This window comes from Aphanothece sacrum FPU1, assembly GCF_003864295.1.
Classification (GTDB): Bacteria; Cyanobacteriota; Cyanobacteriia; order Cyanobacteriales; family Microcystaceae; genus Aphanothece_B; species Aphanothece_B sacrum.
This window is the reverse complement of record NZ_BDQK01000017.1, coordinates 227,949-341,507: the sequence shown is the minus strand read 5'-3', so window position 1 is coordinate 341,507 and position 113,559 is coordinate 227,949. Positions and strand designations below refer to the sequence as shown.

123 protein-coding genes and 4 pseudogenes (1 of these 127 cut by a window edge) are annotated in these 113,559 nt (G+C 37.3%); 71 read left to right on the top strand and 56 right to left on the bottom strand.

The window, feature by feature from the left end:
• Positions 1–94: 94 nt before the first annotated feature.
• Both AsFPU1_RS21630 and AsFPU1_RS21625 read right to left on the bottom strand, forming a co-directional pair.
• On the bottom strand, positions 95–442 hold the full coding sequence (locus tag AsFPU1_RS21630) for a phage holin family protein (RefSeq protein ID WP_124976180.1): 348 nt from the start codon (positions 440–442) through the stop codon (positions 95–97).
• Between the two features lie 212 nt (positions 443–654).
• Positions 655–1,965, bottom strand: coding sequence for a glutamate-5-semialdehyde dehydrogenase (locus tag AsFPU1_RS21625; RefSeq protein WP_124976208.1), 1,311 nt, complete (start codon positions 1,963–1,965; stop codon positions 655–657).
• 356 nt (positions 1,966–2,321) lie between these two features.
• Here AsFPU1_RS21625 and AsFPU1_RS21620 point away from each other — a divergent pair, with 356 nt between their 5' ends.
• Both AsFPU1_RS21620 and AsFPU1_RS23360 read left to right on the top strand, forming a co-directional pair.
• Entirely contained in the window at positions 2,322–4,256 is a 1,935-nt protein-coding gene (locus AsFPU1_RS21620) for a cation:proton antiporter (RefSeq protein WP_124976182.1), read from the top strand.
• 68 nt (positions 4,257–4,324) lie between these two features.
• Positions 4,325–4,447: a DUF8629 family protein gene (locus tag AsFPU1_RS23360; protein WP_265415814.1), complete on the top strand. Its 123-nt coding sequence runs from the start codon at positions 4,325–4,327 to the stop codon at positions 4,445–4,447.
• Between the two features lie 248 nt (positions 4,448–4,695).
• On the opposite strand, the gene AsFPU1_RS21615 is transcribed toward AsFPU1_RS23360, so the two are convergent.
• From AsFPU1_RS21615 to bchM, 5 genes are all read right to left on the bottom strand, one after another.
• Complete coding sequence (locus AsFPU1_RS21615) at positions 4,696–5,952, bottom strand: esterase-like activity of phytase family protein (protein WP_124976184.1); 1,257 nt, start codon at positions 5,950–5,952, stop codon at positions 4,696–4,698.
• A gap of 150 nt (positions 5,953–6,102) precedes the next feature.
• Entirely contained in the window at positions 6,103–7,344 is a 1,242-nt protein-coding gene (locus AsFPU1_RS21610) for a glycerophosphodiester phosphodiesterase (RefSeq protein WP_124976186.1), read from the bottom strand.
• 205 nt (positions 7,345–7,549) lie between these two features.
• Positions 7,550–9,475, bottom strand: a complete 1,926-nt coding sequence (locus AsFPU1_RS21605; protein WP_227873571.1) for an alkaline phosphatase — start codon at positions 9,473–9,475, stop codon at positions 7,550–7,552.
• A 181-nt stretch (positions 9,476–9,656) separates the two neighbouring features.
• Complete coding sequence (gene panB, locus AsFPU1_RS21600) at positions 9,657–10,436, bottom strand: 3-methyl-2-oxobutanoate hydroxymethyltransferase (RefSeq protein ID WP_124976190.1); 780 nt, start codon at positions 10,434–10,436, stop codon at positions 9,657–9,659.
• Positions 10,437–10,703: 267 nt separating this feature from the next.
• Positions 10,704–11,390, bottom strand: a complete 687-nt coding sequence (bchM, locus tag AsFPU1_RS21595) for a magnesium protoporphyrin IX methyltransferase (RefSeq protein WP_124976192.1) — start codon at positions 11,388–11,390, stop codon at positions 10,704–10,706.
• Positions 11,391–11,587: 197 nt separating this feature from the next.
• Here bchM and rnhA point away from each other — a divergent pair, with 197 nt between their 5' ends.
• The 4 genes from rnhA (at position 11,588) to AsFPU1_RS21575 (ending at position 14,398) form a co-directional block, all read left to right on the top strand.
• Positions 11,588–12,070, top strand: coding sequence for a ribonuclease HI (gene rnhA / locus AsFPU1_RS21590; RefSeq protein ID WP_125061185.1), 483 nt, complete (start codon positions 11,588–11,590; stop codon positions 12,068–12,070).
• A gap of 275 nt (positions 12,071–12,345) precedes the next feature.
• Positions 12,346–13,179, top strand: a complete 834-nt coding sequence (menB, locus tag AsFPU1_RS21585; protein WP_124976194.1) for a 1,4-dihydroxy-2-naphthoyl-CoA synthase — start codon at positions 12,346–12,348, stop codon at positions 13,177–13,179.
• A 376-nt stretch (positions 13,180–13,555) separates the two neighbouring features.
• Positions 13,556–13,852 (top strand): photosystem II assembly protein Psb34, encoded by a 297-nt coding sequence (psb34, locus tag AsFPU1_RS21580; RefSeq protein ID WP_124976196.1) that lies wholly within the window; start codon positions 13,556–13,558, stop codon positions 13,850–13,852.
• Positions 13,853–14,098: 246 nt separating this feature from the next.
• The gene (locus AsFPU1_RS21575) at positions 14,099–14,398 is read left to right on the top strand and encodes a DUF3240 family protein (RefSeq protein ID WP_124976198.1); all 300 of its coding nucleotides are present in this window, start codon (positions 14,099–14,101) and stop codon (positions 14,396–14,398) included.
• A gap of 231 nt (positions 14,399–14,629) precedes the next feature.
• Here the strand turns inward: AsFPU1_RS21575 and AsFPU1_RS21570 are convergent, their stop codons facing one another.
• The 4 genes from AsFPU1_RS21570 to AsFPU1_RS21555 form a co-directional block, all read right to left on the bottom strand.
• Positions 14,630–15,925 carry a CO2 hydration protein gene (locus AsFPU1_RS21570; protein WP_124976200.1) on the bottom strand — a complete coding sequence of 432 codons (1,296 nt, stop codon included), beginning with the start codon at positions 15,923–15,925 and terminating at the stop codon, positions 14,630–14,632.
• 86 nt (positions 15,926–16,011) lie between these two features.
• On the bottom strand, positions 16,012–17,505 hold the full coding sequence (locus tag AsFPU1_RS21565; protein WP_124976202.1) for an NADH-quinone oxidoreductase subunit M: 1,494 nt from the start codon (positions 17,503–17,505) through the stop codon (positions 16,012–16,014).
• Positions 17,506–17,544: 39 nt separating this feature from the next.
• The gene (locus AsFPU1_RS21560) at positions 17,545–18,264 is read right to left on the bottom strand and encodes a carbonic anhydrase (RefSeq protein ID WP_124976204.1); all 720 of its coding nucleotides are present in this window, start codon (positions 18,262–18,264) and stop codon (positions 17,545–17,547) included.
• A gap of 65 nt (positions 18,265–18,329) precedes the next feature.
• Positions 18,330–20,168, bottom strand: coding sequence for an NAD(P)H-quinone oxidoreductase subunit F (locus AsFPU1_RS21555; RefSeq protein WP_124976206.1), 1,839 nt, complete (start codon positions 20,166–20,168; stop codon positions 18,330–18,332).
• Between the two features lie 275 nt (positions 20,169–20,443).
• On the opposite strand from AsFPU1_RS21555, the gene shc reads away from it, so the two are divergent.
• The 5 genes from shc to AsFPU1_RS21530 all read left to right on the top strand — a co-directional run bounded on the left by shc (position 20,444) and on the right by AsFPU1_RS21530 (position 24,826).
• Positions 20,444–22,375, top strand: a complete 1,932-nt coding sequence (gene shc / locus AsFPU1_RS21550; RefSeq protein ID WP_125061184.1) for a squalene--hopene cyclase — start codon at positions 20,444–20,446, stop codon at positions 22,373–22,375.
• Between the two features lie 391 nt (positions 22,376–22,766).
• Positions 22,767–23,390, top strand: coding sequence for a DUF3782 domain-containing protein (locus AsFPU1_RS21545; RefSeq protein ID WP_124975888.1), 624 nt, complete (start codon positions 22,767–22,769; stop codon positions 23,388–23,390).
• Between the two features lie 51 nt (positions 23,391–23,441).
• The gene (locus tag AsFPU1_RS21540; protein WP_124975890.1) at positions 23,442–23,696 is read left to right on the top strand and encodes a DUF433 domain-containing protein; all 255 of its coding nucleotides are present in this window, start codon (positions 23,442–23,444) and stop codon (positions 23,694–23,696) included.
• Positions 23,677–23,988, top strand: a complete 312-nt coding sequence (locus AsFPU1_RS21535) for a DUF5615 family PIN-like protein (protein ID WP_124975892.1) — start codon at positions 23,677–23,679, stop codon at positions 23,986–23,988. Before AsFPU1_RS21540 ends, AsFPU1_RS21535 begins: the two co-directional genes overlap by 20 nt.
• Before the next feature lie 181 nt (positions 23,989–24,169).
• Positions 24,170–24,826, top strand: coding sequence for a DUF3782 domain-containing protein (locus AsFPU1_RS21530; protein ID WP_124975894.1), 657 nt, complete (start codon positions 24,170–24,172; stop codon positions 24,824–24,826).
• 186 nt (positions 24,827–25,012) lie between these two features.
• Here AsFPU1_RS21530 and AsFPU1_RS21525 read toward each other — a convergent pair whose 3' ends face one another.
• The 3 genes from AsFPU1_RS21525 to AsFPU1_RS21515 all read right to left on the bottom strand — a co-directional run bounded on the left by AsFPU1_RS21525 (position 25,013) and on the right by AsFPU1_RS21515 (position 30,963).
• Positions 25,013–25,735 (bottom strand): PEP-CTERM sorting domain-containing protein, encoded by a 723-nt coding sequence (locus tag AsFPU1_RS21525; protein ID WP_124975896.1) that lies wholly within the window; start codon positions 25,733–25,735, stop codon positions 25,013–25,015.
• 330 nt (positions 25,736–26,065) lie between these two features.
• Positions 26,066–29,188 carry an efflux RND transporter permease subunit gene (locus tag AsFPU1_RS21520; RefSeq protein WP_124975898.1) on the bottom strand — a complete coding sequence of 1,041 codons (3,123 nt, stop codon included), beginning with the start codon at positions 29,186–29,188 and terminating at the stop codon, positions 26,066–26,068.
• Positions 29,189–29,448: 260 nt separating this feature from the next.
• Positions 29,449–30,963 (bottom strand): efflux RND transporter periplasmic adaptor subunit, encoded by a 1,515-nt coding sequence (locus AsFPU1_RS21515; RefSeq protein ID WP_124975900.1) that lies wholly within the window; start codon positions 30,961–30,963, stop codon positions 29,449–29,451.
• Between the two features lie 152 nt (positions 30,964–31,115).
• Between AsFPU1_RS21515 and AsFPU1_RS21510 the strand changes: the two genes are divergently transcribed.
• The 3 genes from AsFPU1_RS21510 to AsFPU1_RS21500 all read left to right on the top strand — a co-directional run bounded on the left by AsFPU1_RS21510 (position 31,116) and on the right by AsFPU1_RS21500 (position 33,267).
• On the top strand, positions 31,116–32,543 hold the full coding sequence (locus AsFPU1_RS21510) for an amidase (protein ID WP_124975902.1): 1,428 nt from the start codon (positions 31,116–31,118) through the stop codon (positions 32,541–32,543).
• 296 nt (positions 32,544–32,839) lie between these two features.
• Complete coding sequence (locus tag AsFPU1_RS21505; protein WP_124975904.1) at positions 32,840–33,064, top strand: type II toxin-antitoxin system HicA family toxin; 225 nt, start codon at positions 32,840–32,842, stop codon at positions 33,062–33,064.
• Positions 33,061–33,267, top strand: coding sequence for a type II toxin-antitoxin system HicB family antitoxin (locus tag AsFPU1_RS21500; RefSeq protein ID WP_124975906.1), 207 nt, complete (start codon positions 33,061–33,063; stop codon positions 33,265–33,267). The genes AsFPU1_RS21505 and AsFPU1_RS21500 overlap by 4 nt, the downstream gene beginning before the upstream one ends.
• A 53-nt stretch (positions 33,268–33,320) precedes the next feature.
• Here AsFPU1_RS21500 and lnt read toward each other — a convergent pair whose 3' ends face one another.
• The 3 genes from lnt to AsFPU1_RS21485 all read right to left on the bottom strand — a co-directional run bounded on the left by lnt (position 33,321) and on the right by AsFPU1_RS21485 (position 36,266).
• Positions 33,321–34,895, bottom strand: coding sequence for an apolipoprotein N-acyltransferase (lnt, locus tag AsFPU1_RS21495; protein WP_124975908.1), 1,575 nt, complete (start codon positions 34,893–34,895; stop codon positions 33,321–33,323).
• A 60-nt stretch (positions 34,896–34,955) separates the two neighbouring features.
• On the bottom strand, positions 34,956–35,510 hold the full coding sequence (locus tag AsFPU1_RS21490; protein WP_172957531.1) for a hypothetical protein: 555 nt from the start codon (positions 35,508–35,510) through the stop codon (positions 34,956–34,958).
• 135 nt (positions 35,511–35,645) lie between these two features.
• Entirely contained in the window at positions 35,646–36,266 is a 621-nt protein-coding gene (locus AsFPU1_RS21485; protein ID WP_124975912.1) for a chorismate lyase, read from the bottom strand.
• A gap of 288 nt (positions 36,267–36,554) precedes the next feature.
• Here AsFPU1_RS21485 and truB point away from each other — a divergent pair, with 288 nt between their 5' ends.
• The gene (gene truB, locus AsFPU1_RS21480) at positions 36,555–37,445 is read left to right on the top strand and encodes a tRNA pseudouridine(55) synthase TruB (protein WP_124975914.1); all 891 of its coding nucleotides are present in this window, start codon (positions 36,555–36,557) and stop codon (positions 37,443–37,445) included.
• Between the two features lie 251 nt (positions 37,446–37,696).
• Here the strand turns inward: truB and AsFPU1_RS21475 are convergent, their stop codons facing one another.
• The 3 genes from AsFPU1_RS21475 to AsFPU1_RS21465 all read right to left on the bottom strand — a co-directional run bounded on the left by AsFPU1_RS21475 (position 37,697) and on the right by AsFPU1_RS21465 (position 38,637).
• Complete coding sequence (locus AsFPU1_RS21475; RefSeq protein ID WP_124975916.1) at positions 37,697–37,861, bottom strand: YqaE/Pmp3 family membrane protein; 165 nt, start codon at positions 37,859–37,861, stop codon at positions 37,697–37,699.
• A gap of 144 nt (positions 37,862–38,005) precedes the next feature.
• On the bottom strand, positions 38,006–38,407 hold the full coding sequence (gene vapC, locus AsFPU1_RS21470) for a type II toxin-antitoxin system tRNA(fMet)-specific endonuclease VapC (protein WP_124975918.1): 402 nt from the start codon (positions 38,405–38,407) through the stop codon (positions 38,006–38,008).
• On the bottom strand, positions 38,404–38,637 hold the full coding sequence (locus AsFPU1_RS21465) for an antitoxin (RefSeq protein WP_124975920.1): 234 nt from the start codon (positions 38,635–38,637) through the stop codon (positions 38,404–38,406). The genes vapC and AsFPU1_RS21465 overlap by 4 nt, the downstream gene beginning before the upstream one ends.
• 196 nt (positions 38,638–38,833) lie before the next feature.
• On the opposite strand from AsFPU1_RS21465, the gene AsFPU1_RS21460 reads away from it, so the two are divergent.
• From AsFPU1_RS21460 to AsFPU1_RS21445, 4 genes are all read left to right on the top strand, one after another.
• Positions 38,834–39,565: a hypothetical protein gene (locus AsFPU1_RS21460; RefSeq protein ID WP_124975922.1), complete on the top strand. Its 732-nt coding sequence runs from the start codon at positions 38,834–38,836 to the stop codon at positions 39,563–39,565.
• 121 nt (positions 39,566–39,686) lie between these two features.
• The gene (locus tag AsFPU1_RS21455; protein ID WP_124975924.1) at positions 39,687–40,934 is read left to right on the top strand and encodes a DUF3747 domain-containing protein; all 1,248 of its coding nucleotides are present in this window, start codon (positions 39,687–39,689) and stop codon (positions 40,932–40,934) included.
• A 163-nt stretch (positions 40,935–41,097) separates the two neighbouring features.
• On the top strand, positions 41,098–41,328 hold the full coding sequence (locus AsFPU1_RS21450; RefSeq protein WP_124975926.1) for a DUF433 domain-containing protein: 231 nt from the start codon (positions 41,098–41,100) through the stop codon (positions 41,326–41,328).
• On the top strand, positions 41,325–41,657 hold the full coding sequence (locus tag AsFPU1_RS21445) for a DUF5615 family PIN-like protein (RefSeq protein WP_124975928.1): 333 nt from the start codon (positions 41,325–41,327) through the stop codon (positions 41,655–41,657). The genes AsFPU1_RS21450 and AsFPU1_RS21445 overlap by 4 nt, the downstream gene beginning before the upstream one ends.
• 31 nt (positions 41,658–41,688) lie before the next feature.
• On the opposite strand, the gene AsFPU1_RS21440 is transcribed toward AsFPU1_RS21445, so the two are convergent.
• The gene (locus AsFPU1_RS21440) at positions 41,689–42,699 is read right to left on the bottom strand and encodes an N-acetylmuramoyl-L-alanine amidase (protein WP_124975930.1); all 1,011 of its coding nucleotides are present in this window, start codon (positions 42,697–42,699) and stop codon (positions 41,689–41,691) included.
• 307 nt (positions 42,700–43,006) lie between these two features.
• Positions 43,007–44,125 carry an RNA-guided endonuclease InsQ/TnpB family protein gene (locus AsFPU1_RS21435; RefSeq protein WP_227873431.1) on the bottom strand — a complete coding sequence of 373 codons (1,119 nt, stop codon included), beginning with the start codon at positions 44,123–44,125 and terminating at the stop codon, positions 43,007–43,009.
• Between the two features lie 52 nt (positions 44,126–44,177).
• Between AsFPU1_RS21435 and tnpA the strand changes: the two genes are divergently transcribed.
• The 4 genes from tnpA to AsFPU1_RS21415 all read left to right on the top strand — a co-directional run bounded on the left by tnpA (position 44,178) and on the right by AsFPU1_RS21415 (position 47,059).
• Positions 44,178–44,594: an IS200/IS605 family transposase gene (gene tnpA, locus AsFPU1_RS21430; RefSeq protein WP_124973012.1), complete on the top strand. Its 417-nt coding sequence runs from the start codon at positions 44,178–44,180 to the stop codon at positions 44,592–44,594.
• A gap of 272 nt (positions 44,595–44,866) precedes the next feature.
• Positions 44,867–45,859 carry a (S)-8-amino-7-oxononanoate synthase BioU gene (bioU, locus tag AsFPU1_RS21425; protein WP_124975709.1) on the top strand — a complete coding sequence of 331 codons (993 nt, stop codon included), beginning with the start codon at positions 44,867–44,869 and terminating at the stop codon, positions 45,857–45,859.
• Between the two features lie 131 nt (positions 45,860–45,990).
• Positions 45,991–46,617 (top strand): TIGR04282 family arsenosugar biosynthesis glycosyltransferase, encoded by a 627-nt coding sequence (locus AsFPU1_RS21420; RefSeq protein ID WP_124975711.1) that lies wholly within the window; start codon positions 45,991–45,993, stop codon positions 46,615–46,617.
• Positions 46,618–46,795: 178 nt separating this feature from the next.
• On the top strand, positions 46,796–47,059 hold the full coding sequence (locus AsFPU1_RS21415; protein WP_124975713.1) for a YggT family protein: 264 nt from the start codon (positions 46,796–46,798) through the stop codon (positions 47,057–47,059).
• A 74-nt stretch (positions 47,060–47,133) separates the two neighbouring features.
• Here the strand turns inward: AsFPU1_RS21415 and AsFPU1_RS21410 are convergent, their stop codons facing one another.
• Both AsFPU1_RS21410 and AsFPU1_RS21405 read right to left on the bottom strand, forming a co-directional pair.
• Positions 47,134–47,574, bottom strand: coding sequence for a hypothetical protein (locus tag AsFPU1_RS21410; protein ID WP_124975715.1), 441 nt, complete (start codon positions 47,572–47,574; stop codon positions 47,134–47,136).
• A gap of 159 nt (positions 47,575–47,733) precedes the next feature.
• Positions 47,734–47,925: a DUF2949 domain-containing protein gene (locus AsFPU1_RS21405; RefSeq protein WP_124975717.1), complete on the bottom strand. Its 192-nt coding sequence runs from the start codon at positions 47,923–47,925 to the stop codon at positions 47,734–47,736.
• A 397-nt stretch (positions 47,926–48,322) separates the two neighbouring features.
• Between AsFPU1_RS21405 and AsFPU1_RS21400 the strand changes: the two genes are divergently transcribed.
• The 3 genes from AsFPU1_RS21400 to AsFPU1_RS21390 all read left to right on the top strand — a co-directional run bounded on the left by AsFPU1_RS21400 (position 48,323) and on the right by AsFPU1_RS21390 (position 50,943).
• Positions 48,323–49,303, top strand: coding sequence for a class I SAM-dependent methyltransferase (locus tag AsFPU1_RS21400; RefSeq protein WP_124975719.1), 981 nt, complete (start codon positions 48,323–48,325; stop codon positions 49,301–49,303).
• A gap of 168 nt (positions 49,304–49,471) precedes the next feature.
• Positions 49,472–49,993, top strand: coding sequence for an IS607 family transposase (locus AsFPU1_RS21395; protein ID WP_227873557.1), 522 nt, complete (start codon positions 49,472–49,474; stop codon positions 49,991–49,993).
• Positions 49,969–50,943, top strand: a complete 975-nt coding sequence (locus AsFPU1_RS21390; RefSeq protein WP_124975721.1) for a cysteine synthase A — start codon at positions 49,969–49,971, stop codon at positions 50,941–50,943. Before AsFPU1_RS21395 ends, AsFPU1_RS21390 begins: the two co-directional genes overlap by 25 nt.
• Positions 50,944–51,051: 108 nt before the next feature.
• On the opposite strand, the gene AsFPU1_RS21385 is transcribed toward AsFPU1_RS21390, so the two are convergent.
• Complete coding sequence (locus AsFPU1_RS21385) at positions 51,052–52,293, bottom strand: DHH family phosphoesterase (RefSeq protein ID WP_124975723.1); 1,242 nt, start codon at positions 52,291–52,293, stop codon at positions 51,052–51,054.
• A gap of 330 nt (positions 52,294–52,623) precedes the next feature.
• Between AsFPU1_RS21385 and AsFPU1_RS21380 the strand changes: the two genes are divergently transcribed.
• Positions 52,624–54,408, top strand: a complete 1,785-nt coding sequence (locus AsFPU1_RS21380; RefSeq protein WP_124975726.1) for a S8 family peptidase — start codon at positions 52,624–52,626, stop codon at positions 54,406–54,408.
• Between the two features lie 229 nt (positions 54,409–54,637).
• Here the strand turns inward: AsFPU1_RS21380 and cobU are convergent, their stop codons facing one another.
• Complete coding sequence (gene cobU / locus AsFPU1_RS21370; protein ID WP_124975728.1) at positions 54,638–55,210, bottom strand: bifunctional adenosylcobinamide kinase/adenosylcobinamide-phosphate guanylyltransferase; 573 nt, start codon at positions 55,208–55,210, stop codon at positions 54,638–54,640.
• Between the two features lie 125 nt (positions 55,211–55,335).
• On the opposite strand from cobU, the gene AsFPU1_RS21365 reads away from it, so the two are divergent.
• The 8 genes from AsFPU1_RS21365 (at position 55,336) to AsFPU1_RS21330 (ending at position 60,992) form a co-directional block, all read left to right on the top strand.
• On the top strand, positions 55,336–56,289 hold the full coding sequence (locus AsFPU1_RS21365) for a glycosyltransferase family 2 protein (RefSeq protein ID WP_172957522.1): 954 nt from the start codon (positions 55,336–55,338) through the stop codon (positions 56,287–56,289).
• Positions 56,289–56,888 carry a hormogonium polysaccharide biosynthesis acetyltransferase HpsU gene (gene hpsU, locus AsFPU1_RS21360; RefSeq protein ID WP_124975731.1) on the top strand — a complete coding sequence of 200 codons (600 nt, stop codon included), beginning with the start codon at positions 56,289–56,291 and terminating at the stop codon, positions 56,886–56,888. The genes AsFPU1_RS21365 and hpsU overlap by 1 nt, the downstream gene beginning before the upstream one ends.
• Before the next feature lie 373 nt (positions 56,889–57,261).
• A complete protein-coding gene (locus AsFPU1_RS21355) occupies positions 57,262–57,780 on the top strand; it encodes a salt stress protein, Slr1339 family (RefSeq protein WP_124975733.1) in 519 nt (172 codons plus the stop codon).
• A 53-nt stretch (positions 57,781–57,833) separates the two neighbouring features.
• On the top strand, positions 57,834–58,412 hold the full coding sequence (locus AsFPU1_RS21350; RefSeq protein ID WP_124975735.1) for a TerD family protein: 579 nt from the start codon (positions 57,834–57,836) through the stop codon (positions 58,410–58,412).
• Between the two features lie 10 nt (positions 58,413–58,422).
• Entirely contained in the window at positions 58,423–58,965 is a 543-nt protein-coding gene (locus AsFPU1_RS21345) for a TerD family protein (protein WP_124975737.1), read from the top strand.
• A gap of 131 nt (positions 58,966–59,096) precedes the next feature.
• The gene (locus AsFPU1_RS21340; RefSeq protein ID WP_124975739.1) at positions 59,097–59,657 is read left to right on the top strand and encodes a Uma2 family endonuclease; all 561 of its coding nucleotides are present in this window, start codon (positions 59,097–59,099) and stop codon (positions 59,655–59,657) included.
• 292 nt (positions 59,658–59,949) lie between these two features.
• Positions 59,950–60,246 carry a YkvA family protein gene (locus tag AsFPU1_RS21335; protein WP_124975741.1) on the top strand — a complete coding sequence of 99 codons (297 nt, stop codon included), beginning with the start codon at positions 59,950–59,952 and terminating at the stop codon, positions 60,244–60,246.
• A 50-nt stretch (positions 60,247–60,296) separates the two neighbouring features.
• A complete protein-coding gene (locus tag AsFPU1_RS21330) occupies positions 60,297–60,992 on the top strand; it encodes a response regulator transcription factor (RefSeq protein WP_124975743.1) in 696 nt (231 codons plus the stop codon).
• 197 nt (positions 60,993–61,189) lie between these two features.
• Here AsFPU1_RS21330 and AsFPU1_RS21325 read toward each other — a convergent pair whose 3' ends face one another.
• From AsFPU1_RS21325 to pyrF, 12 genes and pseudogenes are all read right to left on the bottom strand, one after another.
• Complete coding sequence (locus AsFPU1_RS21325; RefSeq protein ID WP_124975745.1) at positions 61,190–61,753, bottom strand: TIGR04376 family protein; 564 nt, start codon at positions 61,751–61,753, stop codon at positions 61,190–61,192.
• 56 nt (positions 61,754–61,809) lie between these two features.
• Entirely contained in the window at positions 61,810–62,538 is a 729-nt protein-coding gene (locus AsFPU1_RS21320; protein WP_124975747.1) for a hypothetical protein, read from the bottom strand.
• Between the two features lie 340 nt (positions 62,539–62,878).
• A complete protein-coding gene (locus AsFPU1_RS21315) occupies positions 62,879–63,250 on the bottom strand; it encodes a hypothetical protein (RefSeq protein ID WP_124975749.1) in 372 nt (123 codons plus the stop codon).
• 20 nt (positions 63,251–63,270) lie between these two features.
• Positions 63,271–63,882 (bottom strand): hypothetical protein, encoded by a 612-nt coding sequence (locus AsFPU1_RS21310; RefSeq protein ID WP_124975751.1) that lies wholly within the window; start codon positions 63,880–63,882, stop codon positions 63,271–63,273.
• Positions 63,883–63,983: 101 nt separating this feature from the next.
• Positions 63,984–64,118, bottom strand: a pseudogene (locus tag AsFPU1_RS23235) (oxidoreductase); the annotation flags it as partial.
• Positions 64,119–64,200: 82 nt separating this feature from the next.
• Positions 64,201–65,889 (bottom strand): AIPR family protein, encoded by a 1,689-nt coding sequence (locus tag AsFPU1_RS21300; protein WP_124975753.1) that lies wholly within the window; start codon positions 65,887–65,889, stop codon positions 64,201–64,203.
• A gap of 249 nt (positions 65,890–66,138) precedes the next feature.
• The gene (gene dnaN, locus AsFPU1_RS21295) at positions 66,139–67,323 is read right to left on the bottom strand and encodes a DNA polymerase III subunit beta (RefSeq protein WP_124975755.1); all 1,185 of its coding nucleotides are present in this window, start codon (positions 67,321–67,323) and stop codon (positions 66,139–66,141) included.
• Positions 67,324–67,475: 152 nt separating this feature from the next.
• Entirely contained in the window at positions 67,476–67,865 is a 390-nt protein-coding gene (locus AsFPU1_RS21290) for a type II toxin-antitoxin system VapC family toxin (protein ID WP_125061183.1), read from the bottom strand.
• 1 nt (position 67,866) lies between these two features.
• Positions 67,867–68,103, bottom strand: coding sequence for a hypothetical protein (locus tag AsFPU1_RS21285; protein ID WP_125061182.1), 237 nt, complete (start codon positions 68,101–68,103; stop codon positions 67,867–67,869).
• A gap of 129 nt (positions 68,104–68,232) precedes the next feature.
• On the bottom strand, positions 68,233–69,993 hold the full coding sequence (gene recN, locus AsFPU1_RS21280; protein WP_124973230.1) for a DNA repair protein RecN: 1,761 nt from the start codon (positions 69,991–69,993) through the stop codon (positions 68,233–68,235).
• Between the two features lie 69 nt (positions 69,994–70,062).
• Positions 70,063–70,608, bottom strand: coding sequence for a hypothetical protein (locus AsFPU1_RS21275; RefSeq protein ID WP_124973232.1), 546 nt, complete (start codon positions 70,606–70,608; stop codon positions 70,063–70,065).
• Positions 70,609–70,669: 61 nt separating this feature from the next.
• Positions 70,670–71,362, bottom strand: coding sequence for an orotidine-5'-phosphate decarboxylase (pyrF, locus tag AsFPU1_RS21270; RefSeq protein WP_124973234.1), 693 nt, complete (start codon positions 71,360–71,362; stop codon positions 70,670–70,672).
• A 92-nt stretch (positions 71,363–71,454) separates the two neighbouring features.
• Here pyrF and AsFPU1_RS21265 point away from each other — a divergent pair, with 92 nt between their 5' ends.
• The 5 genes from AsFPU1_RS21265 (at position 71,455) to AsFPU1_RS21245 (ending at position 73,840) form a co-directional block, all read left to right on the top strand.
• Complete coding sequence (locus AsFPU1_RS21265) at positions 71,455–71,898, top strand: hypothetical protein (RefSeq protein ID WP_124973236.1); 444 nt, start codon at positions 71,455–71,457, stop codon at positions 71,896–71,898.
• Positions 71,873–72,295, top strand: coding sequence for a HEPN domain-containing protein (locus AsFPU1_RS21260; RefSeq protein WP_124973238.1), 423 nt, complete (start codon positions 71,873–71,875; stop codon positions 72,293–72,295). The genes AsFPU1_RS21265 and AsFPU1_RS21260 overlap by 26 nt, the downstream gene beginning before the upstream one ends.
• Before the next feature lie 220 nt (positions 72,296–72,515).
• Positions 72,516–72,791 (top strand): BrnT family toxin, encoded by a 276-nt coding sequence (locus tag AsFPU1_RS21255; protein WP_124973240.1) that lies wholly within the window; start codon positions 72,516–72,518, stop codon positions 72,789–72,791.
• Complete coding sequence (locus AsFPU1_RS21250) at positions 72,775–73,002, top strand: hypothetical protein (protein ID WP_124973242.1); 228 nt, start codon at positions 72,775–72,777, stop codon at positions 73,000–73,002. Before AsFPU1_RS21255 ends, AsFPU1_RS21250 begins: the two co-directional genes overlap by 17 nt.
• 322 nt (positions 73,003–73,324) lie before the next feature.
• Positions 73,325–73,840 (top strand): helix-turn-helix domain-containing protein, encoded by a 516-nt coding sequence (locus tag AsFPU1_RS21245; protein WP_124973244.1) that lies wholly within the window; start codon positions 73,325–73,327, stop codon positions 73,838–73,840.
• A gap of 14 nt (positions 73,841–73,854) precedes the next feature.
• On the opposite strand, the gene AsFPU1_RS21240 is transcribed toward AsFPU1_RS21245, so the two are convergent.
• Together AsFPU1_RS21240 and AsFPU1_RS21235 are read right to left on the bottom strand one after the other, a co-directional pair.
• Positions 73,855–74,106, bottom strand: coding sequence for a type II toxin-antitoxin system RelE family toxin (locus AsFPU1_RS21240; protein ID WP_124973246.1), 252 nt, complete (start codon positions 74,104–74,106; stop codon positions 73,855–73,857).
• The gene (locus tag AsFPU1_RS21235; RefSeq protein ID WP_124973248.1) at positions 74,099–74,344 is read right to left on the bottom strand and encodes a hypothetical protein; all 246 of its coding nucleotides are present in this window, start codon (positions 74,342–74,344) and stop codon (positions 74,099–74,101) included. The genes AsFPU1_RS21240 and AsFPU1_RS21235 overlap by 8 nt, the downstream gene beginning before the upstream one ends.
• Before the next feature lie 120 nt (positions 74,345–74,464).
• Between AsFPU1_RS21235 and AsFPU1_RS21230 the strand changes: the two genes are divergently transcribed.
• From AsFPU1_RS21230 to AsFPU1_RS21220, 3 genes are read left to right on the top strand one after another with little or no spacing between them, the layout of a single operon-like run.
• Positions 74,465–75,040 (top strand): Uma2 family endonuclease, encoded by a 576-nt coding sequence (locus tag AsFPU1_RS21230; protein ID WP_124973250.1) that lies wholly within the window; start codon positions 74,465–74,467, stop codon positions 75,038–75,040.
• Between the two features lie 60 nt (positions 75,041–75,100).
• On the top strand, positions 75,101–75,337 hold the full coding sequence (locus tag AsFPU1_RS21225) for a hypothetical protein (protein WP_124973252.1): 237 nt from the start codon (positions 75,101–75,103) through the stop codon (positions 75,335–75,337).
• A gap of 8 nt (positions 75,338–75,345) precedes the next feature.
• Complete coding sequence (locus AsFPU1_RS21220; protein WP_124973254.1) at positions 75,346–75,609, top strand: type II toxin-antitoxin system RelE family toxin; 264 nt, start codon at positions 75,346–75,348, stop codon at positions 75,607–75,609.
• Between the two features lie 28 nt (positions 75,610–75,637).
• Here the strand turns inward: AsFPU1_RS21220 and AsFPU1_RS21215 are convergent, their stop codons facing one another.
• Both AsFPU1_RS21215 and AsFPU1_RS21210 read right to left on the bottom strand, forming a co-directional pair.
• Complete coding sequence (locus AsFPU1_RS21215) at positions 75,638–76,681, bottom strand: adenosine deaminase (protein ID WP_124973256.1); 1,044 nt, start codon at positions 76,679–76,681, stop codon at positions 75,638–75,640.
• A gap of 149 nt (positions 76,682–76,830) precedes the next feature.
• Positions 76,831–78,609 carry a BRCT domain-containing protein gene (locus AsFPU1_RS21210; RefSeq protein WP_124973258.1) on the bottom strand — a complete coding sequence of 593 codons (1,779 nt, stop codon included), beginning with the start codon at positions 78,607–78,609 and terminating at the stop codon, positions 76,831–76,833.
• A gap of 508 nt (positions 78,610–79,117) precedes the next feature.
• Here AsFPU1_RS21210 and clpS point away from each other — a divergent pair.
• A complete protein-coding gene (gene clpS, locus AsFPU1_RS21205; protein WP_227873442.1) occupies positions 79,118–79,411 on the top strand; it encodes an ATP-dependent Clp protease adapter ClpS in 294 nt (97 codons plus the stop codon).
• 1 nt (position 79,412) lies between these two features.
• On the top strand, positions 79,413–79,703 hold the full coding sequence (locus tag AsFPU1_RS21200) for a DUF2103 domain-containing protein (RefSeq protein WP_124973262.1): 291 nt from the start codon (positions 79,413–79,415) through the stop codon (positions 79,701–79,703).
• A 3-nt stretch (positions 79,704–79,706) separates the two neighbouring features.
• Here AsFPU1_RS21200 and tatA read toward each other — a convergent pair whose 3' ends face one another.
• A complete protein-coding gene (tatA, locus tag AsFPU1_RS21195) occupies positions 79,707–79,871 on the bottom strand; it encodes a twin-arginine translocase TatA/TatE family subunit (RefSeq protein WP_124973264.1) in 165 nt (54 codons plus the stop codon).
• A 168-nt stretch (positions 79,872–80,039) separates the two neighbouring features.
• On the opposite strand from tatA, the gene AsFPU1_RS21190 reads away from it, so the two are divergent.
• From AsFPU1_RS21190 to AsFPU1_RS21145, 10 genes and pseudogenes are all read left to right on the top strand, one after another.
• The gene (locus tag AsFPU1_RS21190; protein ID WP_124973266.1) at positions 80,040–80,780 is read left to right on the top strand and encodes a phycocyanobilin:ferredoxin oxidoreductase; all 741 of its coding nucleotides are present in this window, start codon (positions 80,040–80,042) and stop codon (positions 80,778–80,780) included.
• 79 nt (positions 80,781–80,859) lie between these two features.
• Complete coding sequence (locus tag AsFPU1_RS21185; RefSeq protein WP_124973268.1) at positions 80,860–81,450, top strand: PAP/fibrillin family protein; 591 nt, start codon at positions 80,860–80,862, stop codon at positions 81,448–81,450.
• Between the two features lie 776 nt (positions 81,451–82,226).
• On the top strand, positions 82,227–84,251 hold the full coding sequence (locus AsFPU1_RS21180; protein WP_124973270.1) for a GspE/PulE family protein: 2,025 nt from the start codon (positions 82,227–82,229) through the stop codon (positions 84,249–84,251).
• A 30-nt stretch (positions 84,252–84,281) separates the two neighbouring features.
• Complete coding sequence (locus AsFPU1_RS21175; RefSeq protein ID WP_124973419.1) at positions 84,282–85,388, top strand: type IV pilus twitching motility protein PilT; 1,107 nt, start codon at positions 84,282–84,284, stop codon at positions 85,386–85,388.
• Positions 85,389–85,430: 42 nt separating this feature from the next.
• A complete protein-coding gene (locus tag AsFPU1_RS21170) occupies positions 85,431–86,645 on the top strand; it encodes a type II secretion system F family protein (protein WP_124973273.1) in 1,215 nt (404 codons plus the stop codon).
• Between the two features lie 1,353 nt (positions 86,646–87,998).
• Positions 87,999–88,103 (top strand): annotated as a pseudogene (locus tag AsFPU1_RS21165) (PEP-CTERM sorting domain-containing protein); the annotation flags it as partial.
• Positions 88,104–88,210: 107 nt separating this feature from the next.
• Entirely contained in the window at positions 88,211–88,903 is a 693-nt protein-coding gene (locus AsFPU1_RS21160; RefSeq protein WP_124973275.1) for a hypothetical protein, read from the top strand.
• A complete protein-coding gene (locus AsFPU1_RS21155; RefSeq protein WP_124973277.1) occupies positions 88,900–89,574 on the top strand; it encodes a tetratricopeptide repeat protein in 675 nt (224 codons plus the stop codon). The genes AsFPU1_RS21160 and AsFPU1_RS21155 overlap by 4 nt, the downstream gene beginning before the upstream one ends.
• A 195-nt stretch (positions 89,575–89,769) precedes the next feature.
• A complete protein-coding gene (locus AsFPU1_RS21150) occupies positions 89,770–90,177 on the top strand; it encodes a hypothetical protein (protein WP_124973279.1) in 408 nt (135 codons plus the stop codon).
• A 48-nt stretch (positions 90,178–90,225) separates the two neighbouring features.
• Positions 90,226–92,424: a lytic transglycosylase domain-containing protein gene (locus AsFPU1_RS21145; protein ID WP_124973281.1), complete on the top strand. Its 2,199-nt coding sequence runs from the start codon at positions 90,226–90,228 to the stop codon at positions 92,422–92,424.
• 82 nt (positions 92,425–92,506) lie between these two features.
• On the opposite strand, the gene AsFPU1_RS21140 is transcribed toward AsFPU1_RS21145, so the two are convergent.
• From AsFPU1_RS21140 to AsFPU1_RS21115, 6 genes and pseudogenes are all read right to left on the bottom strand, one after another.
• Positions 92,507–92,722, bottom strand: coding sequence for a hypothetical protein (locus tag AsFPU1_RS21140; protein WP_124973283.1), 216 nt, complete (start codon positions 92,720–92,722; stop codon positions 92,507–92,509).
• Between the two features lie 4 nt (positions 92,723–92,726).
• Positions 92,727–92,927, bottom strand: a complete 201-nt coding sequence (locus AsFPU1_RS21135) for a DUF2811 domain-containing protein (RefSeq protein ID WP_124973285.1) — start codon at positions 92,925–92,927, stop codon at positions 92,727–92,729.
• Between the two features lie 509 nt (positions 92,928–93,436).
• Positions 93,437–93,523: pseudogene (locus tag AsFPU1_RS23480) on the bottom strand (DUF29 domain-containing protein); the annotation flags it as partial.
• Between the two features lie 344 nt (positions 93,524–93,867).
• Entirely contained in the window at positions 93,868–94,410 is a 543-nt protein-coding gene (locus AsFPU1_RS21125) for a peroxiredoxin (protein ID WP_124973423.1), read from the bottom strand.
• 370 nt (positions 94,411–94,780) lie between these two features.
• On the bottom strand, positions 94,781–95,842 hold the full coding sequence (locus AsFPU1_RS21120; protein ID WP_124973287.1) for an anthranilate phosphoribosyltransferase family protein: 1,062 nt from the start codon (positions 95,840–95,842) through the stop codon (positions 94,781–94,783).
• Between the two features lie 28 nt (positions 95,843–95,870).
• On the bottom strand, positions 95,871–97,070 hold the full coding sequence (locus tag AsFPU1_RS21115; RefSeq protein ID WP_124973289.1) for a HEAT repeat domain-containing protein: 1,200 nt from the start codon (positions 97,068–97,070) through the stop codon (positions 95,871–95,873).
• 315 nt (positions 97,071–97,385) lie between these two features.
• On the opposite strand from AsFPU1_RS21115, the gene AsFPU1_RS21110 reads away from it, so the two are divergent.
• Positions 97,386–97,859, top strand: a complete 474-nt coding sequence (locus AsFPU1_RS21110) for a hydrogenase maturation protease (protein ID WP_124973291.1) — start codon at positions 97,386–97,388, stop codon at positions 97,857–97,859.
• A 90-nt stretch (positions 97,860–97,949) separates the two neighbouring features.
• Here AsFPU1_RS21110 and apcB read toward each other — a convergent pair whose 3' ends face one another.
• Together apcB and AsFPU1_RS21100 are read right to left on the bottom strand one after the other, a co-directional pair.
• A complete protein-coding gene (apcB, locus tag AsFPU1_RS21105; protein ID WP_124973293.1) occupies positions 97,950–98,459 on the bottom strand; it encodes an allophycocyanin subunit beta in 510 nt (169 codons plus the stop codon).
• A 355-nt stretch (positions 98,460–98,814) separates the two neighbouring features.
• Positions 98,815–99,816 (bottom strand): LysR family transcriptional regulator, encoded by a 1,002-nt coding sequence (locus AsFPU1_RS21100; RefSeq protein ID WP_124973295.1) that lies wholly within the window; start codon positions 99,814–99,816, stop codon positions 98,815–98,817.
• A gap of 286 nt (positions 99,817–100,102) precedes the next feature.
• Here AsFPU1_RS21100 and AsFPU1_RS21095 point away from each other — a divergent pair, with 286 nt between their 5' ends.
• Positions 100,103–100,819, top strand: a complete 717-nt coding sequence (locus tag AsFPU1_RS21095; protein WP_124973297.1) for an NnrU family protein — start codon at positions 100,103–100,105, stop codon at positions 100,817–100,819.
• Between the two features lie 17 nt (positions 100,820–100,836).
• Here the strand turns inward: AsFPU1_RS21095 and AsFPU1_RS21090 are convergent, their stop codons facing one another.
• Positions 100,837–101,277: a helix-turn-helix domain-containing protein gene (locus AsFPU1_RS21090; RefSeq protein ID WP_124973300.1), complete on the bottom strand. Its 441-nt coding sequence runs from the start codon at positions 101,275–101,277 to the stop codon at positions 100,837–100,839.
• Positions 101,278–101,661: 384 nt separating this feature from the next.
• On the opposite strand from AsFPU1_RS21090, the gene AsFPU1_RS21085 reads away from it, so the two are divergent.
• The gene (locus tag AsFPU1_RS21085) at positions 101,662–101,811 is read left to right on the top strand and encodes a PEP-CTERM sorting domain-containing protein (protein WP_124973425.1); all 150 of its coding nucleotides are present in this window, start codon (positions 101,662–101,664) and stop codon (positions 101,809–101,811) included.
• Positions 101,812–101,897: 86 nt separating this feature from the next.
• Here the strand turns inward: AsFPU1_RS21085 and AsFPU1_RS23475 are convergent, their stop codons facing one another.
• Positions 101,898–102,653: a multicopper oxidase family protein gene (locus AsFPU1_RS23475; protein WP_369692090.1), complete on the bottom strand. Its 756-nt coding sequence runs from the start codon at positions 102,651–102,653 to the stop codon at positions 101,898–101,900.
• A gap of 174 nt (positions 102,654–102,827) precedes the next feature.
• Positions 102,828–102,968 (bottom strand): annotated as a pseudogene (locus AsFPU1_RS23225) (multicopper oxidase domain-containing protein); the annotation flags it as partial.
• A gap of 244 nt (positions 102,969–103,212) precedes the next feature.
• Here AsFPU1_RS23225 and AsFPU1_RS21075 point away from each other — a divergent pair.
• Positions 103,213–103,551, top strand: coding sequence for a thioredoxin family protein (locus tag AsFPU1_RS21075; protein ID WP_124973304.1), 339 nt, complete (start codon positions 103,213–103,215; stop codon positions 103,549–103,551).
• A 119-nt stretch (positions 103,552–103,670) separates the two neighbouring features.
• On the opposite strand, the gene holA is transcribed toward AsFPU1_RS21075, so the two are convergent.
• Positions 103,671–104,651 (bottom strand): DNA polymerase III subunit delta, encoded by a 981-nt coding sequence (holA, locus tag AsFPU1_RS21070; protein WP_124973306.1) that lies wholly within the window; start codon positions 104,649–104,651, stop codon positions 103,671–103,673.
• A 68-nt stretch (positions 104,652–104,719) separates the two neighbouring features.
• Here holA and AsFPU1_RS21065 point away from each other — a divergent pair, with 68 nt between their 5' ends.
• Positions 104,720–105,493 (top strand): DUF1868 domain-containing protein, encoded by a 774-nt coding sequence (locus AsFPU1_RS21065; RefSeq protein ID WP_124973308.1) that lies wholly within the window; start codon positions 104,720–104,722, stop codon positions 105,491–105,493.
• A 24-nt stretch (positions 105,494–105,517) separates the two neighbouring features.
• Here the strand turns inward: AsFPU1_RS21065 and AsFPU1_RS22820 are convergent, their stop codons facing one another.
• Positions 105,518–105,676 carry a hypothetical protein gene (locus AsFPU1_RS22820; RefSeq protein WP_172957473.1) on the bottom strand — a complete coding sequence of 53 codons (159 nt, stop codon included), beginning with the start codon at positions 105,674–105,676 and terminating at the stop codon, positions 105,518–105,520.
• A 361-nt stretch (positions 105,677–106,037) separates the two neighbouring features.
• Between AsFPU1_RS22820 and carB the strand changes: the two genes are divergently transcribed.
• The 11 genes from carB to AsFPU1_RS21010 form a co-directional block, all read left to right on the top strand.
• Complete coding sequence (gene carB / locus AsFPU1_RS21060) at positions 106,038–109,283, top strand: carbamoyl-phosphate synthase large subunit (RefSeq protein ID WP_124973310.1); 3,246 nt, start codon at positions 106,038–106,040, stop codon at positions 109,281–109,283.
• 150 nt (positions 109,284–109,433) lie between these two features.
• Entirely contained in the window at positions 109,434–110,690 is a 1,257-nt protein-coding gene (locus tag AsFPU1_RS21055) for a transporter substrate-binding domain-containing protein (RefSeq protein ID WP_125061181.1), read from the top strand.
• 37 nt (positions 110,691–110,727) lie between these two features.
• Positions 110,728–111,132: a hypothetical protein gene (locus AsFPU1_RS21050; protein WP_124973314.1), complete on the top strand. Its 405-nt coding sequence runs from the start codon at positions 110,728–110,730 to the stop codon at positions 111,130–111,132.
• Between the two features lie 61 nt (positions 111,133–111,193).
• Positions 111,194–111,373 carry a DUF6888 family protein gene (locus tag AsFPU1_RS23615; protein ID WP_124973428.1) on the top strand — a complete coding sequence of 60 codons (180 nt, stop codon included), beginning with the start codon at positions 111,194–111,196 and terminating at the stop codon, positions 111,371–111,373.
• Positions 111,370–111,576: a DUF6887 family protein gene (locus AsFPU1_RS21040; protein ID WP_124973317.1), complete on the top strand. Its 207-nt coding sequence runs from the start codon at positions 111,370–111,372 to the stop codon at positions 111,574–111,576. Before AsFPU1_RS23615 ends, AsFPU1_RS21040 begins: the two co-directional genes overlap by 4 nt.
• A 267-nt stretch (positions 111,577–111,843) precedes the next feature.
• On the top strand, positions 111,844–112,158 hold the full coding sequence (locus AsFPU1_RS21035) for a DUF6883 domain-containing protein (RefSeq protein ID WP_124973319.1): 315 nt from the start codon (positions 111,844–111,846) through the stop codon (positions 112,156–112,158).
• Between the two features lie 12 nt (positions 112,159–112,170).
• A complete protein-coding gene (locus tag AsFPU1_RS21030) occupies positions 112,171–112,446 on the top strand; it encodes a DUF4926 domain-containing protein (protein ID WP_124973321.1) in 276 nt (91 codons plus the stop codon).
• Positions 112,447–112,448: 2 nt separating this feature from the next.
• A complete protein-coding gene (locus tag AsFPU1_RS21025) occupies positions 112,449–112,766 on the top strand; it encodes a hypothetical protein (protein WP_124973323.1) in 318 nt (105 codons plus the stop codon).
• Positions 112,767–112,868: 102 nt separating this feature from the next.
• Positions 112,869–113,195 carry a hypothetical protein gene (locus tag AsFPU1_RS21020; protein WP_124973325.1) on the top strand — a complete coding sequence of 109 codons (327 nt, stop codon included), beginning with the start codon at positions 112,869–112,871 and terminating at the stop codon, positions 113,193–113,195.
• Positions 113,180–113,419, top strand: a complete 240-nt coding sequence (locus AsFPU1_RS21015; protein WP_124973327.1) for a DUF2283 domain-containing protein — start codon at positions 113,180–113,182, stop codon at positions 113,417–113,419. Before AsFPU1_RS21020 ends, AsFPU1_RS21015 begins: the two co-directional genes overlap by 16 nt.
• Positions 113,420–113,434: 15 nt before the next feature.
• Positions 113,435–113,559 carry the 5' end (the start) of a hypothetical protein gene (locus AsFPU1_RS21010; RefSeq protein ID WP_227873440.1) on the top strand. It continues 220 nt past the right edge of the window, so only the first 125 of its 345 coding nucleotides appear in the window; its start codon is at positions 113,435–113,437; the stop codon falls past the right edge of the window.

Below are 113,559 nucleotides of genomic sequence, written 5' to 3'. Positions count from 1 at the left end.
CCGCGAAGGCGGGCTTCGTTTTCTTAGCTACACCTTTCAAGGTGTTAACTTTCAAGGTGTCAGATTTCAATGTGTCAGCTTTCAAGGTGTCAAATTAAGTTGCACTCTTGACAATATTCAATAACAAACTATTAACTATACTGAGGAAAACTGAACCAAAAATGGCACTCCAAAACCCATAACGTAACCTAAAACCTTGAACTAAAGCTGCCGCTAAACCAAAGACAATGGCATTTACAACAAACAAAAATAAACCCAAAGTTAAGATAGTTAAAGGAATCGTTAAAACAACTAAAATCGGTTTAATAACCGCATTCAAAATGCCAAAAACAATGGCTGCGACTAACGCTTTACCAAAATTATCAATCTCTACCCCAATAGGTAATTGAGCAATAATTAATAAACTGATTGCAGTTACTAACCAAGCGATTAAAAGATCCATAATAACCTATTCTCTCCTAAAGAATGTTAAGTACCAAAGCAAAATTAATTGCACAGTCAAGGCGCGGGTTTTGATATAGTCGTAATGGTTGAGTAACAAGGGTAATAGGGGCGGGTTTATCCAGTTTTTTGGTGAGAATCATTGATTTATGTAAAAAACCCGCCCCTACTACAAATTTTGTATAATTAATTTTGTTTACCTACTTATCCTATCTACTCTAACAGATCTTTATGGGTAAAAGATTTACTATTTTCACCAGAATAAGTGTCTACTATATGGCCATTTCCTGTCATTTGATATTTATATGTTACCAAACCTTCCAATCCAACAGGGCCTCTAGGGGGCATTTTTTGGGTACTGATTCCTACTTCGGCCCCAAACCCATAACGAAACCCATCAGCAAACCGAGTTGAACAGTTATGAAATACCCCCGCCGCATCAACTTTATTTAAGAAAATTTCAGCCACATTATTATCTTCTGTCACAATAGCATCCGTATGTTTTGAACCATAAGTATTAATGTGATTAATCGCTTCTTCTAAAGATTCTACAATCTTAATAGACAAAATTAGATCACTATATTCCGTCTTCCAATCTTCATCAGTTGCGACTGTAATATTAAGATAATTTTTAGTTAATTTATCCCCTTTTAATTCTACTTTATGGGTAATTAATGCTTGTGCTATTTGTGGTAAAATTTTTCCTGCAATATCTCCATGAACCAATAAAGTTTCAATAGCATTACAAGCAGCAGGATATTGAGTTTTAGAATCTATAGTAATAGAGATAGCCTTCTCTATATCTGCTTCTTTATCTATATATAAATGACAAATACCATCCGCATGACCTAAGACAGGAATAATAGTATTTGCTTGAATATAACGCACAAATTCATTAGAGCCTCTAGGAATAATTAGATCGACATATTTATCTAACTCTAATAAAGCTTGAATTTCTTCACGAGTAGTCAAAAGTTGTACCGCATCAGGATTAACTTGAGTATTAATTAAAGCCTCTCGAATAACTTTAACTAAAATTTGACAAGACTTAATAGCTTCTTTCCCTCCTTTCAAAATTACTCCATTACCAGATTTTATAGCTAAACTGGTAATTTGAATTAAAGCTTCAGGACGAGCTTCAAAAATGATACCTAATACCCCTAAAGGACAGGTAACTCGTTTTAATATTAATCCTTGATCTAATTCTCTTTTAATTTGTATACTACCGACAGGATCAGATAATTTAATGACATCTCTAACCCCCTTTATAGTGGCTTTTAATTTCGTTTCTCCTAGCTTTAAACGGTTATATAAAGGTTGAGAAATTCCGGCGAATTCTGCTGCTTGACAGTCAGCTTCATTAGCTTGTATAATTTCATGGGAAGCCATTTCTAAAGCTTCAGCCATCGCTTCTATTGCCTGATTACGAGCTTCTGTTGAAAGAATGGCTAATTGACGGGAGGATTCACGAGTTTTTTGAGCAATTTCAATCAGAGATAAAGATTGAGAAGTAGTGGCGACCATCATAGTTTAAAATATTTATTGTTAGGATAATTATCTTAACAAAATTAATAAAAAAAGGAGCAAAATCGCATAGATTCTTAACAATTAATTGATGTTTAAATCAAGTTGTGAGGGATATTATCTTAGAGACTAAAAAGATAACTTGGAGGAATTGCATTAATATTAATGTTATAACTGATTGCTAAGTCAGTAACTCCTTCTAGAACCTAAATGCTAGAATACTCAGGGTAATGATCTAACGGCAAATTCCATTTATTTATATTTCAAGGGAATTTTTCACCGAATTAGTCACCAATTCACAGGAGGTCATTAGAAGGAAGCACACTTAATAAGAGTGGCCTGCCATCTATAACGCTATGGAAGAATCTTTTGAACTAACTTTACAAATTGTGATGACTGTTCTTGCAGGCATCAGCGCACAAGTGGCAGCAGAATTTTTGAAAGTACCGAGTATTGTTTTTTTACTGTTGTTTGGCATTCTTTTGGGGCCAGAAGTGCTAAACCTGCTCCATCCCCATCAACTAGGAGTAGGATTAGAAGTATTAGTAGCCTTATCAGTTGCCATTATCTTGTTTGAGGGCGGATTAAATTTAGAATTACGAGATTTGGGACGGGTATCAGGGACACTGCGAAATCTTGTTACCGTTGGCACTCTGATCACCTTAATTGGGGGAGGAATGGCAGCCCACTGGTTAGCTGAATTTCCTTGGTCTATTGCCTTTCTCTATGCAGCCTTAGTGGTTGTGACGGGGCCAACAGTCATTAGTCCCCTACTCAAACAAGTTCAGGTTGATCGCCAAGTGGCCACCTTGCTTGAAGGTGAAGGGGTTCTCATTGACCCGGTAGGAGCAATTTTGGCGGTAGTGGTATTAGATACAATTCTTAATAGTAATGCTAGTGCGATAGAAATTTTTAGCGGTTTAGGGATACGATTTGTCATTGGCCTGATTATTGGGGGGCTTGGTGGGGGTTTATTAGGGTTTATTCTCAAAAATACGAACTTTTTATCAGACGATCTCAAAAATCTGATTGTTTTAGCCGGAGTTTGGGGACTGTTTGGGTTGTCCCAACTGTGTCGTAGTGAATCTGGACTAATGGCTACGGTGGTTGCAGGTGTTGTCTTGAAGGCTTCCGCTATTCCTGAAGAAAGGCTCATTAGACGCTTTAAAGGACAACTAACCGTATTATCTGTGTCAGTTTTGTTTGTCCTATTAGCAGCAGATCTCTCAATTGATAGTATCTTTGCTTTAGGATGGGGCAGTGTTTTAACAGTTCTGACCCTGATGTTGGTGGTACGGCCTATTAGTGTGGCTGTGTGTACAATTAACAGTGGACTGAGTTGGCGACAAAAACTATTTTTAGCTTGGATTTCTCCACGAGGCATTGTCTCAGCCTCAGTGGCTTCTCTATTTGCTATTTTATTGACCCAAAGGGGCATTAATGGGGGAGAGTCCATCAAAGCGATGGTTTTTCTCACCATTATGATGACAGTTTTTGTTCAAGGGTTATCGGCCCGTTGGGTAGCTCAAACTTTAAAAATTAATTCCTTAGAAGCAACCGGAGCCGTTATTATTGGCTGTAATTCCTTGGGACGTTTAATAGGAAGATTGTTTCAACAACAAGGGGAATCAGTTGTATTGATTGATACTGATCCCGAATCCTGTTATCAAGCTCAACTTGAAGGGTTGTCAGTGTTTCAAAGTAGTGGACTTGACCCTGATGTCTTAGAAGAAGCGGGTATTCAGTCTATGGGAACGTTTATGGCCTTAACCAGTAATGGAGAGGTTAATCTCGTTTTGGCTCAGCGAGCAGTAGAAGAATTTCATCCTCCTCGTGTATTTGCTGTTTTTCCCAGTAATTCCCCGCAAAATAATCATAAAACCAAAGTAAATGCGGCTTTTGTCGATCAACAGTTGATTAAAACATGGAATGAATATCTCCATGAAGGACAAATTAAATTAGGGAAAACTTCCTTTAAAGAACCCGGATTTTCTTTACAACAGGCTCATTTTCAGGCTCTAATTCGAGCAGGCGAACTCTTACCCTTATTAGTTAAACGACAAGGTAGTCTACAAGTGGTTAAAGCAACGGAAGACTGGCAACTTGCGGATGAAGTGATGTATCTTTTACATGATCCCCGTCCAAAACTGCTCAAACGTCTTTCTGGAGGCATTCAATCTTCCCGTGAGTTAGTCTTAGAACCCTTATCAGAAGTGGAAGAAATCCCCCTGGTTTCCCGAATGAAAGAACCAGTGGCCTCAGATTCTTGGACGGCCACTATGAAGTCTTAATAAAAGGATTTTGATGTTTTTGTTAATATTAAGGTGAAAACTTTTGAATAGTGAGGAGCCTCCTTATTATGGACGTTAAATTACTTCTGGTCATCTTAACCGGAATCTTTATTGTTTCTTGTCTATTTTTTGGGACTAAGAATGGATTTTATGACTCTGATAATTATGATGGCAATGGGTCAGCACACTAAGCAAATGGATCTCCCGTACCTGTGGTGATAAGTAAAGCTTATAATTTGTAGGGTGGGTTAGACGCGGCTATGATTTTGATGAAAAACTCATAAGTTTAAAGGCGCGTCGTAACCCACCATCTTAAGTATTGTAGCTGCGACATACATTTTATACCAAGATGTCGGGAGAGCCGGTTTTTTGCATAAATCAATGATTCTCACAAAAAAGTTAAATAAACCCGCCCTATATTTGGTTGTGGAAAATGGTATTAACCGCGATTTTTATGTTTAATTAATCCCGCAATCCCAAAAATGAGTAAACCGATAGTAGTAGTTGGTTCCGGTACAGATTGAACACCAAAAGCTAGAAATTGGGTAAACTGAGTGGAACTAAAATTATTATCACTGACTAAAATAAGCGATCGCTGTCCATTTGGCAAAGTTGAACCAAAAGTCATTCCTTCAACATTATCAATAGGAATTCCCAAATTTGTCAGGTCTAATAATAAAGTTTTTTGTGCAGGAATAATGCCTCCTGTTCCACTAGCAATCAGAGAATTATTATTGATAATATTGGAAGATCCAGCTAGAGAAACTTGAAAAATTTTCACTGTATTTCCCATATTTCCAGGAGTTCCAATTGCGCCACTAGAAAAAGAACGTTCTAAGGCTAGAAAATTTTGTCCTGTATTATCTAAAGCTAATAAATCTACTAAACCATTAGTATTAAAAGCATTAGAAGGATTAGGGGGTAAAGCAACAGGATCAGTATAGTAGAGAAATTCGGCAATTTCCTGATTACTATTGAGATCGTATTGAATAATACGAGAAGGAGTCCCGCTAGATAAACTAGCTACTGGCCCATCCTGAACTATGGCATTTTCAGTAGCAGTAAATAAAAATTGACTGTTAGGTGTTGCGGTTAAACTTTCAAAGGCTAAATTATTACGAATTCCAGCGATTTGTGTCGTACCAGAAAAAACAGGATTGAATTTAGAATTAACAGGTAAAGCGAAATTTTGCTGTCCTGTAGCTAAAGAAAAACGATTGACAAAAGGATTAATAATATTAGTAGGTTGAGCATTCCCTTCCGAGGAAATAAACAGTTGATTACCATTAACTAAAGTGATTGCTTCAGGGTCAAGACTTAACGCAGGAAAAGTAGTTCCTCCTAGTTGTAGAAGGGTGGTAACACCCGTAAAAGTAACACCGCTATTGACTCCATTAGCATTAAACTGAGTAGTATCAATATTTGCCGTATAAAAACGCGCCGGGTTAACTTGACTGCGATCATCAGAAATAGTATAAAAACTATTATTAGCAGAATCGTAAGTAATACCAGATAAACCCCCGACCGTTGTTCCCTGATATTGAGTGACCGTGGGAATGATAGACTGACCAATAAAGTTTAATTGCAAAGAAGATGCTTGAACAGGTTGGGTATTTACTAAGCTGATGGTTAAGCTACTTAATAATCCAGAAGCGAGGAATAGATTGGCAGAAAAACTCTTTTTTTGCTGTTGCATGATAATTATCTCCACTAATTTGATTACGATAAGTTAAGTAAGTAGGTGATCATAATTAAAGTCACAATAGAAAAGTTCATATTTATGACTTTAATCATTATTATACAAAGCTTTCAAGCCCTAAAGTGCTTACTACAAACATTCGTTTATTTATTTAGACCAGCCTTTTCTTCTTCTAAAAAAATTGCTGATACCTAGAGCAATAATTCCGAAAATATTCGTAGGTTCAGGAACAGATACTACAAATTTATTACGCACAGTAACTGCCGTATCAGGAGAATCACTAAATACGCCATCAACCCCTAATTTAAAGAACTGTTGATATTCCGAGTTGGGGTCGCCATTATAGTCTGCCGCTAAATAGCGAGGTTCATTACGAAAAGTATAAGGATGGACTAATAAACCAGCCGTATGAGCATCATTTACTAATGAAGTAGGAGGAACTTTTGTCTTATCCGCATCATTGACTACACCATCGCCATTGACATCATCTGCTTGTCCATTTCCATCAAGATCAACCCCTTTTACAGAAACAATCATCCGTTTCCAGGGGCCAATACCATCAGCATAAGAGGCGATTTCAGCTAACCCCGCAGGAGTCCGCAAATCTCCATAGGTGCGAGAGTCGCCACTAACAACAAAATCGTAGGGTTGGTTTTCAATTAAAGTACCATCTAGCGCAACACTATCTGCATCTAAAAGTTGAACTAACGGCACATTAATCAGAGTATTAAGTTGCTGTAAGTTAGCAACTTCAAAAGACTGAATAAATACTCGACTAGGATCAGTAAATCCATTATTGACTAAGGTTTCAACTAGGGGTTCTTCTAAAGATAAACCAACAGAATCATGATAAGTAGGATGTTTTGTTTCTGGGTAAATACCAATTTTTTTCCCAGTATTAATTTCTTCTTGTTTAACTAAATTAATGATTTCCTCAAGAGTAGGAATCTCAAACAAACCGTTAAAGGATTGATCCCGAAAAGGAAGACGTTCTTTTGCCCGTAGAGTCTTAATTTCAGCCAAGGTAAAGTCATCTGCAAACCAACCAGTTTCTGCCACACCATCAATGATTTTTGTGGTAAACCGAGAAGCAAATGCGGGGATATCAGCAACATTAGTTGTATCTTTAATATTAACTTCATGACGAGCAATTAAAAAGCCATCTTTGGTAGAAACTAGATCGGGTTCAATAAAATCTGCCCCCTGTTCAATCGCTAATTGATAGCTTGCTAATGTATGTTCAGGACGATAACCACTTGCGCCTCGGTGTCCAATAACAATTGGTGTTTGACCATTTAAAGTATTAAGAGATGAAGCCAATAATTGATCTGTTGGCATGAGACTTAAAAGAGCAGAACCTAATACGATAAATCCAGAATAACGCAACATAATTAATACTCCTCAATCAATAATTTAAATCTGTTTAATGCCTGATGAAATCTGATATTTGTAGGGTGGGTTAGCGAGAGCGTAACCCACCGCCATACCATATAATCTAAAAGTTTGTTGTCAGAAGATTTCAGGTTTTAGTAATGTTCCAAGCCTTCCTATACTTTTGTGCAATCACGCCATCAGAACCTATGATCTATATTTTTTAGTGCTTGCGTTTCATTCCTAAAGCAAATAAGCCAAACACAGCTAACCCCGTTACGGTTCCAGGTTCAGGAACCGTTTGTAGTGCTTGAATCTGAGTCCGAGCAATATGGGATTGATCTACTAAACCTGCAATTCCCGGAACAGCTTGACCATATGCGTCATAACCCTGACCGACGGAATTAAGCAACACTTCTGACCCATTTCCTTGAAAATAAACAGGAACAGGACGATTACTGTGAGTACCCCAGTTATACTTAACCAAAGAGTTAGCATTAGCGGGATTAGATCCAGTAGAACCCCAGAAATGACCCGCACTAGCGGGAGTATTATTTGAATAAGTTAAGTCATGGGCCCCGACGGTTCGTAACAATTCGGGAAAATTATCATTGAGGGTGAAATAATGGTCATGATCGGCTGTTACCAACAATAAGTTCTCCTCCCAACCCCCATTATTAGCAATCCAGTTTGTTACATATGCGACTGAATCGTTAAAATCAGACACAGCACCGATGAGGTTATCGAGATTGTTATCATGTGCGGCCCAATCAATATCGCCACCTTCAATCATTAACCAGAAACCATCAGGATCTTTCTCTAGAACCGTTAAAGCAGCTTGGGTGAGGTCTTTAAGACGGGGATTCTCATCTAACTGTCTGGCAATAAACTGAGCATCGGTTTCTCCAGGACGTAGAGGACGTACTGTATCAGGATTAGGAATTCCTGGGGTAATATTGCGAGGATTTCCTGCTTGAGCCGAACTATACAAAGAAAACAGATCTAAACCAGTATTCTGGTAAGTCCCATCAGCCGAATTAATGGGTAAGTTACCATTTTGTCCTTGCGCCCCATATAATCCTAAAAGGCGATCGCCATTATTGGGATCGAGTGCTGCTGCTGCTGTTAATAAAGTGTTGGTTGCACCAGCCCCATTTTGTAAAAATTGGTAATCGTAGCGGTTATTTACTGGATTAGCAACTAAATAGTCGTAGTTTTCTTTAGTAATATAGGTATAGTCTGACTGAGGACGGGGGACTCCTTCTACATCTGGCTGAAGGGGCACAGGGTTACTCAGAGGATTACCACCTCCCAAAATTACTGTAGGTTGATAGAGTCTGAGTTGCTGTTGTAGAATATTATCCAATGCAGGGAAGTTGGCATCGTACTTACTACGACGGTTGACGTTAGCGGAGGCAGCCCCTGGAGTGGCATGATCGATAGGAACAGAAGTGACTAAACCAGTAGATTTTCCGGCTTCTGCCGCCATCTTCAAGGTTGAATCTAAAGGTTTTTCGTAAATATCAACACCGATAGCATTGTTATAACTCTTGACTCCTGTGTAAAGAGTAGTCGCCGTATTTGCTGAATCAGGATAGCTAAGTTTGATATACTCTTTATCAAATCCTGAAGGAATTGACCCGCCGTAATAAGCTGCATCCCAAGGAGTAGTACCCCCACGTACGGGATCATAACCAACGAGATTACCTACCGCGTAAGGATTGGGGTTAGAAGCTCCTCCAGTAGGAGTTGTACCGGGGTTGTAGGTGGGATTGAAGACAAAGCCAGGTAAGAAGGGACTTGCTCCCGTTAAGTCAATAGTACCATCAAGAGCCGATCTACCGGTGCTAAAAGTTCCATTAGGGGGGGCAATAGTTGTTCCGTAAGTGGTTGATAGGACATAGTTAGAAAGCTCTTGGAAAGCTAATCCTGACCCTTTACCTGATGTGTAGAAATCACTTAAGCTATTACCTGTATTTCCTGCATTAATTTGCTTTTGAATCGCTGCAGCACGGGCCATTTCCCAACCCATACCATCTCCAATCATGACGATGACGTTTTTGGTATTGGTTACACTGGCTGCTCGAACAGGGAGAGAGACTATTATTACTGTACTAAGCGCGATCAAAGTCGCGGAAAATTTAGTCAATGAATAAAAATTTAGAAATGCCATTAGATCTGAAGTCCTCTGCACACTTGATATAAACTCAGTCTTTAAGAGAAGCTTAGAATACTCACTTTAAGCCCTGTCTATGTTGACTTTAAGTCCTATTTATCAATTCAAGAAGACAAGATTAAGGAATTTGTATTAACCTGAGATCGATGGCCATTCAAGACTGAGGGAATTTTCCCTCTCGTACTTCCCAAGAAAACTCTCCCACTGCCTCAGTAATAATGTGACGTAAATTGACATAAGATTTGGCAAAAGGGGGCTGTTTCTCGGATAATCCTAATAAATCCGCCGTTACTAATACTTGTCCATCACAATTTGGCCCCGCCCCAATCCCAATGGTAGGAATCGCCAATTTTGCTGTAATTTGAGCCGCTAAGAAGCTAGGAATATGTTCTAAAACAATAGCAAACGCCCCCGCATTCTCTAAGGCGATCGCTTCTGTTATAATACGCTCAGCATCCATAGGAGTTTGTCCTTGTTGACGATACCCCAAAAGATGGACAGATTGCGGGGTTAACCCAATATGTCCCATCACAGGAATCCCAATGGCACTCAATCGACTTACCGTTTCGATGGCTTGTGGATGTCCCCCTTCCAACTTAACCGCCTGTACACCTGTTTCTTTTAACACTCGTCCTGCGGTATTAATAGCTTGACTAATGCTTTCTTGATAGCTTAAAAAGGGTAAATCACACACAATTAAAGCACGTTTTACTCCTCGACGAACAGCCGCCGCATGGTGTAACATAGCATCAAGAGTTAGGGGCAAAGTTGTCTCATAACCTAAAGCTACCATGCCTAAAGAATCCCCCACCAAAATAATATCAACCCCCGCAGTATCTAGAAGTTGCGCGATCGCATAATCCCAAGCGGTTAAAGTAATAATAGAACGGCCTTGTTGTTTCCAGGAAATTAGATGTTGAATGGTGAGTGCCATGGGATTAAAATTATCTTAAAATAATGGTTCTACCGGACAAGTTATGCTAAATTATCACAAATAATAGACTTTAACTCGCTCAGAGTTAAGCTATACAAACAAGGATTGCCTGCGCAACCTATAATCTAGTCCGCGCTCGTCGGACTTCGTTTCTATAGGATAAGGCTTTAGCCTTTTATTCATTATTAATGCCGTTGACCCCTACTATGAAAAGTTAAGGTCTATTATTCATGATAATTTATCATAACATATACTGAAGAATCGGAATTAGTTACGAGTCGCTTCTAAAATCCGAGAGTAATAAAAACGGGTGCTATTCATGGCTTTTCTTTGAATTTTAAAGCCGTTATTTTCTAATATTTGAACAATCTCTTTTTCTCGATGTTGATAAGCACGAGTAGTTTTACTTGGGCCAGGAAACAATTCACCAATTTTCTTAAGAAGGGTCAAACATAAAGTTTTAGGAGCAAAACTAATAATGAGTCTAGATTTAGCTAAAGATGACAAATGATTAATCATTTTCCCTGCATCTTCCGTCGGATAATGGATTAATACATCCAGACAAATAACAGTGTCATATTCTCCGGTTAACCCTTCTAAATCTTGCACCATAAAGGTGACATTGTTTGATTCTCCTAATGTTTCTTTAGCCCTTTTAGTAGCCTCTTGCACCATTTTTTCGGAAATATCACTAGCGGAGATTTTAGCCCCTGCTTCAGCCAAAGGAATACTTAAACTTCCTACACCACATCCTGCATCACAAACCGATAAACTGGCGAGATTTTCTTCCCCTTTTAACCAGTCTAACACGGTATCAATTGTTTTTTGATGTCCGATGCGAATATCTTCTTGGACTTTGTTAACTTCTCCATCCCCATAAATTCTACGCCAACGATCAAATCCAGTGGCGTTGAAATAGTCTTTAACAATGGTTTTGTCATCAATTGTGTTCATAAGCGGGTCTTACTCTAAAATAGTTGGGGACAACTTTATACTTTAGCAGATTTTGGGGAACTTCTTCTCTATTGTCTGATTCAAGCTATGGGGTAAAATATGATTGTAATTTATCTAAGAGATTGTGTTGGGTTTCGTTCCTCAAACCAACCTACAAGTTGATTCAATTTATCTGACAAACTAAGGGAAAAAACTCTATGAATGATTGTCTTAAAAAAGTAGAAATTTATACTGATGGAGCTTGTTCTGGTAATCCAGGTTCGGGGGGATATGGAGTTATTTTATTATATAATGAACATCGAAAAGAACTTTCTGGTGGCTTTTGTTTAACGACTAATAACCGCATGGAAATGATGGCAGCTATTGTGGGATTAGAATCTCTGACAATGAAGTGTTCTGTTACTCTTTATACGGATTCTCGTTATGTGGTTGATTCTATTACTCAAGGTTGGGCGAAAAAGTGGCAAGCGAATGGCTGGAAACGTAATGAAAAAGAAGTAGCTAAAAATTCTGATCTTTGGCAAAGATTATTAGATTTATGTCAACAACATGAGGTAGAATTTGTTTGGATAAAAGGTCATAATGGTCATAAAGAAAATGAATATTGTGATCAATTAGCTGTCCGTGCTTCTCAACAAAAAGCATTACCTTCTGATGAAGTTTATGAAAATAAAGTGTAATTTATATGGAAATTATGGCTCTCCCGTATGTGTGGTGATAAGTAAAGCTTATGATTCGTAGGGTGGATTAGACGCGGCAACGATTTTGAGGTAAAACTAATAAGATTTAGGGCGCGTCGTAACCCACCATTTTCAATATTGTAGCCTATTATACAGTTTCTCCCAAGATGTCGGGAGAGCCGATGAATTCTTAAAGAAGTCTTACCTATTTCTTATTATGGAACATTTTTTGCTTAAATAGGGTAGAAATTACCGCCCATTAACTCGAATAACTTATGGAAACTCAATGGCAAATTGTGAAAAATTATGAAGACATTCTCTATCATAAATGGCAAGGACTTGCTAAAATAACTATCAATCGTCCCCATAAACGAAACGCTTTTCGTCCTAAGACAGTTTTTGAATTGTATGAGGCTTTCTCTGATGCACGAGAAGACCGACAAATTGGGGTAATTTTATTAACTGGGACTGGGCCTCATACTGATGGGAAATATGCTTTTTGTGCAGGAGGAGATCAAAGTGTCAGGGGTCAAGCAGGGTATTTAGATGATGAAGGGGTTCCTCGTTTAAATGTGCTTGATCTACAACGTTTAATCCGTTCTATGCCTAAAGTTGTTATTGCTTTGGTCGCGGGTTATGCTATTGGTGGAGGTCATGTTTTACATTTAGTTTGTGACCTGACTATTGCGGCTGATAATGGCATTTTTGGACAAACAGGCCCTAAAGTTGGTAGTTTTGATGGAGGGTTTGGGGCTAGTTATTTAGCCCGTATTGTTGGACAGAAAAAAGCCAGAGAAATTTGGTATTTATGTCGTCAATATACAGCCCAAGAAGCGTTAGAAATGGGGTTAATTAATTGTGTAGTTCCACTTGACAAATTAGAGGAAGAAGGGGTTAAATGGGGTCAGGAAATTTTAGGAAAAAGTCCTATTGCTATTCGTTGTTTAAAAGCGGCGTTTAATGCTGATTGTGATGGACAAGCTGGGTTACAAGAATTAGCCGGAAATGCGACTTTACTTTATTATATGACCGAAGAAGGAGCAGAAGGTAAACAAGCATTTTTAGAAAAACGTCCTCCTAATTTTCATCAGTATCCTTGGCTACCTTAAATCTGTTAACTGTTAACAATTAACTGTCATGAATCGTAGGGGTCAACGGCCGTTCATCGGTGTCAACTTAAGGCGAAACTTGACGGGGTGCAAGCTTTCTCACTATCCCACCCACACCCTGACAAGGGTGGGGTTAACTGTACAAAGCCAGCATCGGCTGGCTAATTTTACAGAAAGTCCGCGCTCGTCGGACTTCGTTGGTATAGCCACAGGCTTTAGCCTGTCGGCGTTTTGGACTAAGTTGACACCAATGAGGGCCGTTGACCCCCACATTTTCTTGCCCTTCAAAATTGTATCGATATGTGACCAAACAATTTAAAAATAAATATTATGAATTAATTTGTGTTATAATGTATTTTTAATAGAGGTTGCAATTATGCCCAACAACACAGAAACAAGGGCATTAGAACGTCCTGTAAGTGATGGCAGTGAGCTAATTCCGGCTGAAGTCCAAGGGAGTTTGGATGACGACGGTAATATATCCCTTAATAAGCCATTGGGAGATGGCTATACAGTAGACGATGAAGGACTGTTCAATAACTACGCTATTGAACCGGACCTGCAACCGGCAACTTATCCTGCACCCTATCAACAACGACGTTATCTCTTACAAGGCGCGATCGCGATGGTGTTCGTTGCTTTCATTGTGTGGGTTGCCTTTGCCGTAAGCTAGGAGTAGAAACGCCCTAAAGATCCTTAAAAATAGCATAACCATTCAACCTTCAAATATTGATTAGACTTCTTGCAAAAGTATTTTTTCCTTCAGGTAAGTAACTTTAAAGCAAAATATATTAGTAAAAAACTAACCAAATTGCCTGTTGATGGCTTGAAGCAGGAAGTCTCATGTTTTTAGATTTGGCATCGAGTCTTATTTAATAACATTAAACGTTTACAACTATAGTCATCAGAGGAGGCTGTTATGTCCCCAACTTTTAGCCAGGGTATTCTTTTTACTATCATCTGTGAGGCCTATTTACAGGATCGTCTGATAAATCTACTACAAATAGTCGGTGTCTCTGGCTATACGATTATTCCGGCCCAGGGTTCGGGTAGTCATGGTAGCCGCATGGGAGATGTTGCTGGTTATAACACAAACATTGAAGTCAAAACCATTGTGACACCAGAGAAGTCTGATCAGTTACTTGATGAACTGAATCATTTTGAGACCAATCATGCGTTGATAGCTTTCCGAAACACAGTAGAAGGGTTGTTTGCATAAGTCACAATTTTTACTCAACCCTTAGACCTAGACCAAATTAACCAAATTTAGAGAATTATTATGTCAAAAGAAAAAGAGAAAAAAGGTAACAGAGAGACCAAAAAGCCCAAACAAAAATCAGAGGAGACTCAGAAGCAGAAGAAAGACCCTAATAGATATGATACTTGATCATTTTTTGAGAATGGTACTAATTTTTAAAAATTAAAAAGGTGGGCATTGCCCACCCTACAGTTAACGATATTCTTGGTTCTGAACATCCCTTAAACGCGCTTCTGGACGTTTAAACCGATCAATTTGTGCTTCAAAAAATTGACGATTTTTCTGTAAATGTTTGGGGTTTGTATCATCTAAAGGATATAACAAAGCTGTTCTCAATGCTTGAATAACAGCAGAAGTTACATTATACATGGAACGTTGAAATGTAATGCCTAATTGAATCAAGATATCATCTTCCCCACGACAATGTTCTTGATAATATTTTATCAAGTAATCAGGGAGAAAATGATACATATCATCCATTAACAATGTGGGAGGTATTCCCGCAGTTCCTACGGGGAAAACATCTGCATATAAAATGCCATAGTGAAAGTCTTTTTGTTCATCAGGAACTTGTTTTGCTTGAGCATTATAAGACTTAGTTCCTCTAAAGGGTGCTGTGCGATAAAATACGGCTTCAACGTAAGGTAACGCGGCTTCATATAACCAAGTAAACGCCTTAGATTTAGGGATAATTTCGTAACATTCTTCCCCAATATAAACATGATGATAAATAGGACGACCCGCAATGGCAAAAATACCATTAACCAGAAAATTCATGGCATCAGGAACCCCTTTAAAACCTCCCTCATCATAAATATCTGACATCTCAAAAAATACAGGGGCCATGACTTCCCAAAATAGTCCTAAATTAGAATAATAGGAAAGCTGACGCACCTGTTCTAAGAACATATCAGGGAATAATTTATATAGCTTTAACATAGCAGGATTATCTTTAAAATAGGCTTTAATTGCCTTATCTGCATTTGCTTTGTATTCGTCACTGTCAAGATAAGAATCAAATTTACCCCATCCCATATCTCGACCATGCCACAACATGGCCCGCATACAAGCTTCGGCAAATTCCATGTTAATACGGTCATGGTTTAGATGATGAAACAGTTTGGACATTTTGCCAGTTTTGCCATTTTCCATAAATTCTAATAATTCAGGATGGGCAGTTGCTTGTCCTCGCCAAATTCTTAAGTCTGCATCATCTCCCGCATAATGATTATGGAGATCTAAATATTCTTGAGGTAAGAAATATTTAAAGAAGGGAAGGGGGTCTAAAAATACTCGTTCCGCAATGTATAAAAGATCGCGCCAGTAGAAGTCCATCGGTACAGCATACGCTTTATAAATACCGATAATTTGCATCAAGTTTTCTGGTGTATCAGGTAACATTGATCCTCCCGCTTCTAAACGGTGAATTACATCAGCAAATTCATGGTTAGAAGGAGGTAATTTAGTCGAATTTAAAGTGCTTGTCATTGTTGATTATCCTGTAAGTTTAGCCTGGCTTATCAATATGTAGAAACAAAATTTGTAGGGGCTTAATATTATTAAGCCCTTAATTATTAAGGTTTAATCGCAATTTGAGACTGATTAATAGGGGATAAATGAGCTACCATTGCATTAGTTGTAGGTTCGATTAAACGGACTAAATAGTTAGGTTGAACACCAAAAAAGATGATTATTGCAGTTAGAATTAAAGCGGGAATATTCTCTATAGCTAACACTTTTGGATAATAGGCCCGTTTGTTGTCTAATTTGCCAAAACAGGTACGGTTCAAAAGAATAACGAAGTAAACAGCCGTTAAACCTGATGCAATGATACAAAGTAAAGTAGCAATGGGGAAAACGGTAAAACTTCCTTGAAATACCATGAATTCGGCTATAAATCCGACTAAACCCGGAATTCCTGCACTGGCCATCCCTGCTAAAATTAATAAGGCACTCGTCAAAGGTAAACCTCGGATGGGGTTCATTAACCCGTTGAGAATGTCTAGGTCGCGGGTTCCTGCTTTGCGTTCCACAATGCCCACCAAATAGAAAAGAAGGGCTAAAATTAAGCCATGACTAATCATTTGGGTTACGGCCCCTAAAATGCTTAATTGGGTTCCTGCTGCTACGGCCACCAAGATATAACCCATGTGTCCGATGGAACTATAAGCAACCATCCGTTTGATGTCTTTTTGGGCGATCGCACTTAAAGCTCCATATAGTACACTAATCGTACCAATGATAGCTAAACCAGAACCCATGAGAGACCAAGTTTCAGGAAACAGTTGTAAACCAAAGCGAATTAAGCCATAGGTTCCTAATTTGGCGAAAATTCCCCCTAAAAGGATGGTAACGGCGGGTGATGCTTCTGTATAAGCATCTGGCAACCATGTATGTAAAGGAACTAAGGGAATTTTGATACCAAACCCTACTAAAAGTAAGGTTAATAAAATTAAACGGGTGTTGAGAGAAAGCTGTTCTAAGTGAATGGAAAGATAATCAAAGTTAGCTGACCCACTTAAAAAAGTTATGCCGAGAAATCCTGCTAATACTAATAATCCTGAGAGGGCAGTATAAATAAGGAATTTAGTAGAAGCATAGCCTCGTTTTTCTCCTCCCCAAATCGCAATCATTAGGTAAAAGGGAATTAATTCTAATTCATAAAATAGCACAAATAAAAGTAGATTCTGTGCCATTAATGCTCCAGCAATTCCCCCATTACTTAATAGTATTAAGGAATAATAAAGACGGGGACGCTCTACGTTTTCTCCGATACTGAAAATAGCAAATCCTGTGAGAAAACTATTAAGAATTAGTAAAGGAAGTGAGATTCCATCAATGCCTACAGTGTAGCTTAAACCGATGGAATCTGCCCAAGGTAGGTATTCTGCAAACTGAAATCCAGGAGTATTGGGATTAAATTGTTTGAGGAGAATAAGACTCCAAATGAAGGATAAACCCGTAAAAAATAGGGTTATCTGGCGTGTTTTTGTGCCATCTGATGTCAGAGGCAAAAATCCGACAATTGCCGCCCCTACGATTGGTAAAATTAGTAAAGCACTGAGCATTTTATTATTCCTAAACCATTTGAAAACTGACAGTGAATTTTAACTGACTACGGTGATTTTTCCTGTATCTAAATCATAATAAGCCCCAACAATTTTAAGCTTATTGTTAGCTATTAAATCAGATAGGACGGGAGATCTTTTTAAAATGTTTACTTGATGTAAAACATTAGCTTCTGTTGCTTTTCTGACAGCATTTACGTCATCTTGTTTGCCTTTGAATTCTGTAATTGCAGGCTGAATTTCGTCTATAAAACTGCCAATAGAACCAGGAAAATTACCTCCTTTCATGGCAGCAATAATTGCTCCGCAACTTTCATGACCAATGACTAATAATATCTTAGCTCCTAACACTAAGGTTCCAAATTCTAAGCTGCCCACTTCTTCTTTAATGGCGATATTTCCTGCATCGCGGCAAACAAAGACATCCCCTAAACCTTGATCAAAAACGATTTCTATTGGCACTCTCGAATCAGCACAACTCAACACAGCAGCAAAGGGTTTTTGTCCTTTAGCTACTTCTTTTAGACGCACTATATCTTGATTAGGATTTTTGCTTTTCATGGCGGTAAAACGTTTATTACCTTCCATTAATTTTGCTAAAGCTTGATCAGGGGTCATATCATTTTGAGCAACCACAGGAGAAGGGGTTAAAGCTTCTGTACCGATAGCTGCAGCTAATAGTCCTGTACCGATGAAACCACCACCGTACTTGATGAGATTACGACGAGATAGATCAAATTTGGAAGAATCTGAATTCATGAAAAACTCCTAACAATTGATTAAATCAAAGTGTAAACAATGATGAGTAAGAAAGCAAGAAACAATTAAGACAAGAGAGGGAAAAACAGAATAGAGACTAATAAAGCTAGTCCAAGAAACATGGTAAAAATATAAAATTGTCCTTGTCCTGACACATTATACTTTAATCCTTGTCCACCAAAAAGCGTGGCCAGTCCCACGAAATTAACTATCCCATCTACAATGAATTTATCAAACCAATTAACTAAACCCGAAATAATACCAACCGCAGCTACAATAGTAATACGATATAATTGCGGTGTATACAAATCATAAGCAAAGAAATCTTGCAACCATTGGGGGTTAAGTTTAACTGGCTTAGAAATGCGATCGCCTAAATACACAAAGGCTGCTGCACTAATACCCGCCACAGTCGATAATATCAGAAGCCCCGTACTAGATAGATTAATCGTAGCCCATTCAGACAATATTTCCCATTTAAAGAATAAAATCGGCAAATGTACGGCAACTCCCATTACCACTGTGGCCGGTACTACCAAAGGCCATAAACCTTCAGGAGAACGTACCGTCATGGGTTTAGGTTGTCCGCCAAAAATGATACTAAACTCACGGGTGACACTAAAGGCCGTTAACCCATTGACTAACAGTAACACCCCCAATAATAGAGGAGAAACGGAGGCTAATCCGTCTGCGAGTTGTTGCAAGGGCCAAAACCCACCCAAGGGAGGAAAAGCGACTAAAGTGAGTCCACCTACGAGGTAACAAATACCCGAAATGGGACGACGTGACCATAAACCACCATATTGAGTCAAATCTTGACTAATATTGTTGAAAACTATGGCCCCAATACTCATTACCAATAACCCCATAGCGATCGCATAGGTTAACAATAATAGTAAGGCCGTTTCGGTTTGTCCGGTGCCGATGGCGATGAACTCTAACCCCATGTAAGCACTTACAGAGTAAGATAGGGAACGTTTAACATCAATTTGAGCGATCGCTATTAAAGATGCCCCTATTGCCGTTACAGACCCAATAGACACCATTACGGTTAATGCTAGGGGAGATAAGGCTAAAACAGGCTGTAATTTAACTAATATCCAGGCCCCTGTAGAGACGACTAAGGCATTCCGTAGAATGGTAGCAGGTATGGGGCCTTCCATAGCTTCATCTAACCATAAATGTAGGGGAAATTGAGCGCATTTGCCCACAGGGCCGGCAATTAAAGTTAAACAGAGTAAATTGGCAATGGTAGGGTCAACAAGGGATGTATGGGCCCAAACGGCTAAGTCATTATAATTCCAAGTTCCGGCCAACGGTAATAAGGTCACCACGGCCATTAATAAAATTAAGTCCCCTATCCGTTTAGTTAAAAAAGCATCTCTGGCCCCAGTGACTACTAAAGATTGGTTAAACCAAAACCCAATTAATAAATAAGTTCCCAGGGTTAAAACTTCCAGAACTACATAGCTAAAAAAGAGGGAATTACATAATACTAAAGAACACATCCCCCCCTCAAATAAAGCCATTAATGCATAAAAACGCGCCCATCCCCAATCCATTTCTAAGTAACCGATAGCGAAAATTTGAGCCGCTAAATTTAACCCAGTAATAAGAACTAATGCCCCAACAGTAATGGTAGAAATTTCTAGATCTAGAGGAATATTTAAACTGGTCGTTTCTAACCAATTTATCGATAAATATTGAGGCGGTTTTTGCCAAATTGCTTGCAACGCAAATATACTATGAAGGAGAGATACTACGGTCATCAGAATACTAATATAACCGGATGGCCTAGGGCCCGTTTGACGAATAATACCAGGAGACCAGGGGAGTATCAATAAGGCCCCCATTAAGGCATATAATGGGACTAGCCAAACTGTTTGGCTAAAGGAATCTAACATAAAATTTCCTCAAAAACTGCTTTCAGTCACCAATAAGAGGGAATAAACAAGGATTAGCTTAATCTTACTCATTTACAGATGACCTAACTTCTTTAATTGGTTAGATTTTATTATGCACTAATCATAGCTTTTAGTCAATTTTATGTCATTTATTTATATGGATTTTACGAACATATATACTTGTAGTTAAGGATCTTGAGTTCCCTGGTATATGTCCTCATTAGTGAATTAATTGCTAACCTAGAGAAATACCAAGGAGTAGAACGGAATCATTGATGCAGACCCAAGATAGACTGACTAAAGAACAAAATCCTAACCCTTTATCCCTTAACGATGGGATTACGGCCAGCCAAAACTATCTACTATCTTTACAATATCCCGATGGGTACTGGTGGGGAGAATTAGAGTCTAATGTCACTCTAACTGCCGAAACCGTCTTATTGCATAAAATTTGGGGAACAGACAAAACTCGTCCCTTGCATAAAATCGAAAATTATTTACGTCATCAACAACGAGAACATGGAGGGTGGGAACTTTTTTCTGGAGACGGAGGAGATATTAGTACCTCAGTCGAAGCTTATATGGCTTTACGTTTATTAGAAGTTCCTCAAAATGACTCCGCTTTAATTCGCGCTAAAGACTTTATTATTAGCAAAGGTGGTATTAGTAAAACTCGCATTTTTACTAAGTTTCATTTAGCCTTAATTGGTTGTTATGACTGGAAGGGAATACCGTCTATTCCCTCTTGGATTATGCTATTGCCTGATAACTTTCCTTTCACTATCTATGAAATGGCAAGTTGGGCTAGAGAAAGTACAGTTCCCCTATTAATTGTCTTTAATGATAAGCCCGTTTTTTCAGTAGATCCTATATTTAATCTCAATGAATTGTATGCAGAAGGGGTAGAAAATGTCAAGTATAATTTACCTCGTAATAACAATTGGGGTGATATCTTTTTAATTTTCGATAAAGTATTTAAATTAGCTGAAACACTTGATTTAGTTCCCCTCCGCAAAAAAAGTCTTAAAGCGGCAGAAAGATGGGTATTAAATCATCAACAAGAAAGCGGAGATTGGGGCGGAATTATGCCCCCCATGGTCAATTCTTTAATCGCTTTTCGGGTCTTAAATTATAATGTTGCTGATCCTTCTGTTCAACGAGGATTTGAAGCAATTGATCGCTTTTCCATAGAAGAAGAAGATACCTATCGAGTACAAGCTTGTGTTTCTCCCGTATGGGATACCGCATGGGCTATACGTGCATTGACAGAATCAGGTTTACCTAAAGATCATTTCTCTTTAGTTAAAGGTGGTAATTGGTTATTAGATAAACAATGCTTAGAATATGGGGATTGGGCCATTAAAAATAAGACTGGAAAACCAGGCGGTTGGGCTTTTGAATTTGTTAACCGTTTTTATCCCGATATCGACGATTCTGGGGTAGTTGTAATGGCACTTAATAACATAAAAATACCCGATGAAGAACGGAAAAAAGCAGCCATTGATCGCTGTCTTCAATGGATAGAAACCATGCAATGTAAACCTGGAGGTTGGGCCGCATTTGATGTTAATAATGATCAAAATTGGTTGAATGAGATTCCTTATGGAGACTTAAAAGCTATGATTGATCCTAATAGTGCCGATGTTACCGCCAGGGTAATAGAAATGTTAGGATCTTGTCATCTGAAAATAGATAGCGATCGCGTTCAAAAAGCCCTCAATTACTTATACCAAGAACAGGAAAAAGATGGCAGTTGGTTTGGAAGATGGGGAGTCAATTATATTTATGGAACCAGTGGGGTATTATCTGCTTTAGCGGTGATGGAAATAGACAAACATCGTCCTCAACTTGAAAAAGGGGTTAACTGGTTACTTAGCTGTCAAAATAGTGATGGTGGTTGGGGAGAAACTTGTCGCAGTTATAATGACCCTAACCTTAAAGGAAAAGGAAATAGTACTGCTTCTCAAACTGCTTGGGCATTAATTGGATTATTAGACGCAGGAGAAGCCTTAAAAAATTTACCTAAAGAGGCAATAAAACGAGGTATTAACTATCTGTTAAACACTCAAAATATTCAAGGAACTTGGGAAGAAGGAGAGTTTACTGGAACAGGGTTTCCCCGTCATTTTTATATTCGCTATCATCTCTATCGTCATTATTTCCCATTAATAGCTTTAGGTCGCTATCAAAAATTAGGCGATACCTGAAAAACTTAGATCCCTTGGCATTAACCCCGATAAAATATAAGTAGGGTGCGTTCCCTAACGCACCACGTACCCCAAGGATTCTCTAGACATGGCGATTCGCTTTTGTAGGGGTTTAATACTATAATCCATTCGCAATGACGCAAAATCCTGGTTTTCGGTTCTGAGTGCGTAACTCCTATTAATAATGAATAAAAGGCTAAAGCCTTATGCTATACAAACAAAGGTTGCCTACGCAACCTACAATGAGCGTCCGCGCTCGTCGGACTTCGTTTTTAATAGAACCAGTATTTTGCATAATTATTAATATTTCTCGCGGTTTTGCCCTTTTGCTCTCGTCGGGATTCTTAAACCAATTGCTAGAATAAGGGAGAATGTTCTAGATTTTAGATATATGAGTGAACCTGTAACTATTGAAGATATTTACCAATTATTTCGCACTTCTGCTGAAGAATATGACCGTCGTGCTGCTGAATCTAAGACAGAATATGATCGCCATAGAGCAGAAATAGAAAGTATTTTGGCTCAATCTAAGCTAGAAAGCGATCGCAGCATGGCCAAACTTGAACGTACCGTAGAAAGAACCAGCAAAGCTGTAGATAGTCTTACTACCCGATGGGGACGTTTTGTAGAAGAATTAGTAGAACCTGCGGTTTTACGTCTTTTTCAGGAAAAAGGAATTGATATTAAAGAAGTTTACCCTCGCGCTAGAGTTAAACGTCAAGGGATGGCAATGGAAATTGATATACTTGCAGTTGATGATACCGATGTCGTTTTAGTGGAATGTAAATCTAGACTATCTCAAGATGATGTAGATGAGTTTTTAGAAAGATTAACCCGTTTTAAAATCGCTTTTCCCTATTATAAAAACTATCAAGCTTACGGTGCAGTGGCAAGTATTGAAATTAACGAAGGTGTAGATCGCTATGCTTATAAAAAAGGATTATTTGTAATTAAACCTTCGGGTGATACTGTTACTATTATTAATGATGCCGACTTTCGACCTCAGACTTGGTAAAATGTTTTAGTTCCGCTATAGTAAGAAGAGAAACTCATTAGTGAGCAAATTATGAAACTCAATAATTTATTAGAAAGTCAAGGTATTATTCACCGCGATCCAGAAATCATGAGTGGAATGCCTGTATTTGTAGGAAGTCGCGTACCTTTGCAAACGTTTTTTGATTATTTAGAAGGTGAGGAGGGATTGACTGAATTTATTAATGATTTTCCCTATCTAGAAAGCCAAGCGATTAAGGTTTTAGAAAATGCGGGTAAGTTGATTATTGACCAAGAACGTCAAACAGATGCTTATATTGCTAGATGAGAATCTTTTAAGTAAAAAACTGAAGCAACCTTTTTTAGCACAGGGTCATTCGGTTTTGAATGTTTATGATGTGGGATGGAGAGGGTTGAAAGACAAAGAAATTCTTGATTTAGCAGAAAATTATCCTTTTGATGCTTTTATTACAGCCGATAAAAATTTACCCTATCAGCAAAATTTAGCTAATCGCAGTATTAGAGTTATTGTTATAAATACTCAGACAACTCGTCCTTATTATCTATTGCCTTTAATGGAAAAAATCAGTGAGTTTATTTTATCTTTATCTGTAGGTTAGTCCATTTTTATTAATGATTTAGGCGAGATTAAATATATTTGATTTGTTCTCAATTATTAAATTCAGCTTGTCAAGTTATTTACATAATTCTTAATATTTCTCGTGGTTTTGCCCTTTTGCTCTCGTCGGGATTCTTAAACCAATTGCTAGAATAAGGGAGAATGTTCTAGATTTTAGATATATGAGTGAACCTGTAACTATTGAAGATATTTACCAATTATTTCGCACTTCTGCTGAAGAATATGACCGTCGTGCTGCTGAATCTAAGGCAGAATATGATCGTCGTGCTGCTGAATCTAAGACAGAATATGATCGCCATAGAGCAGAAATAGAAAGTATTTTGGCTCAATCTAAGTTAGAAAGCGATCACAGCATGGCAGAACTTAAGCGTACAGTAGAACGAACCAGCAAAGCTGTAGATAGTCTTACTACCCGATGGGGAAGGTTTGTAGAAGAATTAGTAGAACCTGCGGTTTTACGTCTTTTTCAGGAAAAAGGAATTGATATTAAAGAAGTTTACCCTCGCGCTAGAGTTAAACGTCAAGGGATGGCAATGGAAATTGATATACTTGCAGTTGATGATACCGATGTCGTTTTAGTGGAATGTAAATCTAGATTATCTCAAGATGATGTAGATGAGTTTTTAGAAAAATTAACCCGTTTTAAAATCGCTTTTCCCCATTATAAAAACTATCAAGCTTACGGTGCAGTGGCAGGTATTGAAATTAATGAGGGTGTAGATCGCTATGCTTATAAAAAAGGATTATTTGTGATTAAACCTTCGGGTGATACTGTTACTATTATTAATGATGCTGATTTTCAACCTCAGACTTGGTAGAATGTTTGTAGTAAGGCCTTGAGGGGCTTGAAATCTTTGTATAAGAAGATATTCAAGCCCCTCAAGGGCAAATTTTCTATTGTGATTTTGGCGTTGCTGATACATTTATGCGGTATAATGGGACACAAAGAAGTACTATACAGCAATAGCATTTAGGTTTAATCACCTAAAAGAAGGAATGCTCCATCAATTGCCCTGTTTTGACGACGCACTCGCCTTTTGTGCTAGATTGAGCTTACGACGAAAAGCCGCTCCGCCCAGAACCGCCAGCAGGCTGCCCCCAATGGTCAAAGGCTCAGGGACAGACTTGGTGAGGGTAACTATCGGCACGCCTAGATCAGGTATCTCACCAACATAAAAAGACCGAAGTATCAACTCATCGAAGACCAACTCATCGCCGCCGTCTGTGGGATGTTTATCCGAGTACGAAGCATAGGCTAAAGGCATATCTCCTTCCATACCGAATGTCTCATCAAAGGATACGGGGAGGGAGAAAGAGTCACTTGGCAAAAATCTCGGTAACAACGGAACGGTAAATGTGTATTTGTCCGTACCGAGAGCGTCAATTATAGCCATCGCTGCGGTAGCAGCGCCGGAGTCGTTATTCCAAAAAGTTGGGAGCGGAGATGGAATACTCTTGGAGCCAAACAAAGCCCTAAATGATGTAGAAGAATGAAATTTCACGTTATACATTACCCCCGATATGTCTAAGTTATGAATCTGTTTAACTTCCCCTTCATCCCCATACTTGAACGATAAAGCGTAAGCATCACCTTGAGGGATCAAGGCGAAACTCACAGCAGTAGTAGCGATAGTAGCGGCATAAATCGCCAAACTTATAGGTAACTTGTATGTGGGTAGTCGAAAACAATTCATTGTTTGCTCCATAATTTTACGTGATTCTATCATTATATATAGGCAATAAAAATGATAGTGTAAACGCGATGTATAAATTAGTGTATAATTTAACTCATCGCACAATTACTCTGCGATTGTAAGCTACAATCTGAAAAATGGTAGATTCCCACGTGCCTTAAAACTTATTAGTTTATCATCAAAATCATTGCCATATTTAACCTACTCTAGTATAATATTGTCGTTTATTACACATTTTTACCATAGATAAGCCAAGACGCATTTAAACCGTATATTGGTAAAGCGCGCAAATAACCCGTCAAACCATCACCCCATCAGTCGAATAGGACTAATTTAGATGTGTGACAGCTTAAGGGGGAGCCATTATGATTTCCTGGGCAATAACTTCTCCGTTGTCATTTTAATAACAATATATAAAATAGGCACAATAAATAAGCTCAAAAAAGAAGCAATTAACATTCCTCCAAAAACTGCTGTTCCTAGAGATTGACGACTTCCGGCTCCTGCACCTGTAGCAATTACTAAGGGAAAAATTCCTAATAAAGTAGACAAAGCAGTCATTAAAATGGGGCGTAATCGTTCTTGAGAAGCCTCAATAGCAGCCTTAATAATGGGTAAACCTTCCTCTCGTAATTGATTAGCGAATTCGACAATTAAAATCGCATTTTTACTAGCTAAGCCAATCAACATGACTAACCCAATCTGACAGTAAACATCATTAGCAAATCCCCGTAAAAATTGAGCCGTTAATGCTCCTAAAATAGCCAGAGGAACCGACAAAAGAATAATTAAAGGATCAACATAATTTTCATATTGAGCCGCCAACACCAAAAACACAAACAGTAACCCTAATCCAAAAATAAGTGGAGCTAATCCACCTGCTTCTATTTCTTCTAAAGAAGTGCCTGACCATTCATAACCAAACCCAGGTGGAAAAATTTGTTTAGCAATAGTTTCCATCGCATTAATTGCTTGTCCTGAACTAAATCCAGGGGAAGGAGAACCGTTAATTTCAATCGAACGAAAAAGGTTATAATGATTAATAGTTTGCGCCCCCGTTGTAGGTGTAATTGTCACCAAATTCGAGAGAGGAATCATACGATTATTAGCAGAACGCACATATAGTTTGCTAATATCTTCAGGATTAGCCCGAAACTGACGATCAGCTTGCAAATAAACCCGATAAGTTCGTTGTTGTAAGGTAAAATCATTCACATAACGAGAACCCAAAGCTGTTTGTAACGTACTAAAAATATCATCAACAGATACTTGCAAAGTTTGAGCCTTATTGCGGTTCACTTCAATTAATAATTGAGGACTATTAGCAGCAAAACTACTAAAGACGCGGTTTAGTCCAGGATTTTGGTTAGCTGCTCCTAATAATTGCCCCATGACTTGTACTAAGCCATTCAAGTCTCCCGTCCCCTGTTGATCTTGGAGTTGGAAGGCAAAACCACCGAAATTGCCCAATCCTCGAATAGCTGGCGGATTAATGGGGATAATTTGGGCTTCAGGAATTTGAGAAAATTTCCCCCACAACTTACCGATAACCGCTTGCACTGAATGTTGAGGCCCTTGCCGTTCTTTAAAGGGTTTGAGCGGGGTGAAAATGACCCCTCGATTCGCACTATTTCCAGCAAAGCCAAATCCTCCTACAGCAAAGGTGGCCCGTACATCAGGCTCTTCTAAGATAGCTTTTTCCACCTTGCTCATCACTTTACTGGTGTATTGCAGAGATACACCTTCAGGAGCTTGAATAATGGTAATAAAAAAGCCTTGATCTTCTTCTGGTGTAAATGCCGTCGGAACTTTTAAATACATCCAAACCGTCACCCCTAACAACAAAATAAAGATCCCAATGACTACACTTCTAAAGCGAGATAAACCAAATAGCGATCGCCGATATTGTTGTGTGACAACTTCTAAAAAATCATTAAAACGAGCAAAAATAAAGCCTATCCAACCTGGAAATTTTTGTCCTTTACGCAACAATAAAGCACATAATGAAGGGGTTAGAGTTATAGCTAAAAAGGTAGAAATAGCAATAGAAAAAGCAATAGTTAAGGCAAATTGTTGATACAAAGCCCCGGTTGTTCCTGGAAAAAAGGCGACAGGAATAAATACGGCCATTAACACCAAAGAAGTAGCGATAACCGCCCCAAATAATTCTCCCATCGCCTTACTAGCGGCTTCTTGGGGGGACATATTTTGATCTTCAATGTAACGACTAATTTGCTCAACTACGATAATGGCATCATCCACTACCATTCCTGTCGCTAAGGTTAAGCCAAATAGGGTTAAACTATTGATGGAAAAATTAAAGACTTTAACAAAGGCAAACGTTCCAATTAAAGCTAAAGGAATAGTGAGGGCAGGAATTAAAGTAGTACGCCAATTTTGTAAAAAGATTAAAATAACGAGAATAACTAAGAAAATGGACATTAACAGAGTATTAACCACTTCTGCTAAAGATTCCTCGACAAATTCAGTTGTATCAAACGCGACCGCATATTCTAAGTCAGGTGGGAAAAACTCGACGAGTCTTTCCATTTCTTTTTTGACCCGATGGGCAACATCAAGGGAATTAGCACCTGTTAAGGGATAAATTCCCATTCCTACCGCTTCTTGCCCCCGAAAACGCAGAAAGGAACTATAATCTTGGGCCCCTAATTCGGTGCGTCCCACATCTTTAAACCGAACTAAAGCCCCATTTTCATCGGTTTTAAGCAGAAGGTTATCAAATTGAGCCGGATCAGTTAACTGGCTAATTGCTCGTAAGTCTAACTGATATTCTTGTCCTGGGATAGCAGGTTCTGCCCCAATTTTGCCTGCCCCCACTTGCAGATTTTGTTCAGACAAAGCCGTAACTACATCCTGAGTAGTTATTCCTCGACTAGCTAAACGGTTAGGATCAAGCCAAAGACGCATAGCATAGCGACGTTCCCCAAAAATCCGCACATTACCCACCCCCTTAACCCGTTTTAAGGCATCAAGCAGATAGCGATCAGCGTAATTACTCAAGAAGACATTATCATAACGATTATTGTCACTAAATAGCCCAATTCCTAATAAAATATTATTAGATTCTTTGCTAACTTCTATACCTGTACGTTGCACATCTACGGGTAGTTGAGATTGAACAATAGACACCTGATTTTGTATATCAACTGCGGCTAAATCTTTATTCCGTGAACTATCAAAGGTAGCTGTAATACTACTGGTTCCACTGTTACTACTACTTGATGTGATATATTTAAGTCCTTCAACCCCGTTAATTTGTCGCTCTAAAATAGAGGTAACAGCATTTTCAACTACTTCGGCACTAGCACCGCTATAGTTAGCGGTAACTTGAATTCTGGTAGGAGTAATATCAGGAAAACGATCAATAGGAAGGGTAAAAAGACTAATAGTTCCCACTAGTAGAATAATTAGGGCGCAGACACTTGAAAAAACAGGGCGTTTGATAAAAAAATCAACAAAGTTCATGATTTTATGCGGTGAGTATCCGTAAGTTTAGTAAGATAGAAGTTGGGATAGGGGAGTTAAACCAGTGAACAGTAAACAGTGAACAATTATCAAAACTTTTAACAGATAACCGATAACTGAATAACCCCCTCGCAATGACATCATTTATTTTTGTCCAGGTACTTATAATTCATAATTCATAATTCATAATTCATAATTCATAATTCATAATTCATAATTCATAATTCATAATTCATAATTCATAATTCATAATTCATAATTTAGGGCAGGGGTTGAATAGGCGCACCATCTCTAAGGCTAAGAATTCCGGCCGTAACTATTTTTTCTCCAGCGTTTACTCCTTTTAATATCTGATAGTTATTTTCTTGTAAACTGCCTAATTCTACTTGTCTTTGTTGAGCAATAAATTGGGGAGTTTCTGATTTAGATTTGTCCTTGGGATGAGCCACAAAAACAAAGGTTTGTGCGCCAATACGAGATACTGCAGTCGCTGGAATTAAAATGCCAGGACGTTTTTCCCAAATAACTTTAGCTCGTACAAATTGACGGTTAAGGAGTTCCCTGTTGATATTTGTAAAAGTTGCTTTAGCTACAATTAATTGAGAATTAGAAGTGACATCAGGAGAGATAAAACTGATGGTTCCTGTAGCAGTCGCTTTTCCTTGAGTATCTAACAATTCTACAGGTAAACCTAACTGTAACTCAGAAGCTTTTTCTAAAGGAATAGATAAGTTAAGTTCTAAAACATTATTTTCTGTGAGGGTGGTTAAAGTATCTCCTTCATTAACATAATCTCCCACTTCAATAGGCATATCCCCAATCATGCCCGAAATTGGAGCCAAAATTTGAGTTTTATTGAGGTTTACCTGGGCAATACGCACTTTAGCCCTAGCTTCTGCTACTTCAGCTTTAGCCTGGGCAATAACTTCTAAACGGGGGCCATTTTGCAGTCGTCGGACATTTTGGGACTCTCGTTCTACTGCTGCGGCTAATTCATCAATATCAGATCCCCGACTCTTTTGCAGTTGACTGAGGCGACTTTTAGCTTCCTCTACAGCAGCCGTTGCACTACGGGACTGGGTGTTATATTCTTGATATTGATCGGCTGAGATGGCCCCTTGTTCTTTAAGTTGCTCATAGCGTCCTACTCGTTGCTGAGCTAATTCTGCTTCAGCGATCGCAGAAGTTAATTGGGCTTGGGCTTGAGCAATTTCTTCGGGACGACTTCCCCTAGTGGCATTGGCTAAACGGGCTTTGGCTTCATTAAGACGGGCGATCGCTTCGTCAATATCTTCTCGACGGTTTCCGGCTTGAAGTTCGGCTAAACGGGCTTGAGTAGTTGCTAATTGGGCTTGGGCTTGATATAATTCGGCATCCCAATCACTACTATCTAAGCGTATAAGAGTTTGTCCTTTTTGAATGCGATCGCCTTCTTTAACCAAAATATCACTAATTCGCCCGTCTATTTCTGGTTTGAGGGTGATAGCATCTTTAGCTTCAACGGTTCCTACTACTTCTGAGGTATTCTCAATGACTCCCTTTGTCAGCGTCATTAACTTGACTGAAGCGGGTGGGGGTTCTTTTGCTAAGGCACCAGGGTTAGAATTTGAGTTATTACGACTGGTTAACCACCAATTTCCGCCCCAACCGGCCCCCGCTATTACAATGAGTAACCCGAAAATTAAGGGCCAAGATCTTCGTTTAGAGGTGGATTGGTTAGGATTAGACATAGCTAGGCTTGGTAAAGCAGGTGAGGTAGATTCGCTCTGAGCCATCTTGGACATACTTTCAATTGTGTCAAATTTTTGGACAGAATTGCTTATTAATTCTTAATATAACAATTCTCTAGAGAATCAGATTAATAGAAATATCACTACTGATAACACAGGGTAAAATTGGGTTTAACGTTCAACATCACCAATAAGGCATGAATTCCCTTGACTTAGCATTTACCCCCGCCTTAACCTTAGCTAAATCAATCCGCGATCGCCAGATTTCCCCCTTAGAATTAACCCAAGTTTATCTAGATCGGATTGAACAATATGACCCCCAATTAGGTAGTTTTTTCCATGTTGCGGCCGAAACTGCCCTAAATGATGCTAAAAACAAAACGGAACAATTAGCAAATACCCCAAATATTAATCATTTACCTCCCTTTTTTGGCGTTCCCACTGCTATTAAAGATCTCAACGCTGTAGCAGGAATGCCCTTAACCTATGGAGTAGCTGCCTTGAAAAATAATATCGCTACATATGATGATGGGATAGTAATGCGTCTAAAAGGGGCAGGATGTATTATTTTAGGGAAAACCGCCACCTCCGAATTAGGCTCATTTCCTTACACAGAACCCCCAGGATTTCTCCCCACCCGTAACCCTTGGCATTTAGATTATACATCAGGAGGATCGAGTGGGGGATCATCTGCTGCCGTAGCCGCAGGTTTATGCGCCATAGCCCAAGGTTCTGATGGTGGTGGGTCAATTCGTGGCCCGGCTGCTTGTTGTGGCTTGGTGGGCATAAAACCCGCAAAAGGAAGGGTTTCTCATGCCCCTGTGGGAGACTATCAAAGTGGTATTTCTGTTAATGGCCCCTTAACCCGTACTGTAGCAGATGGGGCGGCTTTATTGGATGTCATGTCAGGTTATATTACGGGTGATCCTTATTGGTTGCCTGATCCGGAAATTTCTTTTTTAGCGGCGACTCAACAGATTTCTACGCCTCTTAAAATTGCTTTTTCTGATACCCTTCCTCCCTTTAATGAGACTGAAGTTATTGTTAAAGATGCGGTACAAAAGGCAGCTAAATTATTAGAAGAAATGGGGCATCATTTAGAAGTACATTATCCAAATGTTGAACCCTTAATTAAGCCATTTACACGAATTTGGCAAGCGGGAGTGAATGCGGCTAGACTTCCAGATGAAGCGTTAAGTTCGATGAATTGTTGGTTAAAAGAACAAGCGGGAACCATTGGAGACTATTTACAAGCAGTGCATCAAATGCAGATTTTTTCCCGTCAATTAGTTGCTTTTTTTGATCAGTTTGATGTGTTATTGTTGCCTGTTTATTTACATCAACCGATAAAAGTTGGGGCATGGGCCAATTTATCCCCAGAAGAAACTTTAACCAATATTATCAATTGGGTGGCTCCTTGTCCAGCCTTTAATGCCAGTGGTTTACCTGCTATTAGTTTACCTGTAACCCAAGATGAAAACGGTTTACCTGTAGGGATTCAATTAATAGGAAAACCAGCAGATGAACTTACTTTAATTAGTTTAGCATCCCAGTTAGAAATGGCAATTAACTCCTCTTTATTTAAGCCTCAAAATTTACCCATTGGCAGTAGTAGGTTGGGTTGAGGAACGAAACCCAACAAATCTCACTCCAGTAGGGTGTGTTAGCGCAGCGTAACGCACCTAAACTAGTTAATTTTAGTGCGTTACGGTATGATAAAAAATTAAGATGGTGGGTTACGACGCGAATTAAAATTTATTAGTTTTTTCTCAAAATTATAGCCGTGTCTAACCCACCCTACGAATTATTAATTTAATGTTCAGACTAAGCACGGAAATAATGAGGTAATGATTTAATGGGAAGATTATCAAATATATCTGGAAAAGTGGATAATACAGACCAAATATGTTAGGATTATAAGATGCCAAAAAAGATAAGAGAATTAAAACAAATATTACAAAAAGCAGGATTTACACTCTTACCTAAACGGGGAAAAGGCAGTCATTCTTACTGGGTTCATCCCCTTATAATAAATCCTGTAGTCCTTTCTGGTAAAGATAGTAAAGATGCCCAACCTTATCAAGAAAAAGATGTCCTAGCAGCAGTTAAAGAATTAGAACAATTAGAACAAGGGGATGAATCATGAAGTATAGCATTTTAATTCAATGGTCTGAGGAAGATAGTTCATATATTGCCAGTTTACCGGAATGGGGTAAATATGCTCGAACTCACGGGAAAACCTATGAAGAAGCTCTTGAAAATGCTAAAGAAGTTTTAGAGGATTTAATATATGCTTATAATCAAGTGAATAAACCTTTACCAACTCCACAGATGCTACAGTTAGCTTAAAAGATTATTTGTCCATCAATAATTTAAAGATTGTTAATGATTAACAACAAGCTTTATAACATCTTTATTCCCCATAAAATACCACCTAATCCTAATAATAAAAAAGTCAACCAATCACCAAATTTAACATATAAAGTTTGAGTATCTCTTGTATAAATTATATCTTGATGTACTTCATAAGTGTTAATATCAGATATCCATAAATTTTGTCCATGAGGATTAACAATACCAGAATATCCCGTATTAGTTACTCTGGCTATCCATCTATCAGTTTCAATCGCTCTAATAACATCTTGAGCATGATGTTGAGCGGGCATTATTTGACTATAATGAGCATTATTAGAAGCAGTAACAATAAATTCTCCTCCTGCTTTTGCTTGACGGCGAAAATGTTCACTAAAAGCTGATTCATAACAAATTCCTACTATAGCTTGACCGAAAGAAGTCTTAAAGATTTGATCGGTTTTACCTGCTATTAAATGACTATCTAAGGGAGAAAGTCGATCAATAATTTTACCTAAAATATTCTCAAAGGGAATATATTCACCCAAAGGAACTAATTTTATTTTATCAAAGCGACTTAATATTTGACCATATTTATCTATCGAGAATAAACTATTTGTATAACTCCCATTTTTAAACCCAAATGCACCTAATAATACAGGTACTTTTTTCTTGATAATTGCTGGATAAAACGAGCTATTATTAACAATATAATTCCAATCAAAAGGTAACGCAGTTTCTGGAGTAATTACTAGGTCAACCCCTTGATTTGCTAATTTTTCATAACCTTTTGTATAACCTTCAATCGCCCTACGCCATCCTTCAGGATACAATTTAATAGTATTGGGAATATTTCCCTGAATAATACCTACTTTAATCGCTGTTTTATCGGAGTTAATAAAAGGAGTATTATATAAAAATGAGCCGAGTAAATGTAAACCTATAAATAGGCTCAAAGAAGTTATTAAAAAAATAATAGACTGACGAATATTTTTATGATTATTGTGATATAATATAAGACCTTCTGCTATTAAAGCATTCACTACAATAATACTTGCCGTTATAGTTGAATAGCCAGAGAATTTACTAAGTTGTAAAATAGCTAAATTATGAGGACTTTGAGTATAAGATAGGGAAGTCCACCATAAAGCCCCCTGACTCCAAAACCATTCTAAAAAACACCAAATAGCGACTCCCCATATAATTCGGGAAACAGACTTAAACCAAGGAGATTTTAACCATAATTTTCCAGGTTTACCTAAATCCAAAAAACGAATTAAAATAGACCAAGTTACAACTAATATAGCACCCCAAATAGAAATAAATAACCAACAAAAAATAGCAATTAATAAACTTGCTAACCAAGGAACACCCATCCAAGTCATAGGATGGATTCCCGTAATCCAAAAAATAGCAAAGCCATGATAAGCTAAACCCCAAATAAAAGCTATTAAAGTTTTTTCATTAAAAATAAAAGATTTTATCGTGAACTTTACTTTATTTTCTTGATAAAATATCAAAAACCACAGAGGAATTAACGCTATCCAAGCTAAATAAAACAGAGAAAATGGGGCAGTTGATAACCCCATTAATAAGCCACTTAAACCCGCTATGATAATTTGCATTTGTATGTTAAAAAACAGAAGTTCTATTTTCTCACAAATCAAATAGGATTGCTATAGTTATTACTGTTCATAAGAGGGAAATAAATCACGAGGAAAATCTTCTGCTGCTAGACAAGTATCTAATGCTTTAACAGGAGTCATATCAGGAACACCTCGACTTGTAGCAATAACACATTCAGAATAAAAACCAGGTCTTAAACTCAGACGACAAGAATTTAATAAACTTAATAAAGTAGACTCTTTTGCTTCAGAATTAGCTTCTGATCTCGAAATTGCTGGAATACCATTATAAACATCGGCCACACAATTTCCTAAATCAATAGGCCGTCTGACTTGATAACAAGCTAACATCACTTTTTCCCCTGGAATACGAGTTGCTGCATAAATCATAGAAACACATTCAGATAATTCTTTAGGAATTAACGCATCTGCACAAGCAGTGGCAGCTTTATCTCTAGAGACCCCATGAATAGCCATCTCCTGGATACACACATCAAACTGATTCCAATCACTATTAGCATAAACTGAAGAAGGGGGCAATGCCAAGACGAATAAACCCACAGGTAGGGGTAAAATGGCAGCTAAACGACTCACTTTTCTTAATAATGTCATCATAGTGTTTAAGTTAATGATTTACAGACGATTAATAATTCATATAGGATCTTAAACATAGAATCAGGGAAGATCAAGGGTAATTACAATTTGTTTAACAAAGGTAAGGGTCAACGGCCGTTGACCCCTACAATTAATTTATAAGTGATTAGACTCGCTCATTTTTCCTAAATACTTGCGTAAATAGGGAGAAAAAACCTCATATATGAGGGTTAAAGGTTTGCGATCATGCCAAAATAAGTAATGTCGTCCCCAAAATGGCCCTTTTTCTTGAAATGCCTTTTCTAATGCGAGAGAATGACCATAATAAATGCCTTGAATATCCCGATATAATTCCGTATGTAACCGTGAAAGACTCTCCCAGATAGGTAAAGAACGATTTTGTAAATAGTCATCCACATGATTTGCATCCCACCAAGACGCAGCATAAGCGAGTCTTTGTCCCGATGCTGTTCGTAACCAAACTTGCCGTCTTAAGCGAGGTTCCGATATAATATCTACTTGATTAGGGGCCCCATCATTGTTTTTCCCAATGGTAGACATATCAATGAGATCTACTTCCGTTTTTTCGGTGGTTAATAACTGTAAATAGCGTGTTGGGGAACCATCCCCCAATAATAATATTTGCCAAGCAGGGGATAATTGATGATGAGGGAGTCCTTGTTTAACATTTGTTTCATCACCCTGCCAAATTAGATCTAGAGCGTGCCATTGATCGGTTACAGTATTGTTATGATTAGGTTGCAAAATTGCTGTCACGGTTTGTTACAAAACTTTATTTATCTTTAAGTTTATCATATTAGATAAAACTTGTAGGATGGGTTAGCGCAGCGTAACCCATCACCAAAATTTGATAAATGATGGGTTACGGGGCGGGTTTATCTAATATACTGGTTATAACCTGAAATTTGGGCAAAAAAACACCCGTACAAGAATTTTAAGTGTAGGGGCGGGTTTATTTAATATATTGGTTATAACCTGAAATTTGGGCAAAAAAAACACCCGTAGGGGAATTTTAGGTGCAATAAATTAAGCTAATTAGGTAAAATGTTCGGATTTATCGCCTTAAATAAGCCATTAGGTTTAACATCTCATGATTGTGTCGCGCAAGTGAGAAGATTGTTAAGAATTAAGAAGGTTGGACACGGGGGAACGCTTGATCCTTTGGCAACAGGAGTATTACCGATCGCAGTTGGTAAAGCGACTCGTCTTTTGCAGTTTTTGCCAGAAAATAAGGCTTATCGGGCTATAATTCGCTTTGGTACACAAACTACGACAGATGATCTTGAAGGAGAAGTAATTCAATGTCAACCGACTCCTAATTTAACTTCAGAAGACATTAAACCGTTTTTATGCGAATTTATCGGCAAAATTGAACAAATACCCCCCGCTTATAGTGCGATTCAACAGGGAGGAAAACGATTATATGAGTTAGCAAGACAGGGTAAAACCGTAGAAGTCCCAGTAAGAACAGTCGAAATTACTAAAATTGATGTTTTAAATTGGTATCCAGGGGAATTCGGAGAATTAGAGGTCTTGATTTATTGTGGCCCAGGGACGTATATTAGAGCGATCGCTAGAGATTTAGGAGAAAAGCTGCAAGTAGGGGGAACTTTAGCGGGTTTAGAACGGACAGAAAGCTGTGGAATGAAATTATCTGATAGTGTTAGTTTAGAACAATTAAAAATTGAGGTTGAACAAGGAAATTTTACCCCAATTTCTCCAGAATTAGGATTAAAACATTTAATAGGTGTCAGCTTATTAGAAATACAAGGACAAAGATGGTGTCAAGGACAAAAAATTGCCTATCCGTCTTTTAATGGTGTTTCTGTTCCTCAAATTGTACGAGTTCATGAGGAAGGAGAAAAGTTTCTAGGAATGGGTGAGATAGTGTTAGGAGAAACTGGTCAAATTCTCATTCCTAAAGTTGTTATGTGAAATTTTAATAGATTCCTGGTTCTATCGGACAAACTATGCTAAATTAATAATTAATGACAGACTCAAGTCTGATCCTATAAAGACTAAGTCCGCCTGCGCGGACTAAATTCTAGGTTGCGTAGGCAACCTTTGTTTGTATAGCTTAACTGTTTAGAGTTAAGATCTATCTGAATATTTAGATTCTCAAGTTGCAGCATAGACTAACCATAAAAGGGTTAAATTGTTATAGAAAACTGTCTAGGTAAACTAACTTATTTTTTAGAAATCACCCAAACAGCGTGAACAACACCAAGAATGTAGAAACCAAAAATAGTTAACAATAAATTAATCCAAAAATCTTTGCCTAACCCAACTTGTAGAAAAACACCAAGGGGAGGCAAAAAGATAGCACAAATAATGCGAATCAGATCACTCATAGTATTTACGTCTTAAGTAAGTTTGGATAACGAAGACTATTATAACAAAGAATCTCCTGGACAAACATGGTATTTTTGTTTTTAATAGATATTTGAGATTCATTATTTTTAAGCCACATCATCCCGATAGAACGAGCAAAATTTTTAGTCTATCCAATTTTCTAACTTCAGATTAGGAACACGGGTAAACTCTTTGATATTATTAGTTATTAGTATTAAATCCAAAGCGACTGCTTGTGCAGCTATTAACATATCCATTGCACCAATAATCATTCCTTCTCTCTCTAGATTAGCTCTAATTTGACCATAAATAACTGTGGCATTAACATCAAAAGAAACAATTTCTAGAGGAATTAAAAACTGAGTCAGCGCAACTTTATTTTTTTCTAAATGTTGACTTTTATAAACTCCATACTTCAATTCTGCCACAGTAATAGAAGAAACTCCAATATCACCCGGTTCGATATTTTTGAATTTTTCAAAAACCTTGAAAGGCTTCTTTTTGATCAAATAAATACATATATTAGTATCTAGTAAATATTTCATTCAAATAAATCCTCTCTTACTTGTAAATTTAATTGATCTCTATCCTCCATAAAATCTTCAGAAAATAGTTCTAAGCTATTAAATAAAGATTCCCAAGGATTATTTTGGGGAGTTAACACTATTGTATTGCCAATTTTTGTGATATAAACTTCATTTCCTGGCAAATAATATTCATTAGGTAAAATAATAAATTGTTGATTATTTTCTGTAATTATTTTTGCAGTATTCATACTTGATTGATGTTGGTGTTATGTTCAAAAGATAAATCTATTCTAGAATAAATTCTACTTTTTTCCACTTAAATCTAACATGGTCATCAAAAAAAATAAAATTATGGGACTGACATCCTAAAGGAGCAAGCGTTATGCTGAGAGCAAGGATAAAAAACTACCTTGTTAACCGTATAAAGTGTCAGGAGAAGCAACTATGTTTAAGTTTAATACAGGCAAATCTCAAATCAGTGCTACCTTAGCCCTTTTAATAGGAATTACAACTCTTGTGCCGTTATATCCCTTCAAACCAGCAACGGCCCAATTATTGCCTCAACCGGGTAATTCAATTCCTAATAATTCTCGTGGTATTAATATTCCCGCAGGAACCAGAATTCCTGTAACTTTTGAGCAAGAAAAAATCTTAGTCAGCAAAACAGAAACCGTTCCTTTGACCCTACAAATTGCGGCTAATTTAAAAGATCGTAGTGGCAATATTTTAGTTCCGGCCGGCAGTCAAATTATCGGTCAACTGCAACCCGCTAACGGTGGTTCTCAATTTGTGGCCCAAGAAATTATCATTCAAAATCAACGATATCCCTTTGATGCTACCTCTCAAGTCGTAACTACCACCGAAACCATTAACGAAGGGGCCAGTGTTGGAGAAATTTTAGGAGGGGCCGCTGCTGGGGCCGGGGCCGCCGCTATTATTGCAGCAGTCACTGGAGATAATGAGATTGATGCCTTAGAAGTTTTAGCGGGGGCTGCCGTTGGAACCCTTGCAGGATGGGCTTTACCGACATCTGGAGTATTAGGAGGAAGTCAAAATGAAGTCATTTCCATTGATCCTAATCAAGATTTAACGTTAACCTTACAATCAAGTCTCAATTTAGCCTCCAATAATAATCGGTTTCGTTACCGTAATGGTCGGACTTTGGGACTCAGATAACTCGAAATTGGCTAGGAACATCATCTTAATCCAATCGGTCACAAGATCAGATTGCCATAAGTGTAATTCCCTACGCTAATATTTACTAAAATCAAACCTCTAATAAGTTTATAGAAAAGCCATGAAATTGAATTTACCTTTAAAACTGGCGACCTTAGCCACTGTTACCCTTTCTAGTGTATTACCCTTTAATACCCCGGTTAAAGCTTCAGGTTTCCAGGAAACGGCCGTTGAACAAACTAAAGTTATTGCTATTGCCAGACCTTATGGAGAAGGCAAATATGACTTATTAGTGATTGAACAAATTCCAGGTAAACGGGAATGTTGGGCAGAAACAGGCGCAAATCCCGTCTTAGTAGAACCTTTATTACTTAATTACGATTTTACCGGAATTTGTCGCCGCTCAACCGATAGTAATGGCTATTCTATTCGCTTAGATGGTAATGACTTAGGACTCAATTATTTATTGCGTGTAGTTCCTCGTGATGGAGAATTAGTCTTAGTAGGAACTCCTCGGGCCGGAAATTACAGCGAAATCGTCTTAGGTAGTACTAAGGGTTTAGCTTCTGGATTTATGAAGATTATACTCAATCCGGGGTGGCAATTTACTAAACGTTCTTATGAAGGAAAGATATTAGGACACTTCTATTTTAGTGCTACTCAAACCGCCCTTGCTTCAGGTGGTCAAACTACTGGAACTGTTCCTACACAAACTCCTAACCCTGTGGCCAATAATGGTTCGACTACTCTGTTAGCTGATATCAATACCAATGTTTACAAAAACAATATTGAGAAAGCGGTGTCGATGGGTTTAGTTGCGGGTTTTGAAGATAATACCTTCCGTCCCCAACAAAATGTTACTCGTGAACAGTTAATTTCTATGGCAGTTGATGCTATTGGAACGGTTTATAAAGTAGATTTAGAAGCTCAACCAAAACGGGATATGATTCCTTTTAAGGATGTGGATGGTTCCCGTTGGAGTGCCAAGAAAATTAAATGGGCCCAATGGAATTTTATGAATATTGGTAATCCTAATAATACCTTACAACCTACTGAGCCTATTACTCGCGCTGAATTAATTGATACCATGCGTCGCATGGCCATTCATCTCAAAAATCAACTTAATTTACCACGAGAACTGCAACAAACTCAGCAACCTGTTCAATTTTCTGATATTTCAGGAAGTTGGGCTGAAGGTGTCATTACTCAAATGTCAGGTTATTGTGGTATAGCGACTGCTATCGATGAAAAAGGCACTAAATTTGCTCCTGATAGTAAAGCCACTCGTGACTATACTGCGGCGGTTATGGTACGGGTATTAGAATGTGTGAAAGCAGAAGCCAAACAAGCGAATGCAACAATTAAGTAATATAGGTTAACGTGGGGTGGGCATTGCCCACCCTACCAATTGATAATTGATTAATTGAATACAAGTAGGTTGGGTTGAGGAACGAAACCCAACACCACACAATACAATTTATACCTATTTTATCCGTTAAAATTAACAAGATTCAACAGCAGCTAAAAGCATTATGAATTATCAAAATATTATTACAATTGAACCTGATAAACGCGGAGGTAAACCTTGTATTCGACGAATGCGAATTACAGTTTATGATGTCTTAGGATGGTTAGCATCTGGGATGTCTCAGGATGAAATTGTAGATGATTTTCCCGAATTGACAAAAGAAGATATTAAAGCTTGTTTAGAATTTGCGGCTGATCGTGAACATCGTTTTGTTGTGTCTAAAGGTGTTAATTGAAGCTATTATTTGATCAAAATTTGAGTCGTAAGTTAGTCATTCGTTTAGCCAATATTTTCCCTAATTCTAGTCATGTTCAGTTTCATGGGTTAGCAGAAGAAACGGATACGGTTATCTGGGAGTTTGCGAAAATGAATGACTTTTGCATTGTGACTCAAGATGTTGATTTTGCAGAAAGAAGTCGTTTATATGGTTCTCCTCCTAAAGTAATCTGGTTAAGGTGTGGAAATGCACCCACTTATGAGGTAGAATTGTTGCTTTATTCTGGACAAGAAGCCATCCAAAAGCTTTTTAATAATCCTAATTTACATTGTTTAGAGCTTTTTTAACAGTAAAAATAAGTAAGTAATATAGTTGTTATTATCTTAAATATTCTGTAATTCCATCCGCGATCGCGTCTGCTAATTTTTGTCGATAACTAACACTGGATAAGTTACGATTATCAATATTTCCGGTGACAAACCCCACCTCTACTAAAGCTGAAGGCATTTCAGTTCTTCGTAATACATAAAACCGGGCCTGTCGTACCCCTCGATTTTCTGTCACTCGTACTTGTCTAAGTAAACTACGATGAATAGCTAAGGCTAAACGATAACCAGAAGAATAATAATAGGTTTCGAGGCCATTAACCTGACTATTATTACCTCCCACCGCATTAGCATGGATACTTATAAATACATTTGCATTCACTTGATTTGCCTGTTGAACTCTACTTGCTAAAGAGACAAAAGAATCGCCTGAACGAGTCATTATAACCCCTATACCCCGTTTCTTAAGAATTTTAGCGACTTCTGAAGCAATAGATAAAACGACCCCTTTTTCTTCTAACCCGCTTAGTCCAACGGCCCCCGGATCTTGTCCTCCATGGCCTGCATCTATGACCACAGTATAACGAGAATTACCCCCAGGAGTTGGGGTAGACACAGGAACCGCGATCGCTACGGGTTCTTCTTCAGAAGGTAAGGAATAAACCCCTAGAGGCTGAAATTTAGCCAACTGGACAAACCAACGGTTAGGGGCTAAACTACGTACTCTGACTTCCCAAGGACGCATAGAATATTGGGGCCCCAATTCTACTACAATACGAGTAGTATAGGCAGTTACTTGTCCGACTCGTACTTCCCGCACATAACCGCTAATGTCTCCTTGGCGAATACTTGGTTGTTCGAGTTGAACTCCTGGTAAGTCAATAATTAGACGGGTAGGGTTAGAGATCATTTCTGCTTTGGGACGTATATCATCTTGAGTAACAATTTCTAGGCGATTTTGTTCAACATCAAAATCCCAATAGTCTAAACTATTAGCATTCACAGAAATACAGATAGTTTGAGATATAACCACTCCCCAAACTATTTGTTGAAATTGTTTCATGTTAAAAACACCTCACACTAAATAAATAATAAATAATAAATCGTAGGGGCGGGTTTTTTCCTAAAATTAAGGTTTTTAACCAATATTTTCATAAACCCGCCTGCACATAAATCGTAGGGGCGGGTTTTTTCCTAAAATTAAGGAGTTTATCAGGGTTTTAGGCTTTTAGGACTTACACAAACCCTACTTAAATACGCTTTGACACTCTCGCCGCTAACCGCTTGGGCGGTGTAGCGGGAGATTCCTGATTCAACGAGCGATGCTTTCTAATACAAGTACCAGCGAGTCTTATTCACTCTCCACAGGCTTAAAATTCCGTCTGTCCGGCGGTATTTATTGACAGTATTCTTAATCCTTCTGCTCTGATATTTTTAGCTGCGTTTTCGTCTCGGTCATGGTGAGTTTGACAATTAGGACAAACCCAATCTCTGATGCTTAAATTTATCAAATTATTTTTGAATCCGCAGCAAGAACAGGTTTTTGTACTTGGATAAAATCTGTCAACTTGAACAAGTTTCCCCCCCTCTCTTTCTAGCTTGTAGCTTAAGAAGTTTAGTAACATACCAAATCCAGCATCAAGTATTGATTTAGCTAATTTGGTACGCGCTAATCCTTTTATACAAAGGTTTTCTGCTACAATGACTTGGTTTTCGTCAACGAGCTTTCTTGAGAGTTTGTGGAGAAAATCTTGTCTAGTATTAGTAATTTTTTCGTGAACAAGAGCGACTTCTTTAATCGCTTTTCTACGGTTGTTAGAACCCTTGGTTCTACGAGATAATTTCTGTTGTCTCCTTTTTAATCGTTTGGCATATTTTCTAGTTGGTTTAATTGGGTCAACCTTATAAGTTGTTTCACCATCAAAGACTGTCACTAGGCTAGATAAGCCTAAATCAATTCCTGAGACTTTAGAGGTTTTATTGATGATTAAATCGTCAGATTCAAATAAAATAGAGGCAAAATATTTACCTGTACTTGTTTTTGAAACTGTCACTGACTTAATCTTTCCTAAAATCTCTTTTGAAAGTTTAGCTTTAACAATCCCCAGTTTTGGGAGCTTTAAACCGTTGTTATTAAGAGAACAACCTTCAGGGTAACGGATTGATTGTTGTTTATATTTACTCTTAAACTTAGGAAATTTAGCCCTTTTAGAAAAGAAATTTTTAAAAGCAGCTTCTAAGTTTTTGAGTGCCTGTTGTAAGGTGGCAGCCGTTGATTCTTGCAACCATTCAAAATCAGGGAGCTTTTTTAGCTGAGTTAGGTCTTTTGCCATTTGGCAATAAGTCATCCCAATCCCAGTTTCTTGATACTGATTGTTAGTCTTATTTAAGTAAAAATTATACACAAATCTTGCACAGCCTAAATTTCGATTTAAGGCAATTTCTTGTGGCTGATTTGGATAAATTCTGACTTTTAAGACATTTAACACGGCTTTCGACCTGTTGTGTTACATTAGCCAGTGTAACACTTAACGCTTTAATATGTCAAACGCTTACAATCATGGATTTAGATCGGTCTACAGACTTAACGCTCATATTGTTTTTGTCGTTAAATACAGAAAACAGGCTATCAGTGAACCTATACTGTCTAGACTTCAAGAAATCTTTAAAGACACTTTAAATAAATGGGATTGTGAATTACTAGAATTTAATGGCGAGTCCGACCATGTTCATTTGCTCATTGACTACAAACCCGATAAACCTTTATCTACTTTAATCGGTAATTTAAAAACTGTTAGTAGTAGGTTGATACGAAAAGAAAACCCTGACTTGTCTAAGAAATACTTTTATGGAAAACCTTATTTTTGGACAGGCTCTTATTTTGTGGCAAGTTGTGGTGGCGTAACTGTTGAACAACTTAAAAATTATGTTGAAAACCAAAATTCCCCTAAGAAATAAGGACTCCCTACGGTCGGTTTATTTGTTGGCAAAAATTCATCTCACCGCTAACCGCTTAGGCGGTGTAGCGGGAGTCCTCTTTTTGCATTTTAGATAGATAGTGGGATGCGTTGGGAACACATCCTACGTTTAGTGTCCTTGCGTAAGTCCTAGCTTTAAAAGTCGAGGTTTTGTGGTTTTTCAATCATGGTGCAAGATCTTAGATAAACCCGCCCGCTAATTCCCAAACCATCGATAATAAAAGATTAGGATAAGTTAGAAGCGAGACAATAATGAACAGTAATAACGCACTAAAAGTCGGTATATTAGGATTTGGTGGCCTTGGACAAGCAGCAACCAGGGTTTTGTCCCCAAAACAAGAAATGCTTTGGGTGGCAGCAGCAGATCTTAAAGGTTATGCTTATTGTGAGACAGGATTAGATCCTGATACAGCGATCGCCACCTATCATCAACAAGGCTCAATCGGCTATGTTGAACCTTATGGAACCCTCAGCAACCATAGTATCCAAGAGTTACTAGAAAATGCCACTGTTGATGGTTATTTCTTGGCTTTACCCAACCTTCCTAATACTTTTATGGCAGATGTGGCCAGACAATTTATTGCTTCTGGGTGGAAAGGAGTCTTAGTTGATGCCCTCAAACGTACCAGTGCAGTTGAACAATTGTTACAACTCCAAGACGAATTAAAAGCGGCTGGAATTACTTATATGACCGGATGTGGGGCGACTCCTGGACTCTTAACTGCTGCTGCTGCGATCGCGGCTCAAAGTTATACAGAAATTCACAGTGTTAAGATTACCTTTGGGGTAGGTATTGCCAATTGGGAAGCTTACCGCGCTACAATTCGGGAAGATATTGCCCATTTACCCGGTTTCGACGTAGAAAAAGCCAGGGCCATGACCGATGCAGAAGTAGAGGCATTTTTAGACAAAACTAATGGCATTCTTACCCTAGAGAATATGGAACACGCTGACGATATTATGTTGGAGTTGGCCGGCATTTGTTCACGCGATCGCGTTACAGTTGGGGGTATTGTGGATACTCGCAACCCGAAAAAACCATTAAGTACCAATGTCAAAGTTACTGGACGCACTTTTGAGGGGAAAATTTCAACCCATACCTTTACTTTAGGGGATGAAACCAGTATGGCAGCTAATGTGTGTGGCCCAGCATTTGGTTATCTTAAAGCGGGAATATCCTTACATCGTCGCGGAATTTATGGTTTATTGACCGCAACCGAAGTTATGCCCCAATTTGTCAAATAAAAAGGTAACTTAGGTTTTTAAAATCTATAAAATGGTTTTTAAAAACTGAGGATAGGGTTGAGTTTCAGCTTTTCCTATCCTCATGATCTTTGTTCAGGCCTCCCATATCTATATGTATAAAACCATTGGGAATGTCTAATTTAAAACACTCACAAAGTAATAACCTTATTATTTTTACTCGTTATCCTGAACCTGGAAAAACGAAAACCCGTTTAATTCCTGCTTTGGGGGCGCAAGGGGCAGCAAATCTACAACGTCAACTAACTGAACATACTGTAAAAGAAGCCAAAAAACTTTTCCCAAATATTACTATATCTATTTATTATACAGGACAAAATCAACAAGTAATGCAAGATTGGTTAGGAGATAATTTAACTTATTATACTCAGGCAAATGGAGATTTAGGAAATCGTATGAAGTCGGCATTTACCGACTCTTTTAACTTAGGTTTCTCTAAGGTTATTATCATTGGTATTGATTGTCCTGATCTCAATATTACCATTTTACAACAAGCATTTAGTTGTTTAGATAATCATGATTTAGTATTAGGAGAAGCCGCCGACGGTGGTTATTATTTAATAGGATTAAAACGAGTCATTCCCGAAGTTTTTCAAAATATTCCTTGGGGAACATCTCAAGTATTATCAATAACCAAAAATATCGCCAAAAAAATCAATTTAAGCACTTATATTTTACCCATTTTATCTGATATTGATCGTCCTGAAGATTTGCCAATATGGAAAAAACATCAACCATAAGCTAAAATTTATTTAAACTGGCTTTGAGGAGTGCCAAAGGGCAGTAAATTATAGCTTTTGCCCGTAATTTCATCCTATAAAATTTAGATAATGTTAGTTTATTAATCCAGAAAAGTGAATCTTTGCTACAATCAGGTTGTACAACCGCCATAAACCTATTAAGGAATATTGTTAATTTATGGATGCTACCCTACTGATTGTTCAGACCCTACAAAACTTTATTAATATCTACCTGGTTTTGATCTTCATTAGAATCTTGCTGTCTTGGTTTCAAACGGCTGAGTGGGCCACGAGTACCATGTCTTTCTTAAGTCCGATTACTGATCCTTATCTTAACATTTTCCGATCTGTGATTCCTCCTTTGGGTGGCATGGATTTTTCTCCCATTTTAGCCATTATACTTCTCCAATTTCTATCCTCAGCCCTCACAGGGGTATTGTAAGTGTCTACATCAAAGTAAATTACGTGAACTACCCCACCTACTATCAGTATAGGTGGGTACTTCTGCGAAAATTCCTAAAAAATAGGAGTAACTTTTCCAGTAAACCCAGAAGCTTTAAATTGTTTTAATTTTAAAGGGGTTGGTTGATCAGAGGGAACACTAATTCTAACCTCAAATTCACTGACCCCTGGAGGAATTTCGGGAATGGAACCTACCCGACTCCGATTTTGTAAAATAGGTTCGTTATTAGCATCATAAATACGACCAAAAACATCAGCATCATATAGGGTTTTACCAGAGGGATTGTTCGCTTTTCCTGTAATTAGATAACAACTTGCCGGTAAACTTGAACCCCCACTGGTAACAGTCCCTTTAGCTAATTCTGGAGGACAATCTTTATAAGAAATATCTAATAATTTAACCGAAGTTAAGGCCATAGCAGAAGGAGTGATCACCCAACTAGATAACCACAAGAGACAAGAAACGAGCAAAATTGTCAGCTTTCGAGATATCATAAATTTTTTGTCTTTTAGTTTATATAAAAAAACGGGTTATTATATACACCCGCTTTCTTACTCTTTATTTTAATCAAGTTTTGGCTTTTTCGGTAATAACAGTTAAATATCATCGATAACTCGATCATTAATTTATGACTCCTTAAATTACCTTAGATGTTATGCTTGTTCTAGCCAATCATAAATGCGATCTAATTCTTTTAGGTTAATTAGACCATATTGCCAAAGTAACATAGGTAAAGGCCCTTGTGTTTGTTCTACAGATTTTTGAGCGATCGCAATAGAATCATGAGAAAGAGATAATTCTTCTTCTAAGAAGCGTAAAAAGTGAGCGTAAGTGGTGCTTGACATAGTTTTTCTAGGTTAATCTAAATTAGCTATTGTGTCTCTTTTAACAGAGTTGAGTGACATCTAACTTCACCGTCTTGAGCAACATTTCCGTAACAGAAGACCTTTTTTGTATCTTCCTTTAGGTGTTATTACTTGGGGAAAATCTTGCTAATTAGCTAAATAATCACAACAAGGGAGTTATCCACTCACAAAAGGAAACTTGTTTTAAATCTCACACCACTCATGAACTAGAATATTGACTCATCATCTTTCTAATTCATAATTACGACATAGTACCCGCAATTTTAGCATCCAAGATCAAAAAATGCCTTAATATTTGCAAAACTTTAACATGGTTAACTGTATGACTAAAAAGTGATATGTTAGATAATATTCTTATACTGAGTCATTTGTTGTAATGTCGGACAAGCTGAAACCAGACTGGGCTGGTGATGATCTCCTCTCTCGCTTAGTGAATCTGATGATTCAAACTAAGCCTATATATCGTGTCATGAAACACCAGGCACGACAAGTTATCATTAAAACTGCGGAAAAAAATGGCATTTCTTGGAGAGATAATTGTCAAGTTTTAGAACAATCTCCCGCCAAAAGCTTATTATCTCAAATAACTAATCCTAACGTCACTTATCCTGATTATTATTTGCTTCCCTTTCATGCTTATGATGAAGGTAATTTGTGTTGGCAAGCTGCCTTTGAAGCCATGTCAGCTACCCAGTCTTTAGGACTAAGAATCTGGAAAAATGAAAATCTAACTTGGGAAGTCGCACAAGAACGATTAAGGAATAGTTTTCATGATATTTTAGACTCTTATAGTCCCCCAATAGTTAACAACATACTTGATATTGGTTGTGGAGTAGGTGTCTCAACAAAAACCCTTCATTCCTATTATCAGAAACGACAAGATAATCTGTCTGTACAAACCATAGGCTTAGATTTATCTCCTTATATGTTAGCCGTGGCTAAAGTAACCGATGAAAACCAAGAAATCGACTGGAAACATGGGTTAGCAGAAGGGACAGAATTTGAGGATAATTCTTTTGATGTGGTGACACTTCAATTTATCCTTCATGAATTACCTCGTCAAGCCACTAAGGCTATTTTTCAAGAAATACGGCGTATTTTACGTCCTGGAGGTGTATTAGGAATTGTGGATAATAATCCTGGTTCCAAAGTAATTCAAAATCTCCCTGCGGCTTTATTTTTGTTGATGAAAAGTACAGAACCTTGGAGTGATGATTACTACACTTTTGATGTGGAAAAAGCGTTAATAGAATTAGGGTTTGATTATCAAATAACCCTTCCTAGTGATCCTCGTCATCGAACAATTGTAGCGACTAAATCGGAGGCGTTGCACAGTTACGGGATGATTTATAATTAAGGAGAAAATTTTCTGGCAGCGATCGCGGCTAAAATTACAAACTTTAAAAATTAGGAAAAAGTTAAATCATCCCGTAGTGATGCAACGCCGGTAAAGAAAAAGCTACTCATACCTTGACATTCCTTGTTAAACCTAGCTAGACTGAATAAGTCATTGGTTAGGTCAAGCATGAAATATGTCACCCCCAAAGAAGCGTGCGAGTATCTCGGAGTTTCAATCTCAACTCTTAGAAGATGGGACTCTGAAGGCAAGATCAGATCAATTAGAACACCAGGAGGGCAAAGACGATTCTGTGTTCATGAATACGAACAGAAAGCTAAACCAACTGTTCTCTATGCAAGAGTCTCTACCCATGGACAAAAAGATGACCTTGAGAGACAAGCTGAGTTTTTACGCCAAGCATACCCAAATGCAGAACTTGTACGGGAAATTGGAAGCGGACTCAATTTTAGGCGGAGAAAGTTTGTCGCCATTTTGGAGCGAATATACAAAGGCGATATCGGATGCTTTGTCTGTACCTATCCCGACAGAGCGGTTAGATTTGGATTCCCACTTATTGAGTGGCTCTGTCAACAAGCAGGATGCGAACTCGTGGTTCTCAATGAGCTTAACCTGTCTCCAGAGCAAGAACTCGTCGAAGATATTCTGTCCATCCTCCAGAGATTATGGATATTAAAGACGGCTTTGTAGGTACAGTTGGTAATACTCCCTTAATTCGCCTCAATAGCTTTAGTGAAGAAACCGGATGTGAAATTTTAGGAAAGGCTGAATTTCTTAATCCTGGGGGTTCTGTCAAAGATAGGGCCGCTTTGTATATGATTAGGGATGCAGAAGAAAAAGGCTTACTCAAACCAGGGGGAACGGTTGTTGAAGGAACCGCAGGGAATACAGGTATTGGGTTAGCCCATATTTGTAACGCTAAAGGCTATAAATGCCTGATTATCATTCCTGATACCCAATCTCAGGAAAAAATTGACCTTTTAAGAACTTTGGGTGCAGAAGTCCGTACTGTTCCGGCCGTTCCCTACAAAGATCCGAATAATTATGTTAAGCTATCAGGGAGAGTGGCCCAAGAGATGGAAAATGCGGTTTGGGCTAATCAATTCGACAATTTAGCCAACCGTCTGGCCCATTATGAAACCACTGGCCCCGAAATTTGGCAGCAAACAGACGGTAAAATTGATGCTTGGGTAGCCTCGACAGGAACCGGTGGAACTTACGCAGGGGCAGCCCTATTTCTCAAGGAAAAGAACCCTAATATTAAGTGTGTGGTTGCTGACCCTATGGGCAGTGGATTATATAGTTATATCAAAACGGGAGAAATTACTCTAGAAGGCAATTCTATTACGGAAGGCATCGGCAATAGTCGGGTTACGGCTAATATGCAAGGGGTTCCTACTGATGATGCCATTCAAATTAACGATCATGAGGCCATACGGGTAGTTTATCAATTATTGCATCAAGATGGGCTGTTTATGGGCGGTTCAGTAGGAATTAATGTGGGGGCCGCGATCGCATTAGCCAAACAAATGGGGCCAGGCCATACCATTGTAACGGTTTTGTGTGATGGTGGGGCCCGTTATCAATCTCGTTTGTATAATCGGGAATGGTTAGCTTCTAAAGGTTTATCAATTGATTAGCATTTATCTGCACGGTTTTATTCTACCGATTAAAAGACCCCTAAGTTACAGGGGTCAATTAATGATACCTTAGTAAGAATACTTGTTTGTCACTGAAAGGAGACTAACTTAAGTGCGGATGACTTGAGTATCAGGGTTGACAAGTCTTAGAAGTTTTTGCTTAATCTGAGCATCGAAAACTTCCCATTTAAGCTTAGTATAGTCGCTGCTGTCGTTACTTCCCCCTAAAAACCCCATAGCAATTTCAAATCCGCCTGCCATTTCTCGTCCTCCTCCATAGTAACGTCCTTGCGCGTCTTTGCCCAAGGCTTCTTTAAGAAATTCATCGGGATCTAAGGTCAGCTTATTAGTGCGTAGGGAACCGATCACCACTTCGATATCATTATCTTGATCGTGTATAATTCCGTAAACTACAGCAGTATGTATATTTTCTTCTGTGACCAAAAAATCAGCCGCTTGCGGGATAGCATCTCGATCTTCATACCGTAAGTAACCCACTCCTGCTATGGAAAAATTGTTTTGAATCATACGGTTTTTGAGCGATCGCTCAATCACATCCATAACACGACGCGAGCGCGCTGATTGTAACACGGCGTTAAGTAATTGACAGTCATAGATCCGTGACAAATAAGCCGCGGCCAGTAAATCTTCTTCTTGAGCTTGGAGTAAATTATTAGTATCAGAGCGAATACCGTGCATTAAAGCGGTGGCACATTTAATATGAATAGGATTATTACTATTAAACTCTAATAATCCTGCTTGTAAATATTGAGTTAATATAGTGGCCGTTGCTCTAATTTTTGGACGCAAATCTATAAATTCAGCCTTGATATTTCCTTGAGGATTATGATGATCAATAACAATAACAATAGGAATTTTAGCTTGTTTTACCAAGGGCATTAATTGACTGGTATTACCTTGACTATCTACTAAAACACAGCCTTGATAAATGGATAAATCTCGTTCTTTGAGAGTATTAATACTCCAACGTTTAGCGGGTAATCCGGTTAGTCTAACTAGGGCAATATTTTCTTGATGAGAAAGAGTTCCTGCGTAGACAATATCACATTCAATGTCATAAGTTTGAGCAATTAATTGATAAGCCCAGGCACTCGATAAAGCATCAGGATCAGGAAAATCCTGAATCACCACAATATGTCGTTCACCCCGATGATCTTCTAACGTTTGTTGCAGTTTTTGAGTTAATTTACTCAAAGAAACATGCTGATTAGTATTGCTTAACTCTGGACTAGAATGAGTTCCATTATTGTTCTCAACTTTAGTCAATGTTGAGTTCAACTTTGTTTCTGGGGGATTATGGCCAGTTGGTGACAATAACGTTGATTTCATCTGATAATAATTGGCTAGACGTTCTTCAAGGAGGGAATTTCTTAATTTTTGTGAGACTGTTAGGGTTACGGTTTGAGATTGCCCCTAACCGATAAAGACAAAGGTAGCTTGATGAAGTCTAAAAGGTACGGTCGTCTTTTAACCGTATATTTGACTACTTTATTAGATTAACTCAGGTTATCTTTTTATTAATATTATACCTTATTTTTATCCCTAATTTGTCAAAGAATAAACCATAAATTCTTGCTTTTTTTTTAAGAGTATTATCTGCAAGGAAGCAATATGAGCTATCCTGGTAGCAAACAGCCCTACTGATAAAGGCCATAGACTATGAAAAAGTTCTTATTCCTTATGTTATTTATGGTGGGGGTATGGTTCGCCCTCACCAATTTTCAAGGTTTAGCCACTCAGGGACAATACGACTCTGTGATTCTCAATTTTCGAGAAGATGTCTCCACCACTATCTTAAGTGATCAACTCGATGCGATCGCCAAAGATTATCAAAAAACAGCCAGTCTTAATAGTATTTTCTCAATTGATGAACATATTTACACTGTTTCAGGGGACAAAAACTTACTGAACCGTTTGAAAAATTCCTCTCTTAAACAATACCTAGAATACATCGAACCGAATTACATTTATAAAGCTTTAGAAGCCCCCAATGACCCCGAATATAGTAAACAATGGAACTTACATAATATTAATATTGAAAGGGCATGGGAAGAAACCAAAGGAAAAGATATAACCGTTGCTGTCATTGATACAGGAGTGAGTCGAGTCCGAGACTTACAAGAGACAGATTTTGTGCCAGGTTATGATTTTGTCAATGATCGTAACGATGCTTCTGATGATCACGGTCATGGAACCCATGTGGCCGGAACCATTGCCGAATCTACTAATAATGGTTATGGGGTAGCAGGTATTGCTTATCAAGCGAAAATTATGCCCCTCAAAGTGCTTTCGGCCGGGGGTGGAGGAACGGTAGCTGATATTGCCGAAGCTATTCGCTTTGCTGCTGATAATGACGCTGATGTCATTAATATGAGTCTTGGGGGTGGAGGAGAAAGTCAGGTCATGAAAGATGCTATTGACTATGCTTATGGTAAGGGTGTAGTCATTGTAGCTGCGGCCGGTAATTCTAACCAAAATGCGGCGGGTTATCCGGCCCGTTATCCTAAAGTGATTAGTGTTTCAGCTTTGGATGCGGCAGGCAAAAAAGCCCCTTATTCTAATTATGGGGCCGGAGTGGATATTGCGGCACCAGGGGGCAGTGATTCCGGTAAAATTATCCAAGAAACTATTAACCCGAAAACCGGAGAGTCTATCTTGATGGGTTTTCAGGGAACCAGTATGGCGGCCCCCCATGTGGCTGGAGTAGCAGCTTTAATTAAAGCATCTGGTATCTCAGATCCTAACGAAGTCTTAGGTATTCTGCAACAATCAGCCCGTAAGGTGCAAGAAGACCCTTTTAACCATTATGGGGCCGGACAATTAGATGCGGGTGAAGGGGTTAAATTAGCCCAAAAAGGACAAGTTAGCTTTCGTGATTTTTTCCGGTGGTTACGGGATAATGGCTACCTAAATCCCCGTTTTTGGATTGATGGTGGGGCCGTGGCTTTATTCCCTAAAGTTTTGATGGTTTTAGGTTCTTATTTGTTGGCTTTGTTGTTACGATTTTATTTCCCTTTTCAATGGGGTTCACCTTTTAACTGGGGGCTAATTTTAGGGAGTTCGGGTTTATTTTTCTTGGAAGGAATCTATGTTTTTGACTTACCTCAATGGCCTTTTCGGGTCATGGGGAGTTCTTTACCAGAATTAGCTAATTCTATTCAAGGAACCTCTTTCTTGAATCCTTTTTTAGCGAGTGTTTTGATTCCTTTTGCTTTGATTGCCTTATTATTAGGTCATCGTAGTTGGAAATGGTTTGCAGTGGGGGTTTCTTTGGGTGTAGCCAGTTGTTTAACGGTTCATGCTATATTGTCTCCTAGTGTGTGGTTAATGCCCTCTGTAGACATTTCTAGATGGTTTTTAGGAGTTAATGCTTTACTATGTATCGGATTAGCTTGTTTATCGAGTCAAAACGACAGAATCAGAGTTCGTTCTCGATCATCTTAATTGATACCCCATGATAAAACTTTTCAAGTGTAGAGAATCGATAGGGGTACTATTTCTAGTCCGGCGGCGATCGCTGTTTGGATTTGGCGATCGTTGTTGGATTTAGCTATCGCTGTCACTGTACCTCATGAGTCTGAGAAACGCTATATACTAACATTAGATCAACGAGATTTTAGATTATTTAGACCTAAACATTGTGAAAGTTTTGAGATTTTGCCATAAGAATTATTTAGTTGTTAAAGGTTGTTCCTAATTTTTCTCCTAAACAGCTAACATTAAGAGCATATCCTCCTGTCACTAAGTAAACCTCATCCGCTATTCCTCCTATTTGTCGGATCAGATGACCTAAGCGATCGCGGAAAGTTCGCCCCAAGGGATAAGCAGGAACCACTCCCCATCCCGTTTCTTCCCCCACTAAAATTACATCTACCCGCGCTTGAGTTAAACTATTAATTAATTGGGTCGTTGTCTGTTCCCAAGTCATCTCATCTTGATCGAGTCCATTAGCCACCCAAGTTCCCAATGAATCAATTAATAAACAATGGGGAGGTAAGATCTCAGAAAGGGTGTTACAGAGGGTGTAGGGAACCCAGAGAGTCTGCCACTGGGCAGGACGGCGGCGACGGTGTTTTTCTAACCGGGCCTGCCATTCGGGATCATCAGCATTTTCTAAGGCAGTTGCCACATAAATGACTGATTTACCTGATTTTTGGGCTAAACTTTCAGCCCACTCGCTTTTTCCCGAACGGGCTGCCCCTGTGACTAAAATAATTTGCCCTGTGTTAGATCTATCGTAAAGCATTAAGATTTATTACTATAGTAAACAAGATGATGTCCTAGTTTCTTGAGTTAATGGGTAACAATGTCCTAAATTGTCCCTCTTAAGACTCTAATTCAAGTTTAACCACCGAATCCCTAATAATAATAATGTCGAAAATGACAGCTAAAATCCCCGTCTCAGTTCTCATTCCTGCCAAAAATGAAGAACTTAACTTACCTGCTTGTTTGGAAAGTGTCGCTAGGGCTGATGAAGTTTTTGTGGTAGATTCTCAAAGTAGCGATCGTTCAATTGAAATTTGTGAACAATATGGGGCCAAAGTGCTTCAATTTCAGTTTAATGGACGCTGGCCTAAGAAAAAAAATTGGTCTTTAGATAATCTACCATTTCGTAATGATTGGGTCTTAATTGTAGACTGTGATGAACGCATTACTACTGAACTATGGGACGAAATTGCGATCGCTATCGAGAATCAAGATTACAACGGTTATTATCTCAATCGTAAGGTATTTTTCCTGGGTAAATGGATTCGTTATGGGGGAAAATATCCTGACTGGAATTTACGTTTATTTCGCCATGAATTAGGACGTTACGAAAATCTTCATACTGAAGATATACCTAACACAGGAGATAATGAAGTTCATGAACACGTTATTTTAGAAGGTAATGTAGGCTATCTTAAAAATGATATGCTACACATCGATTTTCGAGATATTTATCATTGGTTGGAACGACATAATCGTTATTCTAATTGGGAAGCCAGAGTTTATTATAATATCCTTGCTGGAGATGATGAAAGCGGAACTATTGGCTCTAATTTATTTGGTAATGCGGTACAAAGAAAACGATTTCTGAAGAAAATTTGGGTCAAATTACCTTTAAAACCTTTATTACGATTTATCATATTTTATATCATTCGCTTAGGCTTTTTAGACGGACAAGCTGGTTATATTTACGGACGTTTATTGAGTCAATATGAATATCAAATAGGGGTAAAACTTTATGAATTACGAAAATTTGGTGGACAATTAAACGTTCCCACTCATCTGTCTGAAATCCCTCCTGTAACTCCCATTCCTGAACCAGTTAACGCTAGTAAATAATGGAACCATTACCCCCGTCTACACCCATACTAGATGCCCCTCCTTGGATTGATTTAAGACAATATGATCAGTCTTGGTTTGATCGAGGTCGTCCTGGATGGTATATTCTTTTTTGGTGGTTAGTTCAATCTATCGCCTTTCCCTTAAGTTTACATAATGCTCATAGGTTTCGTTGTTGGTTATTGCGTTGTTTTGGGGGTAAAATTGGCAACAAAGTAACTATTCGTCCCACCGCTCGTTTTACCTATCCCTGGAAAGTAGAAATTGGTGATTATACTTGGATTGGAGATGATGTGATTTTCTATAGTTTAGATACCATAAAAATTGGCACTCAATCTGTCATTTCCCAAAAATCCTATCTGTGTACAGGAAGTCATAATAATCAAGATCAAGCCTTTGGTTTAATCGTCAAACCAATTATTATTGGTAATGGGGTTTGGATAGCCGCAGACTGTTTTATTGCTCCTGGGGTACAAATTGGAGCAAATACGGTCATTGGGGCCCGTAGTAGTGTCTTTAGTAATATTCCTCACGCACAAGTTGCTTGGGGGACTCCCTGTCGTCCCCATCATCAAAGAATTATGAATTATGAATTATGAATTATGAATTATGAATTATGAATTATGAATTATGAATTATGAATTATGAATTATGAATTATGAATTATGAATTATGAATTATGGTTCTACCGGACTTACTATGCTAAACTAACAATTAATAAAAGGCTAAAGCCTTATCCTATAAAAACGAAGTCCACCTTTATGAATTATAAATTATAAATTATGAATTACTATTGCCTAAATTACCTATTGCCTATTCCCTATTTCCTAATAGTAAACAAAACGTTACTTACCGTTAGGTGACAAAAGACCCATGAATCTGTCATAATAATAACAAGAAGGCAATCTTACTTTGCTCCCAATTTATTGGGGTCTTATTACTCCTATATTTGTCAATTTAACTTTTTTAACAATGGCAAATTCATCAGGCGATAAATTGAACTTAGATAGTTTACTAAGTCAAGTAAAATCTAATTATCAAAGTCAACATGAGAAAGGCAAACAAACCTTAAAATCTCATAGAGAATTATCCCATAATTCTAGTAATGATCTATTGGAAAGTATCAAGTCTGAATTTAAACAAAAAAAAGATTCTGTTACGGTTGATTTTGAGATCAATAAACAAAAAAACAGAAATCAGAATATTTTTGCCGATAGTGAAAAAATCTTAGAAAATATCAAGAAAAATCGTCAAATTCAGAAAGAAACAGAAGATCAACAATTAAAACAACATAATCAGGAAGAAATCCGTTATGCGGAACAAAGGAGACAGCAACAAAAAAAATTACTAACTCGCAAAGCACAACAATGGTTAGCTGATCTTGATATTTATTCAGAAGAAGGACTATGGTTTGAAGAATTTGCTCGAACTTATCCCTCTAAACTAGAAGCTGCCTTAGACTATTTAGCAATAGTTGAAAATACGGGATAATTAAATTAAATATTTTCTCAACAAACGAAACAAACAATGGAGGTAAAATTTTAATGGCAATTTCATTAACTAAAGGACAAAGAATTTCACTAGATAAAGTTTATCCTGGACTAGAAGCTGCATTTGTTGGGTTAGGATGGGATGTGAAAAAAGTAGACACTGGCAAAGATTATGACCTAGATGTTTCTGTCTTTATGTTAGGAGAAAATGAGAAACTAATTTCTGATAGTCACATGATCTTCTATAATAACTTAAAGAGTCCCGATCCGGCTCATTGTGTTGAACACATGGGAGATAATTTAACAGGAGCAGGAGAAGGAGACGACGAAGTTATTTTAGTCAATTTTACCAAAGTTCCTGCGGATGTTAAAAAACTCGTATTTGTCGTTACAATTCATGATGCGGATCAAAGAGGACAAAGCTTTGGTCAAATTGAAAATTCTTTTGTTAGATTAGTAGATGTAAAAACAAAACAAGAAGTATTACGCTACGATTTAATGGAAGATTATTCAATTGAAACTGCATTAATTGTCACAGAGATTTATCGAAAAGATGGAGAATGGCGCATGAGTGCAGTAGGTTCAGGTTATCAAGGGGGATTACAAGCGATTCTTAATCGTTACTATAAATAAGGGAAAAGAAATGGCCATTAATCTGCAAAAAGGACAACGAATTTCTTTAAAAAAAGAAGCACCTAATTTAACCAATTTGATGGGGGGTTTAGGTTGGGATGTCGCAGAAGGATTAGGGGGTTTATTGGGATTATTAAAACCCCATGAATTTGACTTAGATGCCTCTGTTTTATGTCTTAATCAAGAAGGAAAATTAAACAGTAATTCTGATGTTGTTTACTTTGGTAATTTGCGTCATAAATCAGGAGCAATTACTCATTTAGGGGATAATTTAACAGGTGCAGGAGAAGGAGACGATGAACAAGTTTTAGTGGAATTAACTAATATTCCTAACAACATTACTAAACTGGTTTTTGTTGTTACCATTTACGACTGTGTTAACCGTAATCAAGACTTTTCACAAGTTAAGAATGCTTTTGTGCGGTTAGTGGACTCTAGAAATAATAAAGAAATTGCTCGTTATAGTTTATCAGGTAATGGATATGAAGGAAAAACTGCTATGATTTTAGCAGAAGTTTATCGTCACAATGATGAAGAGTTCCTGATGATTTAGATATTTTAATGCGAATTTTAGTTCAATCTCTTATTTAAAATATTGGCTACATATCCAATTTGAAGTCCCCCTTTTTAATGGAGATTTAGGGTAATCAATAATTCATATTAAATAATAGGAATAAATACTTTATGAAAACACAAAAAAAAATCTTACTAACCTTAGATGAATTTCTTTCATCTCCCCTATCTAACGAAAACTACGAATATTTGGATGGAGAATTATTTCCAAAAATGTCACCTAAACGCTCTCATTCTCGTGTTACTGGTCACTTATTTATGCTCCTTGAAGATTGGAATCAAAACAAAGGAGAAATAGGCATAGAATGGGCAATTCGTTTAAAAAGGAATGGCAAAGATTGGTGTCCAATTCCTGATTTATTATATGTGTCTTTTGAGAAATTAGGGGATATTGTGTTAGAAGATGATGCTTGTCCTATTCCTCCTGAATTAGTCATAGAAATTATCTCACCAGATCAAGCATTTAATGATCTTACTGAAAAAGCAGAAGCTTATTTAAAAGCAGGAGTTGATCGAGTTTGGATAATTGATACTCAAATCAAAAAAATCACTATTTTTTATCCACATGCTACCTCACAAACTAAACAAAGTGATGATAGTTTAAGGGATGATTTATTGCCAAATTTAATTTTAACTCCTCAACAAATATTTCAAAAAGCAGGATTAATCTAGCTAAACTAATAATTAATAAAAGGCTAAAGCCTTATACTATAGAAACAAAGTCCACCTTCGTGGACGCTCATTATAGGTGTGGAACGCCGCATCTTGCCTGTTTTGTAGGGGTCAACGGCCGTTAAACCCTACTCTTTGAAGTCTATTATTTGTGAGAATAAAGCATAACTTGTTCGGTAGAACCTTCATTTTTAATTGTTCATTATCGAACGGTTATCCGCACCTAATCAACTAAAAATTTTTTTGAGATAATATATAGATAGTCCTTAAGTCATCACCCAAAAAATTATCAATGAAATTTCCCTTACAAATCGTTTATGACTGGTATCGCAGTGCTATTCGCCATCCCCAACTTCGCTGGTGGATTATTTTAGGAACCCTCATTTATTTTATCAGTCCCTTAGATATTTCCCCTGATATCTTTCCTATTGCGGGACAAATAGATGATTTTGTGCTTGTCACCCTGTTGATGACAGAAGTAATTCAAATGACAATGGAACGCTTTCAAAATAATCCTTCTGTTACCGTAGAAGAAGACCCTAATGGACAAAAAACTATTGAAGTAGAGGCCATATCTGTAGATGAATAATTGATTTAAGATGCTAATATTTATAATAGGTAAAAAAATACGGTAAAACAATGACAAATCCAGCTAATATTTTACTGGTGGATGATGAACCCGGAGTGCGGGAGTCCGTACAAGCTTATTTAGAATATAGTGGAGACTTTAACGTTAAAGTCGCAGGTAATGTTGCTCAAGCTTGGGAAATACTCGAACAAGAAACCCCTGATTTAGTCATTTCTGATGTTATGATGCCTCAAGTTGATGGCTATGAATTCTTAGGAAAACTGCGAGAAGATACCCGTTTTCAGTCGCTTCCGGTGGTTTTTTTAACTGCTAGAGGGATGACTTCTGATCGTATTCAAGGTTATCATGCAGGTTGTGATGCTTATTTATCCAAACCTTTTGATCCCGAAGAATTAGAAGCAATGGTTAAAAATTTACTAGAACGTCGTAAAATTAGTGTTCAAGCTAATAGTGAAAGCGCAAAATTAGAAGAAATTGCTCAAGAAATTCGGGAACTAAAAAAACAGTTAGGTCAACAACCTATTTTCGTCACTACTCCCTCACCAATTAAAATTGAATTAACCCCCAGAGAGCAAAGTGTTCTTGATTTAGTGGCCGAGGGATTAATGAATAAAGAAATTGCCTCTCGTTTAAATACCAGTGTCAGAAACGTGGAAAAATATGTCAGTCGTTTATTTAGTAAAACGGCAACAAATAGTCGCACAGAATTAGTGAGATTTGCTCTAAAACATGGACTAACTCAATAAATTGTTATCAATAGGAAACCAATCATAATACTTTCTCTACTGTAGGGTCTGTTAGCGTAGCGTAACACACCAACATTAACGGTTTAAATGCGTTACGGTTTTGGTTTATTAGAATTCGGTTTTGTTGGGTTTCGTACCTCAAACGCCACTTCCTCTACTTGGGGAAACCCCAAGACCGGAGTGGCTCCCCAACCTACTTAATTACCCCGTTTTAAGCTTTCTAATTCATCATCTAATTCCCAACGCTGAAACTCAACTTCTAAGGGGTCTGTTGCTTTACTATAAGTATTATAATTCATGCCTTTATTCCATCCTGTCGTATCCCAATTAGATGATGTTTGGGCCGCTTGAGCTTCTCTAGCTTTGGTTTGTACTTCTTGTTTCCGTTGTTGAATTTGACGCAATAACCCCTGAGATTGAACAATTTGCTGTTTAGCTCCCTGCATTTGTCCCCAAAGCTGATTTCCTTGACGCAATAACGCCGCTTCTCGCTCTTGGGCCGCTTGTGCTAAATCTAACCGTCCCGCAGCTTGAGCTTTAGCAATTCTCAAATGCCAAAGTTTAATGTCTTCCGCTAAGGCTAAAATCTCCTTTTCTAAGCGTTTTTCTTGGATTTCTAACTCTTTAACTAACTTTAACGTCTCTTGTTCTTGTTCTCGCAGTTGCTCTAACAGTGCTTGTAACTCTAAATGAGGATTACTACGCAGAAATTCTTCTAATCTGGTTTCTAAAAACCGACTTATATCATCAAATACGCTCATATTTTTATTAAAGATAAATACATCATTCTTTACTGATAACTAATAACTGTTAACTGTTAAAAACCCTGCCCTACTTCAAGATACCTTGTCTTGCCATTATTAGAAATAACCACTGTCTGATTTTGTACTGCCATCAATACCCAACCAGTACCCCCAATAGATTCTCCTACGGCAAAACGTCGCGTCATACCATTAAAAGTAAATAAGGCCGTTGATTGTGACCCCGACTCTAATAAACCCACTAAGGTATGACTAGGATTGGCTGTTGGTAAGCTGTTAGCGGCAGTTTGAGGGGGAATAGGCAAAACAATTTGTCCAGGGGTCAAAACTGGAACCTTTGCAGGAATAGACACTGTAGAGGGTAAAGGAGGTGGAGGAGGAATACGATTAATAGGGGATGGTTTGGGGGGAGGAGTTACGGGAGTTACAGGGGATACAGAGGTCTGGTTAGGGGGATACATGGGAATATAAATGCGCTCAATGACCTTTTCCGGGACGGGTGCTGCTGGGGAAATTGGTACTATTGATGTAGTAGTATTAGTCGGAGGTACTGGGATATTATTATTAGACTTGCGGTCTAAAATGTTTAAAGATTGTTGAAGATAGGCAATAAATTGAGCGTCAGATGGGGATGGGGGTGAATTTTCCGAAATTTCTGAGTTTGACTTTACCTGATGCTGATTAGATAGCCAACCTAAAATTACGATAAGATAGGCACAAGCGGCACCAAAGAGAATTTTATCGAGATGTCTGATGGGAAAGCGATGGCTTTTGCTCGAAGTCACGAAAGTTTCCTCACACTTTGTCCAAATTTAATTATTCTTAAATTCTAAGTAAATAACTCAGACGGAACAACTATAGCACTAATCAGACTTAGGCAACACCTTTATAAATTGTGTTTTTTCCAATCAAATTTCTTAATAACAGGGGACATCTTTATCAAATAAATATTAAGACAATTGTAGGGTGTGTTAGCGTAGCGTAACGCACCTAAATTTCTAAAAGTTAAGCACTGCAACGGAATAATCAGGGTTTGAGATTGCTTCCCTACCGGTCGCAATGACGTAAAATCGTTGTTTTGGGTTCTGAGTGCATAACGCACCTAACTTTCTAGATATTGGTGCGTTAGGGCATAATCAAGATTTGTACTAATATTTTGACTGTTTCTTCAAGTTTTTCTACCCGTTCTTCTAAAGAAATAGGGGGTGACAATCCTTCTATTGCTTTTAAAAAATATGGCCATCCACGTTTAGATTTAATCCCATAAGATTCTTGATAAGCAGTATAAGCTTTATCATAATTACCGTACTTTTTGAGTAATTCTTGTTTAGTAATCTTGGTTGCAGATAGTTGTTTTGTCGGCGATTCTAACTCCTGCAAAATATCTGCTAAACGAGTGGATAAGGTGGCAGTTATTCCAAAAACCTTGGCTGAGTTTTTGATATCTTGTTCTTCTAAATTTTCTAGATTTTGAATTAATTGACTAAATCTTGACATGGATTTAAACTTTCTCCTGTTTATCTATTAAGTAAATCTTTACCAATTGCGGCTGGATCAATATTCATTTGAGGTTTATCAGCATAAGTAGGTAAAGCATTATCAATTTTGCCATAGTCTCCTATATTATCTTGAAATATACCGGAAATGACTGTCCATAAAATAGAAAATTTGCCAAATAAAGATTTAGTTTCTTTAACTTTCATAACAGCTAATTCTATTTCAGTTTCAATGTTTTTAAGCTCAGCAATAACTTTAGATTTTTCTGCTAAAATATTTTGTTTTTCCTGAGTTAATTGAACCATTTCTTGATTAATAGTTGCTAATTCTGATTTAAGTGAATCATTATCTTGAGAGAGTTTGACAATTTCTATTTTTAACTTATTATTGTCATTAGAAATCTGAATTATTTGTCCCTGTAACCCTTGATTATTTTCCTCCAGTTGCTCAATTTCTTCCTTTAATTCTGTATTATCAATTCTATATTCATTGTTCCATCTTTTATATTGACCTTGAGAAAGCCTTAATGTCTTAATAACAGCAATAGATTCTTGTAAATTAGTATCATCAGGAAGTTTTTTAGCCAATTGATACAAGTTATTTACTTTTTTATCAATCTCATCTTTAGCCATAATTTTGTTTTATTGTTTTATTAAGCTAATTATAATAAGTTATTAACTGTATTTACTGTGATCTTAATCACTAGATCAATATGATCATTGTACCATAAATTTTAAGCCAAAAACTGATCTAAATTAGGCACATCTACCCAAGATTGATTAGCACTTGATTGATGGGTTAAATCCATTAATAACTGAGAATAAACTCCTTCATATAAAGAAGGTACTAAAGATTGTCTTTTTTCAATTCCTTAATTATAGCTTAAAATAGGATTTTTTGTCCATAGTTCCGTTGGAGTTTAAAATTGTTAAATCCTTACACTAACAGAACTAAATTCTAGCTAAATGTTCAAGTTTTTCAATCAAATCACCACGACGGAAAGTAGCTGAAAGTTGTTGTAAAGAAATGTTTTTATGATCATCACTGTACAAATTTTTCAGAGCTTTTTCTATATCTTCACAGGCTTGGTCAAAGTAAATTGTATTGCCTTTCTGTTCAATTAATTTAATTGCCTGAGAAAAATTAGTATGATTAAGATTAGGGAGTGTCTGAATACCTAAATCTTTCAACAAAAGCTTACCCATTTGCATGGCAATAAAACATGAAGCATAACGCACGAAAACAGGATCATTTTCGTGAGGACGACGACGACGATTTTCTGCAATACGATAGAGAAAAACAGCCGAAATTACTTGCGCTCCATTTAGATCATTTGAAAAAATTTTATCATATAATTTGCCAAAGTGTTCACGGGAGAAAAACTTAGCCTGATGAGGAGAAGAACGCCAAACCGATAAAATTGCTTCGGCGGCTGAACCAGAAGTAATATCATTTTTATTGCCTTGATCTGTACGTTTACGTCGATAAGTATAACCCAAAGATTTAATGTCCATTTCTAGACGTTGTTGTAGTTGATCATTTGCTTTTAAATCACGAAGATCAACCGGATTTTGACTATTAGTGGCAAAGGTTATATTACGAACAATATCATCATTATCGCTTGGTAATTGATAAAGTCTCACTAAAACATAGGCTTGTGATACCTTATCAAATAAGTTAGGTTCTTGTAATGTCTTATAAATTGTCATACAAGTTTGACCACCATTAATAATTTGTAAGTTATCAATTTTTACCTGATAATCACCACTTTGCAACGCATTATAAGCAAATTTATCACAAGTTAAAGTAATCCCATTGTTATAGAAATAAAAGCTAGTACAGTCTTGATTTTGTAAGGTATCACGGATAGCCTCATTAACTCGATTTCCTTGTAAACCAAGATAGCGTCTGATATTACGTTCTAATAGTCTTTCTCCATGTCTTTCAATCAATTTTGCGATTTCTTGAACTGAGATACGACCAATTAAAACACGACTGAAATCCATATCTTCAATAACTGCTTTACCCGAAAGTTGTAGGGTGTCATTAACCGATTTTGTAGATTGTAAAAGAGTAATAAGATAGTTATGATTAATATGTTCCCATGTTACTTGATCTCCCAAGCTTTCTCTATTAATAATATCTTGACCAGCTTGATTCCAAGATAAACCATTGTTACAAGCTAAAACCCTTACTTGAGGAATATAACCATCTCGAATAAGACTGCGTGCTGCTTCTACTTTTATCGTTAAACGTTCATTAATTGCTTGAATTTCAGTATTGGGATCAAATAAGTAACGAATAGCGTTAACTAAAGCCGTTAAACCAGATTCAGGAAAGTTAGCATCACCGTTTAAATTCTGTTTATATTTTGCTTGAAATAAACTAATAGTAAATTCACCATCATATTCATCAGAAATATGAATCCCATCTACGCCAAAATCTCCACCTCCTTCTGTCAAACAATCAAATACTTCATCATCTTCGAGATCAAGAACTGTTTTGATACAAAGATAGACAAAAGCCAGAGATTTGAGCTTATTATCATCTTTAATGTTAAGAAGATCTGTTGCTTTTTGTCGAAGATTCTCCTGAAGCGCATTGAGACGTTGATCAATTATAGAAGCATTGATATTCATTTTATTAAGTTAGTTCAAAAAGATAGCTCTACCGAACTTAGAATGTAAAATGATTAAAACTTATAGGCTTAAACTCCCTCAGAGTTAAACTATAAAAACTAAGCCGACGACCCAGGATTAGAATTAGGCTGTGTAGACAGCCTTTGTTCTTATAGAATTAGGCTTTAGCCTATATTAATTGATTAATTTTACGTGGCAAGTTCAGTAGAACAAAAAAGGTAAGGTGGGCATTGCCCACCCTACAAGTTATTAGCGAACAATTTGTACAGGCATCACTAAATAGGTCATTTTTAAGCCTCCTAATGGGGTAAAAATAACGGGTTGATTTCCTTGATTTAACTGTATTTTAATTTCTTTAGCGGGTAAAGCTTTTAACCCATCCATTAAATACTTAACATTAAAAGCAATTTCACCACTTTCTCCCGTAATTTCGGCCGGCATAGACTCTTTAGCACTCCCTAAATCTTGTGCCTCCACAGATAAAGAAACTTGTTCTTCTTCTCCATCAAAAGTACATTTAACTAAGTTATTTTTTTGATCGGCTAAAACAGATACCCGTTCTAAACTGCTTAAAAAGCGTTTTCTCTCTAAACTAATACTACGACTAAATTGACGAGGAATTAGCTGTTGATAAGCCGGATAAGCCCCATCTAGCTTACGAACGGTTAACCGTTGTTCCCCCAATTCAAACACCACTTGCGCTTCATCTACATACAGGGCAATAGTATCACTACCTGAACGATTAGCTAACATCCGTTCTACCTCCCGTAAAGCCCGGGCCGGAATAGTGGCTTGAAACCCTTCTAAACCTTCTAAATTAGCCGATTCTACGGGTTTTCCTTCTTCATCAGTTTGGGGTTGTAAAGTGGTTTCTACGACGGCTAAACGGTGGCCATCAGTGGCGGCAAATTCTAAACTATCTTGAGTTCCAGTTAAATGTACTCCTGTCAAAACTTGTTTAGCTTCATCTGTACTAGCCGCGAATAAAGCTCCTTTGAGTCCTTCGGTTAACATACTAATTGGTAACTGTAGGGCTTCCCCTTCTTCTACGGTGGGTAATGTGGGAAATTCATCTGCACTCAAACCCCGAAATTGAAACTTTCCCGATGCAGATATTAAACTAACTTTTTGGCTTTCTTCTCCTTCTTCTGCTTCCTCAACCTCTAGGGTAATTTCTCCTTCTAGAAGTCTCGAAACAATTTCATTGAGTAATTTTGAGGGTAACGTAATTTTACCTCCTTCGGTGACATCCGCACTAAAGCTAGTTTCAATCCCTAAACTGAGATCGAATGCTGTTAAACTAACTCGTCCTTTTGCCGCATCAGCTATTACTAAAACATTCGCTAATACTGGATGAGTGGGACGAGAGGGAACCGCACGACTAACAAGAGAAAGATTACTATTGAGATCACTTTGACTACAAATAAATTTCATGGTTGCTTGGCGTCCGTTAATCACGCTAGGGGAACTATATTATTACTGGAAACGGTTTTTTTATCAATTAAACTTTTCTTTGTCTTTTTCTGTCCTTATGGAAAAACCCTGGAGGGATGATGGGATGATGGGATGATGGCATTTTACTCATTTTAGGGGTAAGATAACAAATTTAATTCCGTTATAAATCGGTAATCACTTTGATTTTTAGTTAGTAAAGGAATATTAAAAGTGATTGCTGAAGCTGCAATTAAAGCATCAGGAATTAATAATCCATGACTCAATCGATACTGAGTCAGAAGTTCTAAAGCTTTTTTAGATATAGATTGATCCAGATCAATTAAGTAGAAATGAGAAAGAAAATTATTCAATTTAGATAACTCATTTTTGTTACGACAACCGACAATTAACTCCATATTTGTAATGACACTAATTGAAGACTTTGCCTTATTATCTTCCTCCTTAATCCGATTAACTGCCGTAGTAATGTTTCGGCTAACATCAATTAATATATCAGTATCGATGAGAATTGTATCTGTCATTTTAGTTTATCCATTCCTGTTTTCTCAGATGCCGAACCCATTGGGAACTATCTTCTAAATCTTCTCGTTCTTGCCACATTCCCACAAAGGGATCATTTTCTAAAGCTGTTAATTTTTCTAAGTTAATTTCTTCAACTTCTGAAGAATTTATGAGTAATTTTTGTTGCAGAATCTTTTGTTCTTCTTGACTTAAAGAATGAATGATTTGAACTAAAGAATCTAACAATTTTGTATTCATTTTAACTCCCCTATTTGATAATAATATAAAAATTGAATGCCCAATAACCGATCAACCCAATCAGTATAATTAACATAATTAAACTTTTGCCTCTATTATTAACAATAATAGAATTTTTAGCAATAAAATTTATTTCTTTCCCAAGCGATACGCTTCTGCTTTAACTAATAATGACTGAGCAAATTCAATCGCATCATCTGCTGAATGTCCTCCCGTTAATTGGGCTAATTCTTCTCGTCTAGTTTGTAAATTATCTAACTCTTGCACTCTCACTACTGTCCTAATTTCAGGTAAATTTAATTGCCTATTTTCTTCTACTTTAACTTGAGCAGATTCTTCAATCATTTGTTTTTCTACCCGAAAATGATTATCTGCCAAAGCTGCTACTAGGGGTTGATGAGTCACACACAATACTTGATAAGTTTCGCTTAAATGATGTAACTTATTAGCGATCGCTTGGGCAACTTTTCCTGAGACTCCGGCATCAATTTCATCAAAAATAAGGGTTCCAGAAGACTTTTCCGCTTGAGCAAAACAAGCTTTTAAGGCTAATAAAAAACGACTCATTTCTCCTCCAGAAGCCGTACTTGACAGAGGTTGAATTTTTTCTCCTGGGTTGGGACTAAAATAAAAAATAACTTGATCTTTTCCGGTTATATTTGGATTACTAGGGCTAATTTGACAAACAAAAATAACCTTTTCCATCGCCAAAGGTTTTAATTCTTTAACTAATTGTTTATCTAATTGACTAGCAGCTTTTTGACGTAATTTAGTTAATTCTTGACAAGCTAAATCAAACTTTTCTTGAGCTATTTTATAATCTTTTTCTAACTTTTCTATGGACTGTTCACTATTAGTTAATTCGGCAAATTCTACTTGTAATTTGTCATAATAATTAATAACCTCCTGTAAACTGGGGCCATATTTACGACAAATTCGCTTTAATAAGTTAATTCTCTCCTCTACCTCTGTCAATCTCTCTGGATCAGCCTCTAAAGCGTCCCCATAATGGTTAATCTCTTGTCCCGCTTCTACCACTTGGGTTAAAGCTGATTTAACCATCTCTAAAATAGATTCAATTTTATTATCATATTCTGCCATATCTGTCAAGAGATTTTCTGCATCAGCTAACCGATCAGCGATCGCGGGTTCACCCCGATCATTTTGATAAAGAACTTGATAAGTTTGATAACTTAATTGTTGTAATTCCACCACATGAGAAAGACGTTCTCCTTCTTGTTGAAGTTGTTCTAATTCATCAGAATCACTTAATTGAACTTCTTGTAATTCTTGACGTTGATACTCTAAAATATCAAGACGTTGTAACCGTTCTTGATCAGATTTACGGCGTTTTTCTAGAGTTTTTTCTGTTAATTTCCACTGTTCATAAGCTAATTCTACGACTTTTTTTTGCTGTAGAATTTCAGACCCTCCATACAAATCAAGTAACTCCCGTTGTCGGGTACTATCCATTAACTGTACTGTTTGTCCTTGGGCTGTAATTTCGACTAAATATTCCCGTAATTGTGCCATTAATTGAAGATTAACTAAAACTCCATTAATTCGACAACGCGATCGCAAACTTTCCCCAGTCAAAGTTAATTCTCTATGACAGATAAGAGTTCCTTCTTCTAAGAGTTCAAGTTGTTGTTGTTCTAACCATTTTATCAAAGAAGAATCAACCAAAAAAGTTGCTTCAATAGACGCTTGTGAAGTTCCTTGACGAATAAAACGATGATTAACTTTACCCCCTAAAACAATATCAATAGCATCGAGAATAATAGACTTACCTGCGCCAGTTTCTCCCGTCAAGACATTTAAACCTTGACCAAATTTTAAGGTTAACTGATCAACCAAAGCAAAATTTTTTATCTGCAATAGAGACAGCATCAACTCATCCTAAATTAATCAATACCAGAGATGTTTGTGAACTCTTTGTTTGAGTTTAGAGCAATTTGCTCAATTATGTTTCCTTAATATCCCGGCCCGACAATCTCGCAACCAGAGACTAATTCCTTGACCAATGGCTCCATTTCTGGCATCTTGGGGGGGTAAGGGGAGACTAGCACCTTCTATACTAGCTAATTGGGTAAACAGTAAGATTGAGTACCATCCCTCAGAGGTAGGGGCCAAAAATAACCAGTAATAATTTTGTAAGTTTACTGCTTTTTGTTGATTATATTGTCGTTCTAAGGTAGTAAAAAAGAATTGTTTGGTGGTATCCGATAGAACGGGCTTATATTGTAAATTAGTGAGGGGTAAAGGCTCAAATTCGGGTCTTCCTGCCAACAAAATATAATTATATACTTGTTCCTGGCGATCACCGTCTCTAGTGCGTTGGGTGACACGATTGGCATAACTGGGCAAATCTTTGAGCATCAACTCCATTAAGGTTTCTACATCCGTAGGACAAGTTACTGCTGTATTTTTTACTTGAGCGTTGACCCATCCTCCAAAGATTAACCCATCTATGATGATCACCAGTCCCAAAAGCCAAAGTTTCATCTTTTTGTCCTTCCAACTTCTCACAGGCAGGATGCCTGTGTCACGAATTATATTAGATTAGTTATAATTCTTCACAAATTCGTTCCCAAGCAGCGATCGGATCATTAGCCATTGTAATCGGACGACCAATCACTAAATAATTTGCCCCTGCTTTAAACGCTTTTTCGGGAGTCATAACCCTTTGTTGATCACCTTTTTCGGCCCAACTGGGGCGAACTCCTGGACATACTAATAAAAAATCTGGGCCACAACTTTGACGTAACTGACTGACTTCTTGAGGAGAACATACCGCCCCATTAATGCCGCATTTTTGGGCTAATAAAGCCATTTCTAAGGCGTATTCTGGCAATTCTAGAGGTATTTTCAGATCAAAAGCTAATTCTCGTGAGTTTAAACTGGTCAACAGGGTAATGGCTAATAATTTAGGGGGGGACGGACTATCTTTAATCGCTTCAGTGGCAGCTTTTAAGGCGTTTTTGCCCGCAGTTGCATGGAGGGTTAATAAATCTACCCCGTATTGACTGGCACTGCTACAAGCTCCCGCCACAGTGTTAGGGATATCATGGAATTTAAGGTCTAAAAAAATGCGTTTTTGTCGTTCTTTAAGTATTTTTAAGATTTCGGGGCCGGTAGCAACAAATAATTCTAACCCCACTTTCCAAAAGGTGACGGGGGGGAGTTTATCTATTAGGGCGATCGCTTCGTCTAAACTAGATACATCTAAAGGAACAATAATCTGATCAGATGAGGACATGATAGAGAAAAAATGAACCTGAGTTCGAGTTAATAAAACCTAGTTTATCTTAAAGGATAAGCTAAAATGTATTTTATTGGAAAGTATAACTTATGACTGTTATTGATAAAATTAGCATTATTGAGTCTATTAAAAATCAAATAATAGACAAAAATTCTCTTGATGATTTTTTGGGATTTTATCAGTTTCTTAATATTAGTTTAATTCAAAATAGAGAAAATCTGAAAACCTTACCAATTGATTTAATTATCGTTGAAAATATCTATAATGATTATGATAAGTTAGACAATCATAGTATTATTTTGCAAAAAAAAGAACGAGAAGTTATTCATGTATTGATATTTGGAGATTTTACTGAAGATTCAGAAATAACTTATCAATTGTCAGAGATATTTGCAGATTTTTTGGTTGAATTTTTAATCATTCCCATTCTAAATAATATTAATTATACTGAATTTGAGCAACGTCAGAATGATATTCTAAAAAATATAAATAACAGTATTATTGTTTATGAAAGCCAAAGAAGCTTATCTTAAAACAGCACAAAGATATTTAGAAAGTGCTAAGAAACATCAATCTTTAGGAATTGATATTCAAGAAGTAATTGGTTTTCTGATTTATCACGCTTTGGAATCTTTAGCCGTTGCAGTTATTCTTCATTTTAAAAGTACGATTCCCCTTAACCATGAAACTAAATTAAGGATGTTTTTGGGATTTTGTAAAAAACATTTAGCTGAGTATGTAAATATTAAGAGTTTAGCTTCAGTTATTATTAGAATAGAAAAAAGTTATTATCGTTCTAAGTTTCTTTATCCAGAGTTTAAAAATGAGAATCATTATAAATTACCGCAGGAACAAATTACTATTAATGAAGCTAGATTATTGGTTAGAGATATTGACAGAATTATCAATCAAATTAACGACTTAATTTAGAAGTGAAATAAGGTGCATTACACTTTGTTAATGCACCCTACAAGATCAGCGATCGCTTCGTCTAAACTAGATACATCTAAGGGAACAATAATCTGATCAGATAAGGACATGATAGAGAAATAATAAACCTGAGTTCTAGTTAATAAAACCTAGTTTATCTTAAAGGATAAGATCGATTATTGGTATTATAATTGAATTAATATAAAAAAGTGATTAGGGTATGCAGTTTGAATGGAATCCTGAGAAAGCCGAGATTAATCTAAATAAGCATGGAGTATCTTTTAAAGAAGGTGTAACGGTTTTTTATGATGATTTCTCTGTTACTTTTCCAGACCCTGATCATTCCTTTAGAGAAATGCGCTATCTTACAATAGGATTATCTAAAGATAATCGTTTATTGGTCATTTCTCATACAGATAGAGATAAACGAATTAGAATAATTAGTGTACGATTAGCAACGAAAAAGGAACGGAAATTTTATGAGTCAGGACTTTGATCACGAATTGACGGATGATTTACGAGATGAATATGATTTTGTCCAAATGGAAGGGGGAGTTAGAGGAAAATATGCTCAAGATTATCGAAAAGGAACAAATTTGGTGTTATTAGAACCAGATATTGCTCAAGCGTTTCCTAATGATGAAGCAGTTAATAAAGCGTTAAGATTATTAATGGAAATTGCTAACCGTCAAAAACTTAGATCGTAGGGTGGGTTAGACGCGGCAACAATTTTGAGGAAAAACTAATAATTTTTAGGGCGCGTCGTAACCCACCAGTCTATAATTTAGTTAACAAAAGTTTCTCTATATTATTATTTTAAAATAAATACCTACAAATAAGGTGCATTACACGCATCATACTGGTTTCGAGACTAATTTCAAGAGGGTAATATTATTTTGTCTTAGTGTACTGATTGATGTCTAAAATAATTAGTCAGATAAAGACGGGAGTTTTCTAAATAATCTTTACAAAAGACTGTTTTTAGCGTAATATGGCGGATAAAGACTGATCACAAACCATTGAATAAGTATGAATTCTCAAGAATTAGTCAGCTACTTAGATGAGTTGATATTCTCCTCAACAGGAAAACATATTGATAGCTTACAAATGTCTATTTTAAAAGGAGTCTTAAACGGTCAAAAATATGCTGACATCGCTAAAGAATATAACTGTAGCAAAGGTCATACAAAAGATGAAGCTTATAAACTTTGGCAAGTTCTTTCTGATACATTAGGTGAAGATATTAATAAGTCTAATTTTCGGGCAACAGTTGAAAGAGTAGTCGGTAAAAATAACTATGGTATTATTGTGAATAGTAGCCAAGTTGACAAACTTAATTTTTGTTCTAATTCTTATCCTGATATTGAAGAAAATAATGATATTATTCCCGATGATCAAATTATAATTGACTCTATTCAGAAGAAAACAAAAAGAGAAACTATTCCCCGCTTAGTTAAATTAGGATTAACTGTAGAACAAATTGCTGAAGTTTTAGAGTTGTCTATTCAAGAAGTTAGTAAAATTATAGCGAGTCAGAATTTATAATGTATCTTCATAATTTATTTATAAATATCACCACGAGAACCAATTGCAGTTATTACATAAACTTGCTTATCTTGATCTTCTATAAATAATACCCGATACTTCCCCACACGCAAACGAAATTCAGGACGACCTTTTAAGGGTTTAATATCTAGGGTTAAAGGATTAGAAATTAAGGAATCTAAAGCATTAATAATGCGAAGTTGATCATCAGGTTGCATTCGCTGTAAATAGCGTTCTGCTTGTTTTAAGAGAATATAATCAAGCAAAATTTTCTCCTAACAACTTGCGTTTTAAATCTTGAGAAGTAATTCCCTGATCCTTACCTGATATATAATCTTCCCAAGCTGTTTGACTTTGCATAATGTCTTCTATAGGAATCGTTTCATCATCTCCTTCTACTTCTATTGAATGACTAACTAAGACTTTTAACTCATCTAGTAACCGTAGTTGTTCAGAGAGACTAAGAGACTGAATTTCAGTAAGTACCTGATTGTAAGTGGTCATGATTACGGATTGTGTAAACTCTCATCTATTATATCCTAATATTGTCCGCATTAATTCTCAAAATAACTATACTAAAATAAATAACCAACTTTATCAAAACTGATGGAGTAAATACAGATCATGGTTGATTCAGTACAAATTAATTTAGATTCCCTTAATCTAACCGATGAACAATTTTATCAAATTTGTCAAGATAATCGAGATTTGCGTTTTGAAAAAAATGCCAAAGGAGACTTAATTATTATGCCACCGACAGGAGGAGAAACAGGAGAAAGAAATTCAGAGATTAATTTTCAAATTCAACTTTGGAATAAGGAATATAAATTGGGTAAAGTTTTTGATTCATCTACAGGTTTTAAGCTTCCTAATGGTGCAGATAGATCCCCTGATGCGTCTTGGATACCTTTAGAAAAATGGGATAACTTAACTCCTAAACAACGTCAAAAATTTCTATCTTTATGTCCTGATTTCGTCATTGAATTATGTTCCCCTAGCGATAGTTTAAAACCTTTGCAAGAAAAGATGATAGAGTATATTGAAAATGGAACAAAATTAGGATGGCTGATTAATCGAAAAGATAAAAAAATCGAAATTTATCGACAAGGTAGAGAAGTTGAAATATTAGATAATCCTAATACTTTATTAGGAGAAAATATCTTACCTAATTTTGTCTTAAATTTAGAATTAATTTGGTAAAATTGAGAAATAAAAAATTATTTGCTAAACTAGAATAAATCACAACACCTTTAAATTACTATGACTCAACTAACCCTTTCTCAAGATATTCTCACAGGTATTACGAACCTTGGGAATCAATTAAACTTGTCTGTTAATGAACTTTTAGAACAAATTAGTCAAGGAAATTTAACGGTAATTAATACAGAAGAATTAGAAGACTTATTAGATGTAAGAGATGCTATCATAGCTGAAACCGATCCTGATAATCAAGAACGCATTTCCTGGGAAGATGTCAAACAAGATTTAGGATTATAATCTAAGATATGACAGAATATAAAATCGAATTCCTAAAAAGTGCTAAGAAAGAACTGTCAAAACTTCCCAAAGATATTCAGGAACGAATCAAAAACAAAATTGAAACATTAAAAATAAATCCTTATCCTCCTGATTTTAAACAACTCACAAATGGAGAAGGAAGATTAAGAGTAAGAATAGGAGACTATCGAATTATTTATCGAGTCGAGAATAACATTTTAGTTGTTTTGGTAATTAAAATTGGCCATCATAGTAAAATTTATAAAAATTAGTAGGGTGGGCATTGCCCACCTTACCAAATTACACAGATAATAACATCTTTTCAGGAGAATTATCTTTGAGTAAATCAGTTAATAAAGAAGCAGGACGTTCTTTATGGGGCCAAGCAAAAGCATGACGAAAAGCTGCATCTTGACAAGCTTGTAACTGTTTAAAATCAATCACATCTTGGGTCAAAAGATTTTCGTATTCAAAGGGTAGACGGACATTATGTAACCCCGCATTATCCGTACAAATTGCAATATCAACACCCGCATCAAAACAGCGATCAAATACCACTTTTAACTCAGATAAATCCTCTAAAGTTCCTGTCTTTAAATAAGTAGTAGGACACACTTCTAAACACTGATTTGATCGGGCAATTTCAGGCAATAATTCGGGATATTTCAAAGGAATTTGAATTCCATGACCAATTCGCATTAAATAAGGCAATAATGCTGGATAACAACCTTGAGGCGTTTCATACAAATGTCCGGTTGTTTTGAGTCCTAGCGATCGCGCATATTGATAAAGACTGATAAATTCGTCTAAGCGATCGCCATAATGAGAGTCTCCCCCTGCAACATCGATCGCACAAACATAATCTCCCATGTTGGCAGCTAACTCTACAATAGCCTTATTGACTTCGTAGGGTAAACGGGAGTGCATACAGAGAATTTGACTAATAATGATGGGATATTCGTGAACTTGACTGGCTTTTCCCACAATTTGCACAATTTTCGCCATCTCATCAATTCTCTGATTTTGACTAAGATGTTCAGGTGTACGCAAATAAGGAGTATAGCGCAATTCTAAATAAGCTAAATTCTCGAAAATATACGCCCCCCGAATTAGTCGATAAATAAAATAGGGAAGCGTCTGTTCCGTTTGTACACTCTCTACCAGGGTGTGTAATTCTAGGTATTCATCTAGGGTATTCCGTTTGCGGGTGTAAAATTCCTCAAAAGCGGGATATTTGGGGAATCTTTGCGCCATTTCTTGGTTATGTCGCTTAAAGTACCGCCAGAGAATTCTCGGAACAACGGAACCTCCTAAATGACGATGTAAGTCCGCATATAATGCCACAGAAACCTCCTGATGCTGTCTTAAGATTATTCTAGATGACAGCAGCAGAATCAAGCAGTGTTAATATTAATTATTTAGATTAAAAAGCCTGCAAAGGCAGGCTTAGTCTCTATAGCATCAGCCTTCAGGCTGAAGGAATTTCAAAGAATCTATTTTAGTAATTCGACAAATTCAGATTCTGTTAGTTGAGGAATTCCTAATTTTTGTGCTTTTTTGAGTTTATCACCAGGTTCTTTCCCCACAACAATATAGTGAGTTTTAGAACTTAGAGAAGTGGTTATGGTTGCCCGTAATTTTTGTAACAATATTCTGGCTTCATCTCGATTTATTTGGGATAAACTACCAGCAATTACGATTTTTTTGCCGGTCAAAACATGCTCATTTTTTACCGTTTCTTGACTTTCTTCTTCTTTTTTTTTGTCATCTTTTTGGCTAACTTTCTTTTCAGTTTCTACTTTTTCAGTAACAGGGATTACAATTTCGTCTTCTTTTTCTATTACCTTAGTTTCTACTTTTTGCGGGATAGAAACTGGTATTTCTTCTACTACCTTAGTTTCTACTTTTGCTTCAGATTTGGGAGTAAGAGAAACCTTTATTTCCTCTGAAGCTTTAGTAGAAACTAAAGCTTCAGACTTAGGAGGAGATTTAGTTTCAGTTGTTTCAATTTTTCTTAGTTTAGTTTCTAGCTTATCTTTCTCTTTAGTTAAACTATTAACCTGTTCTTCTAACTCTTTAGTAACAGTTACCTTCTCTTGTTCAACAGTTTTAACTTGTGTCTTTAAACTGGTAATTAGTTGTTTTTCTGACTCTAATTGTTGAGTTAAACTATTAACCTGTGATTCTAACTCCTTAGTAACAGTTACCTTCTCTTGTTCAACAGTTTTAACTTGTGTCTCTAAACTGGTAATTAGTTGTTTTTCTGAATCTAATTGTTGAGTTAAACTATTAACCTGTGATTCTAACTCCTTAGTAACAGTTACCTTCTCTTGTTCAACAGTTTTAACTTGTGTCTCTAAACTGGTAATTAGTTGTTTTTCTGAATCTAATTGTTGAGTTAAACTATTAACCTGTGATTCTAACTCCTTAGTAACAGTTACCTTCTCTTGTTCGACGGTTTTAACTTGTGTCTCTAAATTGGTAATTAGTTGTTTTTCTGAATCTAATTGTTGAGTTAAACTATTAACCTGTGATTCTAACTCTTTAGCAAAAGTTACCTTCTCTTGTTCAACAGTTTTAACTTGTGTCTCTAAATTGGTAATTAGTTGTTTTTCTGAATCTAATTGTTGAGTTAAACTATTAACCTGTGATTCTAACTCTTTAGCAAAAGTTACCTTCTCTTGTTCAACAGTTTTAACTTGTGTCTCTAAATTGGTAATTAGTTGTTTCTCTGACTCTAATTGTTGAGTTAAACTATTAACCTGTTGTTGTGTCGCGGTTGCTTTTCTTGTTTCTTGCTGCAGTTGATTAAAAGTTTGTTCTTTTTCTCGCTGTAAACTATCAAGTTGCTTTTGCAGTGAAGATACTTGTTGCTGATATTCAGTTTGTAATTTTTCTTGCTTTTGTTCTAAACTCGTAGCAGTTTGTTGCAGAGAAATAACCTTATCTTGTTCTTGTTTTAAATTATTGGATAAATTAATTTTTTGTTGGTCTAACTCACTAACTTTACCTTGAAGCGTCGTTAAATTTTGTGTAATTTCTGATAAACTCTGTTTCAGTTGATGATTATTTTGCGTTAGAGATTCATTCGTCTCTACCACATTAGTTAAATTATTTTTGAGAGTTTGTGTCTCCAGAATTAATTCTTGTTGCTTCCCTAACAGCAATGCTTGTTGTTTCACCCAACTGTTACGAAGTTGCCGATAATTGATGCGAGAAGCACCTAGAACCAGTAATAATGTGGAAATTTCGTAAATCAATTCATTGGTCATATTACTTCTCCGGCAAAAACGACAACGGCAAATCTTTTCATGTAGAGCTTGTACAGAGTCTAAGCTGATCAGACTGACCCATTGTTATATTTATATCAGTATGCGATCGCCCTCACAGGAAAAGCGTTTTAAACATTACAATTCTTAACATCATCATAGCTGATCTTGTCGGTTGGGTTGAGGCACCATTGGTGTCAAATTAAGCTAAAACCCTTGCTATATATAGATTGTACCGATAGCGATCACCTGTGTCAAACCAAGGCGATCGCTATGATCAAAAAAATAGATAGTGAACTGTATTAATAGGGAAGAAAATGATTAAAATAAAAAGAGAAGGTTCAAAAAAAAGAGTTGATTAATGTCTTATCATCTGAACAATTATCTCCTTCGCCCCTAATTAATATTATTGAGCCGTAAAATGATAAGATATTCTTCATACAAATGTTTTGGCTCTCTCCTCAATTTTTAAACTTTAATGACCATGAGATTGTCTACCACAGTCAAAGCTATGGCGACTTCTCCAACTGTCGCACCTAAACGGGCTACCGCAGTAGTTCCTAAGTCTTACCCAAATTATAAGGTGATTGTCCTGAATGACGATTTCAACACCTTTGAGCATGTGTCTAACTGCTTAATTAAGTATATCCCCGCCATGAGTAGCGATCGCGCTTGGGAACTCACTAATCAAGTACATTATGAAGGGCAAGCACTCGTTTGGGTGGGGCCTCAAGAACAAGCAGAACTGTATCATCAACAATTACGTCGAGAAGGGTTAACCATGGCCCCCTTGGAGGAAGCCTAAAATGGCGCAAGAGGACAAAGGACGACTGGTTTGGAATCATTCGACTCATCTAGACGGATTGATTCCTATTCTCGAAAAATTGCTTAATTACACCCAAATTTCTACTATTACACCAGGAGTCATTGGCCGTGCTAGAGGCCATTGTCCTCACTTAAAATTACGGATTTCCGTACCAATTCGAGGCGGATATAAAGCGATCGCCAGACAAGGAAAAACCGTTCAAGAAGTCTTTTTTGTCACAGATTTAAGTCAACAAGAATTAGAATCAGCCATTGAAACCGTGTTAAATTAATCCTTAAGTATCTAAATGATCATCATCCGTCGGGTGGTTGATTTCTTCTTTAAAACCCCGTAAAGTTTTTCCTAGTGACGCTCCAATTTCAGGAAATTTTTTAGGGCCAAAAATAAACAAAGACACCACTAGGATTATAATTACTTCAGTCCATCCTAATCCAAACATAAATATCTCCAAACGTTAAGTTATTTCTGAATCGATAGAGTTAGGGGTCATCCTCAGTATATCCTGAAATAATCTAGATCTTGCTAATATCTTTGTTAGCATCATGAATTTTGGTTAAAAACCTGCCCCTAGTCCTAAAATCCTATTATTCTTCTATTTTACCCTGATATGATAGAAATTAACCCGACCTCGATTCGTTCTCAACTGCATCCTCTGATTGGTCAATTAGCAGAAGTAATTGTCTCTCAGTGGCAACAATATCTATCTCTATCTCCCTATGAATTACCCGATGGGTTAGGCTATGTAGAAGGACGACTTGAAGGGCAAAAACTGGTGATCGACAATTGTTGTTATCAAACCCCTCAATTTCGCAAACTTCACCTAGAATTGGCTAAAGTTGGGCAAGGGTTAGATATTCTTCATTGTGTTATGTTTCCTAATCCTGAGTATTCTTTACCGATGTTTGGTTGTGATATTGTTGCTGGTCGGGGGGGAGTAAGTGCGGCGATCGCTGATTTATCTCCCACTAACTCAGAATTAGTGCTTCCTTTAGAATACCATCAAGCTTTAGAACAATTACCTTCCGTTAATTTTACAGAATCCCGTGATTTGCCGGAATGGGGCGATATTTTCTCAAAATATTGTTTATTTATTCGGCCTCATAACCCAGAAGAAGAAAGTCAATTTATCTCTCGTGTGGCCGGTTTTTTACGGATACACTGTCAACAAGCTACCCAATTATCTCCCGTTTCTGAACAACAACGAGAACTTAATATTGCTGGACAAAAATATTATTGTACTAAGCAACAACAAAATGATAAAACTCGACGAGTTTTAGAGAAAGCATTTGGTGATGCTTGGGCCCATAAATATATGACTCAAGTATTATTTGATCTACCTAACAATTGATAATTAAAGTTTAATCCTCTATTTTAAAGGTAGAGGTAATTGCCCATTATCCATTATCCATTGTTTAAGGTATTGAAAGATGAAAGAAAAAGCCAGATTATTAGAAGCGATCGCCGGAAAAAATCGGGGTTTATTAGCGACAGAAATGGATAGAGTGAGGGTACTTTCGTCCCTAGAACAACTCGAAGATCATAACCCAACACCCAAACCCTTAGAAGCATTAGACTTATTAGAAGGAAACTGGCGATTATTATATACAACCAGTAGAGGAATTTTAGGATTAGATAAAGTTCCTCTATTACAATTGGGGCAAATTTATCAATGTATTCGGACAACAGACTGCAAACTTTATAATATTGCAGAAATTGTGGGAGTTCCTTTTTTAGAGGGAATTGTAAGTGTGGCGGCAAGATTTGAGATCATATCAGAAAAACGGGTTAATGTCAAGTTTGAACGCTATATTATTGGCTCACAAAAATTATTAGGCTATCAATCACCTAATCAATTAATTGAAGAAATTGAGGCCGGAAAAAAGTTTTTCCCCATTGATTTTAGCATGGAAAATCGGGAACAAAACGGCTGGTTAGAAATTACTTATTTAGATGAAGATCTACGGGTTGCTAGAGGCAATGAAGGGAATGTATTTGTCTTGTCTAAAGAAAGCCGTTGACCCCTACTGCTTATTAATACTCAATTTGTACTTAAAAATATTGGCTCTCCCGTACCTGTGGTGATAAGTAAAACTTATAATTCGTAGGGTGGGTTAAGCTGTTGTGCATTTAAACTGTTTATTGGTTAAATGCAAGAAAAAAGCTATAATCCTTTTGCCTTTTGCTTTTTGCCTTTTGCCTTGCTAAAACGCATTGTAAATGCGTTTTAGCTTAGACGCGGCTATGATTTTGATGAAAAACCCATAACTTTTAAGGCGCGTCGTAACCTACCATATTAAGTGTTATGAATTATAAATTATAAATTATAAATTATAAATTGGGATTTTATAGAACCCATTTGGGATCTCTATCGAAAGATTGAACTTATGATGGTTTTAGCAAATTGGATGATTTCTTCTTAATCCTGACTATGTAGAGATTCTGGGAAAGATCCCAAATGGGTTCTATAGACCCAATATCGTAAACAATCAAAGTCATTAAAGTTGCATCAGTCCTAAGCTGTCACGCATCTAAATTGGTAGTTGAGACTGCAAGGGAGCGCCGGAGCAAGGGAGCGCCGGAGAAAGAGTTTGAATTTTTGTACTGAAATTATCTATAACCATTTTAAATGCGTCTTAGCTTAATATTAAGTATTGTAGCTGATTATACATTTTATACCAAGATGTCGGGAGAGCCTAACTGCTCCGACCATAGCAAAAAAATCTGGCCAACATAGTAATTTGAATCACAACATTGGGAATACTGAGGATATCTAAGGAACTTTGACTACTGCCTTATGACGAACTCCACTGCCTCAAAGCGTAGCCGCGCTGTTGCCCTACGAAATTACTTTTCCCCCTTTGGCAATAAACTCATCGAAGCTGGGTATGTTGTCCCGGAACAGATGAAACAGGCCCTTGTTGAAACCCGTAAATCAGGTCGTCCCCTAACGGATGTCCTACAAGTAATGACGGGTCAACAGTTACCCCCGGAGTTATTTAGACAATATAAAAAACATCATTTATTTGAACTCAAAATCCTCTACGGTGTAGACTCAGTTGATCCCGAAGTGTCTCCAGTGGCAGATCGGCAGATGGCCGAATTAATTGAGACGTTAATTTCTTTTGATATCTGTCGTCGTCATAAATTGTTACCCATTTCTAAACATGAAGGCAATCCCCCATCGGTTTTGGTGGCCATGGTTGATCCTGACAATTTGGCGGCCCAAGACGATCTTAACAGGATCTTACGGGCCAGAGGCTTAGATCTGCGACGGATGGTCATTACCCAAGAAGATTATGACCAACTCCTAGAACAATATCATGAACTGCAAGCAGAACTTGACCAGGAAAAAGATCGGTTAACTAAAGAACAGGCCATGGAAAAAATGGCTGATCTGACCGATATTATGGGCAATCTTGATGCTACTATGGCATCAACAGAGGATGAAAGTCATGATGCCCTTGACTCTGACGATGCTCATCAAGCCCCTGTTATTAATTTGGTCAATAAAATTCTGGCCAAAGCCCTACAAGAAGGCATATCAGATATTCATATTGAACCGCAAGAAGAAGCTTTACGGGTTCGTTTCCGAAGAGATGGGGTACTCCATCAAGCTTTTGATCCCCTACCCCGGAAAGTCACTCCAGCAGTGGTAGCGCGGTTCAAAATTATGTCTGACTTAGACATTGCTGAACGTCGTCTCCCTCAAGATGGTAAAATTCGACGCATTTATCAAGGACGTAAAGTGGACTTTCGGGTTAATACCCTACCCAGTCGCTATGGGGAAAAAGTTTGTTTACGGATTTTAGATAATTCCTCTACCCAATTAGGATTAGATAAATTAATTACTAACCAAGAAACTCTACAAATTGTTAGAGACTTAGCCAGTCGTCCTTTTGGCTTATTATTAGTGACGGGGCCCACCGGAAGTGGTAAATCTACCAGTTTGTATTCGGTTTTAGCCGAAAGAAACCATCCAGGGGTTAATATCAGTACCGCCGAAGATCCTATTGAATACTCCTTACCAGGTATTACTCAAGTGCAGGTTATTCGGGAAAAAGGCATGAACTTTGCCTCAATTTTACGGGCATTTATGCGCCAAGATCCCGATGTCATCCTAGTAGGGGAAACCAGGGACGTAGAAACGGCTAAAACTGCTATTGAGGCAGCATTAACGGGTCACTTGGTATTAACCAGTTTACACACCAACGACGCAGCAGGTGCGATCGCCCGTTTGGATGAAATGGGGGTTGAACCATTTATGATTTCTGGGGCGTTATTAGGGGTATTGGCCCAACGGTTAATGCGACGGGTTTGTAGTGAGTGTCGGGTCGCTTATAACCCTAGTAAAGCGGAATTAGCACGTTTTGGCTTATCAGCTTCTAATGAGGAAGAAGCCACTATCTACAAATCTAACACATTGACCCCAGAGGAAATTACCGCAGCTAAAACCAGTGGTACATTATGTCAAAAATGTGGCGGTAGTGGTTACAAAGGAAGGGTTGGGGTTTACGAAGTGATGCGTAATACAGAACGCATTCAAAGTTTAGTCAATGAAGGGGCCACCACTGACCGTATTAAAGATGCTGCTGTTGAAGAAGGGATGATCACCATCCTAGCTTATAGTTTGCAATTGGTACAAGAAGGATTAACCACTCTCGAAGAAGTGGAACGGGTAACGTTTACGGATACAGGACTTGAGTCGGAGTTAAAAGCTAAACGTAAGAGTTCTCTTGAATGTAAAACCTGTTCGGCTGAATTACAACAGGAATGGATGGACTGTCCCTATTGTATGACCCCTCGATTTATTAACAACTAACTTATTAATTTAGGAGACAAAATTATGGCTATGGACATGATGATTGAAGACTTAATGGAGCAACTTGTAGAAATGGGTGGCTCTGATATGCATATTCAAGCGGGTGCGCCTATTTATTTTCGTATTAGTGGAAAATTGGCTCCTATTGATGAAGAACCTTTATCTCCTCAAGAAAGTCAAAAACTCATTTTTAGTATGCTCAATAATACCCAACGCAAAGAGTTAGAACAAAATTGGGAATTAGACTGTTCTTATGGGGTAAAAGGGTTAGCTCGATTTCGGGTCAATGTCTATAAAGAACGGGGTTGTTATGCTGCTTGTTTACGGGCTTTATCCTCTAAAATTCCTAATTTTGAACAGTTAGGTTTACCTAATATTGTCCGAGAAATGGCTGAACGTCCAAGAGGAATGGTATTAGTAACGGGACAAACAGGCTCAGGAAAAACTACAACTCTGGCAGCTATTTTAGATTTAATTAATCGTACAAGAGGTGAGCATATTCTGACGGTTGAAGATCCTATTGAATATGTTTTTCCTAATGTCAAAAGCCTCTTTCATCAGCGACAAAAAGGGGAAGATACGAAATCTTTTGCTAATGCGTTAAAAGCATCTTTACGGGAAGACCCAGACATTATCCTTGTGGGAGAAATGCGAGATTTAGAAACCATTGCTTTAGCGATCACTGCCGCAGAAACTGGACACTTAGTTTTTGGCACATTACACACTAATTCGGCAGCAGGTACTCTTGATAGGATCATTGACGTATTTCCCGCTAATCAACAATCGCAAATTCGGGCCATGTTATCTAACTCTTTGATTGCAGTTTTTAGTCAATGTTTAGTCAAAAAGAAAAACCCCAAACCCGGAGAATTTGGACGAGCAATGGCTCAAGAAATTATGATAGTAACACCAGCTATTGCTAACTTAATGCGAGAAGGAAAAGCAGGACAAGTCTATTCAGCTATTCAAACAGGGATGAAATTAGGAATGCAAACTATGGAACAAGCTTTAGCCAGTATGGTAGTAAGTGGCAGCGTTTCTTTTGAAGAAGCAATTTCTAAAAGTGGTAGACCCGATGAATTACAACGGTTAGTTGCTGGTGCTAGTACAGGATTAAAAGCGAAAGCTCGTATTTAATTTTAATAATTAATTATTCACGGTTTATTGTTGGTTAAAAAAATGCCTACTTATATTGCACAAGTTAAAGATAGCAAAGGAAAAATTTCTAAGCAAAAAATACAAGCAATGTCTCCTGAACAAGCAAGAGCAATGCTTAGACAACAATATCCTGCCATTGGTAAGATCAGTAAAGCCGGGATAGAAATTAATCTAGGTGGGCTAGATTCGATGATGAGTTCGGTTAAAGTCAAGGACAAAGCCGTGTTCTCTCGTCAATTTTCTGTAATGATTAATGCCGGAGTTGCCATTGTTCGTTGTTTAGGAGTTTTATCGGATCAAGCAAGTAATCCTAAATTAAAAAAAGCCTTACTTGCTATTAGCACAGAAGTTCAACAAGGGATTAGTTTATCCGAAGCTTTAGCGAAACATCCTGACTGTTTTGATCAGCTTTATGTCAGTATGGTAGAAGCAGGAGAAACGGGGGGGGTACTCGATGAAGTTCTTAACCGTTTAGCTCAACTTCTTGAAGATATGGCTAGACTACAAAACCAAATTAAATCGGCTATGGCTTATCCGGTTACAGTGGGAATTTTGGCAGTTCTAGTTTTCTTCGGTATGACTATCTTTTTGATTCCAGTTTTTGCTAAAATTTTCGCTGATTTAGGGACAGAACTTCCGGCATTAACTCAATTTATGCTATTCTTAAGTGGAATTATGCGGAGTTGGAAAATTCTGATACCAATTGTGGGCATTTCTGGATTTGTTTTTGGAATTAAACAATATTATAAAACCCCTATTGGCCGCTTACAAATTGATAAATTTTTGCTCAAAATGCCCCTCTTTGGTGACTTAAATGAAAAGTCTGCAGTTGCTCGTTTTTGTAGAGTATTTGGAACTTTAATGCGTTCTGGAGTCCCTATCTTAACCTCTTTAGAAATTGTTTGTAATACGGTGGGAAATAAAGTAATTGCTAATGCAATAGATGGAGCAAAATCAGAAATTCAACAAGGGGGGATGATGAGTTTAGCTTTACAAAATGCTAACGTTTTTCCTCAGTTGGCGATTCAAATGATTAGTATTGGGGAAGAAACAGGGGAACTCGATGCTATGATGATGAAAGTAGCAGATTTTTATGAAGATGAAGTTGAACAAGCAGTTAAAGCATTAACCAGTATTATTGAACCTTTAATGATGGTTATGATCGCTGGTTTGGTAGGGGTTATTCTCTTATCAATGTATTTGCCAATGTTCAAAATCTTTGATAAACTTGGTTAAGAAATTCCGGCTCTCCCGTACTTATGGTAATACGAAAATCTTATATTTCTTAGGGTGGGTTAGGCGGGGGATAATTTTGATGAAAAACCAATAAGTTTTAATCCGCAACCTAACCCACCATTGTAAATATGTAGCTTATTATTAATTACTACCAAGATGTCGGGAGAGCCGAAATTCCAATCGTTTTAGAGACCTTTACCGATGAGATTTGAAAGAAATAACTTTTTTGTTAAGTTTATTAAAAATAAATAAATAAATATTACAAAGATCATAGAAGTCTAACACTCTAATAGAATATATGCGGTAAAAATATATTGAGTAACACTTAGCCTTAAATAAGGAGACAAAATGAAGTACCTCAAAACTTTTTGTAAGTATTCAATAAATTTAGCCAAAGTTGGACTTAGTGTTGGAATATTTGTCGGAGCAGCAGTTAGTCCTGCTTTTGCCGATCCTGAAGTTCCACAACCACCTGAAAAACCCCCACTGCCGACAGTTTTTTGCTTCCGCTTTACAGACATTAAACAATCAACAGGAGACCCCCAAAATAATCGTTTTGAATTTGAGTTTGAATCTTTGAATTGGTCAAATCAACCAGCAAGTGGTATCGACCTTAGTTTCAATAAGGGAACGGGTTTTGGGGAAGTAATCAAGAAACAAACTCCTTCTTTAGTAGATGCATCTGTAGATAAAAATGGTCGAGCGATAGGGGAGGACTATACACCTCCTCTAGGTAATCAAGTAAAAACTAATGATTGGTCAGTAGCAACGAGAAACAGTAATCCTAATAAGCCGTCTCAAAAAACAGGTGTTTTATGGTCAGGAGGCACTCCCATTTCTAAGATTGATTTACTAGCAATCCAAATGACTGTTCCTTTTGTTTCTCAAGGAGGAACCACTCAACACATTATTAATCAGGTCAACGCACTTTATCCCTCCTTTAATCCCGATTTTAATCCAGTAGCAGATCCAGAAACCATTGACAACGGGCCTAATGTCTTAGACGGTTTCGTCTTTACTCTAGATAATTTTGATGTTGGTAAGGTAGTTTCATTTAACTGGCTTCTTCTTAAGGAAGATAAAACCCCTATTGGCAGTCCCGGTAGTGGCAATCCTTTTGGTTTTGGAACAATAAATCTTACTCGCATCAACCCCGGAGATCCTTTACCCGGTCCCGTGTTGGGAGGTAACACAGGTTTCTCACAATCGAGTACGCTTTTTTATAATGATATCTTCAAAATTAAAGATGAACATGGGAATGTTGTGGCAGAATTTGCTGGGGAATTTGGAGTAAGTCAAATTGCTCCTTTTAAGTTTGTTAATGATAACCGCTTTCAGTTAAAACCCGATACCTATATCATGCCTGAACCGTTAACGATTCTTGGTGCAAGTACCGCCTTGGGATTTGGCACTTTCTTTAAGCGAAAATTGTCAAACAAAGGTAACAATAATCGTTAAGTCTTTGAAGATTGATGTAGCTTAAGTTTGGAGGATAGCTTTCGTTGGCTAACCTCCAAGAATATAGATAATAATAGGAGAAAAGCCGATTTTTTTCACTCTTGGCGATGAAAAATCTAGATAAGTTAATGATATGGACATGGTGGCAGCGAGTAATCATACTCGGTACTCCACTCACGTTAGGTATTTTAGAAATGTGGCATCCTGTTGGACTGCCGAACAAAACTCCTTTCGAGTCTGTCTTGCCTAAAGTTGATTGGTGGATTACCCTGCATTTGCTGCAACTTCCTTTATTTGGTTTGTTAGGATTAGCAGTAATTCTACTGGTTCACAACCTGCACGGATGGGCCGCTACTCTAAGCCGAATCGGAATAGCATTTTTTATCGTGTTCTATGTCGCCCTCGACTCAATTATGGGTATAGCCGGTGGTTTGCTCATCCGTAGTGCGCGAGACTTGTCGCCCAATATCCAAATTTTTGCTGCCAACCAGTTTAATCTGCTCTTATTTGAGCCAATTATTGGCGGCAGTACCTTTTCTCTCCTTGGCATTCTGGGGGGAGGTGGCTGGGCGATAGGAGTGATAGCGGCTGCAATTGCCCTCAGACGTTCCGGTGTGCCTCTTTTGTCTTTCGTCTTTCTCCTCGCCTCTGCAATCTTGTTTGGACTAGCACACGTCCCCCCTACTGGACCTCTTGGTTTAGCTTGTTTTTTCATCGCTGTTGTTAGAATTGACCCCTTTTTATGGGGTGATAAAAATATCGCTAGGCATAATCGTTACAATCAGGAAGTCCTAAGATGATCACAATAAACAGAATCACTATTTTAGGAATGGTCGTTATTTTATGTGGAATAACTGTTGCTTGCAGTGTTCCTTTACCGCCTACTTCCTCAAACAAAGCAAAAGCTGAAACTTTTTACAATCAAGGTCTAGAAAAAGCTAAAGAAGGAGATTTTAAAAGTGCTATCCAAAGTTTGAATGAAGCAGTAACAATTAATCCTCAATATGCTGAAGCTTATAATAATCTTGGTAATGCCTATTTTGCGGTAGGTAATCACTCCGAAGCAATCCAGAATTATAGCCAAGCTTTGCAATTAGACCCTCATTTACCCGGTGTTAATTACAATCGCGGTTATGCCTACTACAAACTAGGAAAAGTTTCTGAAGCGATTAAAGATTATAATTTAGCATTAAAACTTGATCCTTCTTATCTGCCAGCTTATGGCAATCGAGCAATTGTCCGTTCTCAGTTAGGAGATGAACAGGGAGCAGTGGAAGATTACACGCAAGTTCTACGTATTAAGCCTGACCTTCCAGAAGTTTATTATAACCGAGGTTCTGCTCTTTTAAAACTGGGAGATAAACAGGCAGCTATTAAAGATTTAAAAAAAGCAGTACAACTGTTTTCTGACCAAGGAAGAACCGATGCTTATCAAACGACACAAGAACTTCTCAGTAAGGTTCAGAAGTGAATAATTTGTTGATTGGAGTTAATTTTAAATTTGGGAATGCCAAATCAAGTTAGATGAAGTCCAAAAAAAAATCTCGATTATGTTTAAATCAAATCCCTATCTTGTCTATTTTCACTCTCAGGTTATAAAGTAATTGAATTAACGTTTTTTTTCGGATAAATTTGGTACGATAAACCTAATCATTAATTATCAATTATGAAAGTTACATCCTCATTAACTCTCATTACTCTAGTCACCCTGAGTCTTAGTATTACCAGTACAGCCAAAGCACAAATTAAGATTGGGCCAAATATTAGTGTACCCCCCAGACAATGTATACCTGGGGCTATTAATTGTGACGCAGAAATTCACAGAGAAAATATGCGCCACAACAGTCAACTATACTTCCAAACTCCTGAAAAGATTCTCCAACATTTCCACCGAGAACGGACAGAAAGAGCCTGTTTAGAGCGTACTATTACCACTCCTCCCCCGCCCATTGATCGTAATTGTAACCAATACCTCAACCGAATTGATGCCTTAAACCAAAAAGATCCCGTGATCCAACAAAGAGAACTACAACAACGAGAAATTGATCGACTTTTCCCCAATGCCCCCAAATAAGACCAGAGCGGTTAATAATAGATAATTAATTGTTGTTCAGGCGATGAAATGGTCAAGCCCCTCAAAAAGAATACACCCCTTATAATTGGTTCAGGGATAGTTGCCATCGCAGTTTTAGGTACATTAGCAACGGTTTTTGTGGCCCCTAAAGCAGTCGGATGGTTAGAAGAACGCCAACAAGCCAAAATAGAAAAAACTCTCCAAGAAGACAGTCAAAAACCGTCTGTTGTCTTGACCTTCGCCGAACTTCCCCCAGAAAAAAGAGACACCAAACTCCAAGAAATTGCCGCATCAGAAACCTTATCCTTAGAACGGAGTCGGGCCCGTTATCTTTTAGCAATGGATCTCCTTAAAAAATACGAAGGAGGCCCCGCCCTCAAGCAGTTAGAAGGTTTAGACACAGAATACCCCGTCTTAGCCCCCTATATCCTTTTAAAACGGGGTAGAGGCTATGAATTAACCAATGAATTGGCCAAAGCCCAAGAAACTTGGCAAGAACTCCTAAAAAACTATCCTGATGTTTTAGTTACCGCAGAAGCCCTTTATAAACTAGGAAAAGATGATCCTCAGTATTGGGATCAGGCGATCACCAAATTTCCTGGTCATCCTCAAACTCAAGCCATTATTCGTCAAAGTCTTAAAGAAAACCCCAAACAACCCAAATTATTATTATTATTGGCTCAATATGCCATTCTTGACCCTGGAACCAATCCGATCCGCGATCGCCTAGTTAAAGGTTTTGCCCCTCAGTTAACCCCGGAAAATTGGCAAATTATCGCTGATGGTTATTGGGCAACAGAAGAATATCAAAAAGCAGCTATTGCTTATCAAAAAGCCCCCCGTACCCCCGAAAATCTCTATCGTCGGGCTAGGGGAGAACAACTTCAACCCAAGAACCAAAACGCAGCTAAAATCGCTTATCAGGAACTTATTACCACCTTTCCTGATGCCCCTCAAACAGCTTTAGGTTTGAAGCGATTAGCGAAAATATCTCCCCCGGAAACCGCTATTAGTTACCTGGATCAAATTGTTCAAAACTTCCCTCAAGATGCCCCAGATGCGTTAGTCGAAAAAGCTAAATTATTCGATAAACTTAATCGTAAAGCCCAAGCCGCCGAAATTCGTCAAAATTTACTCTCTCAATATCCCAAAGCAGATGCAACGGCAGAATATCGTTGGGCAGTAGCCAGAAAAGCAGCAGATAAGGGAGATATTAAACAAGCTTGGACATGGGCCCAACCTATTGCAACGAATAACCCGGATAGTTCTGTATCCCCTAAATCGGCGTTTTGGGTCGGTAAATGGGCCCAACAATCAGGATACTCCAAAGAAGCACAAGCAGCATTTGAGTACGTCGTTGCCCGTCATCCTCAATCTTATTATGCTTGGCGATCGGCGGTACAATTAGGCTGGAATGTAGGAAATTTTAACAATGTTCGTCAAATTACCCCCACAGTGACTAAACCGGATACTCGTCCCCTTCCTCCGGGAGGATCAGATATCTTTCAAGAACTTTACCGTTTAGGACAAGATGGAGATGCTATTACCCTGTTTCAAGCAGAAATTGGCGATCGCACAGAACTGAATGTCAATGAAGCCTTTACGGATGCTTTATTGAAATTGATACAAGGTAAAAATCTTCAGGGTATCAACCAAGTTTGGAATCTGAAACATAAAGATAAACCCGAAGATGAAACTCAATGGCAAGAACTCAGACAAACGGATGAATATTGGCATGCCTTATTCCCATTTCCTTTCTATCAAACTATCATTAATTGGGCAGAACGTCGTAAACTTAATCCTTTATTAGTGACCTCTCTCATTCGCCAAGAATCACGTTTTGAACCAGAAATTAAGTCTCCAGTGGGGGCAACAGGTTTGATGCAAGTAATGCCAGCAACTGGAGAATGGGTGGCTAATAAAATTAGTTTGAACAATTATTCTTTAACTAATCCTAATGATAATGTCAATTTAGGGACTTGGTATTTTGATCATACCCATGAAGAATATAGTAATAATTCTTTGTTAGCTGTGGCTAGTTATAATGCAGGGCCGGGCAATGTTTCTAAATGGATAAAACGATATAATGTCAGTGATCCTGATGTATTTATCGAAAAAATCCCTTTTAAAGAAACTAAAGGATATGTTGAATCTGTTTTTGGTAATTATTGGAATTACTTACGCATTTATAACCCAGATATTGCTCAATTACTAACTAAATATGGTCAACAAAATTCAGCAAAATAGTTTTAACAATGAACAATTGATAGTTAAAATGTAGATTTGATCAATGGATAATTGAGGAGGAGAGGTAATTATCCATTATCAATTATTCACCATAACATCGATAAGAATCTAATTCTTTTAATAAAGAAAAAACAGCAGTTTCAGACTTAGCGATCGGTCTTAAAGAAGCTATCACCTGAGATAGCTTTTCCCCAGTGATAGGGCTATCTAAAGCAGGGACATTAGGAAAAACTTGGGAAAAGGCTTTAAGTCTTTCTCTCGTCTTCCAAGGAAGGAGAATTAATTGTTTTGTGTTCATCGCTTTAAAAGGGGTTTATAGTAGGATAATGAGATCCAGGGGAAGTCAAAGAGTTTGTCTTAACTTTTTGCTGGGTTAAAAAATGAGAAACAGCAACAGCGACTACCTCATTAAAATCCCATTGAGAATGACTTTCTAAAAAGGTCGTTAGAGACTGATAAGTGTCTTCAGGAATTTCTACTTCAAGGGCGATAGGAGTTTGCATTTTTTTTCAGAGGAATAAACAATAAAACTAGGAGAAATGAAAATATTTTAGGTAGAAATTAACAATAAGAAAACAAGGGCTAACTATTTAGATATAGCCAAGAAAAGTTACGTTAGCACATTATATTCTAGGTGAAAGAGAATGAATAATAGGCAATAGGAAAGTCTTAACCTTTGCTTTCATGACTATATATCAGACTCAAGTATCCTAACACATTCGACAATAAAAGGTTTATTGATTTTTCAACAGATTCTCCGTGACTCCTTTTCCCCGTAAATTCCTCAAAACCTAATTTAACTGTCATTCGCTGTGGAAAAGTCTTGATTAATTGTGGAAAACTTGGGGAAACCTGGGGAAAAGTCTTGATAATCCTGTGAAAAGACTTGGGGAAATTAAATTAGCCGATGTTTATAAATCTTGATATTACATATTATTACGCTTGTCAGTTGAATTTTATTAAGATTAAAATAGAAATAATATTTTTTGAAGAAAATAAAGTTAGTCTGAAATTAATCGGGTAAAAAACTATTATCTAATATTTGTTCTAATGTAAAAGGACAAGAAACCGGAAATACAGTAATAGATAACCCTTTTTCATCACTTGCTTCAAATCATTATGATAAGTAGGTAGACAAAATTAATTACACAAAATTTGTAGGGGCGGGTTTTTTACATAAATCAATGATTCTCACAAAAAAACTAGATAAACCCGCCCTGTTTTTTTTTCATAATTATAGAGGGTTTTGGTACAAAATTTTCAACTCTTTCTCCCTGCGCCTTTGCAGTCTCAACTACCAATTTAGATGCGTGACAGCTTATCAATCTAGATGCGGTGGGTTACGTTTCGCTAACCCACCCTACAAGTTTTATCTGGTGAGAGTTTTGCGGTTTAAGTTGACACTAATGACGGCCGTTGACCCCTACATTTGCCTATTTAACCCTAAACAGCATCTTTTAATTCATCAAGACGGGCTAAAACTTCAGCACTATGAATAGCAGGTCTAACCCCTAAAAATCGTTCTTTTAAAATACCATTAGGATCAATTATATAGGTATGACGTAAAGACATTCCACTCAATAAAGATCCATATATTTTACTCACTTTTCCTGTTGTATCTGCTAATAAAGGGAAGGTTAAACCTTCCGCATCACAAAATTCTCGATGAGAGTCAACATCATCCACACTAACTCCTAAAATTTGAGTATTTTGGGCTTGATATTTGGGTAAATCTTGTTGAAAACGACGCGCTTCTAAAGTACAACCAGAGGTAAAATCTTGAGGATAAAAATACAATACCACCCACTGACCTCGATAATCAGATAAAGAAATTTCTCCATCTCCCGTATTAGTTGGTAAGGTAAAATTAGGAACAAGTTCATTTAAAGGTAGTTGTGGCCCTCCTAATGCTAAAACTGGAGAACTCCAACCACAAATGGTCACAGCGATCGCTATAATTACACTCAAAACAGTACGACGAGATATCATGATTAACTAAATTATGAATTATTAATTATAAATTATAAATTATAATGGTTCTTCTAGACTGGGTTGTGATAACTTATTAGTCAGTAATGCCTTAAACTCTCTTAAAAGTGAGGTGAGCAACTCGAAAGAGCTTAACTTTTATTAAAACATTATTTTTTTAATGCTGTAAGCTGTCACGCATCTAAATTGGTAGTTGAGACTGCAAGGGAGCGCCGGAGAAAAAGTTTGAACTTTTGTACCAAAATTCTCTATAACCATTTTAAATGCGTCTTAGCTTAAACTTTATTAGAGGATGCTTTTAGGTATTATTTATTATTAATTTATCACACTCAGTTTACAAAAGCCTTTATAATTCATAATTCATAATTCATAATTCATAATTAAACGCTGAAATCTCGCGCAATTTGTTAGCAACCTTCCCGCTAGTTAATAATGCTTCTGCTTGAGTTAAACCAGTCTTCATATCAGCACAAACACCACAACGCCACAGATAGAAACCTCCATTATAAATAGCTAAAGATAGGAGAGGTTCAGATTGTGCGATCAACACTCCTTGCATCTGTTTAATTAATTGTGCAGCCGAATCTAAGGTTACATCTTTACCGGCTAAGTCATAATCACTAGGATGGAGGAAAAAACGTTCCCAGGAGGGGTTAATATTAGGTTGATTAAGTCCAATAATTGCCGTACGACTTTGAGGCAGATCACAACTACCTTCTAATCCTTTAATAGTAGTAAAATGACTAAATCCTCTTAATTCAAATGTGTCCCGAAAGAGATTTTCTGTGGGAGGATGAACAAAACCTGACACGACATGAATATTTTTACTTAAACAAGGCGACCAAATTAATTCTAAAGTGGATAAAGGAGGGCGTTTACCAATTTGATTACGATAGGGAACTAATTGATTAGCTTGGGAAAAATGATGAGGTAAATAGATAAAAGTGAGACCTGTTTTTTCTAAGAGTTGCTGACTTTTTGTCAGAGATAACACAGAAAAATCGACCCCTAATCCTTGCCAAATAGTAATTAAGGGTAAACCATATTTAGTAGGCATCCGATCACCACCGTGCATCACCACCGGAACCCCAGCAGTAGCCAATAATAAAGCAGTTATCGTCGTCACTGGGGCCGTACGCGATCGCCCATCATAAGGAGTTCCCAATACCGTCACCGGATAGTCAAAGGCTAAATTATCGGTTTGTAATTTTGGACCTAATTGATCATAAGCATCCAGCATTCCCGCTAATTCTGGAGCAGTTGGGCGTTTAATACGATGAACCATGAGAAAAGCCCCTATTTGGGCCGGTGTTGCTTCTTCTAACAACATCATTCTGGTTGCATCGGCTGCTTCCTCACGGCTTAAATCTTCTCCTGTGTGAACACCACTGCCGATTTTTTTAAGATATTCTCTAAAAATATTGCTCATCACTGTTGAAGGTTATTAGTCGGGCTGATTATATTCTAGGGCGTACAGTAGCCACTAAGGGAGAGAATTTTTTCAGAGCAGCGATCGCGTGTAAGCGAACCGCCTTATCTGAATCTTGGGCGAGTTTCTCGAGTGTGTCAAGAGCAATAGGATGACCTAATTTTCCTAAAGACATAGCCACCGCTTGTTTTATTTGAGGTTGATGGAGAGCTTGTTGTCTTGAACTGAGAAAATTTAGTAAAATCTCAGTAGCTTGAGCTTTTAAATCAGCCAAAGGTTGACAACCTAAAACATTGACGATCGCCTGACAAACGGTTTCATCTCCCCAACGTAACCCTTCTTGTAGATATTCTAAAGATTGAGGGGTGCAGATCCAACTTAATGCCCCTACAACCTCTTGTTTAAGCCACAGGGGAGTAGCCGGAGACTTAAGAACGTGAAATAGTGCCTCTGCGGCCTTATTACCCCCCAGTCGCCCTAAAGCTAAAGCTGCTTGTTGACACACATCTAAATGAAGATCGTAGAGTAAGGGTTTAAGCTGACTGACTAAATTAAATTGTTCTTGAAATTCTTTTTGCATCCCTAAAGCAATAACAGCTTCTTTGCGTACTGTTGTGATCGGATCATGTAAAGCTTTGAGAAAAATAGGTATCAGACAAACATTATGAAAACTGCTGAGTGCTTCTAAGACCGTCGTTCTGATTTCTGGAGCAGGATCATCAACTACTTTTAGTAAGGGGGTAATGATTTGAGTATTGCGGATCTCAGCTAAGACTCGTACGGCCAACAAACGGGCCGAATTTTCCGACAATAACTCACTTAATGCCTCAATAGCAGGAGTGCCAATCTTGCCCAACGCGGCGGCCGCAACCATTAATAGTTCAGTCTTTTGAGAATTTTTGAGTAAATTAACTAAAGCACTAACCACTTCTTTTTCGTCAAATTCGCCGAAAATTCCCCCCACAAACCAGCGAATTTCTTCCTCTGTCTCCTCATCTTCAAGAATGTTTAATAAAGGCGCGATCGCTATTTTACCCAAAGTCGGAAATATTTTGCTAACTTCCCAACGTTGTTGAAAATCCCCTTCTGACAAAACGTATAAGGCTAATTTAAGTCTATCATCTTCGGAGTCAGAAGGATTTTCCTGTAATTGCTGTAAGTATTGGTTGACGAGTGTTCCTTGGGTTAGATCACCAGCTATCTCTGAAGTGTTTAGGGGTTGAAACATACTTTTTGGAGTTACATTCATCGCTAGATCAGGTTTTTCGATTCACTTATCACATTCTTTGAATCAATCATAGACCATAGTAATTCCTTACGATCAGTCTAATCTTGAGGTACTCATAATCACTAAAAATTCTGTTCAACTTAGCTAACTACCATTATCGCCAATAAGTAGTCGGACATAAATAAACAATACTATGTTAAGAAATGTAACTAGGTTGTAACCCCTCTCCGGCGCTCCCCTGCTCCGGTGCTCCCTTGCTCACTTCACCGTAACGTTTATTTTTGTCCAGTTACTTATTTCGCCCCTACCTGTAAAATGACGCTTTCAAGTTCAGATACGATTCTGATTATTGGTTATGGTAACTCATTACGTAGCGATGATGGGGCAGGAATCAGGGTTATTCAAGCAATTCAACAAAAACCTTGGCCGGGGGTGCGATCGCTTTCTGTGCATCAATTAACTCCTGAATTAGCGGCTGAAATTGCGATCGCTTCTGCTGTTATTTTTGTGGATGCAGCCCTATCAGAATTTATTGAGGTAAGATCTCTTGTTCCTAATCTAGAGGGCATAAAATTAGGACATCACAGTAATCCTGAAGTTTTGTTAGCATTAACCCTAAGTCTTTATGAAAGAGTCCCTCCAGCTTGGGGAATTTTCATTCCTGGTATCAATTTTGAGTTTGGAGAAGAATTATCGCCAAAAGCACAAGAAGGGGTTAAATTAGCCTTAGAAAGGATTCAAACCATTGTTAATCTTCTTGTTCTTCTTCTAACAATTGAGCCTCCCTGAGTCTTTCTGTAATAAAGGGTTATGAACATCAACGATCGCCCCTTAATCAAAAAGAGCGATCGCTGTTGGACTATCTTCGAGGAAGCTAGTTTAAATTGAAACTTCAGAAAATTCGCGGGTCAGATGATCAAAGGGTTGATCGATAAAAGAAGTATCTTCAACCCCTGCGTCAGCGGCCATAGATTTGACCATATCTTTCATAATTTGAATTCCCCGTACTGTGGGTCCAATGGGAACCCCCAAGGAATTATAGGTTTCTCGTAACCCTTGTAACACTCGTTCGTCTAAAACATTTGTGTCACCTGCTACGAGGGCATAACTAGCATAGCGGAGGTAATAGTCCATGTCTCTTAGACAAGCAGAGTAACGACGAGTGGTATAAGCGTTTCCTCCGGCTCGAATCAATTCTGGAACTTCTTCAAACAGTTGTAATCCAGCATTTTTGACGATTACAGGAGAATTAGCATTAATAAGAGCCGCTACTGCAATTCTAGCTGCGCCAGAGTCAAAGTAGCTTTTCAATTCACCCATTGCATCTCGATCTAAATAACGACCAGATACATCGTAGTTTCTAATTAGATTAGTAATGGCATCTCGCATTAAAGTTTTCTCCCAACAACAATTTTTAATGGCTTACATGAAGCCTCATATTCCATTCCATCTACTTATAATCTCCATAAATAAAGCTTTGTGTCAAGTAAAAACCCCTGGTGGGAGTCAGGGTTTTTTTAGGAGGGTCTTAGAAAACTATATGATCCCTTAGCCTTTGAAACAGTAACCGCGTGGCATAAAAGCAAACTCGAATGATCGCCTCTTTACCTTTTGACTTGCGGTGCGGCTGCACCGCTTATTCTAAAAGAGTTCTAGAGATTAGAAATTATAAGGGTTTCCCTCGCTTCGTGAACTTGACGACGAGGCATGATATAATAAATTATTGCAAAACTTTTGAGATAATTTAAACAAGAGGAGGAGTCACAACTACCTCCTGAAAATCAGTTGGAGTTTGAGAAAATTGTTCTAAGGTTAATAATTCTGGATAACTAGAAAATTCTGGTAAAATCTCTTGAATAAAAGCTTCTGCTGCTTTAGAACGATAACGATTAGGATTAATAATAACCGATAAAGTTCTTCTAACTTCTACTTCCTTAATAATAGCTACATGAATGTCTCCGATTTTTTGCTCTTTTTCAATCGCATTGATTGAAACAAAAGCCACTCCTAAACCTGCTTGAACCGCATTTTTTATCGCTTCAATTGAATTAAGTTCCATTTCAATTTTCAGGCGTTTTGTATCAATTTCACAGCGAGTTAATACCTTATCAATAACTTTACGAATTGTAGATTGAGAATCTAAAGTAATAAAATTTAGACGATATAAATCATCTTTTTGAATAGTTGCTACCTTAGCTAAAGGATGAGAAGACGGTAAAATTAAAGCTAACTCATCTTCAGCATAGGGAATAATTTTTAAAGTTTCTTGTAATTCGGAGGGAACTTCCCCCCCAATAATCGCTAAATCCACTTGTCCATTGGCCACTCCCCAAGAAGTTCGACGAGTAGAATGAACCTGTAATTGAACCGCAACATCAGGATATTTTTGACGAAATAAACCAATCATACGAGGCAATAAATAGGTTCCTGTTGTTTGAGATGCTCCGACTATTAAAGTTCCCCCTTGAAGATTTTGTAAATCTTCGATCGCTCGACAAGTTTCTTGACAAAGGGTGATAATTTTTTCACCATAAGATAATAATAAATGACCCGCTTCCGTTAATTGAGCTTTACGTCCCCCCCGATCAAATAACGGTACATTTAGCTGTTTTTCTAAGTTTTGCACTTGCAGACTGACGGCAGGTTGAGAAACATATAAAGTATCCGCGGCCCGTTTAAAACTTCCCTCAGCAGCGATCGCTTTGAGGATACGCAATTGATCTAAAGTGAAAGGAATATCTGACATAGGGTTTATCAATGTAAGGAGTATACCGCAACTGGTTAAGCAAAAGGCAAAAGCCGGATACAAAAAGGTTTGCTGCTTTTACCAACGTCTTAACCTATGCTTCGACTGCTGTAAGTAGGAAAGTAAACCTTAAATCTAGCTTAAATTCAATCATAGGGGATTAACGCAGAATATCTAATTCCTACTCCAAATGACAGTATCACAACACGGGTATCAAATTCCTTTACGATAATAAATAGGGACAAAAAATCCCTTTGATCCATTTTCAGCACTAACACCAAACGCAATGGGACTACCAACCTGGTTGACACCGAGTCATTGGATTATATTAGGGTTATTATTGGGATTTGCCATCGCTCATAGTGGTATGGCAGCTTTGCGTTTTTGGGGAGAAAGTAAAATAGGGGCCAGACTCTATCGTATTCTCTTTGCTTTGGTTAGCATTCCTTTAGCGGTTGTCTTAATTGTCTATTTTTTCAATCATCGTTATGATGGTCTGATTTTATGGCAAGTCCAGGGTATTCCAGGCATAAAACCTTTTGTCTGGGGAATGTCTGCTATTTCCTTCTTTTTCCTCTATCCTGCTACTTTTAATCTTTTAGAAATTGCCGCGATCGCTAAACCGCAAGTCCATCTCTACGAAACGGGAATTTTGCGGATCTGTCGTCATCCTCAAATGGTTGGACAAGTAATCTGGTGTATTGCCCATACTCTCTGGATCGGCACAACTTTTACCCTAGTCACGTCTTTAGGTTTAATTGCTCATCATGTGTTTGCGGTGTGGCATGGAGATTATCGCCTCAAAAAACGCTATGAAGACGCTTTTCTTAAGGTTAAGGAACGAACCTCTATAATTCCCTTTTTAGCCATATTGCAGGGTCGTCAAACCATCAAATGGGAGGAATTTGTCCGTCCTTCTTATTTGGGGATTATCGGATTTATTGCTTTGTTGTGGTGGGGTCATCCTTGGTTAATGCAAGTGACGACTCAAATGTATTGGTAAGCTAATGCCCAATAATGTCAAGCACTAGCAAATACTGTCCCAATCACTTCTACCGATGGGTCTACTTCTATCCAAACCCTAGCACCACAGTTTTTAGGTTTTTCTGGAGAATAGATTACTTTGCAACCGCCACGAATATCAACCTGATGACATTGTATAGTGCGATTGCCGCGATGAATGCTGATGGCTGGTTCTGGATTTTTCTGATGGATATTTCGTTGAAGAATCTTTTGATTAACATGAATATAGGTGGCAACTCGTTGAGGACGCTTGCGCCATGTTCCCTTGGGGCCTCGTTTGCCGGGAATTATTTGAGGCATCTCATTGTACAAGGGAATTCGCCAGAACCTTCCTTTTTTAAAGGCTCCTTTGATTCTGCCTTCTGCGAGCAGTTGTCTTACTCGTTGCTGACATATTCCTAACAGTCCTGCTGCTTGTGTTGTTCCTACATATTCCATACCGTCAACCCTAGCACTATAGTTTTTTTCGTTATGCCTGAAGTTATGCTCAAAATTATTGACTCTAATTAAGAATACTTCTCAATATAAAAATTTTAGTGAGATAGTGGACATAAAAATAAAAAGGCTCTAGACTAAGATTCAAGGAAAAGAACCTGTCTAGAGCCTTAACCTTTAAAGCGACTGCCATCGCTCTGAGAGAAACGCTTATTAACTAAAGCTGAGTCATTTATTTTGATAATGATTCAGTTGAGTTCTGCACGTCTGTTTCAATTTTAAGGTAGTCCCAACTCATAGGCAAGTTCTCCCCCTCTTATTGAGAATATCTTTGAAGTAGGTTTTGAGAAAAGCCTGATTTAACAGTAATTCCTAGATCACGGGCAAATAGTTGGATATGGTTCGTATACGAATGCGGATGGAACAATAGAAACCAGGGCTTTTCTTTTACAATCTGTTCCTGAATCTAATACGATTGTTGGTTTGTTAGCTGTGGGTATTTTGGGTTTAGTTAAATTACAGCAGCGCAAATTATAGATCATATAGGATTTAACAGTGTTAAATCCCTACCAATTATGATAATTACCGTAGGGGCATAACACTGTTATGCCCTAATTGTTTGTTTATGATCTAATTTGTTGTAAATGATGACAATGCAACATATACTTTCCTTCTAATTTTCTGCCATCTCTAGTGGCAAACTTTAAGGCAATGCGTACCGTTTCTTGGGAACCCACATGAAAGATATCTTTCCATCCTCGTTCATAAGGAAAAGGTGGTTTACCATTGCGGTCTAAAATCTGTCCTTCCACCCCATGAAGATGTATAGGATGTAATTTACCCTTTTGGGGGTTGACCAGTGTCCAAATTTCAATATCACCAGGGTTAGCGCGGAAATCAATGCGTTTAGCGTCCCACATCTTTTGATTAATCATCCATTTTCCCTGAATATTTTCATAGATAAAAGTGCGCTCGCGGTTAGCTGCATCAATAGAAATCGTTTCAAAGGGACGAATTTGATCCGGAATTTCACTATCATCAATTTCTTGACGTACCACATCAAAACGCATGATTGGTTTAACAGGAGTTTCAAGATCAACCCTTTCTTTGAGTCCCGTATTTTGTAGATAAAGTTGAGTTCCGAGGGGATACTTAGAAAAGTCAATTACCACTTCATAACCTTCGGCCATAGATACCCTTAAAGTTTCAGGAGAACTAATAGGAATAGGTTGATCAATAAGTCCTCCATCATTACCAATAACAGTCAAAATATCCCCTTCAGTCAAAGCATTTTCTTGACGACTTAAGGCCAGTTGAAAAAAGTTACTACCCGTTCCATTTAAAATACGAAAACGATATTTACGGTTAGCTACTCCCATACGGGGCCAAGGAACCCCATTGACCAAAGGGACACTACCCTCAAATAACGTATTTTTTTTGGTATTATTGAGGATCAACGAACCGTCTAGTCCAAATGTCTTACTTTCTAGCATTAACGGCACATCATATTCCCCTTTAGGTAAGGGTAACTGCCGTTCATAGTCATCTTCGACGATATACATTCCTAATAGTCCCATTGATACATTGCGTCGCGTTAAATCTGCCACATGGTCGTGATACCAAAGGGTAGCGGGGCGATCATTACCATAATGATAATCTTTGTAATAGTCAGGGGGGACAAAATCTAGGGCATAACCATCATATTGGGGTTGAGAAGTCGAAGGAAAGGAAACCTATGTGCTGTGTTGGGTTTCGTTCCTTAACCCAAGCTAGGAAAATTGCTGATCTCAGCAGCAGTGGCATCTGACGGGCAAAAAATCAGTACAGTTAGTCAAAAAAATGCGCCCTAATGGGAAATTATCTTTGTTAGTTGATCCAAATGGATGTAGCATAGTGCCAAGTATTATAAAAAACTTAAATAACACGACCTGATTCATCATGTTGTCAGTTAACGATCAAACCTTTTCTTCCACGGTTTTAGAATCCTCTCAACCCGTTCTTGTCCACTTTTGGGCCCCTTGGTGTGGGTTATGTTTATTAATTCATCCCTTATTATCTAAAGTACAGTCTGAATGGGATGGCCCCCTAAAACTCGTGAGTGTCAACGCTGATGAAAACTTCAAATTGGCTAATACTTATCGGTTAAGAAATTTACCTACTTTAATCTTATTTGATCAAGGCCAAATCATTCATCGATTAGAAGGTGTTCAGGGACGAGAGGAATTAATTAAAACTCTTAAGGGTCTTCAGGTTAATTCTTTCGCTAAGTCAGCCTAAAAAGCCTCACGGGGTGATAACAAGATTGAAAATGAGGCAGGGTGGGTTTATTTAACTTATTTGTAAACATCATAAATTGTTGCCAATAACCCACCCCTACAAAAAATATATTTTAATATCTATTGAAACAATTGACATAATTCAATCACTTTAATTTGTAGCGTTTCAAGAGAATCTCCTCCTCGTTTCAAACTAAATTCCAAACCCAATAACAGAGGAAAAGTTTTTAATAATTGTTGACCTGAACAAGTTTGTAATTCTTTTCGTAAAAAATAAATTCGTTTAGGATTAGGAATATCAGCTGCTGCTGCGATCGCTTTTTCGTCTTTTTCTCCTGATTCAATTTTTAACTTAATAATAGCCCAGGTACGAAATTGTCCCACTAAAGTTGCCACAATTTTTAATGCAGGTTCATTACGGGAGATTAAATCAGCTATTAATTGTAAAGCGTTATCCGTCTGGCCATTGCGAATAGCTTGAGCAAGTTGTAAACTATTTTGAGTATTAGAATTAACTAAGGTGGTGATAATATTCGTATCTAACACCGTAGTTTGATCGCCATGATAAAGGCGTAATTTTTCTAATTCATTCCACAATTGTCTGGTATTATTCCCTACTAATTCTGCCATTAATTGGCTGGCATTCGGAGTTAATTTTACTCCTATTTCTTGCGCGATACGTCGGACTTGATTAATTAATTGATCCGTATTCCAGGGAGAGATAGGAGAAAATTCTTGTACTTTAGCGTATTTTTCTAATAGTTTCGTAGATTTTAGCCGCTTATCCGGTTTGTTACTAGAGGTTAGCAGTAGATGGGAAGTCTCAGGAATAGCAGGGAGAATGCGCTGAAGTTGGGAGAAGACATCATCAGGACATTGTTGAGTGACGGTAGACTCCACTATCCAGATTAAACGTTCTCCTATGCCAAAAACAGGAGTCATAGCTTGATTTAAAGCATCAATAGTGGCCATTGCCTGATCGCCCGAAATTTTGTCATAATTAAACTGACTCCAATTGGGATCGAGAACCCGATCTCGAAGTTTATTGACTTCTTGGGCGATCGCAAAGTCATCTTCTCCCCAAAACAAATAAATTGGCATAAAAAAATGGTTAAAAATTAGAGACAATAAAATTATCAGGTTAGTTGAATTATTAGAGGAAAAAAAAATTGGACGAGACTTATCAAACTTATGTTAATCGGGTAGCAAGACTGACCTTAAGTCCTACCTATGAAACCCAACTTCAGAATATCCAAAAATCCCCCAAATTTGAAAACCGTCAACCTGTTCCTTTTCCTGGTTATACGGTTATAACTCCTCTCTATCAAGATGATAATCTAAATAGGGAATTTTATCATAATTTGGCAACAACACAGAAAGAATTATTAGAACAAATTGACTCAGAAATATTAATTCCCCTGCCACCAGAAAGTTTTCACTTAACTGTTGCCGATTTAATTTGGAATGATGGTTATCGAGTTTCTGTTGAACAACATCCGAATTTTCATGAAAAAATAAGAAATTGTCTAAGAGAGAGATTTCAAACTTACCAAAACTTGGTCAGTGAAACAGGAAAAAGCCAATGGCAATTGGTCGGATTATTGGTTTTTCCTCGTGCTTTAGTAGTAGGATTAGTTCCTTGTAACGAATCTTCTTATGATAAAATTGTTAAATTACGACAATCAATTTATCAAAATCTTGATTTAATTGGGTTAGGTGTTCAACAACAATATCATTTTACTGCTCATGTTACTTTAGGGTATTTTGATGCAATTCCTTCGGAACTTGACCGCGATTACTTAGCGAATATTCTTGCCTCTTTTAATGATAAATGGTTGGGAACTGACCCCCAAATATTAACAATTGATAAGGTGGAGTTACGCCGATTTGAGGACATGACAAATTATCTGGCTGATCCGAACAATCCTCAAGTAGAAATTTAAGCTAAGATTATCTTAATTTTCTGCCTATCTTTCTTGTTCATGTAATCTTTCAAAGGCATTCTTAATTAAAGTATTCGCTGGAATTGCTTGACTAGGAATGTCTGTCGCTATGGCGAGATTGAAGGTTATTTTTTGACTGTAAGGAAAGATAGAATTAAGTTGTTGAAGATTCTTACCAGTCATATTAGTAACTCGTTTGACTACTTATGGTAAGTAATCATAATTTAATAGTTGTTCCTCAGAATATAATGACAGATAGTTTTTTTTATTCTAAGGCATGGTAACATAATATTGTATATTATTATCTTCATCGCAACTGCTGCTGTACCTAATACTAAATTTGCTAAAATTATTAAGATTTTAATGGAAGAAAATACGACAGAAATTACGCCTAAAGAGTTATTGTAGGGGCATAATATATTATGCCCCTACCGTCACCAGAAATCCCTTAAACCTAAATAAAGGATTAGAGTAGACATAAAAGCAGGATAACAACAGATAGAATGATGTCGGTTTATTCTATTTAACTCTACAAATACAGCTTATGCCACGCCGCAACGATCTAAAGAAAATCTTAATTTTGGGCGCAGGCCCCATTGTAATCGGACAAGCTTGCGAATTCGACTATTCTGGTACTCAAGCTTGTAAAGCTTTGCGAGAAGAAGGTTATGAGGTAGTGTTGGTCAACTCTAACCCTGCATCCATTATGACCGATCCTGACATGGCCAATCGCACCTATATCGAACCCCTGACCCCCGATATGGTGGAGAAAGTCATTGCTAAAGAACGGCCTGATGCGTTATTACCGACAATGGGGGGACAAACGGCCTTGAATGTAGCAGTAGCATTAGCCAAAAATGGGGTCTTAGATAAATATAATGTAGAATTGATCGGGGCCAAACTCCCGGCCATCGAAATGGCAGAAGATCGCAACCTATTCAAAAAAGCGATGGCTAAGATCGGAGTTCCTGTCTGTCCTTCAGGTATTGCCAGTAACCTTGATGAAGCGAAAGAGATCGGTATCGAAATCGGTTCCTATCCTTTAATTATACGCCCTGCATTCACTTTAGGGGGTACTGGAGGGGGTATTGCTTATAACCAAGAAGAATTTGAGGAGATGGCCCAATTTGGCATAGATTCATCCCCAGTCTCTCAAATTCTAGTGGAAAAATCTCTTTTAGGTTGGAAAGAATACGAATTAGAGGTCATGCGGGACTTAGCAGATAATGTGGTCATTATCTGTTCTATCGAAAACTTTGATGCGATGGGGGTACATACAGGAGACTCTATTACGGTAGCACCTGCCCAAACTTTAACAGATAAAGAGTATCAGCGTCTAAGAGACTATTCTCAAGCTATTATCCGGGAAATAGGGGTAGAAACGGGAGGTTCTAACATTCAATTCTCTGTTAACCCTGTTAATGGGGATGTCATCGTTATTGAAATGAACCCCCGTGTCTCTCGTTCTTCTGCGTTAGCTTCTAAAGCGACAGGGTTTCCTATTGCTAAAATTGCGGCTAAATTGGCAGTAGGTTACACTCTCAATGAGATCAATAATGATATTACTAAGCAAACCCCCGCATCTTTTGAACCGACTATTGATTATGTAGTGACAAAAATTCCTCGGTTTGCCTTTGAAAAGTTCCCTGGTTCTCAACCCGTTTTAACTACCCAGATGAAGTCGGTAGGGGAAGCAATGGCCATTGGTCGAACCTTTCAAGAATCTTTCCAAAAAGCGTTAAGATCTTTAGAAACGGGTCGTTATGGTTTTGGTTGCGACAAGAAAGAAACCTTACCTTCTTTATCTCAAGTTCGGGCCAGTTTACGCAGTCCTAATCCTGAAAGAGTTTATAGTATTTATCATGCCATGAAATTAGGCATGACAGTTGAGGAAATTTACGAATTAACAGCTATTGATATCTGGTTTTTGGATAAATTACAAGACCTCATTGAAACAGAAAAGGTTATCAAACAAAACCCTCTTAACAAGATAACTACTGCACAAATGCGGTTATTTAAACAAAAGGGTTTTAGCGATCGCCAAATTGCTTTTGCAACTAAAACGACGGAAGATGAAGTACGGGCCCATCGTAAAAGTTTAGGCATTATTCCAGTGTATAAGGTAGTGGATACTTGCGCTGCTGAATTTGAAGCTTTTACCCCTTATTTCTACTCTACCTACGAACCAAGCGAAACGGAAGTCACTCCTGTCGATAAACCCAAAGTGATGATTTTAGGAGGAGGGCCAAACCGTATTGGTCAAGGGATAGAATTTGACTATTGTTGTTGTCATGCGGCCTTTTCTTTGAGTGATGCAGGGTTTGAAACCATCATGGTTAACTCTAACCCGGAAACCGTTTCTACGGACTACGATACCAGCGATCGCTTATATTTTGAACCCTTGACCAAAGAAGATGTCTTAAACATCATTGAAACTGAGAACCCTGTGGGAGTTATTGTGCAGTTTGGAGGTCAAACACCTTTAAAATTAGCGGTTCCTTTGCAAAAATATCTGGACAGTACCGAATGTCCGGTACAGACTAAAATTTGGGGTACTTCTCCTGATTCTATCGATACTGCGGAAGATCGGGAACGGTTTGAGAAGATTTTACATGATCTCAACATTAAACAACCCGCGAACGGTATTTCTCGCAGTTATGAGGAGTCTGTCGTAGTTGCTTCTCGTATTGGATATCCGGTGGTGGTTCGGCCTTCTTATGTATTAGGGGGACGGGCCATGGAAATAGTCTATTCTGATGAGGAGTTAGAACGGTACATGACTTATGCGGTACTGGTAGAACCTGATCATCCCATCTTAATTGATAAGTTCCTAGAAAATGCGATCGAGGTGGATGTAGACGCATTATGTGACGCTACCGGAAAAGTGGTTATTGGTGGCATTATGGAACATATTGAACAAGCAGGGGTACATTCGGGTGACTCGGCCTGTTCTCTCCCTTATATCACCCTTTCTCCTAGTGTTGTGGACACCATTCGCACTTGGACAACTGCTTTGGCCAAGAGTTTAAAAGTAGTGGGTTTAATGAATATTCAATATGCGGTACAAGGGGAACAAGTTTACATCTTAGAAGCAAACCCCCGCGCATCTCGTACTGTTCCTTTTGTTTCTAAAGCAACTGGACGACCTTTAGCTAAAATTGCTTCTTTGGTGATGTCAGGAAAAACCTTAGAAGAGTTAGGGGTAACAGAGGAATTAATACCCCGTCATATTTCCGTTAAAGAGGCTGTTTTACCCTTCCAAAAGTTCCCAGGTGCAGATACTTTATTAGGGCCAGAAATGCGGTCTACAGGTGAAGTAATGGGGATAGATAATGATTTCGGTAAAGCATTTGCTAAGGCAGAAATAGGCGCAGGAGTTGATTTAGCTACCACCGGAACTGTCTTTGTTTCAATGAGCGATCGGGATAAAATATTAACGGTTCCTGTGGTTAAAGATCTCATATCTTTAGGGTTTAAAGTGGTGGCAACTTCTGGGACACAAAAGGTCTTAGAGGAGAATGGCATAGATGACATTGAAGTAGTATTAAAACTGCATGAAGGTCGTCCCCATGTGATAGATTGGATCAAAAATAAACAGATTCAATTTATTATTAATACGCCAAGTGGAGAAGAATCACAAGTAGATGGTCGTATGATTCGACGCACTGCTTTAGATTACAAATTGCCCATTATTACCACTATAGCAGGGGCAAAAGCAACAGTGGCAGCGATTCGATCTTTGCAGACTCAACCCTTAGAAGTTAAAGCATTGCAAGACTACCTTTCCTAACATTTAGTAGGGTGGGCATTGCCCACCTTTTTCCCCTAATTTAGAAAAAGTATGCTATAATGAGCCAAAAAAATACTAAGTCTACCCATATTTGTTGTTCCTTAACCCACTTATCTATCTAAATTAGACAATCATGGAGTTGCAAAATTGATGTCATTCAAGTCAGTCAAACAGTGGGGAAAGTTATTTGTATTGCTTCAAGCATCAGCTATTATTCAGTTAACTATTCCTAAGTTGACTATTGCTCAAAATAATCCTGTAGACTTACAGAAAACTATTAATTTTGGTTTTGCAGAAGACGCTTATCCTATTAGTGCAACGCTTGAAGGATTAAACAAGGATACCTTTTGTTCCGAGCTATTAAACTATCTTAAGACACAAGAATACATAAAAGAAAACGACTATACATTTGATCTAATTAAAGTTCCGTATAAACACCGTTTCATACAACAGACAATTAAGTATAGCAACAAAAATATTCAATTAGACATTAATTGTGGTTCAATGTCAATAACCAACGATAGAATTAGGAATTTAGCAGGTCATTATATGGGTCATTTCTTTTCAATTTCTTATTTCAAAACTCCATCTAAATATATAATAATAAAACAAAACTATGATACTTTAAGTAAACAATTTAAAGACATACTAGATAATAATGAGGATATAGATATTGGTGAAGACAATGCAATTGCTGTAATAGATAAAACAACTCAGGCTGAATTTCTTAAGAAAAAGCTTAAGAACAAATTTAAATATAATAATATATGCTTTGTAGAAAGCCGAGAGAAATTATACCTTCTTTTAGAAGAAGGTTCTGCTGAAGCAAAAGATTGTCAGGAAGAAGAGAAAGAAGCAGATAAAATAGGAATTACAAAAAAGGTTAATATAGTTGCTTATTCGTCTGATGATATTATTTTAAAAGGAATATTATCTAGGTTTTCAAAGATAAGGGAAAAATATAAATATAGTTCTTTAAAAGGAGAGATTCAAGATTTAGGTCTTGTAATCTACGAGCAACGAATTCCTAAAGAATCAGATGAATATTATCGAAATATAGATACTCGAAATATAATTCTTGCTCGGATAGTCAATGATTGGATTAATGAAACAGGTATAAAATGGATAAATGATAAAAATAAAGAGTTGGATCGGCAATTGGTAGGATACAATATTGTAGATTTTATTAAAAATAATATTATATTATTTTTAATATTTATATTAGTAATAATAGGAGTAGTAACCATATTCAAAAAAAAGATCCTTGAGCTTTTGAGGAACCTCAACAACAAGGTTCCATCTAAATTCAATCCATTTCATCAAATCATTATTAATATTGTTAATACCAATACCAATGAAAATGTAAACGTTAATGGCAATGAGAATGAGATAGATCAAAAAAATTAAACGATACTATTAACAACAGATCTAATGAGGAAACATCATGAATACAAATAATCAAAATCAAAATGTAAACGTTAATGGGAATGGTAATAAGTTTAAGATAAATCAAGAATCAAAAGCTACAATTAATCAAGATTCTAATAATGTAACCTCTCAAAAATTAACTATTGATAAAATTTTAATAGAGTTAGGAAAATTAGAAGAATTGATTAACAATGAAACAAGTTTAGAGTCTGAAGTAAAAGATGAAGCATTAGAGAAAATAAAACATCTCAAACAAGCTAGTCAAAATCCCGAAGATGAACAAATGAAAGGACAAGCAAAAAGCGCATGGAGATATTTAAAAACAATTCCAGTAATGCTAAAAAATCTCAATGAAAATGCTGAACAAATCAAGAAATTGCTGCCTTATATTGATATTATCAAAACGTTTTTTGGCTTTTAATGGCATTGCCCACCTTTTTGATCTAAAATAAATATACTGTGATCTATTGGAGGTAATATAAATTTTACCCACTAATGAACAAGGACTAAAATGTATTTACCTATGTGAATCATTAACCAATACTTATCAGCCAATTTATTTAGTACGTCTTGATGAAAGAGACGGTAAGTTGTTTATTTTGGCAGGTAATGATATCCAAATATTAATTAGTCGTAATGGATACTGGGAGTTTTTAACATGAAACCAGATTTTAATAAAATGAGTAAAGATGAGTTACGTCAATATGTAATTAGTCATCAAGATGACAAAGAAGCATTTTATATTTATGTAGATCATTTAAAGTCTCATCCATCTACTAAAGTCTATTCTAACTCACTTTCTCCTCAAGAAATTGATCAAGTTATTACTAAACATTTAGAACAAGAAAATTTAACTAATGGTTAATATTAAGTATGGTTATTCGTAAATCATCAGATTATTATCAGCCTTCTGATGAGGAAATTATTGCTCAAAACTAAATTTCCTAACATTAGTAGGGTGGGCAATGCCCACCTTAAACTATTCTCGGTAATATAAAGTAAGAATGGAACAAGAATTTGAATGGGATGAATACTGAGGGTGTGTAGAGCATGTGTATAATAATTTTGAATGGTAGTTTTATCGTTTGATGGTGAGGTGAGTTTCTTGAGTTTATTTTTAGATTTTAGTTAAATGTATTTGAGTCAAAATGCGATAATTTCTCCTAATAAACTAACCAATTATCTATTAATTCCTTTGCCGAAGGATGATAAATCTCAATATTTAGCTCTGGGAGGTTATACTTTAGATAACTGGCAACAATTAGAAAGGGATTTACGAGAACAAATTTTAACGTTAGAAGCACAAGCAACCTTAAAAACAAAATATGGGCAAAAATATCAGATTATTGGGTCATTAAATTGTCCTAATGGAACAGTCTTAAAGATAAAAACAATTTGGATAGTCACTGAACAAACTACTACATTTGTTACTTTATTTCCTACATAGGAGAGATAAAAAATGACATTTCCTCTATTTTCTCAAGTCCAATTAACTGAAGATATTCCTAAGTTTAATCTCAAAAAAGGTAGCGTCGGGGTAATAGTTGAACATTATCCTATGTCTCAAGAAGAAGATGGCTACAGTGTAGAGGGTTTAATGGCTCAAGATACCGTAGAAGTCACTGAGTCTCAAATTAAGTTAATTAAGGTTGAACAAGTACAAGAAAAAGCGTCGATAGAGGCGATTCACTACAAAGATTTAGAAAGAGCAATAATTGGGAAGGTGGAAAACTAGAAATGAGCAACGACAATGGTGGCTTTGGAAAATGGTTCGCTAGAAGTATAGGAACGATCATATCTGGGGTTATTGTGGGGGTTATTGTGTTTTATCTGACTGAAGCAAGAAACCCTCAGCCAAATACGGGATCTTCACCAATATCTGGATTGACTACGAAGTCAACCCCTTCTCCTCAAACGGAAATCCCCTTAATTACATCTAAGGCGAATTACACAAGACTTCGGGATCTCCTCGCCCAAGACAAGTGGAAAGAAGCAAACCTAGAAACCTTTCATTTAATTGAAAGGATCAGCAATTCGGAAAAAACCCATATTTGATACAGTATGGAATGCCGCAGGATATCCGCGATCGCTTAATAAGGAAATTGGTTAGGAAATAAATGATATAATTTAAGCAATTAACAGTGTTATATTGGATTTATGTTAAATTTTTACTGTTCTTACTTAGGAGGCAATATTGAACTAACACAAGAACGTCTACAACATATTCTTGAAACTCATCCAGAATTATCATTAATTTATCAATCTGTTATTAGTGAAACATTAGCTAAACCAGATCAAATTCGTCGTAGTTCTCGTTTAGAAAATGCTTTGTTATTTACTCGTTGGTTTGATAATATTCGTAATGGTAAATATATTGTAGTCGTGGTTATTACTGATACTAATCCTAGTTTAAGACACTGGATCATAACAGCATATATTGCCCGTAAATTAACAGGAGGAACCATTGAATGGCAGAAAACCTAATCTTTAAATACGATCCTATAGGTGACATACTTTATATTAATAAATGTCAACCCTATCCTGAACAAGAATCAGAAGAATTAGGAGATGATATTATTATTCGTCTCAACCCACAGACTGAAGAAATTGAAAACTTAGAAATCTTATTTTTTTCCCAACGAATAAAAGAAGATAAAGAATTAACCCTTCCTGTCATTGCTAATCTTCGTTTAGCTAATATTCTCTAAAAAAAAGTACCCATAATGACCTATAACTTTACATTGGTATTGTCAGGTATTAACCAAGTATCAGAAGACTTAGATGCTGCAATAGATGCTGTTTTTCAAGCAGGTTGTGATGATGCTACTTTATGCTTTCGTGATTTAAT

Bases quoted from the DNA above. Each gene is read 5' to 3' on its own strand.
- AsFPU1_RS21630 (WP_124976180.1), bottom strand. From the start codon at position 442: ATGGATCTTTTAATCGCTTGGTTAGTAACTGCAATCAGTTTATTAATT.
- AsFPU1_RS21625 (WP_124976208.1), bottom strand. From the start codon at position 1,965: ATGGTCGCCACTACTTCTCAATCTTTATCTCTGATTGAAATTGCTCAA.
- AsFPU1_RS21620 (WP_124976182.1), top strand. From the start codon at position 2,322: ATGGAAGAATCTTTTGAACTAACTTTACAAATTGTGATGACTGTTCTT.
- AsFPU1_RS23360 (WP_265415814.1), top strand. From the start codon at position 4,325: ATGGACGTTAAATTACTTCTGGTCATCTTAACCGGAATCTTTATTGTT.
- AsFPU1_RS21615 (WP_124976184.1), bottom strand. From the start codon at position 5,952: ATGCAACAGCAAAAAAAGAGTTTTTCTGCCAATCTATTCCTCGCTTCT.
- AsFPU1_RS21610 (WP_124976186.1), bottom strand. From the start codon at position 7,344: ATGTTGCGTTATTCTGGATTTATCGTATTAGGTTCTGCTCTTTTAAGT.
- panB (WP_124976190.1), bottom strand. From the start codon at position 10,436: ATGGCACTCACCATTCAACATCTAATTTCCTGGAAACAACAAGGCCGT.
- bchM (WP_124976192.1), bottom strand. From the start codon at position 11,390: ATGAACACAATTGATGACAAAACCATTGTTAAAGACTATTTCAACGCC.
- rnhA (WP_125061185.1), top strand. From the start codon at position 11,588: ATGAATGATTGTCTTAAAAAAGTAGAAATTTATACTGATGGAGCTTGT.
- menB (WP_124976194.1), top strand. From the start codon at position 12,346: ATGGAAACTCAATGGCAAATTGTGAAAAATTATGAAGACATTCTCTAT.
- psb34 (WP_124976196.1), top strand. From the start codon at position 13,556: ATGCCCAACAACACAGAAACAAGGGCATTAGAACGTCCTGTAAGTGAT.
- AsFPU1_RS21575 (WP_124976198.1), top strand. From the start codon at position 14,099: ATGTCCCCAACTTTTAGCCAGGGTATTCTTTTTACTATCATCTGTGAG.
- AsFPU1_RS21570 (WP_124976200.1), bottom strand. From the start codon at position 15,925: ATGACAAGCACTTTAAATTCGACTAAATTACCTCCTTCTAACCATGAA.
- AsFPU1_RS21565 (WP_124976202.1), bottom strand. From the start codon at position 17,505: ATGCTCAGTGCTTTACTAATTTTACCAATCGTAGGGGCGGCAATTGTC.
- AsFPU1_RS21560 (WP_124976204.1), bottom strand. From the start codon at position 18,264: ATGAATTCAGATTCTTCCAAATTTGATCTATCTCGTCGTAATCTCATC.
- AsFPU1_RS21555 (WP_124976206.1), bottom strand. From the start codon at position 20,168: ATGTTAGATTCCTTTAGCCAAACAGTTTGGCTAGTCCCATTATATGCC.
- shc (WP_125061184.1), top strand. From the start codon at position 20,444: ATGCAGACCCAAGATAGACTGACTAAAGAACAAAATCCTAACCCTTTA.
- AsFPU1_RS21545 (WP_124975888.1), top strand. From the start codon at position 22,767: ATGAGTGAACCTGTAACTATTGAAGATATTTACCAATTATTTCGCACT.
- AsFPU1_RS21540 (WP_124975890.1), top strand. From the start codon at position 23,442: ATGAAACTCAATAATTTATTAGAAAGTCAAGGTATTATTCACCGCGAT.
- AsFPU1_RS21535 (WP_124975892.1), top strand. From the start codon at position 23,677: ATGCTTATATTGCTAGATGAGAATCTTTTAAGTAAAAAACTGAAGCAA.
- AsFPU1_RS21530 (WP_124975894.1), top strand. From the start codon at position 24,170: ATGAGTGAACCTGTAACTATTGAAGATATTTACCAATTATTTCGCACT.
- AsFPU1_RS21525 (WP_124975896.1), bottom strand. From the start codon at position 25,735: ATGATAGAATCACGTAAAATTATGGAGCAAACAATGAATTGTTTTCGA.
- AsFPU1_RS21520 (WP_124975898.1), bottom strand. From the start codon at position 29,188: ATGAACTTTGTTGATTTTTTTATCAAACGCCCTGTTTTTTCAAGTGTC.
- AsFPU1_RS21515 (WP_124975900.1), bottom strand. From the start codon at position 30,963: ATGGCTCAGAGCGAATCTACCTCACCTGCTTTACCAAGCCTAGCTATG.
- AsFPU1_RS21510 (WP_124975902.1), top strand. From the start codon at position 31,116: ATGAATTCCCTTGACTTAGCATTTACCCCCGCCTTAACCTTAGCTAAA.
- AsFPU1_RS21505 (WP_124975904.1), top strand. From the start codon at position 32,840: ATGCCAAAAAAGATAAGAGAATTAAAACAAATATTACAAAAAGCAGGA.
- AsFPU1_RS21500 (WP_124975906.1), top strand. From the start codon at position 33,061: ATGAAGTATAGCATTTTAATTCAATGGTCTGAGGAAGATAGTTCATAT.
- lnt (WP_124975908.1), bottom strand. From the start codon at position 34,895: ATGCAAATTATCATAGCGGGTTTAAGTGGCTTATTAATGGGGTTATCA.
- AsFPU1_RS21490 (WP_172957531.1), bottom strand. From the start codon at position 35,510: ATGATGACATTATTAAGAAAAGTGAGTCGTTTAGCTGCCATTTTACCC.
- truB (WP_124975914.1), top strand. From the start codon at position 36,555: ATGTTCGGATTTATCGCCTTAAATAAGCCATTAGGTTTAACATCTCAT.
- AsFPU1_RS21475 (WP_124975916.1), bottom strand. From the start codon at position 37,861: ATGAGTGATCTGATTCGCATTATTTGTGCTATCTTTTTGCCTCCCCTT.
- vapC (WP_124975918.1), bottom strand. From the start codon at position 38,407: ATGAAATATTTACTAGATACTAATATATGTATTTATTTGATCAAAAAG.
- AsFPU1_RS21465 (WP_124975920.1), bottom strand. From the start codon at position 38,637: ATGAATACTGCAAAAATAATTACAGAAAATAATCAACAATTTATTATT.
- AsFPU1_RS21460 (WP_124975922.1), top strand. From the start codon at position 38,834: ATGTTTAAGTTTAATACAGGCAAATCTCAAATCAGTGCTACCTTAGCC.
- AsFPU1_RS21455 (WP_124975924.1), top strand. From the start codon at position 39,687: ATGAAATTGAATTTACCTTTAAAACTGGCGACCTTAGCCACTGTTACC.
- AsFPU1_RS21450 (WP_124975926.1), top strand. From the start codon at position 41,098: ATGAATTATCAAAATATTATTACAATTGAACCTGATAAACGCGGAGGT.
- AsFPU1_RS21440 (WP_124975930.1), bottom strand. From the start codon at position 42,699: ATGAAACAATTTCAACAAATAGTTTGGGGAGTGGTTATATCTCAAACT.
- tnpA (WP_124973012.1), top strand. From the start codon at position 44,178: ATGTCAAACGCTTACAATCATGGATTTAGATCGGTCTACAGACTTAAC.
- bioU (WP_124975709.1), top strand. From the start codon at position 44,867: ATGAACAGTAATAACGCACTAAAAGTCGGTATATTAGGATTTGGTGGC.
- AsFPU1_RS21420 (WP_124975711.1), top strand. From the start codon at position 45,991: ATGTCTAATTTAAAACACTCACAAAGTAATAACCTTATTATTTTTACT.
- AsFPU1_RS21415 (WP_124975713.1), top strand. From the start codon at position 46,796: ATGGATGCTACCCTACTGATTGTTCAGACCCTACAAAACTTTATTAAT.
- AsFPU1_RS21410 (WP_124975715.1), bottom strand. From the start codon at position 47,574: ATGATATCTCGAAAGCTGACAATTTTGCTCGTTTCTTGTCTCTTGTGG.
- AsFPU1_RS21405 (WP_124975717.1), bottom strand. From the start codon at position 47,925: ATGTCAAGCACCACTTACGCTCACTTTTTACGCTTCTTAGAAGAAGAA.
- AsFPU1_RS21400 (WP_124975719.1), top strand. From the start codon at position 48,323: ATGTCGGACAAGCTGAAACCAGACTGGGCTGGTGATGATCTCCTCTCT.
- AsFPU1_RS21395 (WP_227873557.1), top strand. From the start codon at position 49,472: ATGAAATATGTCACCCCCAAAGAAGCGTGCGAGTATCTCGGAGTTTCA.
- AsFPU1_RS21390 (WP_124975721.1), top strand. From the start codon at position 49,969: ATGGATATTAAAGACGGCTTTGTAGGTACAGTTGGTAATACTCCCTTA.
- AsFPU1_RS21385 (WP_124975723.1), bottom strand. From the start codon at position 52,293: ATGAAATCAACGTTATTGTCACCAACTGGCCATAATCCCCCAGAAACA.
- AsFPU1_RS21380 (WP_124975726.1), top strand. From the start codon at position 52,624: ATGAAAAAGTTCTTATTCCTTATGTTATTTATGGTGGGGGTATGGTTC.
- cobU (WP_124975728.1), bottom strand. From the start codon at position 55,210: ATGCTTTACGATAGATCTAACACAGGGCAAATTATTTTAGTCACAGGG.
- AsFPU1_RS21365 (WP_172957522.1), top strand. From the start codon at position 55,336: ATGTCGAAAATGACAGCTAAAATCCCCGTCTCAGTTCTCATTCCTGCC.
- hpsU (WP_124975731.1), top strand. From the start codon at position 56,289: ATGGAACCATTACCCCCGTCTACACCCATACTAGATGCCCCTCCTTGG.
- AsFPU1_RS21355 (WP_124975733.1), top strand. From the start codon at position 57,262: ATGGCAAATTCATCAGGCGATAAATTGAACTTAGATAGTTTACTAAGT.
- AsFPU1_RS21350 (WP_124975735.1), top strand. From the start codon at position 57,834: ATGGCAATTTCATTAACTAAAGGACAAAGAATTTCACTAGATAAAGTT.
- AsFPU1_RS21345 (WP_124975737.1), top strand. From the start codon at position 58,423: ATGGCCATTAATCTGCAAAAAGGACAACGAATTTCTTTAAAAAAAGAA.
- AsFPU1_RS21340 (WP_124975739.1), top strand. From the start codon at position 59,097: ATGAAAACACAAAAAAAAATCTTACTAACCTTAGATGAATTTCTTTCA.
- AsFPU1_RS21335 (WP_124975741.1), top strand. From the start codon at position 59,950: ATGAAATTTCCCTTACAAATCGTTTATGACTGGTATCGCAGTGCTATT.
- AsFPU1_RS21330 (WP_124975743.1), top strand. From the start codon at position 60,297: ATGACAAATCCAGCTAATATTTTACTGGTGGATGATGAACCCGGAGTG.
- AsFPU1_RS21325 (WP_124975745.1), bottom strand. From the start codon at position 61,753: ATGAGCGTATTTGATGATATAAGTCGGTTTTTAGAAACCAGATTAGAA.
- AsFPU1_RS21315 (WP_124975749.1), bottom strand. From the start codon at position 63,250: ATGTCAAGATTTAGTCAATTAATTCAAAATCTAGAAAATTTAGAAGAA.
- AsFPU1_RS21310 (WP_124975751.1), bottom strand. From the start codon at position 63,882: ATGGCTAAAGATGAGATTGATAAAAAAGTAAATAACTTGTATCAATTG.
- AsFPU1_RS21300 (WP_124975753.1), bottom strand. From the start codon at position 65,889: ATGAATATCAATGCTTCTATAATTGATCAACGTCTCAATGCGCTTCAG.
- dnaN (WP_124975755.1), bottom strand. From the start codon at position 67,323: ATGAAATTTATTTGTAGTCAAAGTGATCTCAATAGTAATCTTTCTCTT.
- AsFPU1_RS21290 (WP_125061183.1), bottom strand. From the start codon at position 67,865: ATGACAGATACAATTCTCATCGATACTGATATATTAATTGATGTTAGC.
- AsFPU1_RS21285 (WP_125061182.1), bottom strand. From the start codon at position 68,103: ATGAATACAAAATTGTTAGATTCTTTAGTTCAAATCATTCATTCTTTA.
- recN (WP_124973230.1), bottom strand. From the start codon at position 69,993: ATGCTGTCTCTATTGCAGATAAAAAATTTTGCTTTGGTTGATCAGTTA.
- AsFPU1_RS21275 (WP_124973232.1), bottom strand. From the start codon at position 70,608: ATGAAACTTTGGCTTTTGGGACTGGTGATCATCATAGATGGGTTAATC.
- pyrF (WP_124973234.1), bottom strand. From the start codon at position 71,362: ATGTCCTCATCTGATCAGATTATTGTTCCTTTAGATGTATCTAGTTTA.
- AsFPU1_RS21265 (WP_124973236.1), top strand. From the start codon at position 71,455: ATGACTGTTATTGATAAAATTAGCATTATTGAGTCTATTAAAAATCAA.
- AsFPU1_RS21260 (WP_124973238.1), top strand. From the start codon at position 71,873: ATGAAAGCCAAAGAAGCTTATCTTAAAACAGCACAAAGATATTTAGAA.
- AsFPU1_RS21255 (WP_124973240.1), top strand. From the start codon at position 72,516: ATGCAGTTTGAATGGAATCCTGAGAAAGCCGAGATTAATCTAAATAAG.
- AsFPU1_RS21250 (WP_124973242.1), top strand. From the start codon at position 72,775: ATGAGTCAGGACTTTGATCACGAATTGACGGATGATTTACGAGATGAA.
- AsFPU1_RS21245 (WP_124973244.1), top strand. From the start codon at position 73,325: ATGAATTCTCAAGAATTAGTCAGCTACTTAGATGAGTTGATATTCTCC.
- AsFPU1_RS21235 (WP_124973248.1), bottom strand. From the start codon at position 74,344: ATGACCACTTACAATCAGGTACTTACTGAAATTCAGTCTCTTAGTCTC.
- AsFPU1_RS21230 (WP_124973250.1), top strand. From the start codon at position 74,465: ATGGTTGATTCAGTACAAATTAATTTAGATTCCCTTAATCTAACCGAT.
- AsFPU1_RS21225 (WP_124973252.1), top strand. From the start codon at position 75,101: ATGACTCAACTAACCCTTTCTCAAGATATTCTCACAGGTATTACGAAC.
- AsFPU1_RS21220 (WP_124973254.1), top strand. From the start codon at position 75,346: ATGACAGAATATAAAATCGAATTCCTAAAAAGTGCTAAGAAAGAACTG.
- AsFPU1_RS21210 (WP_124973258.1), bottom strand. From the start codon at position 78,609: ATGACCAATGAATTGATTTACGAAATTTCCACATTATTACTGGTTCTA.
- clpS (WP_227873442.1), top strand. From the start codon at position 79,118: ATGGCGACTTCTCCAACTGTCGCACCTAAACGGGCTACCGCAGTAGTT.
- AsFPU1_RS21200 (WP_124973262.1), top strand. From the start codon at position 79,413: ATGGCGCAAGAGGACAAAGGACGACTGGTTTGGAATCATTCGACTCAT.
- tatA (WP_124973264.1), bottom strand. From the start codon at position 79,871: ATGTTTGGATTAGGATGGACTGAAGTAATTATAATCCTAGTGGTGTCT.
- AsFPU1_RS21190 (WP_124973266.1), top strand. From the start codon at position 80,040: ATGATAGAAATTAACCCGACCTCGATTCGTTCTCAACTGCATCCTCTG.
- AsFPU1_RS21185 (WP_124973268.1), top strand. From the start codon at position 80,860: ATGAAAGAAAAAGCCAGATTATTAGAAGCGATCGCCGGAAAAAATCGG.
- AsFPU1_RS21180 (WP_124973270.1), top strand. From the start codon at position 82,227: ATGACGAACTCCACTGCCTCAAAGCGTAGCCGCGCTGTTGCCCTACGA.
- AsFPU1_RS21175 (WP_124973419.1), top strand. From the start codon at position 84,282: ATGGACATGATGATTGAAGACTTAATGGAGCAACTTGTAGAAATGGGT.
- AsFPU1_RS21170 (WP_124973273.1), top strand. From the start codon at position 85,431: ATGCCTACTTATATTGCACAAGTTAAAGATAGCAAAGGAAAAATTTCT.
- AsFPU1_RS21160 (WP_124973275.1), top strand. From the start codon at position 88,211: ATGAAAAATCTAGATAAGTTAATGATATGGACATGGTGGCAGCGAGTA.
- AsFPU1_RS21155 (WP_124973277.1), top strand. From the start codon at position 88,900: ATGATCACAATAAACAGAATCACTATTTTAGGAATGGTCGTTATTTTA.
- AsFPU1_RS21150 (WP_124973279.1), top strand. From the start codon at position 89,770: ATGAAAGTTACATCCTCATTAACTCTCATTACTCTAGTCACCCTGAGT.
- AsFPU1_RS21145 (WP_124973281.1), top strand. From the start codon at position 90,226: ATGGTCAAGCCCCTCAAAAAGAATACACCCCTTATAATTGGTTCAGGG.
- AsFPU1_RS21140 (WP_124973283.1), bottom strand. From the start codon at position 92,722: ATGAACACAAAACAATTAATTCTCCTTCCTTGGAAGACGAGAGAAAGA.
- AsFPU1_RS21135 (WP_124973285.1), bottom strand. From the start codon at position 92,927: ATGCAAACTCCTATCGCCCTTGAAGTAGAAATTCCTGAAGACACTTAT.
- AsFPU1_RS21120 (WP_124973287.1), bottom strand. From the start codon at position 95,842: ATGAGCAATATTTTTAGAGAATATCTTAAAAAAATCGGCAGTGGTGTT.
- AsFPU1_RS21115 (WP_124973289.1), bottom strand. From the start codon at position 97,070: ATGTTTCAACCCCTAAACACTTCAGAGATAGCTGGTGATCTAACCCAA.
- AsFPU1_RS21110 (WP_124973291.1), top strand. From the start codon at position 97,386: ATGACGCTTTCAAGTTCAGATACGATTCTGATTATTGGTTATGGTAAC.
- apcB (WP_124973293.1), bottom strand. From the start codon at position 98,459: ATGCGAGATGCCATTACTAATCTAATTAGAAACTACGATGTATCTGGT.
- AsFPU1_RS21100 (WP_124973295.1), bottom strand. From the start codon at position 99,816: ATGTCAGATATTCCTTTCACTTTAGATCAATTGCGTATCCTCAAAGCG.
- AsFPU1_RS21095 (WP_124973297.1), top strand. From the start codon at position 100,103: ATGGGACTACCAACCTGGTTGACACCGAGTCATTGGATTATATTAGGG.
- AsFPU1_RS21090 (WP_124973300.1), bottom strand. From the start codon at position 101,277: ATGGAATATGTAGGAACAACACAAGCAGCAGGACTGTTAGGAATATGT.
- AsFPU1_RS23475 (WP_369692090.1), bottom strand. From the start codon at position 102,653: ATGGGAGTAGCTAACCGTAAATATCGTTTTCGTATTTTAAATGGAACG.
- AsFPU1_RS21075 (WP_124973304.1), top strand. From the start codon at position 103,213: ATGTTGTCAGTTAACGATCAAACCTTTTCTTCCACGGTTTTAGAATCC.
- holA (WP_124973306.1), bottom strand. From the start codon at position 104,651: ATGCCAATTTATTTGTTTTGGGGAGAAGATGACTTTGCGATCGCCCAA.
- AsFPU1_RS22820 (WP_172957473.1), bottom strand. From the start codon at position 105,676: ATGACTGGTAAGAATCTTCAACAACTTAATTCTATCTTTCCTTACAGT.
- carB (WP_124973310.1), top strand. From the start codon at position 106,038: ATGCCACGCCGCAACGATCTAAAGAAAATCTTAATTTTGGGCGCAGGC.
- AsFPU1_RS21055 (WP_125061181.1), top strand. From the start codon at position 109,434: ATGTCATTCAAGTCAGTCAAACAGTGGGGAAAGTTATTTGTATTGCTT.
- AsFPU1_RS21050 (WP_124973314.1), top strand. From the start codon at position 110,728: ATGAATACAAATAATCAAAATCAAAATGTAAACGTTAATGGGAATGGT.
- AsFPU1_RS21040 (WP_124973317.1), top strand. From the start codon at position 111,370: ATGAAACCAGATTTTAATAAAATGAGTAAAGATGAGTTACGTCAATAT.
- AsFPU1_RS21035 (WP_124973319.1), top strand. From the start codon at position 111,844: ATGTATTTGAGTCAAAATGCGATAATTTCTCCTAATAAACTAACCAAT.
- AsFPU1_RS21030 (WP_124973321.1), top strand. From the start codon at position 112,171: ATGACATTTCCTCTATTTTCTCAAGTCCAATTAACTGAAGATATTCCT.
- AsFPU1_RS21025 (WP_124973323.1), top strand. From the start codon at position 112,449: ATGAGCAACGACAATGGTGGCTTTGGAAAATGGTTCGCTAGAAGTATA.
- AsFPU1_RS21020 (WP_124973325.1), top strand. From the start codon at position 112,869: ATGTTAAATTTTTACTGTTCTTACTTAGGAGGCAATATTGAACTAACA.
- AsFPU1_RS21015 (WP_124973327.1), top strand. From the start codon at position 113,180: ATGGCAGAAAACCTAATCTTTAAATACGATCCTATAGGTGACATACTT.